General features: G+C 55.4%; 73 protein-coding genes and 1 pseudogene (2 of these 74 only partly in view). 49 read left to right on the top strand and 25 right to left on the bottom strand.

The window, feature by feature from the left end; all coding sequences use genetic code 11:
* The 3 genes from tyrS to HH216_RS11610 form a co-directional block, all read right to left on the bottom strand.
* Window positions 1-106 carry the start of a tyrosine--tRNA ligase gene (gene tyrS / locus HH216_RS11620; RefSeq protein ID WP_169550970.1) on the bottom strand. 1,181 nt of this gene lie to the left of the window's left edge, so only the first 106 of its 1,287 coding nucleotides appear in the window; the start codon lies at window positions 104-106; the stop codon falls past the left edge of the window.
* Window positions 107-212: 106 nt separating this feature from the next.
* A complete protein-coding gene (locus tag HH216_RS11615) occupies window positions 213-1,439 on the bottom strand; it encodes an S-adenosylmethionine:tRNA ribosyltransferase-isomerase (RefSeq protein ID WP_169550969.1) in 1,227 nt (408 codons plus the stop codon).
* Entirely contained in the window at window positions 1,432-1,941 is a 510-nt protein-coding gene (locus tag HH216_RS11610; RefSeq protein WP_169550968.1) for a hypothetical protein, read from the bottom strand. Before HH216_RS11610 ends, HH216_RS11615 begins: the two co-directional genes overlap by 8 nt.
* A 156-nt stretch (window positions 1,942-2,097) precedes the next feature.
* Between HH216_RS11610 and HH216_RS11605 the strand changes: the two genes are divergently transcribed.
* Both HH216_RS11605 and HH216_RS11600 read left to right on the top strand, forming a co-directional pair.
* Complete coding sequence (locus tag HH216_RS11605; protein ID WP_169550967.1) at window positions 2,098-2,649, top strand: cob(I)yrinic acid a,c-diamide adenosyltransferase; 552 nt, start codon at window positions 2,098-2,100, stop codon at window positions 2,647-2,649.
* A gap of 105 nt (window positions 2,650-2,754) precedes the next feature.
* The gene (locus HH216_RS11600; RefSeq protein WP_169550966.1) at window positions 2,755-3,825 is read left to right on the top strand and encodes a branched-chain amino acid aminotransferase; all 1,071 of its coding nucleotides are present in this window, start codon (window positions 2,755-2,757) and stop codon (window positions 3,823-3,825) included.
* A 262-nt stretch (window positions 3,826-4,087) separates the two neighbouring features.
* On the opposite strand, the gene HH216_RS11595 is transcribed toward HH216_RS11600, so the two are convergent.
* Window positions 4,088-4,990: a histone deacetylase family protein gene (locus tag HH216_RS11595; RefSeq protein WP_169550965.1), complete on the bottom strand. Its 903-nt coding sequence runs from the start codon at window positions 4,988-4,990 to the stop codon at window positions 4,088-4,090.
* 201 nt (window positions 4,991-5,191) lie between these two features.
* Between HH216_RS11595 and HH216_RS11590 the strand changes: the two genes are divergently transcribed.
* The 4 genes from HH216_RS11590 (at window position 5,192) to HH216_RS11575 (ending at window position 7,752) form a co-directional block, all read left to right on the top strand.
* Window positions 5,192-5,938, top strand: a complete 747-nt coding sequence (locus HH216_RS11590) for an SDR family oxidoreductase (protein ID WP_169550964.1) — start codon at window positions 5,192-5,194, stop codon at window positions 5,936-5,938.
* Window positions 5,939-6,060: 122 nt separating this feature from the next.
* Window positions 6,061-6,501 carry a hypothetical protein gene (locus HH216_RS11585; protein ID WP_169550963.1) on the top strand — a complete coding sequence of 147 codons (441 nt, stop codon included), beginning with the start codon at window positions 6,061-6,063 and terminating at the stop codon, window positions 6,499-6,501.
* A gap of 38 nt (window positions 6,502-6,539) precedes the next feature.
* On the top strand, window positions 6,540-6,863 hold the full coding sequence (locus HH216_RS11580; protein WP_169550962.1) for a hypothetical protein: 324 nt from the start codon (window positions 6,540-6,542) through the stop codon (window positions 6,861-6,863).
* A gap of 274 nt (window positions 6,864-7,137) precedes the next feature.
* Window positions 7,138-7,752, top strand: coding sequence for a PPC domain-containing DNA-binding protein (locus HH216_RS11575; protein WP_217371906.1), 615 nt, complete (start codon window positions 7,138-7,140; stop codon window positions 7,750-7,752).
* Between the two features lie 19 nt (window positions 7,753-7,771).
* Here the strand turns inward: HH216_RS11575 and HH216_RS11570 are convergent, their stop codons facing one another.
* On the bottom strand, window positions 7,772-8,686 hold the full coding sequence (locus tag HH216_RS11570; RefSeq protein ID WP_169550961.1) for a helix-turn-helix domain-containing protein: 915 nt from the start codon (window positions 8,684-8,686) through the stop codon (window positions 7,772-7,774).
* A gap of 47 nt (window positions 8,687-8,733) precedes the next feature.
* Window positions 8,734-9,741, bottom strand: a complete 1,008-nt coding sequence (locus HH216_RS11565; protein WP_169550960.1) for an aldo/keto reductase — start codon at window positions 9,739-9,741, stop codon at window positions 8,734-8,736.
* A gap of 159 nt (window positions 9,742-9,900) precedes the next feature.
* Here HH216_RS11565 and HH216_RS11560 point away from each other — a divergent pair, with 159 nt between their 5' ends.
* The 9 genes and pseudogenes from HH216_RS11560 to HH216_RS11520 all read left to right on the top strand — a co-directional run bounded on the left by HH216_RS11560 (window position 9,901) and on the right by HH216_RS11520 (window position 24,238).
* A complete protein-coding gene (locus HH216_RS11560) occupies window positions 9,901-10,470 on the top strand; it encodes a cupin domain-containing protein (protein WP_254448792.1) in 570 nt (189 codons plus the stop codon).
* A gap of 371 nt (window positions 10,471-10,841) precedes the next feature.
* Window positions 10,842-13,889: a SusC/RagA family TonB-linked outer membrane protein gene (locus tag HH216_RS11555; RefSeq protein ID WP_408641789.1), complete on the top strand. Its 3,048-nt coding sequence runs from the start codon at window positions 10,842-10,844 to the stop codon at window positions 13,887-13,889.
* A gap of 194 nt (window positions 13,890-14,083) precedes the next feature.
* The gene (locus HH216_RS11550) at window positions 14,084-15,595 is read left to right on the top strand and encodes a RagB/SusD family nutrient uptake outer membrane protein (protein ID WP_169550958.1); all 1,512 of its coding nucleotides are present in this window, start codon (window positions 14,084-14,086) and stop codon (window positions 15,593-15,595) included.
* A 283-nt stretch (window positions 15,596-15,878) separates the two neighbouring features.
* A pseudogene (locus HH216_RS11545) lies at window positions 15,879-18,553 on the top strand (c-type cytochrome).
* Between the two features lie 21 nt (window positions 18,554-18,574).
* Window positions 18,575-19,336 carry a 3-keto-disaccharide hydrolase gene (locus HH216_RS11540; protein WP_169550957.1) on the top strand — a complete coding sequence of 254 codons (762 nt, stop codon included), beginning with the start codon at window positions 18,575-18,577 and terminating at the stop codon, window positions 19,334-19,336.
* A 92-nt stretch (window positions 19,337-19,428) separates the two neighbouring features.
* Entirely contained in the window at window positions 19,429-20,484 is a 1,056-nt protein-coding gene (locus HH216_RS11535) for an aldose 1-epimerase family protein (protein ID WP_169550956.1), read from the top strand.
* A 71-nt stretch (window positions 20,485-20,555) separates the two neighbouring features.
* On the top strand, window positions 20,556-21,782 hold the full coding sequence (locus tag HH216_RS11530; protein WP_169550955.1) for a class I mannose-6-phosphate isomerase: 1,227 nt from the start codon (window positions 20,556-20,558) through the stop codon (window positions 21,780-21,782).
* Window positions 21,783-21,871: 89 nt separating this feature from the next.
* Complete coding sequence (locus HH216_RS11525) at window positions 21,872-22,897, top strand: sugar phosphate isomerase/epimerase family protein (protein WP_169550954.1); 1,026 nt, start codon at window positions 21,872-21,874, stop codon at window positions 22,895-22,897.
* Window positions 22,898-23,056: 159 nt separating this feature from the next.
* On the top strand, window positions 23,057-24,238 hold the full coding sequence (locus HH216_RS11520) for a Gfo/Idh/MocA family protein (RefSeq protein WP_169550953.1): 1,182 nt from the start codon (window positions 23,057-23,059) through the stop codon (window positions 24,236-24,238).
* 157 nt (window positions 24,239-24,395) lie between these two features.
* On the opposite strand, the gene radA is transcribed toward HH216_RS11520, so the two are convergent.
* The gene (gene radA, locus HH216_RS11515) at window positions 24,396-25,781 is read right to left on the bottom strand and encodes a DNA repair protein RadA (protein ID WP_169550952.1); all 1,386 of its coding nucleotides are present in this window, start codon (window positions 25,779-25,781) and stop codon (window positions 24,396-24,398) included.
* 217 nt (window positions 25,782-25,998) lie between these two features.
* Here radA and HH216_RS11510 point away from each other — a divergent pair, with 217 nt between their 5' ends.
* Window positions 25,999-26,673 (top strand): porin family protein, encoded by a 675-nt coding sequence (locus HH216_RS11510; RefSeq protein ID WP_169550951.1) that lies wholly within the window; start codon window positions 25,999-26,001, stop codon window positions 26,671-26,673.
* 72 nt (window positions 26,674-26,745) lie between these two features.
* On the opposite strand, the gene HH216_RS11505 is transcribed toward HH216_RS11510, so the two are convergent.
* Window positions 26,746-27,165 (bottom strand): LytR/AlgR family response regulator transcription factor, encoded by a 420-nt coding sequence (locus HH216_RS11505; RefSeq protein ID WP_169550950.1) that lies wholly within the window; start codon window positions 27,163-27,165, stop codon window positions 26,746-26,748.
* 243 nt (window positions 27,166-27,408) lie between these two features.
* Window positions 27,409-27,840 (bottom strand): LytR/AlgR family response regulator transcription factor, encoded by a 432-nt coding sequence (locus tag HH216_RS11500; protein WP_169550949.1) that lies wholly within the window; start codon window positions 27,838-27,840, stop codon window positions 27,409-27,411.
* Between the two features lie 388 nt (window positions 27,841-28,228).
* Between HH216_RS11500 and pheS the strand changes: the two genes are divergently transcribed.
* The 6 genes from pheS (at window position 28,229) to HH216_RS11470 (ending at window position 34,428) form a co-directional block, all read left to right on the top strand.
* The gene (pheS, locus tag HH216_RS11495; RefSeq protein WP_169550948.1) at window positions 28,229-29,269 is read left to right on the top strand and encodes a phenylalanine--tRNA ligase subunit alpha; all 1,041 of its coding nucleotides are present in this window, start codon (window positions 28,229-28,231) and stop codon (window positions 29,267-29,269) included.
* Between the two features lie 117 nt (window positions 29,270-29,386).
* Window positions 29,387-30,577, top strand: coding sequence for an exodeoxyribonuclease VII large subunit (locus HH216_RS11490; RefSeq protein WP_169550947.1), 1,191 nt, complete (start codon window positions 29,387-29,389; stop codon window positions 30,575-30,577).
* A gap of 15 nt (window positions 30,578-30,592) precedes the next feature.
* Window positions 30,593-30,781 (top strand): exodeoxyribonuclease VII small subunit, encoded by a 189-nt coding sequence (xseB, locus tag HH216_RS11485; protein WP_169550946.1) that lies wholly within the window; start codon window positions 30,593-30,595, stop codon window positions 30,779-30,781.
* A 135-nt stretch (window positions 30,782-30,916) separates the two neighbouring features.
* Window positions 30,917-32,215, top strand: coding sequence for a DUF937 domain-containing protein (locus tag HH216_RS11480; protein WP_169550945.1), 1,299 nt, complete (start codon window positions 30,917-30,919; stop codon window positions 32,213-32,215).
* Between the two features lie 63 nt (window positions 32,216-32,278).
* Window positions 32,279-33,430 (top strand): SDR family NAD(P)-dependent oxidoreductase, encoded by a 1,152-nt coding sequence (locus HH216_RS11475; RefSeq protein WP_169550944.1) that lies wholly within the window; start codon window positions 32,279-32,281, stop codon window positions 33,428-33,430.
* A 62-nt stretch (window positions 33,431-33,492) separates the two neighbouring features.
* Entirely contained in the window at window positions 33,493-34,428 is a 936-nt protein-coding gene (locus tag HH216_RS11470) for a tryptophan-rich sensory protein (protein ID WP_169550943.1), read from the top strand.
* A 39-nt stretch (window positions 34,429-34,467) separates the two neighbouring features.
* Here HH216_RS11470 and HH216_RS11465 read toward each other — a convergent pair whose 3' ends face one another.
* Complete coding sequence (locus tag HH216_RS11465; protein ID WP_169550942.1) at window positions 34,468-34,863, bottom strand: type II toxin-antitoxin system VapC family toxin; 396 nt, start codon at window positions 34,861-34,863, stop codon at window positions 34,468-34,470.
* Between the two features lie 481 nt (window positions 34,864-35,344).
* On the opposite strand from HH216_RS11465, the gene clpB reads away from it, so the two are divergent.
* From clpB to HH216_RS11450, 3 genes are all read left to right on the top strand, one after another.
* Complete coding sequence (clpB, locus tag HH216_RS11460) at window positions 35,345-37,966, top strand: ATP-dependent chaperone ClpB (RefSeq protein WP_169550941.1); 2,622 nt, start codon at window positions 35,345-35,347, stop codon at window positions 37,964-37,966.
* A 127-nt stretch (window positions 37,967-38,093) separates the two neighbouring features.
* Window positions 38,094-38,384, top strand: coding sequence for a nucleotidyltransferase family protein (locus HH216_RS11455; protein ID WP_169550940.1), 291 nt, complete (start codon window positions 38,094-38,096; stop codon window positions 38,382-38,384).
* 215 nt (window positions 38,385-38,599) lie between these two features.
* Window positions 38,600-39,001: a Dabb family protein gene (locus HH216_RS11450; protein WP_169550939.1), complete on the top strand. Its 402-nt coding sequence runs from the start codon at window positions 38,600-38,602 to the stop codon at window positions 38,999-39,001.
* A 174-nt stretch (window positions 39,002-39,175) separates the two neighbouring features.
* On the opposite strand, the gene ypfJ is transcribed toward HH216_RS11450, so the two are convergent.
* From ypfJ to HH216_RS11430, 4 genes are all read right to left on the bottom strand, one after another.
* Window positions 39,176-40,045, bottom strand: a complete 870-nt coding sequence (gene ypfJ / locus HH216_RS11445) for a KPN_02809 family neutral zinc metallopeptidase (RefSeq protein ID WP_169550938.1) — start codon at window positions 40,043-40,045, stop codon at window positions 39,176-39,178.
* A 127-nt stretch (window positions 40,046-40,172) separates the two neighbouring features.
* Complete coding sequence (locus HH216_RS11440; RefSeq protein WP_254448831.1) at window positions 40,173-41,276, bottom strand: 5-(carboxyamino)imidazole ribonucleotide synthase; 1,104 nt, start codon at window positions 41,274-41,276, stop codon at window positions 40,173-40,175.
* A gap of 253 nt (window positions 41,277-41,529) precedes the next feature.
* A complete protein-coding gene (locus HH216_RS11435; RefSeq protein WP_169550936.1) occupies window positions 41,530-42,231 on the bottom strand; it encodes a head GIN domain-containing protein in 702 nt (233 codons plus the stop codon).
* A gap of 91 nt (window positions 42,232-42,322) precedes the next feature.
* The gene (locus HH216_RS11430) at window positions 42,323-44,029 is read right to left on the bottom strand and encodes a GH39 family glycosyl hydrolase (RefSeq protein ID WP_169550935.1); all 1,707 of its coding nucleotides are present in this window, start codon (window positions 44,027-44,029) and stop codon (window positions 42,323-42,325) included.
* A gap of 261 nt (window positions 44,030-44,290) precedes the next feature.
* On the opposite strand from HH216_RS11430, the gene HH216_RS11425 reads away from it, so the two are divergent.
* Entirely contained in the window at window positions 44,291-44,953 is a 663-nt protein-coding gene (locus HH216_RS11425; RefSeq protein WP_169550934.1) for an ABC transporter ATP-binding protein, read from the top strand.
* 60 nt (window positions 44,954-45,013) lie between these two features.
* Here the strand turns inward: HH216_RS11425 and HH216_RS11420 are convergent, their stop codons facing one another.
* The gene (locus HH216_RS11420) at window positions 45,014-46,495 is read right to left on the bottom strand and encodes a right-handed parallel beta-helix repeat-containing protein (protein WP_169550933.1); all 1,482 of its coding nucleotides are present in this window, start codon (window positions 46,493-46,495) and stop codon (window positions 45,014-45,016) included.
* A 423-nt stretch (window positions 46,496-46,918) separates the two neighbouring features.
* Here HH216_RS11420 and HH216_RS11415 point away from each other — a divergent pair, with 423 nt between their 5' ends.
* From HH216_RS11415 to HH216_RS11400, 4 genes are read left to right on the top strand one after another with little or no spacing between them, the layout of a single operon-like run.
* Complete coding sequence (locus HH216_RS11415; protein ID WP_169550932.1) at window positions 46,919-47,617, top strand: DUF1361 domain-containing protein; 699 nt, start codon at window positions 46,919-46,921, stop codon at window positions 47,615-47,617.
* Window positions 47,618-47,623: 6 nt separating this feature from the next.
* A complete protein-coding gene (locus HH216_RS11410) occupies window positions 47,624-47,992 on the top strand; it encodes a diacylglycerol kinase family protein (protein WP_169550931.1) in 369 nt (122 codons plus the stop codon).
* A gap of 22 nt (window positions 47,993-48,014) precedes the next feature.
* Entirely contained in the window at window positions 48,015-48,656 is a 642-nt protein-coding gene (locus HH216_RS11405) for a hypothetical protein (protein WP_169550930.1), read from the top strand.
* The gene (locus tag HH216_RS11400) at window positions 48,653-48,949 is read left to right on the top strand and encodes a winged helix-turn-helix domain-containing protein (protein WP_169550929.1); all 297 of its coding nucleotides are present in this window, start codon (window positions 48,653-48,655) and stop codon (window positions 48,947-48,949) included. Before HH216_RS11405 ends, HH216_RS11400 begins: the two co-directional genes overlap by 4 nt.
* A gap of 66 nt (window positions 48,950-49,015) precedes the next feature.
* Here HH216_RS11400 and HH216_RS11395 read toward each other — a convergent pair whose 3' ends face one another.
* Window positions 49,016-50,767 (bottom strand): M14 family metallopeptidase, encoded by a 1,752-nt coding sequence (locus HH216_RS11395; protein WP_169550928.1) that lies wholly within the window; start codon window positions 50,765-50,767, stop codon window positions 49,016-49,018.
* 95 nt (window positions 50,768-50,862) lie between these two features.
* Window positions 50,863-52,563: a M14 family metallopeptidase gene (locus HH216_RS11390; RefSeq protein ID WP_169550927.1), complete on the bottom strand. Its 1,701-nt coding sequence runs from the start codon at window positions 52,561-52,563 to the stop codon at window positions 50,863-50,865.
* A gap of 177 nt (window positions 52,564-52,740) precedes the next feature.
* Between HH216_RS11390 and HH216_RS11385 the strand changes: the two genes are divergently transcribed.
* From HH216_RS11385 to HH216_RS11350, 9 genes are all read left to right on the top strand, one after another.
* Complete coding sequence (locus tag HH216_RS11385) at window positions 52,741-53,967, top strand: low temperature requirement protein A (protein WP_169550926.1); 1,227 nt, start codon at window positions 52,741-52,743, stop codon at window positions 53,965-53,967.
* Between the two features lie 230 nt (window positions 53,968-54,197).
* Window positions 54,198-54,752 (top strand): RNA polymerase sigma factor, encoded by a 555-nt coding sequence (locus HH216_RS11380; protein ID WP_169550925.1) that lies wholly within the window; start codon window positions 54,198-54,200, stop codon window positions 54,750-54,752.
* A gap of 93 nt (window positions 54,753-54,845) precedes the next feature.
* The gene (locus tag HH216_RS11375) at window positions 54,846-55,943 is read left to right on the top strand and encodes a FecR family protein (RefSeq protein ID WP_169550924.1); all 1,098 of its coding nucleotides are present in this window, start codon (window positions 54,846-54,848) and stop codon (window positions 55,941-55,943) included.
* 188 nt (window positions 55,944-56,131) lie between these two features.
* Entirely contained in the window at window positions 56,132-57,631 is a 1,500-nt protein-coding gene (locus tag HH216_RS25840; RefSeq protein ID WP_254448791.1) for a TonB-dependent receptor plug domain-containing protein, read from the top strand.
* The gene (locus HH216_RS25835; protein ID WP_332871509.1) at window positions 57,592-59,778 is read left to right on the top strand and encodes a SusC/RagA family TonB-linked outer membrane protein; all 2,187 of its coding nucleotides are present in this window, start codon (window positions 57,592-57,594) and stop codon (window positions 59,776-59,778) included. The genes HH216_RS25840 and HH216_RS25835 overlap by 40 nt, the downstream gene beginning before the upstream one ends.
* A gap of 92 nt (window positions 59,779-59,870) precedes the next feature.
* Entirely contained in the window at window positions 59,871-61,679 is a 1,809-nt protein-coding gene (locus tag HH216_RS11365; protein ID WP_169550923.1) for a RagB/SusD family nutrient uptake outer membrane protein, read from the top strand.
* 71 nt (window positions 61,680-61,750) lie between these two features.
* The gene (locus tag HH216_RS11360; protein ID WP_169550922.1) at window positions 61,751-63,268 is read left to right on the top strand and encodes an FG-GAP repeat domain-containing protein; all 1,518 of its coding nucleotides are present in this window, start codon (window positions 61,751-61,753) and stop codon (window positions 63,266-63,268) included.
* A 57-nt stretch (window positions 63,269-63,325) separates the two neighbouring features.
* A complete protein-coding gene (locus HH216_RS11355) occupies window positions 63,326-64,687 on the top strand; it encodes a cytochrome P450 (RefSeq protein WP_169550921.1) in 1,362 nt (453 codons plus the stop codon).
* 222 nt (window positions 64,688-64,909) lie between these two features.
* Complete coding sequence (locus HH216_RS11350) at window positions 64,910-65,284, top strand: HPF/RaiA family ribosome-associated protein (protein ID WP_169550920.1); 375 nt, start codon at window positions 64,910-64,912, stop codon at window positions 65,282-65,284.
* Window positions 65,285-65,344: 60 nt separating this feature from the next.
* On the opposite strand, the gene metK is transcribed toward HH216_RS11350, so the two are convergent.
* The 5 genes from metK to HH216_RS11325 all read right to left on the bottom strand — a co-directional run bounded on the left by metK (window position 65,345) and on the right by HH216_RS11325 (window position 70,548).
* A complete protein-coding gene (gene metK / locus HH216_RS11345; RefSeq protein ID WP_169550919.1) occupies window positions 65,345-66,622 on the bottom strand; it encodes a methionine adenosyltransferase in 1,278 nt (425 codons plus the stop codon).
* A 79-nt stretch (window positions 66,623-66,701) separates the two neighbouring features.
* Entirely contained in the window at window positions 66,702-67,256 is a 555-nt protein-coding gene (locus HH216_RS11340) for an RNA polymerase sigma factor (RefSeq protein ID WP_169550918.1), read from the bottom strand.
* A 251-nt stretch (window positions 67,257-67,507) separates the two neighbouring features.
* Complete coding sequence (locus tag HH216_RS11335) at window positions 67,508-68,662, bottom strand: lycopene cyclase family protein (RefSeq protein WP_169550917.1); 1,155 nt, start codon at window positions 68,660-68,662, stop codon at window positions 67,508-67,510.
* 78 nt (window positions 68,663-68,740) lie between these two features.
* Window positions 68,741-69,619, bottom strand: a complete 879-nt coding sequence (gene lipA, locus HH216_RS11330) for a lipoyl synthase (protein WP_169550916.1) — start codon at window positions 69,617-69,619, stop codon at window positions 68,741-68,743.
* Window positions 69,620-69,969: 350 nt separating this feature from the next.
* On the bottom strand, window positions 69,970-70,548 hold the full coding sequence (locus HH216_RS11325) for a hypothetical protein (RefSeq protein WP_254448790.1): 579 nt from the start codon (window positions 70,546-70,548) through the stop codon (window positions 69,970-69,972).
* A gap of 196 nt (window positions 70,549-70,744) precedes the next feature.
* Between HH216_RS11325 and HH216_RS11320 the strand changes: the two genes are divergently transcribed.
* Window positions 70,745-71,161, top strand: coding sequence for an OsmC family protein (locus HH216_RS11320; RefSeq protein WP_169550915.1), 417 nt, complete (start codon window positions 70,745-70,747; stop codon window positions 71,159-71,161).
* 106 nt (window positions 71,162-71,267) lie between these two features.
* On the opposite strand, the gene HH216_RS11315 is transcribed toward HH216_RS11320, so the two are convergent.
* On the bottom strand, window positions 71,268-72,071 hold the full coding sequence (locus tag HH216_RS11315; protein WP_254448789.1) for a hypothetical protein: 804 nt from the start codon (window positions 72,069-72,071) through the stop codon (window positions 71,268-71,270).
* A gap of 177 nt (window positions 72,072-72,248) precedes the next feature.
* On the opposite strand from HH216_RS11315, the gene HH216_RS11310 reads away from it, so the two are divergent.
* The 8 genes from HH216_RS11310 (at window position 72,249) to HH216_RS11275 (ending at window position 82,997) form a co-directional block, all read left to right on the top strand.
* Window positions 72,249-72,710: a hypothetical protein gene (locus HH216_RS11310; RefSeq protein WP_169550914.1), complete on the top strand. Its 462-nt coding sequence runs from the start codon at window positions 72,249-72,251 to the stop codon at window positions 72,708-72,710.
* 131 nt (window positions 72,711-72,841) lie between these two features.
* Complete coding sequence (locus HH216_RS11305; protein ID WP_169550913.1) at window positions 72,842-73,678, top strand: hypothetical protein; 837 nt, start codon at window positions 72,842-72,844, stop codon at window positions 73,676-73,678.
* A 210-nt stretch (window positions 73,679-73,888) separates the two neighbouring features.
* Window positions 73,889-74,692, top strand: coding sequence for a FecR family protein (locus tag HH216_RS11300; protein WP_169550912.1), 804 nt, complete (start codon window positions 73,889-73,891; stop codon window positions 74,690-74,692).
* A gap of 102 nt (window positions 74,693-74,794) precedes the next feature.
* Window positions 74,795-77,926 (top strand): SusC/RagA family TonB-linked outer membrane protein, encoded by a 3,132-nt coding sequence (locus HH216_RS11295; RefSeq protein ID WP_169553350.1) that lies wholly within the window; start codon window positions 74,795-74,797, stop codon window positions 77,924-77,926.
* A 31-nt stretch (window positions 77,927-77,957) separates the two neighbouring features.
* Window positions 77,958-79,667, top strand: a complete 1,710-nt coding sequence (locus tag HH216_RS11290) for a RagB/SusD family nutrient uptake outer membrane protein (protein ID WP_169550911.1) — start codon at window positions 77,958-77,960, stop codon at window positions 79,665-79,667.
* A gap of 155 nt (window positions 79,668-79,822) precedes the next feature.
* Window positions 79,823-80,758: a sugar phosphate isomerase/epimerase family protein gene (locus HH216_RS11285; protein ID WP_169550910.1), complete on the top strand. Its 936-nt coding sequence runs from the start codon at window positions 79,823-79,825 to the stop codon at window positions 80,756-80,758.
* Between the two features lie 91 nt (window positions 80,759-80,849).
* Window positions 80,850-81,590 (top strand): 3-keto-disaccharide hydrolase, encoded by a 741-nt coding sequence (locus HH216_RS11280; RefSeq protein WP_169550909.1) that lies wholly within the window; start codon window positions 80,850-80,852, stop codon window positions 81,588-81,590.
* 69 nt (window positions 81,591-81,659) lie between these two features.
* Window positions 81,660-82,997: a Gfo/Idh/MocA family protein gene (locus HH216_RS11275; protein WP_169550908.1), complete on the top strand. Its 1,338-nt coding sequence runs from the start codon at window positions 81,660-81,662 to the stop codon at window positions 82,995-82,997.
* A gap of 76 nt (window positions 82,998-83,073) precedes the next feature.
* On the opposite strand, the gene HH216_RS11270 is transcribed toward HH216_RS11275, so the two are convergent.
* On the bottom strand, window positions 83,074-84,366 hold the full coding sequence (locus HH216_RS11270; protein WP_169550907.1) for a DUF2851 family protein: 1,293 nt from the start codon (window positions 84,364-84,366) through the stop codon (window positions 83,074-83,076).
* Between the two features lie 261 nt (window positions 84,367-84,627).
* Between HH216_RS11270 and HH216_RS11265 the strand changes: the two genes are divergently transcribed.
* Window positions 84,628-85,425: an SDR family oxidoreductase gene (locus tag HH216_RS11265; protein ID WP_169550906.1), complete on the top strand. Its 798-nt coding sequence runs from the start codon at window positions 84,628-84,630 to the stop codon at window positions 85,423-85,425.
* 87 nt (window positions 85,426-85,512) lie between these two features.
* Here the strand turns inward: HH216_RS11265 and HH216_RS11260 are convergent, their stop codons facing one another.
* A protein-coding gene (locus tag HH216_RS11260) for an amidohydrolase (protein WP_169550905.1) crosses the window boundary here: on the bottom strand, window positions 85,513-86,397 show its 3' portion. It continues 435 nt past the right edge of the window; the window shows 885 of its 1,320 coding nt (coding positions 436-1,320); the start codon falls outside the window, past its right edge; it ends in the stop codon at window positions 85,513-85,515.

The following is an 86,397-nucleotide window of genomic DNA, read 5'->3' as shown; positions in this document are numbered from 1 at the left end:
CGAAACCGATGTAACCGGCAGTCATCTGCTTTTGAAGTTGTTCTTCGGTGCCGGGCGTCATGTCCTGCAACATACCGCGCCAGCGGAGTTCTTCGATGAAATTCATAAAAAGTATAAAGAGCGAAAGAACGGGAAAGCTACAGCGTGAAAGAGGTTTTAAACCGCTCTTTCACGCTGTAGCTCTCAAACTATGTACCCGCAAAAGTAAGGCTTTACGGTAAAAGCAACGATGAGTCGCCGTAACTCAGGAAGCGGTAGTCCTGCTGCAAGGCTGTCTGGTAAACGCGCTGCCAGTCGTCGCCGATAAGCGCGGCAATCAACAGGATCAGCGTTGAGCCGGGCTGATGGAAATTTGTTATGATTCCGCGGCAGAGCCGAAGCTGATAGCCGGGCGTGATGTAAATGCTGGTGTGCGCCGTTACAGTCTCCAGTTCGTGGATGGTCATGTAGTTGAGCACAGCCTGTAGGGCCTCGTTAGGTGACGGCTGCTGATCGGCGGGTAGTCGGTAGGCGTAGTGCTGATCCAGCGTGAACGGATTCGCGTCCTGACGCATCGCTTTCACGCCCATCCAGTATAGACTTTCCAGCGCCCGCATAGAGGTAGTACCGACGGGAATGATATGCCCGATTTGGCCGAGCAGGTTTTGCAGATTGTCCTTAGTGTAAACGATCTGTTCGGTATGCATAAAATGCTGCCGGACATCGTCGGTTTTGATTGGCTGAAACGTCCCGGCACCCACATGCAGCGTCAAGTAGTCATGGCCGATTCTGCGTTGTGCCAGCGCGTCGAACACAGCGGGGGTGAAATGCAGGCCGGCGGTTGGAGCTGCTACGGCCCCGTCTTTTTCCGAATAAACCGTCTGATACGTGTCGCGGTCGGTGTCAGTGGCTTCACGGTTGAGGTACGGAGGTAACGGAATCTGCCCGGCGTAGTCGATGAGCTGCGCAAACGCCCGGTCGGCAGGCTCCCAGCTGAATCGAATCAGTGATTGCTCAGGATCGAACCAGTCGGCGCGGAGGACTACCTCGCCCTGTGGCGTTGGCAGACGGGTCTCCAGCGTTTCGTTTGGTTTCCAGCGCTTGCGGTTACCGATCATCACTTGCCATATTACGCTGCCCGTTGCCTCCATTGCCTGACTAATCGGCGGAATCGCGTCTGTCTCAGGGTCGACGGGATTTAGCAGAAAAAGCTCAATAAGCGCCCCCGTTGCTCGTGTAAAATGCAGCCGCGCAGGAATGACCCGCGTGTTGTTGAACACCAGGTAACTGTCAGCGGGGAGCTGATTGGGTAAGTCCGTAAAAGTCGCGTGCTCAATCTGGCCGTTTTTATAAACCAGTAATTTCGACGCGTCGCGCTGGGGCAATGGGAAGCGGGCAATCCGGTCGTCGGGTAGATTGTACTGTATCTGATCCAGCCGGATTTCGGGCAGGTCATTCATCGGCCGACGGTTTCATGAATAAACGGATCGGTAAGGCCGCCAGTACGATGATGATAATGGCGGTGCAGACAGGCAGCAGACCACCGTAATCGATAAAGCGAACGGTACGAGCCGACTGATTAAGCAGGGACAGCACGAACAGCCCCAGAGCCAGTATTGTCGTGATAGCGGCTGTGAGCGCGTAAAACCAATTGATGAACACCGTGTTTAGCTGAGGGCGATGCGCAGCCCACTCCGCCTGATTCGGTATGGGCAGACTGTCGGAGGGTACGCGGGGAAACATCCGCCCCAATGCCCGCAAACTCATCAGGCTAATCAGAAAAATTGCGATTGAGACGTAAAACAGCGTTTCGCGATTGATGTACTGAATAGCCCGGTTGGTGTCATCGAACCGAACGGCTACTTCTTCCGGGTAAGATATATAGCTACTGAATAGCGACACCAGGAAACCAAGTATGGCTACTATGCGCCAGGCGCGAATGAATAAGGTACCAGAGGTCATGTAAATAATCGAAAGAGTGAACGTCTGAACATGCGGTTAGCTGTCATACCTGCACTCGTTACTGCATACGTTTTTAAATCAGGTGGCAAAGGTACGGCCTGAACGGGCGAATTCCGTTAGCTTAGCTTTTTGTTGCAACAGAGGGTTTAACGATTCATGAAGATTTACACAAAAACGGGGGATACTGGCCAAACAGCTCTGATTGGTGGTCGGCGGGTGAGTAAGGCGGAATTACGGATTGACGCCTATGGTACGGTCGATGAGTTGAACGCCTGGGTGGGATTGCTGCGCGACCAGCCCGTCAATACTACACGAATTGCCGAACTGGCAGAGATTCAGGACCGGCTGTTTACGATCGGTGCCGAACTGGCAACGGACCCCGACAAGTCAGTAAAGAAAGCGCTACCTGCCATTGTTGAGTCGGATGTGGTGCGACTGGAAGAAAGCATGGATGCTATGGATGCTGAGTTACCGGAACTACGCGCGTTCGTGCTACCAGGCGGACATCAGTCGGTATCGTTTTGTCATCTGGCTCGGACAGTCTGCCGCCGGACTGAGCGGATCGTTATCGCGCTGAACGCGCAGGAGACGGTTGACCCACTGGTGATTCAGTACCTCAACCGATTGTCAGATTATTTTTTCGTCCTGGGCCGGTCGATGGCGCAGGCGCTGGCAGCTGACGAGATTGAATGGAAGCCAAGAGTTTAACGTAAAAAAGAAAGTTGTCTTAACAACTAAACTTAGTCCCGCTATTTTTTTAGCTTTGCCGAGCCCCGCTTATACCAGCTCGGCGCATTAACCAACACCCTGATTATGACGACGGACGTCTTGCAAATTGAGTTGCGGAAAGCGGAACGCTCCCGCATTCAGGAGGTCGATTTCAACAATCTGCCTTTCGGAAAACACTTCTCCGACCATATGTTCGTGGCGGACTTTATTGACGGCGAATGGACAAGTCAAATGATTGTGCCGTTCGACAACTTTACGCTGAGTCCGGCCCTATCGTCGCTGCATTACGGTCAGTCGATTTTTGAAGGCATGAAAGCGTTTAAAAACGAAGCGGGTGAAGTGCGCCTGTTCCGTCCGTACGAAAACTTCAAACGGATGAACGAGTCGGCCAAGCGGATGTGCATGGCCACGCTGACGGAAGACGTATTCATGGGCGGTCTGGAAGCGCTGCTGCGCGTCGACGCCGACTGGGTACCGTCGTCGCCGGAAAGCTCGCTGTACGTTCGTCCGTACATGTTTGCGACCGATACGTATCTGGGCGTCGCGCCGTCGAAAACGTACCGGTTCTGCATTTTCACCTGCCCGGTCGGTGCGTATTACTCGAAACCACCAAAGCTGAAAATCGAGACGGAATACATCCGCTCGGCCCCCGGTGGCGTCGGCTTCGCGAAGTGCGCTGGTAACTACGCCGGATCGATGTATCCGACCCTTCTGGCACAACAGCAGGGCTACGACCAACTGATCTGGACCGACGCCCGCGAGCACAAATACATCGAGGAATCGGGCACGATGAACATCATGTTCGTGATCGACGGTAAGCTGGTGACGCCCGCTACGTCGGATTCGATTCTGAAAGGCGTTACCCGTGATTCGCTGCTTCAGATTGCCCGCAGTATGGGTATCGAAGTCGAGGAGCGGCTGGTATCGATCGACGAGGTGCTTACGGGCATTGAAAGCGGTCGTCTGACGGAAGCCTTCGGTGCCGGAACGGCGGTTGGTGCGTCGCCTTACGCGCTGATCGGCTACAACGGCAAAGACTATATGCTGCCCGAATATGGCCCTACCGATTCGGTAGCGGTTAAACTACGCGATCAGATGAACGCGATCCGTACCGGTCAGGTAGAGGATACGTTTGGCTGGGTGCATACGGTGTAGCGGTTTACGGTATTCTGTATTCAGTGTACGGTTTACGGCTGCGGCCCTCACGGCTGCGGCCGACCATCCCTGCCCCTCTCCCAAAACGGGAGAGGGGTTCTTTTTTATTCGGAAGTCGTCGGTGTGTGGGCTGCGGCATTTTTACTGCCTTTGCCCTCACCCCCGGCCCCTCTCCCAAACAGGAGAGGGGGGAAACATTGGAAGTTCTGCCCCCCTCTCCCGTTTTGGGAGAGGGGCCGGGGGTGAGGGAAACCACACATTCCTAAAAATACAGCCCACTCGCCAGCCGAAACGTGTTGCAGTGGGCTTCGACGATGTCAGTTAAGCGGGGTGAGTAGCCGCCCCCCATCGATACGGTGATCGGGAGGTTGCGCTGGATAGCTTGCTCGAACACGAAGCGGTCGCGTTGTAGGCACCCCTCCCGGCTGACAGCCATTTTACCCAGCCGGTCGGACGCCAGAATGTCGACACCCGATACGTAGAACAGGAAGTCGGGCTGGACTCGGTCGATTAGTCTGGGGAGCGTATCGTAAAGTGTGTTGAGATACAATTCGTCGGCGGTGCCGGTGGGGAGTTCGACGTCGAGGTCAGACTGTTCTTTGCGGAGCGGGTAGTTGTCTTTGCCGTGAACGCTGAACGTGAAAACGCGCGGTTCGTGCTGGAACATGACCGCCGTTCCGTTGCCCTGATGTACGTCCAGATCAATCACCAAGATTTGCCGGACCTGCCCCGTTTCGAGCAAGTAGTGTGCTGCTACGCCCACGTCGTTCAGCATACAGAACCCTTCACCCCGGTCGGGGAACGCATGGTGTGTTCCTCCGGCTACGTTCATCGCAACACCGTCCCGCTTGGCAATCTGGGTGCAGTCGATGGTCCCCTGCGTGATGATCCATTCACGGTCGATCAGCTCGGGTGTTAGCGGGAAGCCGATTCGGCGCACCATCTCGGCCGGTACGGTCAGCGTTTTAAGCTGTTGTACGTAGTTGGCGGTGTGTACGCCCAGCACCCAGTGGTCATCGACCGGCGAGGGCGCGAAAAAGTTATCGTCGGTGCAGGTGCCTTCGTAGAGAAGCTGCTCGTATATCAGTTCATATTTAAGCATTGGGAACCGGTGACCTTCGGGTAGTCGGAGCCGGTATACTAGCGAAAAGGCAATCTGAAGCATGCTGTAATCAATTACGTATGGGTACACCGTTCGCCCATGATACATACGACTTTCGGCGAAATGACGTTACCAGTTTTACGTCTCTTGCCTATAGGTAACCGACCGGGGTCGTTCCTAAAAGCTGATGGTTTCATAACCGACCGGTGCCGGTTAGTGTTACGAACGGACGTAGTTTGCCTTTTACGCTTACCCAACACATCTATGAAAACAGCTATCATTACCGGAGGAGGCCAGGGTATCGGCCGTGTGACGACACAGTATTTATTGACGCATGGTTACCGGGTGGCGGTCTGGGAGGCCGATACCGAAGCACTGGCTGAGATGCGCGACGCCTTCAAAGCCTCATCGGCCCAGCTCCTGTTTGTTTCCTGCGACGTATCGCACGAGGGTAATGTCAAGAAAGCCGTCGACCAGACAGTCAGTCACTTCGGGCATATCGACGTGCTGATTAACAATGCCGCCCAGATGACCCGCAAGTCGATCGATAAGCTGACGATGGACGAATGGAACCGGGTTATCGGCACCAATCTCACGGGTACGTTTCTTTGCGCCAAGCACTGCGCTCCCGCCCTTGCCGCCCAGAAAGGCTGCATTATCAATATGTGTTCGACGCGGGCTTTTCAGTCGGAGCCCGACACATTTGCTTACTCGGCCTCCAAAGGCGCAATACTGTCGCTGACGCACTCACTGGCAGTTAGCCTGGGCCCATCGATACGGGTCAACTGCATCAGCCCCGGCTGGATCGACGTGTCTGCGTTGAAAAAAGCAAAAGCAAAGCCCGATGACCTGACGCCTGAAGACCACGCGCAACACCCGGCCGGGCGGGTTGGCACAGCTGACGACATTGCCCGGATGATTCTGTTTCTGATTTCACCCGAAAACAGTTTTATCACGGGCCAGAACTTCACTGTTGATGGCGGTATGACGCGAAAGATGATCTACGTGTAAACACACGACTGGAACAGCTGGTTAGGAAAGGTACCAAACGCTCATTTGCGAGCCCGGTCAGACAGTTTTTCTTGTTAACAGACTGTTTGCTACCTAACTAGCTGTTCCATTTTCATCGACGCATGACTTTAGAAGTTACCACTGCTTCGGAGACCGCTCCACTTGAAGTTCTCGACGTACAGGTTTCCAGCCGCCGATCGGCCGGGCCGTTGCTGCTTTCCATCGGTTTGTTGTACCGCACTGGCCGGGCCAATCGCTCATTCAGTGTCCCTACCCTTTCCTGGTTCGATGCCAGTCGGTTGCAGGATTTCTCCCAGCAACTGGCCGTTGCACAGTATCCTGAATCCTGCTCAGTTGATTTACCCGATGCAGGTCTGCGGTTGACCGGATCAGTACGTCGGCTGGCGGGTCGCTGGACAACCGGTCGGACGGTAAAGATCGAGCCATTACCCGGCGCAGCAGTCTCGTTTGTGCCATTTCAGGTTCACGCGTCGCACACCGACATTGCCAACTATTCGCACAAGTTGTACAACCGGCTGTGGGAAGTGTTTACCCGCGGCTAGACTGCCTTTTATCAATTAACTTTTTTCTCGACGTTACGATGAACAGTGAAAATCAGGATGCGATGCTGAGTCAGCAGAATCAGACGTATCAACCGGAAACAGGTGGACCCGCTCAAACACCCGTCGATGGGCAGATGATGGACGAAACGTATAACCCTACCGATCTGTCGGGCGACGCGCAGACAATGCCGACGACCCCAACTGACGAGGAGGAAATGGCCGACGGGTCGGGAGCCGCATCGGGTAGCCCGAATATGGAGCCAGATATCGATAACTACGGCAACGGCGATTCGCTGGGAAACAACGACGGTACCGAGCCAGACCCAGCCGCTGACGACGATGACATGCGGGGCGGCTTGTAATACATTATTTGTGGTTTGTGGTTCGTAGTTGCTCTGAGCAGCACGACTGTCCCAGACAGCATCCTGCTGTCGGAGCCGCAACAGCGGCTAACTAGCCGATTACAAATTAGCCTACGGCTAGACAGCAGGATGCTGTCTGGGACGATAAGGCGACAACATTAAGAAACGGGATTGCTTCATCGAGGCAATCCCGTTTTGCTTCTGCGGCTGTTCTGAACCTCAAACAGTGAGCACGGAGACCAGGTTATTCAGGCAGTTCTATAACCTCCTGTCGATGACGATTTACCAACGTTTGAGCGGCCTTGCCTTTGCCGCTGTATCAGGCAGTATTCTTGCCCTGACTGCTCCAGCTACGCAGGCCCAAAATAGGATGCCCATAAAGCCAATCGAGTACCAATCGCCATCAAAACCGGTCGAAACGGGCAAGGCGCCGGGGCTTCAATCCCGCCTGCTTAGTGATGTCAACGGCACGAAGACCTACGTGCTCATTTTCGCCAAAGGCGACGAAGTACTGTCTGGCCTAACTGATTTTGCCAATCAGAATAAGGTGCAGTCGGCGCATTTTTCCGCGATTGGCGCGTTTCAACGGGCAACAACCGCCTGGTTTGATCCGGCGAAGAAACAGTACCGGCTCAATCCAATTGAGGGACCGGTCGAACTGGTATCGCTGCTGGGTGATATTGCCGTACACGATGGCAAACCAACCGTTCACGCCCACATGGCTGTCGGGCACCCCGACGGGCGGGTTGAAGGCGGGCACCTGATAAACGCATACGTATTCCCGACGGTAGAGCTGTTCATGACGGTTTACCTGACGCCCCTGTACAAGAAAGACGACGCCGAGACAGACCTGAACTTCATCGATCCGGCCCAAAAAAGTAAGCCGTAGCCGCTGCCCTGACCTACCGTCAGTTGAACGACTGGCGGTAGGTCAGGGGCGACATCGTTGTCTTTCGCTTGAATAGTTTAGTAAACGACTGCGGGTACGCAAAGCCTAGCCGGTACGCAATTTCACTGACTGGCATCGTCGTCGTAGACAGGGCCTGCTTGGCTTTGTCGATCAATTTGGCGTGAATGTGCTGCTGGGTCGATTGCCCCGTATGCGCCCGTAACATATCGCTGAGGTAATTGGGCGACAGATTCAGTTGGTTAGCCACAGACTCCACGCTCGGCAGCCCCGACTCGATCAGCTGGTCGCTGTTGAAGTAATCATCCAGAACAGCTTCCAACCGGCTAAGTACGTCGTGACTAGCCAACTGCCGGGTGATAAACTGACGGTGATAAAACCGGTTGCAATACGTCAGCAGCAGGTCGATAGTCGATACCAGCAAGTCATGCGTGAATGCGTCGAGCGTAGCCTGACTTTCCTGCCTGATGGTGTGCAGCAGCTGCGTGACTGTCGCTTCCTCCGATTCAGACAGGTGCAGAGCCTCGTGCACGGCGTAGTCAAAGAATCCGTACTCCTTGATACGGTGGGCGAGTGAATACGTCCGAAAAAAGTCAGGATGGACCATCAGCATCAAACCGTCCATCCTGACAGGGGTGTCTTTATCGACGCGGACAAGCTGGTGGGGAGCTACGAACGACATCAATCCCTCATCAAAATCGTAGTACTGTTGCCCGTATCTTACCTTGCCCTCAACGTTCTTTTTGATGGCAATCGTGTAGAACTCGTACACTAGAGATTGATCGACTCGGTCAGTATCACACTTGACAGTCGACAGGTCCACTACACTGATCATTGGGTGACTCGGCCCTTTCACACCCATATGCCGGTGCATGGCCGAAACAGACTCAATAGTATGGGGTGACGTTGCTTTCATACGTTGAGGTTGATTGTGACTAAGCAACCAGCGCGGCTTGCTGCTGCTTAATCGATTGTCTGCATCATTATTTCGTTATACCGATCACCCGTAATGGTACCCAGCGGGATGATACTTTCTAAACGAGCCAACTCAGCTTCGGATAAGTCAATGGCCGTCGACGCGATGTTTTCTTCGACGTACTTCACCTTTTTCGTACCGGGGATCGGGACGGCCCCCTTGGCTATCGTCCAGGCCAGTGCCAACTGCGTTGCCGTGATCTGCTTTTCCTGAGCCATCGCCTGAATCTCGTGCAGCAAATCCAGGTTTTTCTGGAACTGTTCGCCCTGATACTTGGGAAGAGCGCGCCGGAAATCATCCGCTGGAAAATCATCCGGCGACTTGAATTGCCCGGAGATAAAGCCGCGTCCGAGCGGGGAGTACGCCACCAGACTAATACCCAGTTCGGCCAGGGTTGCGCTGATACCCGCTTCTTCGACAGACCGCTCGAATAGCGAATACTCGGTTTGAACAGCAGTGATCGGATGCACAGCGTGCGCCCGGCGAATGGTTGCCGACGACACTTCCGATAGCCCAATGTAGCCAACCTTACCCGCTTTGACTAACCCGGCCATGGCGTCGACGGTTTCTTCGATTGGTACGTTCTTGTCGAGCCGGTGCAGGTAATACAGATCGATATAGTCTGTTCCCAGGTTTTTCAGCGAGCGTTCAACCGATTTAGCCACGTACGCCTTATCCGCCTTGATCTGGTACGTGATGGTGCCCGCGTCGTTGATTTCCCAGCCAAACTTGGTCGCGATACGGTATTGATCGCGATTGCCTTTAACAGCCTTTGCAATCAGCTGTTCGTTGAGGTAAGGCCCGTACAGATCGGCGGTGTCGAGGAAATTACCCCCTAGCTCCAGCGACCGGTGGATGGTCGCGATAGCTTCCGTTTCATCGGCTTTCCCATAAATATCGGCACCACCCATCGGTGTCATTCCCATGCAACCCAAACCAATGGTTGGTACGACCAACCCCTGACTACCCAATTCTACTTGTTTGATCGTTGACATACTAGCGTTGTGGTCTTGGTGAATCCGGTAGCAAATCTGGAGCAAAATTTACCCCCGGACTTATCTATACTCCGGATATACTAATCCATTTCGCAGGTTACAGGGTTAACTACAGTCAAGCGACGAATATGACAGCATACCCAACCGATTTATCCGCCTATGACCCGCGCCGAATTCCTGCTGAGCAGCCTGCCGCTTTTCGCCTTACCTGATATGGATACTGATAGCCCTACACCCGAATCGTACTTGTTTGCCGACGACGGGCAGATTCCGAACAGCCGCTACCCGCTGCTGCTCTATCGCAACGCCTTTCCGACGCGGGGTACGGCGGGAGCGTCGTGGCTGGAGCAGCGGTTCGCCGACAACAACTGGACGAACTCATGGCGTAACGGCATTTTTTCCTACCTGCACTACCACAGCATTTCGCACGAAGTGCTGGGCGTATATAGTGGATCGGCAACGGTGCAGTTGGGTGGTAAACAAGGCAAGACCATGACGATACAGGCAGGCGACGTTATCATAATTCCGGCGGGCGTGGGGCATCAGAACCTTGGTTCTTCAACTGACTTCGGAGTAGTGGGCGCTTACCCGGACGGGCGAACGTTCGACGTGTTACGCGGGCAACCCGGCGAACGACCCAAAGCCGATCAGACGATTGCCGCCCTGCCCCTACCCACTACGGATCCGCTAGTAGGCAAGTCGGGAGGGCTACGTCAGTTATGGAAATAATATAATTTATTGTAGACAGTCTGTGACAGTCCGCTTCCACTCTAGTAAGCGGCTTTTTCATATGCATACTTTTTGAACTATTTTAATATTCTATCTTTCCCATATTCTGAAAATTACCAAATTCAATAACCAAATAATTATAAAAGTAGGCAAGTGGGGGTAAGTTCTGCGGGTTAGGGCCGTAATCTTTGGGCACCTAACTCTTAAACCAGACCCTCATGAACAAGCTCTATCCGCTGGCAGCGTTTACGCTGCTGGCAGGCTCCGTTCCTCTTTTAACGCTGGCCAGACCCTATGATTGGCTCCCCGACCGGCAGAATTCAGCCGTCCGGGTTCCGTCACTCGCTATCCATTCAGGTCGCCCCAAACCAATGTCTGTTGCGAAGACTGCGCCCGTTGATGAAGAGGTGTCGGGGCGGGTTGTGGACGAAAACAACAATGGCCTACCGGGCGTGACGGTCGTCGTGAAAGGTTCGCAGAAAGGTACGACTACCGATGAGCAGGGTAGTTTTAAACTGGCCGTACCGGGGCCACAGTCGGTACTGGTGTTCAGCTTCGTGGGGTACGAAACCAAGGAAGTACCCGTCGGGACGAACAAGGTGCTGAACGTGTCGTTGGGGGCGGGCGACCAAACGCTGAATGAAGTCGTGGTCGTCGGGTATGGCAGTCAGTTGAAGAAGGAAATTACGGGGGCGGTGCAGAACGTTAGTGCGCAGGAAATCAAAGACCTGCCCGTTTCACAGATCGGCCAGAAATTACAGGGCCGGCTGGCGGGGGTGCAGATCAATCAGACGACAGGCAAGCCGGGACAGGGCATCAATATCCGCATCCGGGGGCAGGTGTCTGTATCGGCCGGCAGCGACCCGCTGTACGTGGTCGATGGCTTTCCGATTACCGGCACCATTGCTCAGCTCAACCCCGATGAGATCGACGATATTTCGATTTTGAAAGATGCCGCGTCGACTTCACTCTATGGGTCGCGGGCCGCCAACGGGGTGGTGCTGATTACGACCAAGAAAGGAAAGGTTGGCCAGACAACCATCAGCTTCAACGCGTTTGCGGGCGTGCAGCAGGTACCGCAGCGGGGCCGGGTGAAGATGCTCAACGCCGTGGAGTTTGCCCAGTTCAAGAAAGAGTACTATCAGGATCAGGGGCAGGCGGTACCGACCGAATTTCAGGACCCGTCGCAGTACGAAGGCAAAAACAACGACTGGTATGGTGCCCTGCTGCGGGTTGCACCGATTCAGAGTTACAACCTGACGGTGTCCTCGAACCGCGAACGGTCGAGCACGTCGCTGGTAGCGGGGATTTTCAATCAGGAGGGCGTGGTGATCAACAACAAGTACAAGCGCTACTCGCTGCGGATGAACTCGAACTACAACCTGACCGACCGGGTAGCCGTGGGGTTCAATGTGGCTCCCTCCTACGTGTTCGACAATACGCCCCGCACCGACGGCGACCGGGGCACGGGGATTCTGTTCAACGCCCTGCACACGTGGCCCGTCATGCCGATCCGTGATGCCAACGGCGACCTGACTAAGTTCAATCGCTTTCCGGGCAGTACGGGCAATATTTTTGATTACCCCAACTGGGTACGGGCGGCCAACGAACTGACCAATGAAACGCGCAACACCAACCTGCTCAGCAACGCCTACATCACCTACCGCCCCATCGCCGGGCTAACGCTCAAATCGACTATCAACATCGAATACCTGAACTCGAAGTTCTTCTTTTTCAACCCCTCAACGGCGACCAACGCCATCAACGTACCGATTCCAACGACGGCCGTTTCGATCCGGCAGAGCATCGAAAACGTGTCGTGGCTGAACGAAAACTTGGCGACGTATTCAAAGAGTTTTAACGACCATAACTTCGAACTGCTGGCCGGTTTTACGAATCAGCGGTTCCGGCAGGACATTACCCGGATTCAGGCCGACACTTACGCCAACGATCAGATCCCGACGATTCAGGGTGGTTTGAATATCAACCGCGCCGGAACAACGAGTGGGGTAAACGACTGGGCATTAACCTCCTATCTGTCGCGGCTGACGTACAATTACAAAGGCAAATACCTGTTCACGGCTGCGATTCGTACCGATGGATCGTCGCGGTTTGGCAGCAACAACCGCTGGGGTACGTTCCCATCGGCGTCGCTGGGCTGGGTGCTGTCGGACGAGAATTTCATGAAATCGATACCGACCATTTCATTCGCCAAAGTCCGCAGCAGCTACGGCATCATCGGCAACAACAACATCGGTAACTACACGCAGTACGCCCTGGTCGACAATACGACCAACGCGGTTTTCGGCAGCAACGTCGTGTCAGGGGCGGTACCGACGTCGCTGGCCAACCCGAATCTGGGCTGGGAAACGACCCGGCAATTCGACATCGGGCTGGACCTGGGCCTGCTCAACGACCGGATTCAGTTTGTGTATGACTTCTACACCAAGCGCACCACCAACCTGCTCTATGCCGTGCAGATTCCGCAGGAATCGGGCTTCACGAACTACAGCGACAACATCGGCGAAATCAAGTTCTGGGGCCACGAATTTTCCCTGACGACCAAAAACACAACGGGCCGACTCCAATGGACCACCAACGCCAACATCTCGTTTAACCGCAACCGGGTCGAAGCGCTGGCGCCGGGTATCGACCGGGTCTATGGCTCGTTCCACATCACGCAGGTCGGGCAACCCTTCGGGCAGTTTTATGGCATGGTGAAAGAAGGGTACTACCAGAACGCGCAGGACCTGGCCAATTCACCCGTCATTCCGGGCCGGTCGGCCGTAGGTACGATCAAGTTTAAAGACGTCAACGGCGACGGGGTTATCACCTACGGGGGCGACGCCGACGACCGGGCCATCATCGGCAGTCCGTTTCCGAAGTTCGTTTACGGTATCACCAACACCTTCCGCTACGGCAATTTCGACGCGTCAATTGTGGGGTCGGGTTCGCAGGGCAATCAGCTTTGGGTGCGGCACCTCTACAGCACGGCCAATCTCGATGGGGTGTTTAACCTGGTAGCGGGTGTGAAAGATCGCTTCCGCGTGGGCCCCGATGGTACGGTTATCACGCCGGGGGCTGGTCAGTTCGGCGCCACCAATGGCGGGGGCAACTTTACTGGCGTCGAGCGCGACTGGAACAGCAGTCAGTTTCTGGCCAACGCGTCGTATTTCACCATCAAGAACATCACCGTTGGCTACACCTTCGGACCGATGAACCGCTTTTTCAAGTCGGCGCGGGCGTACGCATCGGTGCAGCAGGTGTACGTCTTCACGAAATACACGGGCGGGCCAAACCCCGAAACCAGTGGCAACAACGCCGGCGACGGCGACGGCGGCAACCTGAGTCAAGGCGTCGACCTGTCGAATTACCCTGTTCCGCGCACGTTCACGCTGGGGGTCAATCTGAATTTCTAATTTTTTGTAGAGACGCGATCCAAAAGCATAGCTGCTAAGTGCTAGTCCGTTTGCCCCCCGGCCCCCTGAAGGGGGAGAAACTCATTCGCGGAATGCTCCCCCTTCAGGGGGCTGGGGGGTAAACGAACTAGCACTTGGAGTGAGGTATGATAACTGTTCGCAACGCTGTTTTTCAATTCAATTCCGACTTCAACATGAAAACACGATATATCGTAACCGGATTGCTGGCCGTGGCCATAGTCGGTTGCAAAAGCGATTTTCTGACCACTGTGCCGGAAACGGCCCTCAGCTCGGCAACCTTCTACAAGACCGAAGCCGACTTTCAGCAGGCCGTCAACGGGGCTTACGTACCGCTGCGGGCGCAGTATAACGAACGGGCCTGGGTGCTCGAAGAAATGCATTCCGACAATACGTACTACGCCCGGAACGTACTCTACGGCGCGGTAGACCCGACGGAGAACGTGGCTGACTTTGCCGTTCCGACAGCGGGTGGTGTTACGGCCAACGACAACGTACTCTGGGCGTTTCGGTACAACTACCAGATCATCGCCCGGACGAATCAACTGCTGTCGCAGATCGACGGGGTAACGTTCAGTAGTGCCGATACCAAAAACAACATCAAAGGGCAGGCGGAGTTTCTACGCGCCTTTGCCTACTTCGATCTGGTGCGGCTGTTCGGTAAAGTACCGCTCCACCTGACGCCCGCAACGGGTCGGGAAGATGCCGCGCTACCGCTGGCAACGACCGACGAGGTGTACGCGCAGATCGAAAAGGACGCGAAAGACGCCAGTTCGATGCTGCTGAACAAAGCAAAGCAGGAAGCAGGTCGGGCTACGTCGGGAGCCGCGAAAACGTTGCTGGCGAACCTGTACATCACGCAAAAAAAATGGGCGCAGGCCGAAACGCTGCTTCGGGAGGTCGTAACCAACGACGGGTACGCGCTGATGCCCGACTACAACGACGCCTTTTCGTATACTGGCTCGAACAAGAACAATCAGGAATCGGTGTTCGAGGTGCAGTACATGGAAGGGTCGGGCGGCTACAACGGCAACCAGATTTACCGCTTCATGCCGTCGCCGATTACGGCTGCCGAGCTGAAACCGATCACGGGTACGAGTAACACCCAGCCAACCTCACAGGAAAGCAACAACATCCCGACGCCCGACCTGATTGCGGCTTACGAATCAGGCGACAAGCGCAAGGACATTTCCATTGGCTCCGTCACGCTGAGCCAGAGTCTGCGCGACGACAAGACGTATCCGTACATCAAAAAATACGCCCGGACGCACGCGCTGCAAAACATCACGGGGCAAAACTGGCCAGTATACCGCTACGCCGAGGTGCTGCTGTTCATGGCCGAATCGCTGAACGAACAGGGCAAAACGGGCGAAGCAGCTACCTATCTCAATCAGGTGCGCAGCCGGGCGGGGCTGGCTGTAACAACCGCCAGTTCGCAGGCCACCATGCGCGAAGCGATTTTCAAAGAACGGCGCGTTGAACTGGCCTTCGAAAACAAGCGCTGGTTCGACCTGACGCGTACGGGTCGGGTAAAAGAGATCATCGGTGCGTACGGGGCAAATGTGAAGGCCAGGCCGCAGGATTATTACTTTCCGAAGGGTGCCGTTCCACCGCCAAACGCCTTTACGGTGCTGGATGATTACTACGGCCTGCCCGCCGTTGAAGCGGCTTTATCCCCGTATTTCTAAACTCGATATAATTATAAATCACGCCGATCTGTCTTATGCTGTTACCTACCGTAATGGCCTCCCCGGCCTGATTTTACCGCGCACGTTTCATCCCCAGATGGCACTGTAGAGACGCAATCCGTTGTGTCTTGGCGCCAGATGACATTTCACTGGATGGTGCGCTGAGACGCGAAAGATCGTCGCACCAGTCTCTACCTGAACCACCAACTGCACTGTTTCCAGGGGTCGTCGCAAAGACCGGCCATAAACCGAATACTCTAAACCGAAAACCGGACAACCGTCTATGCATTCCCGAATCAACGTACTAAAACTTGGCGTATTCGTGTCGGCCCTTGTGCTACTTGGCGCATCGTGGGTGAGCCTGCACTACCCAGAAACGGACCGGCAAGGGGCCGAAAATCCGAAGGTCGAGAAGATCAAACTGCAACCCGGTTTCAAGGCTGAACACATTTATAGCCCGTCGGAAAACAAGCAGGGGTCGTGGGTAGCTATGACCTTCGACGACAAAGGGCGACTCATCGTGTCCGATCAGTACGGTAGTTTGTACCGGCTTAAAATACCGGCTGTCGGTGCCGGATCGACCGCGCCCGAAATCGAGAAGCTGGCGGTGAGTAAGGATACGAGCGTGGGTATGGGTTACGCGCAGGGATTGCTTTATGCGTTCAACAGCCTCTACGTGATGGTGAATAACCGGCCCAGCAAGCAATTCCCGAAACCCAGCGGACTGTACCGCTTGCAGGATACCGACGGCGACGATCAGTTCGACAAGGTGACGATGATTCGCGAACTGAAGGGCGAGGGCGAACACGGCCCGCATAGCATCGTGATGGCCCCGACAAAAAATCGCTCTACGTCATCAGCGGTAACCACACCGACGTACCGCCGATGGACGCGTACCGGCTGCCGTCGAACTGGAAGGAAGACAACCTGTTTCCGCTGATTAAAGACCCGCGCGGCCACGCCGTCGATCGAATGGCACCGGGCGGCTGGGTGGCGCAGATCGACCCGGAAGGGAAGCGCTGGGAGTTGATGGGCGCGGGCTTCCGCAACGCCTTCGACGTAGCGTTCAACGAAGCAGGCGACATGTTCACCTACGACTCCGACATGGAGTGGGACTTTGGCCTGCCCTGGTACCGCCCAACGCGCATTTGCCACGTACCGAGCGGGGCCGAGTTTGGCTGGCGTACCGGCGACAGCAAGTGGCTACCCGGCAACCCCGATAACTTGCCCCCTGTGCTGAACATCGGGCAGGGGTCGCCGACCAACGTCGTCTACGGCGGCACGGCGAAGTTTCCGAAGAAATACCGCGAGTCGCTGTTCGCCTTCGACTGGAGCTTCGGTATCATCTACGCCATTCACCTCAAACCCAAAGGCTCGACCTATGAGGGCGAGCGTGAGGAGTTTATTTCAGGAACACCCCTTGCCGTAACAGACGGCGTCATTGGTCCCGATGGTGCGCTGTACTTCATGACCGGCGGTCGTCGGCTGGAGTCAGACCTGTACCGGGTCTACTACAACGGCAATGAATCGAACGCACCGCAGACGCCCACACTCACCGCCGAGCACAAGCTACGTACCGATCTGGAGGAGTATCACAAAGGGCCGAACCCGGCGGCTGTAGCAGCTGCATGGCCGAACCTCAACCACCCCGACCGCTTCGTCCGCTATGCTGCCCGTATCGCCGTAGAGCACCAGCCCGTTGCGCAATGGCAGGAGAAAGCCCTCGCTGAAACCGACCCGCAGCGGGCCACACAGGCCATTATCGCGCTGGCCCGGCAGGGTAGCCCCGACCTGAAAAGCAAGGCGTTGGCCACGCTGATGACGATCAACTACGACAAGCTATCCGAATCGCAGCAGTTCGATCTGACGCGAGCGTTTGAGCTGGTTTTCCTGCGGATGGGTGCGCCCGATGCCGCTGACAAAGCAAAAGTCACGGCCTACCTAAGTCCGAAATATCCTGCAAAAACCGCCCTACTCAACCGGGGCCTGAGCAAAGTGCTGATCTATCTGGAAGCGCCGGGTGTGGTGGAGAAAACGCTGGCGCTGATGGACAAGAAAGACGAGCCCGGCAGCAACAGCCTCGGCCTGACACCGTCCACCGAATCGTCGGACCTCATTCTGCGGAACCCACAGTACGGCATGGATATCGCCAAGATGCTCGCCAAAGTACCGCCCCTGCAACAAACCTATTACGCCGTGATGCTCAGCCGCGACGCGTCGAACTGGACACCGGCTTCACGGGATAAGTACTTTACGTGGTTCGGCAACGCGTTCAAATACGAGGGTGGCCGCAGCTACGTTGGCTTCATCGATCGGGCGCGGAAGCTGGCATTGGCGCACGTACCAAAAGAGCAGTTTGCGAAGTACGACAAGCTGTCCGGGGCCGATCTGCTGACGAGTTCGGGCAACGACATCGTTATGAGCGGCTACGCACCCAAAGGTCCCGGTCGTCGCTGGACACTCGACAATGCCGTTGCCATGCTCGACACCGGTTCGCACCACCCTGATTTTGCGACGGGTCAGAAAATTTATTCGGCCATTCTGTGCGGGCACTGCCACGCCATGCAGGGCAGCGGTGGCGACATCGGCCCCGACCTGACGCAGCTCGGCACGCGCTTCTCGAACAAAGACATTCTGGAAGCCATCATCGAACCCAGCAAAACGGTTTCGGACCAGTATGCGTCGACGGTGTTTGTGCTGAAAAACGGGCAGTCGGTCGTGGGGCGACTAGTCAACGAAGACAAGGCGAACTACATCATTTCGCAGAATCCGTTTGCCGCCGATCAGACGCGGAAGGTGCCGAAGAAAGACGTCACGGCGAAGCGTTACTCGCCCGAATCGATCATGCTCCCTGGCCTGATCAACAGCCTGAACAGCGACGAGCTGAAAGACCTGATGGCCTATCTAAAATCAGGCGGCAACCAGAAAAACGAAGTCTACAAAGCTGGCGGCAAGTAAAATACCCCACCTCAACTCACTATGCGAACAAAATATATCATTGCAGTAGCCCTGCTAATACTCGGTACAGCTACCGCCAGCCACGCACAGCGCAAAAAAAGCAACGACGGCTTCGTCGCCATTTTCGACGGCAAAACGCTGAACGGCTGGGATGGCGACAAAACTTACTGGCGCGTGGAAGACGGCTGCCTGACCGGCGAAATAACGCCCGAAAAGCTACTTAAAACGAACTCATTCATTATCTGGCAGGGCGGCAAACCCGGCGACTTTGAACTAACAGGCCAGTTTAAAATCACCGAAGCGGGCAACTCCGGTATCAACTACCGCAGCGATCAGCTCACCGACGTGCCCTACGCCCTACGCGGCTATCAGGCCGACATTGATGGCAAGAACCGCTACACCGGACAGAACTACGAGGAGCGCAAACGCACGACGCTGGCGTACCGGGGGCAGAAAACAGAAATCGCCCCCTATACCGGTCCCGCCAACCCCGACTCGATTCGAACGCGGGTGAAGAACAATGCCTGGACGGGAATGCAGGTCGTCGGGTCGCTGGGCAAGTCGGATTCGTTGCAAACTCTGATTAAAACCAACGACTGGAACACGTTTCACCTCGTCGTCAAAGGCAACCGGCTTCAGCACTACATCAACGACGTACTGATGAGCGACGTCACCGACGACGACACCGTCAACCGCAAAGCCAACGGCCTGCTCGGCGTTCAAGTTCACGTCGGCCCACCCATGAAAGTACAGTACAAAGACCTGATGCTGAAGCAAATGTAACTTCTGTTCAAGGTTTAATGGCCAAGGTTTAAGGTTATCACCAACTACCGGCAACCAACGTTAAACCTTAAACTTTAAACCTTAAACCTATCTTGACTCCCTGGACCAATAAAGTCTCGAATCCGGCGCAGATCGGAGGTATTGAAACGTCGGTGCTCGACAATGGCACGGGGCGGGGTGTGCGTATCGCGTGGATCAACACCGGCGCGGGGTTGCGCTACAAGGTCGTACTCGACCGGGCAATGGATATCTACGACGCCTTTTACAATCAGCACAGTCTGGCGTGGCTGAGCGACACTGGCATCACGTCGCCCGCCCCCTTCTCCGACAAAGGCGTCGACTGGCTCCGCACGTTCGGCGGTGGTTTGCTCATAACCTGCGGACTCTCGCACGTGGGCGGACCGGAGAAAGACGAGTTTGGCGAACGAGGTATTCATGGCCGCATCAGTAACCTCCCCGCCGAGTTGGAGTCGATTAGTCAGCCCGATCCAATGACCGGCAAACTGGACATGAGCCTGACCGGTCGGGTACGCGAAACAACCATTTTCGGCCCGCGATTGGAGATGAAGCGAACCATCAGTAGTACACTCGGCCGACCCGCAATTCGCTTCCGCGACGAGATTACGAACCGGGGTAACACCGCCGTGCCGCATATGCTGCTGTACCATTTCAACTTCGGCTGGCCGCTGGTCGATGAAGGCACGAAGATCATCTGGCAGGGCGATTGGCAGGCGCGGGAAGGCGGTATCAACGACCGAATTTTCCGCGACGGCAACGATTTCAAAACCTGCCCCGCCCCCCTCGACGATCACCTCGGCAACGGGGAGGCCGTCGCCAACATCGACATCACACCCGACGCTAACGGCCTGTGTACGGCGGGTCTGTACAACGAAAAACTTGGGTTGGCGATGGCCTTGCGGTTCAACAAAGCGCAGTTGCCGTGGCTAATCAACTGGCAACACTGGGGACAGAACGAGTACGTGACGGGTATCGAACCAGCCACTAATCGGCTCATTGGTCAGCAAAAAGCCCGTGAACGGAACGAGCTTATTTTCCTTCAACCCGGCGAAACCCGCACCTACGAACTCGAACTGGAAATCCTGACCGACGCAGCCGCGATTCAGCATCTTATAGAAGAAAGAGGATAGACGAAACTGTCCTCGACAGCAGGATGCTGCCGAGGACAACCTTAAACCTAAGACCTTAAACCTCAAACCTAATGGAAACCACTGCAACGATGAGCCTTGCCCAGAAAGCCCTCGAACAGGGGCAGGGCATCCTCCGCCTGACCCCTACCTGGGTCCCGCGTTCGTTCTGCGTCCCCGGTCGGCGCATCAAACTCCACCCCGACGATTACTACGTGCTGGGTGGCGAGCGGGGCGGCATCGACGAACGCTGGTTCTCGTCGACTACCCCCGCAAAGAACGGACCATTGACCGGCGAAAACGAAGGGCTGAGCCACATTGTCTGCACCGACGAAGACGGCAACGAAACGCAGTTTCTGCTGAAAGATGCCGTCGAGGAATTGAAAGGCGAACTCATCGGCGACCGGCTCTGGAACGAATACCAAAGCTGGCCGATGTACTCTAAATTCTTTGATAACATGGGTCCCCTCCCCCACCACCTGCACCACAACGACGAGCAGGCGGCACTAATCGGGCAGTTGGGCAAACCCGAAGCGTACTATTTCCCGCCACAGGTCAACAACCACGGTGGCGACTTCCCGTACACGTTTATCGGCATCGCGCCCGGCACCACCAAAGAGCAGATTAAGGATTGCCTGCAAAACTTCACGAAGGGCGACAACAAGATCACCAATTACTCGTCGGCATTCCGGCTCGAACCGGGCACGGGCTGGGACGTACCGCCCGGTTTGCTGCACGCGCCCGGCAGCATGTGCACGTATGAGCCGCAGAAAGCGTCGGACGTGTTTGCCATGTACCAGTCGCTGGTCAACGAAGCGATTATCCCGGAAGAACTGCTCTGGAACGGTACCCCGAAAGATCAAATCGGCAACTACGACCAACTGATGGAAGCTATCGACTGGGACCTCAACACCGACCCGCAGATGATGACGAACCGGTTTATGCGCCCCAAACCCGTCCGCGACGAAGCGCAGATGGAAGCCGACGGCTACCGCGAAGTGTGGGTGTGCTATAAGTCCGACGCGTTCAGTGCCAAAGAGCTGACCGTCCTGCCGGGTCAAACGGTGACGATCAGAGACAGCGCGGCCTACGGGCTGATTATGATGCAGGGCCACGGCAAAATGGGCGTGTGGGACATCGAAACGCCGACCATGATTCGCTATAGCCAACTGACCAATGACGAGTTCTTCGTCAGCGAAAAAGCTGCGATGGAGGGTGTACAAATTACCAATCACTCCACCACTGACCCCATCGTCATGCTCAAACACTTCGGCCCGAATAATCCAGACATGATTCTCTAGTTCAATGTCTAAAGTTTAACGTTTAAGGTTGTAACTCTCTGTTGTCAAGCACCCTAACCTTAGACATTAAACCATAAACCTTAAACCCAATGGAAAATAACTTCCCCAAACTACACAACGCCATGTGGCCGGGTGTGGTGGGCAAAGGGCCGGACTCGGAGCCGGTCGTACCGTTCGATACGATGCTCGAAATGACCGCAGCGGCCGATGTTGGTGGCGTAAAATTCGACGGTGTCGACATTGCGCTGTTCGAGCACATGGACGTCAATATGTCGGACGATGAGATCAAGCGGATGGCCGATAAAGTCGCGAGATACAATCTGAATATCGGGTCGATGGTCGCGCCGATCTGGGGTGGTTCGGCGATGGGCAGCAAAGACAAGCGCGACCATTTTATTGAGATGGTGCGCAAAGCCTGCCACATCGGTCAGAAGCTGAAAGAAATCGGTATCCGGCCCTACGGCGTCATCCGCATCGATTCGTCGGCCTCCCCCACCGACTGGGACTCCGACCCGACCGGCAATCAAAAGCAGATCGTGGAGACGTTTCAGCAAGCCTGTGACGTGGCCGCCGACTACGGCGAACAGCTCGCGGCCGAGGGCGAAATCTGTTGGGGCGGTATGCACAGCTGGAAAACCATGCTCGACACGCTCGAATCCGTTGACCGGCCGAACATGGGATTTCAGGCCGACATGGCGCATACACTACTCTACACGATGGGCTACAACCGTGAGCAGGACCGTATTCTACCCCCCAATTTTGACTGGAACGACCGGGCTACGCTTGAAGACGCGCTACGCACCCTGACCAACGCCCTGCGCCCCTGGACCACCGATTTTCACGTCGCCCAGAACGACGGCACGGTGTTCGGCTCCGGTTCGCACGACAAAACCGGGCGGCACTGTCAGGCCCTTGACCCCAATGGCAAACTCGACGTCGTACACGACGCGGGCTACTGGCTGCGCGACGAAAGTGGTCAACTGACCAAAGCGTTTAAGCACATTTGCTGGGACGGCTGCATGTTCCCCAACAACGTAATGACCAGCCAGCAAACCTGGAACGACATCCTGGCCACCATGATCGACGTGCGAAGAAAACACGGTTGGCAAATGTAGAGACGAGAACGGTCCGGCGTCCCGGCCTTCGCGTCTCAGCCCGCGTCAACCTAGATGCGGCAGCAATACCGTCCGGCGCGGCAACCATCCGGCGGTGAGACGCGAAGGCCGGGCCGCCGGTGCGGTCGCGTCTCTACAATTCCACAAACCCTAAAAACTATGCCCTCCAAAAAAGAAATACGTATCGGCCTGATTGGTACCGGGTTTATGGGCCGGACGCACTCCAACGGCTACAACCGCGTGCCTAACTTCTTCCCCGACCTGATGCATACGCCCGTGCTGAAGACAGTATGCTCACGCAACGCCGAAAAGGTGCAGGCGTTTGCCGATCAGTGGGGCTACGAATCCATCGAAACCGACTGGCGGGCCGTCATCGCCCGCGACGACATCGACGCCGTCGACATCTGTACGCCCAACGACTCCCACGCCGAAATCGCCATTGCTGCGGCCAAAGCGGGTAAGATGATTTTGTGCGAAAAACCGCTGGCCCGCACCGTTACGGAAGCGCAGCAGATGGCCGACGCGGTGGAGAAAGCGGGCGTCGCCAATACGGTCTGGTACAACTACCGGCGCATTCCGGCCGTAACGCTGGCGAAACAGCTTATCACATCGGGCAAGCTCGGCCGGATTTTTCACTACCGCGCCAACTTTTTGCAGGACTGGACCATCAGCGCCGACGTCCCGCAGGGCGGTACCGGCACCTGGCGCATGGACGTCGACGCGGCCGGTTCGGGCGTTACGGGCGATCTGCTGGCGCACTGCATCGATACGGCGATGTGGCTCAACGGGGCCATTACCGACGTATCAGCCGTCACGGAAACGTTTGTGAAAGAGCGGATGCACGCGCTGACCGGTAAAGTGCAGCCCGTCGGGATCGACGATGCCTGTATTTTTCACTGCCATTTCCAGAATGGGTCGCTGGGCCTGTTCGAGTCGACGCGATACGCACGGGGGCACAAGGCGCTGTATACCTTCGAGATCAACGGCGAACACGCGTCGATCCGCTGGGATTTGCACGACCTGAACCGGCTGGAATACTTCGATCACCGCGACGAGGGCATTGTGCGCGGCTGGCGGTCGATTCACGTCACCGACGGCGACCAACCTTACATGGACAAGTGGTGGGTGCCGGGACTGGGTATCGGCTACGAGCACAGCTTCATCCACCAGGCCGCTGACTTCTTCAAAAGCCTGGACACCGGCGAACCCTGCCGCCCCACCTTCCGCGACGCACTCGAAACGCAGAAAGTATGCGAAGCCGTACTGGAATCAGCCACTTCGCGCCGTTGGCAAGACACCGGCGTCGAAGAATTCGCCGGATTCAATCAAGAATTGGTGTAGCATCTGACAGTCTACTACCAAAAACGAAATTTGTCATTCCGAGCGTGCGAGGAATCTTCGCACTGAGCAGATAAACATCCTCATCCGAAGATTCCTCGCACGCTCGGAATGACAAATTCTTCTCATGGGAATGTTGATTGTACGTCTGGGCTATACACTACATCAACACCCCCTGAAACACCTCGTCGAGCCGCGATACGGGGCGCAGGTCAATTTTGAAGCCTTTCGCGTCCAGCCCTTTCAGGTTGTATCGCGAGATGAACATCTTTTTAAAGCCCAGCTTTTCCGCTTCGGCAATGCGCGACTCGATCCGGCTAACGGCCCTCACTTCGCCACCCAGCCCAATCTCAGCGGCAAAAGCAACCGACGGCGAGATGGCAATATCCTCGTAACTCGACACGACGGCCGCGCAAACGGCCAAATCAATCGCCGGATCTTCGACGCGCAGGCCACCGGCAATGTTGAGAAATACGTCCTGCTGCCCCAGCCGAAAACCACCGCGCTTTTCCAATACGGCAAGCAGCATGTTCAGCCGCTTGGCATCGAAGCCGGTGCTGCTACGCTGCGGTGTACCGTAGGTCGCGACGCTGACCAACGCCTGCGTTTCGATCATCAGTGGGCGGTTACCCTCCAGCATCGACCCAATCGTGACGCCACTCAGGGCTTCGTCGCGCTGCGAAATCAGAATCTCAGAAGGGTTCGTCACCTGCCGCAACCCCGTACCGAGCATTTCGTAGATACCCAGTTCGTCGGTGCTGCCGAAACGGTTTTTCGTCGTACGCAGAATCCGGTAGGTCGTGTGGCGGTCGCCTTCGAAGGTCAGCACCGTATCGACCATGTGTTCCAGCACTTTCGGTCCTGCCAGCGAGCCTTCCTTCGTGATGTGGCCGATCATAAACACCGGAACACCACTTTCTTTGGCGTATTTCATAAACTCCGACGTGCACTCGCGTACCTGCGACACGCTCCCCGCCCCCGACTCTACCAGCGACGACTGCATGGTCTGAATCGAGTCGATAATCAGCACTTCGGGTTCAAAATGCTCGACCACACGGAAGATGTTCTGCGTGGAGGTTTCGCTCATCACGTGGCAGTCGCTGGTAGGTGCGTCGAGTCTTTCGGCACGCATTTTTATCTGCTGCTCGCTTTCTTCGCCCGACACGTACAGCACCCGCATCCCGGCCAGGCTGAGCGCGATTTGCAACAACAGCGTCGACTTACCGATGCCCGGCTCTCCACCAATCAGCACCAGCGAACCAGCCACGATACCGCCCCCCAGCACCCGGTTCAGTTCGGCGTCGGTAGTGGCAATGCGCGGCTGCTCCTCGTAGTTGATGGCATGCAGCGGTTTAGGCTTGGCGGCTACTCGGACGTTACCCGGCCCGCTCGACGGACTGCGCCAGCCCCCCTTTTCGGGTTCGTCTTTCTGAACGACTTCTTCAACGATGGTATTCCACTCGCCACAGGCCGGGCAACGGCCCAGCCATTTAGGCGTCTGGTTCCCACAATTCTGACAGAAATAGGTAGTTTTTAGCTTGGCCATCAATGAGTTGACTACTATTATTTGTGCACAGTCATCGGGCCAATTAAACCCAAATTACTGTTTGCATTCTAACCGCTGGCAGTCTTAGAAAGGCACTGTTTTTGACGTACCAAACGGTACAAGTAGAACGCCGTTCCATCGAAATTAGTTGGCCCCACGTACCCTGCCGCTTCATTTCCCGTTACCTAAAAGCAAGTCACTACAAACACATTAACGTATGAAAAAGACAGTCCTTTTTGCCGCGCTTACCTTATTGCCGGCCCTTACCTTCGCCCAGTTTTCAGTTGGTATCAAGGGGGGCGTTAATCTATCAAAACTGTCGTTCGGTAATTTCGTAAACGTCGGCACCAACGCGAATGGATCACCAAACGTCGGCGTCGACGGGCAAACATTCCGTAATAGTTTGAGCGATAGTTATTCTACCCGCACCGGCACCTCGTTTGGCGTGTACGCCCGCATTGGTAAAAACCTGTTTATCCAACCTGAGCTACTTTATTCCACCCGGCAGGGATCACTCGACGTGGTCCGCAACGGCGTAACGGAGTCAGCAACGATCCGGACAACCAGTTTCGATGTGCCACTGCTGCTTGGCATCAAAGGTGGTCCCATCCGGATCATGGCAGGGCCGGTCGCGTCGTTTCGTATCGACAACAATCAGGGACTTGGTGATGCCCTTCGCCAGTATACCAACAACTCGCTCAACGACGCCTGGAAAAAAGCCTACTACGGCTATCAGGTGGGTGGCGGTCTCGACCTCGGTCCGATCGGTCTCGATGTGCGTTACGAAGGCAACCTGACTGACATTGCGCAGATCAACGCCAACGGCTCCAGCGCTCAGTTCGGGCAGCGATTCAAGTCGTGGCAGATTACACTGGCTTACAAATTACTGTAAGTCGTCCCGGTCAGTCAGCAAAAAGGGCCACCCGCGCGGGTGGCCCTTTTTGTTAGCTGGTATATCCTGAATCTAGTTAACCAGCTTTTGCTGATACTGTGCCAGTTGCAGGGCGATCTCCTTCATGCGTCGGCGTGAAATAGCTACCTCACGTCCATCGGCCAGCCGAATCCGCCGTTCGGTGCTGAATGGCCCCTGCTGAACGTATGCCATATTAACCATGTATGATTTGTGGATGCGTAGAAACATCGACTCATCCAGTGTTCTTTCGAACTCTTTTAGTGTCTTCGACACTAAATATTTCTTCCGATCCCGCGTACACAGGTACGTATAATTTCCTTCGCCCTGCAAACAAATTATGTCATCTACCGAAATAAAAACGGTACGATTCAGGTACGGGAGTGCAATGCGTTGCATGCCGCGCTGGTAAGCACTCGGATACTGCGGAGCGATGATACTGGCAGCAGTTGAAGGAAATTGAGTCGGTTTCATGGGCAGGTGTGTCTGATTGTTTCTCCGTTCTTGTTGAAACAAAATTATCGACCAACCTCCACCTCAGAAAAAGACGCTTAACTCAAATCTGCCTTCTTCAACAGAGAACTAATTTATTTTCAGGCACTTAGCTAACAAATAGAAAAACCTTTAGGGGGTATTCACTCGACTTAATACGTAGAAATACGTGGTCGATCCCATCAGCAGTTTACACCAGTTAATTGCGCATTTTCGCAGCCCGAATTAGTTGACCAGCACCGACTGATAACTACGAATCCGATCCATAAACATTTGCGCCCGACGCCGGGAGATTTTCACCTGCTGACCATCTGTTAGTTCAAGCTCACCTTCTTTTTTAATGAAAAACTTGCGCACAAAACTCAGATTAACAATGCACGATTTGTGAACCCGTACAAATGACTCGTCGGTGAGCAGCGTTTCGTACTCTTTCAATGTGCGTGAAACCAGCATTTTCGTCCCATCCTTCAGGAAGAAGTTCGTGTAGTTCCCGCACCCTTCGAGCCGTACAATTTCATCCGCAAAAACTGTTCGTTTCCGATCGTAAAAAGGAATCAGCAGCTTTTGAGTTGTGGTAGAATCGGCAATTTTTTCTACACTTTTGGGGAACGGAGTAGACATCGACTCGAAAAGGGGTTCGCTGACAAATGGCTTCATGATTATCTTGTGAAGTTGGTAAGTAAGACTGATTACGTGTTGACAGTCAGCCTCTTGCAAAAGATTAACACTATCTGTTTACAAGTATCAGCCAGGTATACTAATCGCTCATTACTGTGGCCTGTCAGTCAATGGTAGTACAACAATCAGACCCTAACGGACTTATCGACGTATATTCATTCGTCCAGTTCCCTTCACTGTAATTTTTTGAAAATCAGGCACAAGAGTCTGTCACATCGCACCTTTCCGGTAGCGACCGTTCCGCTACAACGTCAGTATCAGCCGCTTACGTTAACATATGTTACTGCCTGACAAGACACAGCCAGCCATGAACAGGCCGTGACTTTTCTGTACCTTTGTGGTTTGACAATAGCCAATAAGCAGACGTATGCTGGAGAACGTTGACGCGATCCAACAGGAGATAGAACAGTACGAGGTGCGCTCGAAAGATGAACTGGAACAGTTCCGGATGCGCTATATCAGCCGTAAAGGTGTTGTTACAGCTTTGTTCGATGCCCTCAAACAAGTACCGGCCGATCAGCGTCGGGCGGTGGGGCAGGCGTTGAACGGCCTGAAGAATGCCGCTCAGGCCCGATTCGATGCGTTCAGCGAGTCGCTTGAACAGCAGCAGGCTACCAACACTACCCCGCCATTCGACCTTACGCTACCGACCGTGCCCAACCTGACCGGTAATCAGCATCCGCTGAATCTGGTACGGCAGCGCATCATTCAGATTTTTGAGCGTATCGGCTTTAACGTTGCCGACGGCCCGGAAATCGAGTCGGACTGGTACAATTTCGGGGCACTCAACTTCCCCGACAACCACCCGGCCCGCGACATGCAGGACACGTTCTTTATCCGCAAAGCGACCGAGGGCGAGCCGGGGGGCGATGTGCTGCTGCGTACACACACGTCGAACGTGCAGATTCGGCTGATGGAACATACCAAGCCGCCCATTCGGTCGATTATGCCGGGGCGGGTGTACCGCAACGAAACGATTTCGGCCCGCGCCCATTGCATGTTCCACCAGGTCGAAGGCTTGTACATAGACCGGAACGTGGGTTTTAAAGATCTGAAAGACACGCTCTATCATTTCGTGAAAGAGATGTTCGAGCCGGGTACGCAGATTCGGTTTCGCCCGTCGTACTTCCCCTTCACCGAACCCAGCGCTGAGATCGACATCTCCTGTCAGATTTGCGGGGGTAAGGGCTGCAACATCTGTAAGCACAGCGGCTGGGTCGAGATTGCCGGTTCCGGTATGGTCGATCCGCAGGTGATTGCCAATTGCGGCATCGACCCGGAGGAATACACCGGCTTTGCTTTCGGTATGGGTATCGAACGGATCACCCAGCTGAAGTACGTCGTCAACGACCTGCGTCTGTACACCGAAAACGACATCCGCTTCCTCCGGCAGTTCGCTGGTCAATGATAGAATGAGTGAGTGATAGAATGAGTGAATGAAAAGTTGCAACACAGCGATTAATCAGTCATTCTATCACCGCACGGGTGGCCCCGTCAATCATTCTGTCACTCAATCATTCAATACATGTCTCCCATCCGTCTGTCTGATCTGGCTTTTACGCTGAACGCGGTCGTCGACGACGCGTTTGGAGGTCGGCCATTGTGGGTGGTGGCCGAAACGAGTGACATTAAGAATTATCCCGACCGGGGGTACTGCTTCATGACGCTCGTGGAACGGGAAGGCCGCGAAACGACGGCCAAGCTGGAAGCCTGCATCTGGCGCCGACATTACCACACGATTCGCGATTTCGAACAGGCAACGGGCGTGGCCTTTGCCCGTAATATTCAGTTGCTGTTGCAGGTTGTCGTCAGCTTTAACCCCGTCTACGGACTGCGGCTGGAGATCGTTAAGATCGACCCGGCTTACACACTAGGGAATCTGGAGCGCGAACGGCAGGCCGTACTTGACACGCTCGTCGCGCAGCACCCCGACCTGATCTGGGTTGAAGCCGGGCAATACATTACGTCGAATCAGCTCCTGCCCCGCCCTACGGTGATACAGCGGCTGGCACTGATTACTGCCCCCAACTCCGATGGATGGCGCGACTTCCGGCACGAACTGGCGCAGAATCCGCTGGGCTACGACTTTGTGGTTGACGAGTATCTGTCGCAGGTGCAGGGGCAGGGTGCCGAACGGGCTATTTGCGCGCAACTCGACAAGATTCTGGCTAGTCAAACTGCCTACGACGCGGTCGTGATCGTGCGGGGGGGTGGTTCGCAGCTTGACTTCGGTTCGTTTGATACCTACGAACTGGGCCGGGCCGTTGCGGGCTTTTCCATACCCATCTTGGCCGGTATCGGCCACGAACGTAACGTCAGCATTACCGACCTGCTGTGCCATCAGAGCGTAAAGACGCCGACGAAAGCCGCTGCGTTTCTGATTGAGCACAACCGGCAGTTTGAGGAGCGTTGCCTGTACCAGCGCGAACGACTGCTCAATGCTACCCGGACCAGCCTGCAACATGCCCGCGAGCAGCTCGACAGCGAGACCGAGCGGTTCCAGTTTATAATGCACAACTATTTCCGCGATCGCCACACCGACCTGACGGAAAAAGCCGTAACGCTACGCCACCTCGACCCGGCCAACGTGCTGAAACGGGGTTACGCCATGCTGCTGCGCAACGGACAGATACTGACGAAAGCCTCCGATGTCCGCCCGGGCGACGCGCTCCAGGTACAGTTGAGCGACGGCAGCGTACAGGTGATCAGTCAGTAACGACACATTCAGAACATGACCTACCAGGAAGCCTACGAACAGCTCACGATGCTGATTGACGACATAGAAAGTGATGCAATTCCACTCGATGAGCTGCCGGGAAAAATAAGGCAGGCGACCGAACTGATTACGTTCTGTCAGGCCCGGCTGCGCGACGTAGAAACCGATTATCAGGAAGTTATCGGGCGAATGGCCAAGCGGTAACGGCTACTTTATCCCGTTGGATAGGGTGTCGATTTGCTAATCGTTACTTAATTTTATGCCGGGCCGGTATCTGCGGACGTTTTCTTCCGTCTAACGCAGACTACTAAATCTATAGCCTGTTTGAGATTGTCCTCTATGACGTTATTTGCCACGTTTAATGATATTCTGAACTCGGATGTTCTGTCGCGCATTGCCAACTATGTCGACGAACCCGCCGAGAAAACACAAAAGGCCGTTGATGGCCTTGTTTACACAATCGTTGGTGGGTTAATGAAGCGCACCACCACCGAAATCGGTGTCAATCAACTCTTTAATCACATAAAACGGGGCCGCTATGAGGGGCAGTTACTCGACTCGCTCAACACCGTTCTGCGCGACCCGAACCAGACGAACGCCCTCATTACGCAGGGAAACGACGTAATCAGCCACTTGCTGCCTGCCATGAAAAGCTCGATCGGCAGCATGATTTCGGGTTATGCCGGTATTCGTAATTCGTCGTCAATTTCGCTGCTCGGGCTCATCAGCACCATCACGTTGCACGTGTTGGGCAAGACGGTCAAAGATCGCAAGCTCGACGCCGACGGCCTGGCAGCGTCGCTGTTTGCCGAGCGCGAAGCCTTCGTCAACGCTGTACCGGACGAGTTTATGCCCCGGCTGGTTGAGAAAGTTGGGTTACAGCAAATCGTTTCAGGCGTTGCGGCTCCCGCCCGACGGCAGCAGGCCGAAGCGAGTGGACAGGTTGTGGTAAATCGCGCTCCCGTCAGCTATGAGCCATCGGGCGACAGCGACACCAGTTCGCTGGGCCGCTGGGGTGTTGGTGCGTTAGTGCTGCTTGCCCTGCTCGGATTAAGCTACTACGTGTACCAGAATACACAAAATCACGATGCCTCGGCAGATGAGCTTAGCGCAACCGGCGACTCAACGCAACTCAGCGATACGGTAGCCCGGTCGCTGGATGTACCGGTTGATTCCGCCAATCGTCGGCCAGCTACAGCTGCGTTACCCGGAACAACGGCAGCACCTGCTACGACGGGCGCTCTCAGTCAGGAAATAACCCCTTACATCGGCAACGCGGCCCTACCGAAAGGGCGTGTATTCCCGATGCCGGGTCTGACATTCGAGCCAGGGTCTTTGTCGCTAACTGCCAGCGGTCAGGCCACTATTTCGGAGCTGACCACGCTGCTGAAAACGTATCCACGACTACAGGTTCAACTGGTTGGTTTTGCCAACGACGCAGCCGGTGGGCTTTCCAACAAGAGCCTGTCGTTCAAGCGGGTAAATATGGTAAAGCAGCAACTGGTTACGTCGGGAATAAACTACTTACGTGTCGATGCGATCGGGCGCGGATCGGGTGCGCCCCGCCGTCGGTTCGACAGCACGGCCGTGGCCCGGCCTACGATGCGCAAGATTGATCTGAAGGTTGTGGCTAAGTAAGCACGTGCAAACAACTTCGGTTGGGATGGGTTGAGTACACATCAACCAATCACGCATACACGTATGACCACCGAAGTTGGCAAAAGTGTACTGATCACCGGCGCATCGAGCGGTATCGGTAAGGAACTAGCCACTCTATTCGCACGAGACGGCTATCATTTGATCCTGGTTTCGCGCAGCGAAGACCGTCTGCAAACCGTTGCAGACGAGTTTAACCGGCAGTATGGCACGAGCAGCACGGTTATCGAAAAAGATCTGTCGAAGCCGGATTCCGCGCAGCAGGTATACGACGAAGTAAACCGACAGGGTCTGACCGTCAATGTGCTGGTCAACAATGCCGGTGTTGGCGCACATGGCCTGTTCGCTACCGAGACCAATCTGCAAAAGGAACTGGATATCATTCAGCTCAACGTCACGACACTGGTTCAGCTGACTAAATTATTTGTGCGTGACATGGTGGCACGCAACGAAGGTAAGGTGCTGAATCTGGCATCGATTGCCTCAACGATGCCGAACCCGCTGGTAGCTATATACGGTGCTACCAAGGCCTTCGTCTTATCGTTCTCGGAAGCGCTGTACAACGAGCTGAAAGACAGCAACGTTACCGTTACGGCTCTGCTCCCACCCGCTACCGACACCGACTGGTTTAATAAGGCTGGTGCTGAAAACACAGTCGTCGCTCAAGGCGATCTGGCTGATCCGGCCAAAGTAGCCAAAGACGGCTACGAAGCCCTGATGGCGGGAAAAGACAAAGTAATTTCCGGCGCATCGACCAAGTTGGCTGCGGCCATGGCCAGCGTATTGCCGAGCCAGCAAAGTGCCAACGCGTCGCGCAAGCAGATGTCGCCCCCATCGGAAAAATCAGATTCATCGTCGGCCAATCTGGTGATCGGCATCGGTGTCGCTGCACTGGTCGCAACAGGCGTCGTCGCGGCCATCATGTACCGCAATGCAAATCCGCTGGAAAAAGCAAAATACCGGTACAAGTGGAAGCGGGCGCTGGGCACGGTGCAGGACATTGCGCAGTCGGCAGTCAAACAGGCTAGCGATGCCAAATCAAAGGTGCAATCGCAGGTCAGTGACTTGGGAGACGAAGTAACGAGCAAGGCTCAGGCGCTGAAAGCAAAGGCAAAAGCAGAACAGCTCAAGTATAAGGTGAAGCGCAAGGTTGCCGATATTGACGACGCGTCGATAGGCTCAATGGTTATGGATTAATGTTTCCCGTCGACGGGGCCAACATTGGACGTTAAACCTTGAACTTAAAACAGGCAACGAGTATGAAAACCACATCAATCTGGCGTATCGCTACGGCCGTAGTCGCGGTTGGCAGTATCGTTTACACGTCGCTGTCGAGCCGTAACGCCCGGGAGAAGGGCAAGCAGATGCAGGAGGCCGAAAGCGAACCTGAATACGACGTACCAGCACAGTACCAGCAGGTATTCGACAAGAACCTGATCATCCCGGCGGGCTGGTCGTTCGGTGTTGTCTGGTCGACGGTATATTCCGGGCTGGGCGCGCTGATGGTGCATCAGGCCCTGAATTCGCAGGAATACAACCCGCGCTACAAGGAAGCTTTGCCGTGGTGGGCCGCCAGTTGGGCACTCAACGCCGTCTTCGGGCACTTTTTCTCAAAGAATGACGAAGAAAGTGTGCTGATCTCCGACGCGACCACGAAAGCGAATCTGATCGCTGCGCTGGGGCTGCATCACGCGCTGGAGATTGGAAAAACCGACGTTCCAACTCCCGAGAAGTACCTGCGTATCCCGGTTAGTTTGTACGCGGGTTGGCTGACGGCCGCTACTGTCGTCGGTACACCCGATACGCTGCTGACCACCGACGTCTGGAACCGCGATGACGAGCGTGACGTACCTCTGGCCGCTGGCATTCTTGGTGTAACGGCCGGTGCCGGTTACCTGATCGCCCGCAAGCTCAACGACCCCTGGTACATGGTACCGTTTGTCGCTGGCTTTGGCGGCATCGCCACCCGGCAGTGGAACCGCTACCCCGTCGTTGGCTGGACAGCCGCTGGTCTGGCCGCAGCCTACGCTGGTCTACTAGCGTACTGGCTACCTAAGGGCAAGTTTGAGCCGTATGAGAAGATCGTCGTCCACGATGCTGAACTGTTAGCCGGTCCCGTTGAAACCGACGATCCGTACCAGGCTAACATCGCCCGCGAGCGTATGACACCCATTGAAGCAGAAAGCCTTGATTAAACAAGAAAGCCCCGCTGTGAATGCAGCGGGGCTTTCTTGTTACCAGATAATATCAATCAATTCAGAATACAACTTGAATCGGTGATCTGAGGAGACAATGCTCATCTGCTCCGCATAGGCTATCGCTAGAATGAGTCGGTCAAACGGATCACGGTGGGGTTCGTGTAACGGAATCATCTGATAGGCTTCTATCTGCTGACGAGTAAGCGTTAGCCACTGAAAACCAGAAAGTAGTGTTTCCGTAATAATCTCGTTTATCGGCCGTAACGAGCCAATGTCTTTGCCGATTTTCAATTTAATCGCCAACTCATAAAAGCTAATGGGGGTGACGAAAACGCCCTCGGCTTCTCGAATGGCGTTTTTCGCTGTTGTTGTCAGTAAGTCAGCATTTTCCAGCGACCAAATAAGCGATTGAGTGTCCAGTAGAACGCGCATCACATATAATCGGTCAAATCATCCAGCGGTTCGTTAAAGGTGTCGGACATCCAGAATGTTCCTTTCATCCGACCGAATTGAATTGCTGGCTTCTGTACTTCGTTCATTTCGCTAACTACTGTCACAACGACTTTGGTCCCGGCTATCACTGGTAAATCCTCGTCCAACGTGATATGTCCGTTCTCGTAAGTACCTCTCACAGATGCTATCATGTCTGTATTAACTTTTACTGTTTTAACAGAAACGCTTTTTCGTTGAAGTTAAGTCAATTTTCAACACTATCATACCCTATAAATGGTACCCTGCTGATTCCAGTTGATACGGCATTGACTAAAATAAGCCGCCATTTTGACACAAAAATCACAATATACTGTCTAAATTCAGACAAAATGACCGCAAAAACCCTACGGTACGCGATTTGTTTATAGGTAGGTAACCAACCGAAATCCTGACCGCCACGGCGGTTAACCTATATACAGACATGGACTTTAAGAATTACACGATAAAAGCGCAGGAGGTCGTGCAGAAGGCGTCGGAAGTCGCCCTCGGCAGCGGTCAACAGGCCATCGAAACGGGCCACCTCCTGCTGGCGATTCTCCAGGAAGACGAGAACGTCATGGATTTTCTGGCGCAGAAAGCCGGTACCACCCGGCAGGGCATGATCCCGATTGTCCAGGCCATCGTCAATGGCTATCCGAAAGTATCGGGCGGCAACGGCGGGGTGTACCTGAGCAACGATACAGCCGCTGCGCTGGCCAAGGCAACGACGCTGTCGAAAGAATTTAACGATGATTTTGTTAGCGTCGAATTAATGCTGCTTGGCTTACTGGCCGGCAGAGACCAGATTGCAACGTTATTGAAAGAAGCCGGTTTCCGCGACAAAGAAATGCGGACGGCTATCAACGAATTGAGAAAAGGAAGTTCAGTGAAAGACCAGAACGCAGAAGCAAAATACCAGGCACTGGAACGCTACAGTGTCAACCTTAACGAACGCGCCCGGACCGGTAAAATCGACCCGGTAATTGGTCGTGACGAAGAAATACGGCGGGTTCTCCAGATTCTAAGCCGCCGGACGAAGAACAACCCGATTTTGCTCGGTGAGCCGGGCGTTGGTAAGACTGCCATCGTGGAAGGGCTGGCGCAGCGTATCGTGTCGGGCGACGTTCCCGAAAACCTGAAGACCAAGACGATCATTTCGCTCGACATGGGCCTGCTCATCGCCGGTGCCAAATACAAAGGCGAGTTCGAGGAGCGGCTGAAGTCGGTCATCAAAGAAGTGACGGACTCTAACGGCGAAATCATTCTGTTCATCGACGAAATACACACGCTGATCGGCGCGGGTGGCGGTGGCGACGGTGCTATGGACGCAGCTAACCTACTGAAACCGGCTTTGTCGCGCGGTGAATTGCACACCATTGGTGCCACGACGCTGAAAGAGTATCAGAAATACATCGAGAAAGATAAAGCCCTCGAACGCCGATTCCAGGCCGTTATGGTCGACGAACCGGATATGGCTGATGCTATCTCGATTCTGCGGGGTATCAAGGAAAAATACGAGCTGCACCACGGCGTACGGATCAAAGACGACGCGGTAATTGCCGCCGTTGAACTCTCGACTCGCTACATCACCGACCGCTTCCTGCCCGACAAAGCCATCGACCTTATGGACGAAGCGGCTGCCAAACTGCGGCTGGAAATGGACTCGGTACCCGAAGAACTGGACGAACTCAACCGGCGCATCATGCAGCTCGAAATTGAGCGCGAAGCCATCCGGCGCGAGAACAACGTCGATAAAGAAACATCGCTGAACCGCACGATTGCCGACCTGACCGAACAGCGCAACGATTTGCAGGCCAAGTGGGAAACCGAGAAAGCGTCGGTCAACGAAGGGCGAACGCTGAAGGAACAACTCGACCAACTACGGTTCGAAGCTGAGCAGGCCGAACGTGCTGGCGATTATGGCAAGGTAGCCGAGATTCGCTACGGCCGTATTCCCGAACTGGAAAGCAAGCTGACTGGCCTGGCTAACGGCGGTGCGGAGGAACCTACCGGCGACCGGATGATGCAGGAGGAAGTAACGGCCGAAGATATTGCCGAAGTTGTGGCAAAGTGGACGGGTATTCCGGTGCAGAAGATGCTACAGAGCGACCGTGAGAAGCTCCTCAATCTTGAAAAAGAGCTGGGCAAGCGGGTAGCGGGTCAGGCCGAAGCGATTGAAGCGGTGTCGGATGCCGTTCGGCGGAGCCGGGCCGGTATGCAGGATCCCAAACGCCCCATCGGTTCGTTTATCTTCCTCGGTACGACCGGTGTTGGTAAGACCGAAGTGGCCCGGACACTGGCCGAGTACCTGTTCAACGACGAGAACGCGCTGGTCCGGATTGATATGAGTGAGTATCAGGAACGCCACGCCGTTAGCCGGTTGATCGGTGCTCCTCCGGGCTACGTGGGTTACGACGAAGGTGGTCAGCTAACCGAAGCCGTGCGCCGGAAGCCGTACTCGGTGGTGTTGCTCGATGAGATTGAGAAAGCGCACCCCGACGTCTGGAACATCCTGCTGCAAGTACTCGATGAAGGTCGCCTGACGGACAACAAAGGCCGCACGGCGAACTTCAAGAACACAATCATCATCATGACGTCGAACATCGGTAGCCACCTGATTCAGGAGAAGTTTGCCGAAGACGAAGGCTGGAACCACACGCTGGTGCTGGAAGAAGCCAAGTCGGCGGTGATGGAGTTGCTGAAACAGACCATCCGGCCGGAGTTCCTGAACCGGATCGATGAGATCGTAATGTTCGAACCGCTGACGCAGAGCAACATTCGCAAGATTGTCGACATTCAGTTCAACGAAATTAAGAAGCGACTGGCCGAAGGTGGTATTCAGCTCGACGCTACCGACGAAGCCCTTGACAAGATCGGTCAGGAAGGATTCGACCCCGTCTTCGGCGCCCGCCCGCTGAAGCGCGTTTTGCAACGCCGGGTGTTGAACGAACTGTCGAAGGCCATCCTGTCGGGTGAAGTTCGCAAAGATTCGGTTGTGCTCATGGAGTTGAACGACGACGGCGAAATTGCCTTCACCAACCTCGACGCTGAGATTGAACTATAATAATAGCCGCAAACAGCAGAACGCTGGTTGAGATGACATAAGCCCGGTTGCTACAGAGTGACCGGGCTTTGTTTGTTTACAGGGTAGAAGCTCGCACTTTTACTTCTGATTAGTCGACTGTACGATTATGGTTCTGAATCAAGCTTTAGCAGAAACACTGCGGCATTTCTTCGCAGGGCAACCGGTTAGTCGAGCTTACTTGTTCGGCTCAGTTGCACGCGGTAATGCAACCGAACAAAGCGACCTGGATGTGTTGGTCGAACTAGATAAAGGAACCACTTTATTTGATCACGCCCGTATGTCCTGGCAGTTAGAAGATCTGTTACAACACCGGGTCGATATCGTAACAGAAGGCGGTTTATCTCCGCACATTCGGCCATTTATAGAACGTGATCGTATTCTTGTGTATGAACGATAACATCGGCGATAAGCAGCGAACACGTTTAGGCAGTATGACTAGTCGTCGCTGGCGGTCGGGTTTGGAAACGAAACAGTTTTCGCTGGCAGAGGAGCAGGCCAAATGGTGACTTGAACGCTAATGACAGCGGGCGGTCAGGGGGGGGATTTGGGTAACTGCGTATTAGCGTTCACTTTTGCAGTAAAATTAATTCCTAAATCAATCACTGCAATCTGATGAGCGATCAATCACGCCGGCGTTTTGTAAAAAGTGCCCTTGCTTCGGGCGTCGTGGCGACCAACCTGCCCGACGTAACGGCATCGAAAGAAGTGTTCGTGCACCACGTACTGTTCTACCTGAAAAATCCCGGCAACGTAGCCGACAAAGCCAAGCTGCTGGAAGGACTGAATAAGCTGGCGAAATGCCCAACGATCAAGATGGTCAACATCGGTGAACCGGCCAATACCAACCGCGAGGTGATCAAACGCGACTATACATACTCGTGGCTTTGCCTGTTCGACAGTCCCGCCGATGAGGAAGCGTACCAGAAACACCCCATCCACGACGACTTCCGTAACAACTACGCCCAGCTTTGGGAGAAGGTTGTCATTTACGATTCTATCGGACCAAAGCGATAGTTAGTTTTCAGTTTACGGTAATTTGTCATTCCGAGCCTGCGAGGAATCTTCAGTAGCATGTAATTTTTCATATCTCCGAAGATTCCTCGCAGGCTCGGAATGACAAAAAAAGCGCAGGGGCCCTGGACGTACGTCCAGGGCCCCTGCGCTTACTGGAAACCGTGTACCGAAACCCTATTGTAGGTTTGCGTCTTCGTTACTGTTGAAAGTATCACCCTGCCGAATATCGCCGGTTTTCAGGCCCTTCTTGAACCAATATACTCGTTGCGCCGATGTACCATGGGTGAACGCATCCGGTACGACACGACCCTGCGTTTCTTCCTGAATCTTATCATCACCGATGGCGTTGGCGGCTGTCAGGGCTGATTCAACGTCGTTTTCATCAATTGAGATGCTCTTTCCCTGCGCGTGGTTTGCCCACACACCCGCGAAAAAGTCGGCCTGTAACTCAAGCCGGACAGAAAGCTTGTTGTACTCACGCTCGCTCATCTGCTCCCGCGCCCGGTTGACCTTTTCCATGATACCCAGCTGATTCTGTACGTGGTGCCCAATCTCGTGGGCCACCACATAGGCCATCGCAAACTCGCCGGGAGCCTGGAACCGTTGCGACAGTTCGTCATAGAACGACAGGTCGATGTATACTTTCTGGTCGAGAGGGCAGTAGAACGGTCCCATCGCCTGCTGTGCCGTACCACAACCTGACGACGTAACACCTCGGAACATCACCAGTGTAGGGTCTTGGTACTGCGAACCCTGTTGCTGAAAAATGGTACCCCAAACATCTTCCGTACTGGCCAGCACTTTTCGCGTGAACGACGCAGCCGCATCGTCGGGCTGGGGTCCGTCGGGTGCCTGGCTCCCGGCCACCTGCTCCTGCTGCGCGTCGCCACCCCGGTTCAGAATCTGCGACGGGTCGCCACCGAGCAGCATCACGATAACGGCGATTACGACCGTTCCAATGCCACCGCCCACGATCAGTCCACCACCACCACCGCCCCGGCGGTCGTCTACGTTGTCGCTTTCACGCCCTCCTAACCATTGCATAGCTGTTCGTCGTTAAATGTGTGTGTAGTCTGCACAAAGTAATCAATCCGGGCGCGAAATGTTTTCGACCCACCAGCCAGGTACGTCCGCTTCCGATTATAAGATCACAACACGAACCTGTCGACCGTTAGCCTTCAGCGGACTCACCGGTTGCGCTTATTACCCTGATATTCGTTTTTACGCGGTCTACTTTCTCACGCAATGTGTTCATATCCGCGTCCATAACTGTCACGTGGCCCATTTTACGGAACGGTTTGGTAATGGCCTTCCCGTAGAAGAACGGAAACACGCCCGGCATCGCCAGCAGGTTTTCCAATCCTTCGTACTCGGCCGGCCCCGTGTGCCCTGCTTCACCGAGTAGGTTCAGCATGGCTGCGGGCTGGTAGAAAGTCGTGTCGCCGAGTGGGTAGTTTAGAATGGCGCGCCAGTGTTGCTCGAACTGCGACGTTACGTTAGCCTGAATCGTGTGGTGACCGCTGTTGTGCGGGCGTGGCGCTACTTCGTTGATCAGTACCTGCCCCTGCTTATCAAGAAACATCTCAACGGCCAGGATACCGACGATACCAAAGGCATCAGCTGTTTGCCGGGCAATGGTCTGCGCCTGTTGGTCAACATCAGACGTGATCTCAGCGGGCGCAAACAGGTATTCGACCAGGTTCAATTCAGGGTGAAATACCATCTCGACGGTCGGGAACGTCTGTACCTCGCCCCGCTCGTTACGGGCAACGATCACCGCCAGCTCTTTCTCAAAATCCACGGCTTTTTCAAGCAGACCGGGCGCAGCGAATGCCTTGTCGAAGTCGGCGGACGTCGCGATGCGTTGCACCCCACGCCCATCGTACCCGTCACGACCGAGTTTATGAAAAGCGGGCAGAAAGTCGCCGTGACGGGCCGTATCAGCGCGGTCGGCGGTCAGGATAAAGTCGGCGGTGGGCAGGTTGTGTTCGCGGTAGAACTGCTTTTGCAGGCGCTTGTCCTGAATGGTGCGGATCACCGATGGCTGCGGATAAACGCGTTTACCCTCTCGCTCCAGAGCTTCCAGCGCGTCGACGTTAACGCGCTCTATTTCAATCGTCAGCACATCGACCGACTGACCGAACTGATAGACCGTGTCGTAATCAGTGAGGGAGCCGGTCGTGAATTGGGTGCAAAGTGTGCGGCAGGGTGCGTCGGCGTCGGGGTCGAGTACATGGATGCGCAGATTCCAGTCGATGGCGGCCTGTAGCAGCATCAGCCCCAATTGTCCTCCGCCGAGAATGCCAATGGTAGGTGTCAAAAATGTATGCGGTTTGGTTGCCGCAAAGGTACGAGAGAAGCAAGAGGAACGGAGAAGCGGGCGGAAAGAGAGCATTCTTCTCGTTTCAATTACACCGTGTACCATACCCGATACCCCTAAATCCCCTGAAGGGGACTTTGCTCGCAATCAGACAAAGTCCCCTTCAGGGGATTTAGGGGTAAGTCAATCTATCTCTTTTCTCAAAAACTTAGTCCCGCCGGGTGATGTCCGAACCGCCCGACGATTGTTTCGAGACTACGCGGCCTGAGCCGTAGTAATAAATATCTGAGCCGCCCGACGCACGCAGGCTCATGTCGCCCGTTGCCCGCACATACACATCCGACCCGCCCGACGATGTCGCATTGCAGGTTTCGGCGGTCAATTTACGGGCATCTACGTCAGCTCCACCCGAGCCGCTTACGTTCACCCGCCGGGCCGTTCCTTCCAGCATTGTATCGGCCCCACCTGATGAATCAATATTCAGATCGTCGGCTTTCAGCGACAGTTTCACGTCGGCACCGCCCGATGCGCTAAGTTGCAGATCCCTGAACGATAGTACGCCCTGTCCGTAAATATCCGACCCACCCGACGCAGCAATGGTCGTCAACTGCCGGAATGTGAGGTACGCTTTCACCGAGTTGTTACGGTTTCTCAACCAGTTCATGCCCCCCGGCCGGTCGATGTACAGCTTCAGCGTTCCGTTCTTAATCTCTGATCTGACCTCATCTTCGTCCAGTCCTTTCACGTCGAGGGTCAGTTTTTCGCTGTTTCCCTGCGTGAGGTAGACGTCGATACCGCTACTGACGCTGAGGCCCGTGAAACCCGATACGGTACGATCTTTTTTCCAGTCGTCGGTAGCTGAATGGGCGGCAGACGTGAGCAGTAAGGTGGTTAGTAGTAATGTTTTCATGCGATGTGTCTTTGCGTTTTCCTGAAGATGACCAAATCAACGGAAACGTTGCATGACTGTAAAGAAGTTATACAGCAACGGTCGACGCGCATCAATCCCAGGTCAACGACAGCAGCGACACGCCTTGCCGGGGCAGGGTAAACGGTAACGAAAGACGCCCGTTCTTATCCACCGTTACGAGTTGCGATTTACCAACTGTTTGTAGCTGCCCCGCCTGTTCCAGCTCGGCAATCTGCGTAGGCGTCGGCGCTTTGGGCGATCCCATACGTTTCCACGCTTCGTACGCATTGCTCGACTGCTGATCGACGCGATAATGCGTTAGCCGCGCCTGCTTCCCCGGCACACCACTAATCTGCACCGTCACGGGCGCAGCCGGACCGGGCAGGTTGTCGTCGTGATAATGCCAGACCAGCACAGAGGCTGACTTATTAGTATGCGTCGCCAGCGCGTTTACGTCGGGTTCGGCCCGTACGCTGCTGTCACGAAGTCGGGCATAGTCGTAGCCCAGCGTGGATTCGCCGGTGGGGCGCGTGGCTGCAACCCGGTTTCCGCCCATCTTGCCAAACATCCGAAAGACGTTAAGCACGGGCTTGTCAACACCGTTGGTTGCGAGGTCGCGGAAGCCGCGAAACCAGGCCTGATCTTCAAACTCGAACGCCCACGTCACGGCTCCGGCCAGATTAACGCCATGAGCTTTGGCCAGATCGTATTTCCGGGCAAACGACGCAGCCGTGTAGCTCGAATACATGGTCCCGTTCCGATAGGCATTCTGCGGATGCAGGTCTTCCGAACAGGCCGCGCAGCCCTCCGGGTCCGACTCGCCGATGATGATGGGCAGCTTTTTCAGCGTCGGGTAAGAGGCTACGATAGCAAAGCCCCGGTCGATGTCGCGAAGTTGCGCACCCATGTCCATTCGGACGTGCCCGTCGACCACTTTGGGATTGCCCTTGGCGTGAAAGGTGATGAAATCGAGCGGTGTACCCGTCTGCCCCGTCACGTAATTTTTCCCGCTGACGACGTGGTCGAGAAACGTACGGAAGAATTTAGCCGACACGTCCCAGTTGGGGCCGGTCACTTCAGGACCGCCGATTTTGGCCGTCGGCAGGGCGCGTTTAACAGCGTCGGCAGTGTAGTCGTAGAGTTTGATGTATTCCTCCGTCGTGCCCTTCCAATAGCCGATATTGGGTTCGTTCCAGAGTTCCCAGTACCACTTTTCAACCTCCGCCTGCCCGTACCGACTGACGGAGTGTTTCACCCACTGATAAACCAGTTCACTCCATTTCTTGTAGTCGTTTGGTGGGTAGGCCCAGCCGGTATAAATGTCGTTGTAATCGTCGCCGGGTTTCCAATGGTGGCGGTACGGCTGCGGGTGGCTCGACAGGGCTTCCGGCATGAACCCGATCTGCGCAATGGGCCGCATCCCGCGTTGAATGAAGGTATCAAAAATCCGGTCGACAATTGTCCAGTCGTATACCGGATTACCGTTTTTATCTTCTGTATACGCGTTGGTCGACCCCCATTTCAGGGCGGCTTCCCCGTCGCCCGTCACAAGCAGGCTATGCACCCGTACGTTGACTGGCACAGGGCTTAGCTGCGACAGTTCGGTGAGCAGCTTTTTGCCGTCCTTCATGTACGTGTAATTCGGCTCGTCGTAGCCAAACCACGCCCATATCGGCGGCAGTGGCCCCTGATCCTGTTTCAGATCGACGGAGATAACGGTTGGTGGGATGGTTTGAGCGACGGCCGCACACTGAATCAGTAGACTGATACCAATTGCGGATAAAAGAGATTTGAGCATTTGTAACTGGTTGAAACGAGGTAGTATTGCTAAAACCTATTCCAGACCTTTTTTTACCGCTACAATTGTGTAGACTGGTGCAGCTGTGTAGCCTATCGATGTGTGTAGCCTGGACCGGTGCGCCGGTCCAGGCTACGCATCTGTCCGGTATTCTCCAAAACTTGTCCGACAATGGACGTTTCAAAAGAACACACCAAATCCAAATAACTAACTGTCAGGCAATTACAAAACCGGCATTTAGCTTGCGCATATTCGTTTACTATGATCGACTTACACCAGATTTCGAAATATTACCCGACTGGCTTCGGGAAAACCTACGTGCTTCGGCAAATCGACCTGTCGATCAAGCCGGGCGAATTCGTCTCGATTATGGGCCCAAGCGGATCGGGTAAATCAACGCTGCTGCACATTCTTGGGCTGCTGGAAGAGCCATCGGAAGGTGAGTATCTGTTCGATGGAGAGCCGGTGCAGAAACTGTCGGAGAAAAAGCGTACCGAACTGCACCGCACCCGCATCGGCTTCGTGTTTCAGGCCTATCACCTTATCGATGAGCTGACGGTATACGAAAACATCGAAACGCCGTTGTTGTACAAGGGCGTGGGTGGTTCGGAGCGGAAAAGCCGCGTGGCCGAATTGCTCGACCGGTTCAACATGGTTGCCAAGAAAGATTTATTTCCCGCGCAGCTATCGGGCGGACAGCAGCAGTTGGTGGGTATTGCCCGTGCACTGGCCCACCAGCCCGCCGTCATCTTCGCCGACGAACCAACCGGCAACCTGCACTCCGATCAGGCGCACGACATCATGGCCCTGTTCCGCGAACTCAATCAGCGCGACGGGGTCACGGTCGTGCAGGTGACGCACTCTGAAGTCAACGCCGAATACGGCTCCCGCATCATTCGGTTGAAAGACGGCTGGCTGGTCTGATACAAAATGGGGCCGAAACGATATCGCTTCGGCCCCATTTTGTAAACTGTGCTGGGCTGCTTACGGAATCGGATTCCCGTTTTCATCGACATTACCCGACGCGACAGTGCTGCCTCCGTCAAGAGACAGATAGTAGGATCCACTACCAGCGCCTTTACTAAGCGTATTATTTCTGAGCACGTTGTTGGTGGCGCGGTTGCCGTACGATATAAATGTAGCCCGGTTGTCGGACGAGTTCTTGTTTGATAGTCGGTTGTTCGTAAACGTGTTGTTGGATACGTTGTCGCAGATTACCGCCCTGTCGAATGTCGTCTGGATAACATTGTCGGCAAACGTTCCTCCGCTGGTCGAGTGGGCCAGTTCAAGCATACCCGTCATGTTGAAGTTGTTTTTGCTGAAGTTGACGGTTCCCCCGTTGAAAAGCTGAATACCGCCCGTCACGAGTCCGACGGTTGAGTTGCCGGTTATTTGGGCGCCGGTCAGCACGGACCCGCCCCCCTGCCCCTCGCCGGAACCATCGTTGGAACCGGCCAGAAACCGGCTGAATGTACCTTCAAATGTGTTGTTGGTAATCTTTACGTTGCGGGCAGCCCCGGCAACCTCAATGCCGTAGAAGCTACAGTTTACAATACGGTTCTTGTCGATGGTCAGGCCATCCATCGGTCCCGACAGCGAAATACCGAACCAGCTGTCGTGGAAGTAATTGTTCTGCACGGTGATGTTCTTACCCGCGTAGACACCGTAGTTGTCGTGGTTGAATATCTCGCAGGCTATGCGCTTGGCCCGCACGTCGTTGTTCTGTACCAGAACGTTGTTGGCTGTCTTTCCCGCCTGAATCTTAAGAGTCAGCCAGTTGGTGCTGTCTTTAGCGGTTTCGTCGCGGCTGCTGCAATTTTGAATGATCAGGTTGCTGACGGATGGGCCGTCGATGTAGATTGTGCTTACCTGCGTTTCTTCCTGCGAGGTTACGTTCCACGATAGCCCATCGATCGTAATGTTTTCGAGCGGTTGTAGGGCGTCCTGCGGGCGGGTCAGGTACACGAACGACGAATAACTGTTCGGTAAATTGATAACCACTTTCCCCGGATTACCCTGTACGGTCATCCCACTCCGTAGTACCACCGATTTCCGCTGCCGGTACGTGCCGTCGGGGATAATCAGAACCGTAGCCGCGTTGACAGCCGCCTGCAAGGCCGGGCCAATGTCATCAGACTCAGGCGTGATGCCGAACCAGTACGCGTTTGCCGGACCAGTGTACTCGCGCACGTAGCGGATGCCGTTGATTGTAACCAGCACCGTTCCCATATTGTCGGCCGAGCTATTATCGATCGGGACCGCCCGGAACAACCCTTCTTTACCGGCATCGGTAATGCGAATGCTACCCGGCAGATTATACCCAGACAAAGCACGCACATCAGCTATCGTCAGCGCGTCCTGCCGGTTCCAGACCAGATTAGGCTCAGGATCGGCCGGGTGGCATTGCGCAAGTAATCCAATCAACAGCGAGAGCCAGCCGAAGCGACTCAGAACGTTCAGTCTCATAAAAATTCGTTTCAGGTTGAGTATGTACACAACAGTGCCTGCTGAGCACCGTCATGATTCGTCGGCCCTTATGGCAAACGTTTAGCTAAAATACGTCAGTAACGACCTATTAAAATCCAGAAAATCAGCGAAGTGATGTAACGGTAATCGTGTCGCGTACGACTACCAGCCAACAGTGGCTTTATAGGACCCGCCTGGGGGTTAGGGAGAGCCGCTTAGTCAGCGGTTATACAAAGATTAAAATTTAGTTAAGCGATCCCTAGTTAAATCATCTGTTCTGTGGGAATGGGTATACAACCAGTCTGACCTGCCCTTTCTTCGCCCTTTGGCCTCGCCCGACATTTTTCTTTCCGTTCCGACCCACGCTGCTTGCACAGCAACTTCGTCTTCGTTTACTTTGCAACACAAAGTTCTTTCCATCTTATGCAAACATCATTATTTTCATTCCAGCCTGCCCGGTCGGGTCGGGGTTTGGTCGCGTTAGCGGGTCTGACGGTGGGCGGGTTAGTTCTGACCGTGGCACGGGGGTTTATCACGGGCAACTGGTGGTTTTTCATCATGCTTACCTGGAATCTGTTTCTGGCGTGGTTCCCGCTGGGGGTTGTGCTGGTGTTGCGCGATTTGCGGGCGTCGGCAGCGGAGCGGCCTTTGTTCGGCAGTACCGAAGTGCTGCTGGCGGCCCTGACGATCTGGCTGGCGTTTCTGCCCAACGCACCGTACATCATTACCGACCTGTTTCACATTCAGGACGTGCCGATGCCGCTGCTGTGGTTCGACACCATGACTATTTTTCTGTTTGCTATGACGGGCCTGCTCTGCGGACTGTACTCGACGTTGTTGGTCCATCGGATACTGCGACCATTGCTGGGTACCACCCAAACCTGGCTGGTGATGCTGGGCTGTCAGTTTTTGTCGGGATTCGGTATTTATCTGGGGCGGTTTGGCCGGTGGAACAGCTGGAATGTGTTATCATCGCCAGTTGATCTGGTTCGGGCTGTCGTCTTCGCCTACCGGGATCACCTGAGTATTAAACTGACGCTGGCTTATGGCTTTGTACTCGTCGTTTTGTACGTGGCCTTCTGGTGGCACAACGAGCAGGACGAACCTGCGCTGACTCGCTGATCGTTTATGATTGATACCCGCAAAGTGCTGCGCAGCTTCCGGTTTGCGGGGCAGGGCATCGTCGATCTGTTCCGGTTTGAGAACAACGCCAAAGTACACGGGCTGGCGGCTTTGGCTGTACTGGGACTGGGGTTGTGGCTCGGGCTGGGCCGGATCGAGTGGGCGTTGCTGGTTACGCAGATCGGGCTGGTCTGGGCAGCCGAAGCCGTGAATACCGCCCTCGAAAAACTCTGCGACCACGTTACCCCCGACCGTCACCCACAGATCAAAGCGATTAAAGACATGGCGTCCGGCGCGGTGCTGATTATGGCCCTCACTGCCGCCACCGTTGGCAGCATTATCCTGGGCAGTCACCTTATCGACCGTTTTTTCTGACCTTTTCTCTTCTGTTCAACTCATGCACGAATCACGTGAACACCTTCAGACGCTGACCGAAATTCGCAGCCTGATGGAGCGTTCGTCAAAGTTTATATCGCTCAGCGGCTTGTCGGGCGTTTCGGCCGGGCTGGTGGCACTGGCGGGCGCTTTCATTGTGTACACCCGGTTTCGCTGGCAGGCGCTGTTGCCCGCTCCCTACGGCGACCGAATCACCAGCCAGCTGTACGGCAGCGACCGGACTTTTCTGGTCGGCGTTGCGCTAGTCGTGCTGGCGCTGGCACTAGTGTTTGGGGTGTATTTCACCATCCGCAAGGCGCACCGGCAAGGGCTGTCGGTCTGGAACAACTCGTCGCGGCAACTGCTGCGATCGATGGCCGTACCGTTGCTGGCCGGGGGAATTTTCTGTCTGGCCCTGTTGTCTTACAATCTGATCTGGCTAACCTTGCCAGCCACGCTCATCTTCTACGGGCTGGCGCTGGTCAGTGGCAGCAAGCACACCCTGCGCGACGTGGAGTCGCTGGGTTACTGCGAAATCGGGCTGGGTTTGCTGACGCTATTCTGGCCGGGTTATAGCCTGCTGGCATGGGCTGTCGGGTTTGGCCTGCTCCATATTCTGTACGGACTGGCCATGTACTATAAATACGAACGGGGTACCGAATGAATCAACTACTGACAAACTTCAACAAAGCCTTTGAAAGCAAAGCGCGGCTGAGCCTCATGTCGGTACTAATGGTCAACGATTCGCTCAGTTTCAACGCGTTCAAAGAATTATTGGGCCTGACCGACGGGAATCTGGCGACGCACCTGCGCGCGCTGGAAGAAGCGGGTTTTGTATCGGTGCAGAAGCAGTTCGTCGGTCGCAAACCCAATACAACCTACACCGCTACCGAAGCGGGCAGGCAGGCGTTTACCGAGCACCTCAACGCGCTGGAAGAATTTATCAAGGGTATCTGACGAACGCATCGTGCCCCGGCTTGCTCAGCCGGGGCACGATGCGTTTGTCCGTAGTTCCGATGGCAATTACTCCACCGTTTTCGACGCCAGCCCACCCTTCTGACTGTCGACCTCGACGGTTGCCTTACCGGGTTTGCCGCTTACGATCCAGCGCACTTTGACGTAGCCCATGCCTGGAATATTCGGCACCTCAATCGTAGCCGGGTTGTTTTTTTGCTCGCGGGCGATGCCCAGATCGTCGTTGTCGACAATCATTCCCGCCAACGCCGTAGCGCCTTTCAGCGAAATGCGGTCAGGCCGTTCGATTCGGTATTTCAGGTCGTGGCTCGAGTGGGTCGGGATTACGCGCTGATTCTGCACCGTCGCCGTAATCTGGGTCAGGCCGTTGGCGAGGGGTTTTATTTCGATGTCCTGCACCGTCAGCATCGGCATGTTATCGGCGTGAAAGAGCGTAAACGCCATGTTGCGATGGGCGTCTTCTTCGAGCATAAAACCGGGGTGGTTGCGGATGTAGTTTTTCTTCGGCCCACCAATTTCAATGTCGCCAAACTGCGGGTGCTTGTACGCTTTCCACGGCACATAGGCATCTTTCAGCAGCAGGTACTTGTCGAACTGGTTGAACTCGTCGTTCTGAAACCGATTCTCATCTGATTTCTGGTTAAAGAACTTGTACGACGTCATCAGCTCCGTTGAGAACGTAAAGACACCCCGGCCCAGCGAGAACCAGTCGATTTCACCGCCGTACACGGTGTACAGGTCTTTGTAGATGGTCAGGTAGCGGTAGCCGGGAATCATCTTCTCCCCCACTTTCCCAATCACGTCGTACACGGCAATATCACCGGGTGTGTAGTAGGGCACATCTTCTTCCGAACCCGGTCCGCGCAGAAACATACCGCCGTAATTGTGGTAGCTCTGCGCTCCGGCGATGTTGGGGTGGCTCATCGCGAATTTCTTCACGGCCTGTGTTTCGGGCAGCGTACCGGGGTAGTACAAGGCCCCGCGCTGAATATAGTCAGGTTGCCAGCCCCAACCCCAGTCGCGGTTGGGGTCGTACTGCCCGATCACGTCTTCATTTACCAGCCCATCGCCGTCGTTGTCTTCACCCTCGTAACCCAGAATTTCGTACGTCCCCGGCTCGTCGGGTTTGGCGGGCACCATGCGGTTTGGATCGCTGGGGTCGACGTTCCACCGGCCCAGCGGACTCTTCCGGCGCATCTGCACGATGTTGCCGTCTTTGTCCAGATCGTCGTATTTATCCTCGTCAACCTGCCCGTCGCCGTCGTCATCCAGCGGCATCATACCGGAGCGGGGCGTGTTGGGGTTGTTGGGGTTCTTGACGAAATCTTCGCGGGCGTCGGGGTTGATCGTCGGGGCAATGTAGAACACCCGGTCTTTCAATAGCTGTTGAATGTATGACTCATCAGCAAACGATTCGGCCAGGTACCAGGCCGTGTACATCGCGACCTCCGACCCCTGAATTTCGTTGGAGTGAATATTACCGTCGATGTAAAAACCGGGCTTGCGGGCCGGGTTCCCCGTTTTTGTGTCGGTAATGGTCAGCACCCAGATGTCGCGGCCCTGATACGATTTGCCCATCGACTCCAGCTTCACCAGATCGGGGTAGGCTTTGGCCAGATCCTGACAGAATTTGGTAATCATGCCGTAGTCGTTATAGTGATTCCACCGCATCGGCACTTTTGGATTCACGGGCGACCCAATGGCTTTCAGCCCGCCGGGATCGTCGGTTTTGGCCGGTTGCTTCTGCCCAACGGCTGTCAGCGCAAACAGGCTAAGCGTTATGAGGAGTATATGTTTCATCGAAAGTATGTTCAAGGTTTAAGGTGTACTGTTTAACGTTGAAGAGTAGCTACGCGGAGCAACATTGACCGTTAGACAGTACACCTTGAACCGGTTTATTTCAGATTGATTTCCTGCTGCTGAACGCCGGTCATGGCGTTACCGGCTTCGAGCGTGACGCGCCCGGACCCGCTGACGAGAAACGTTACGTCCATCGTTTCCCCCGCTGCCATCGGGCCGCGCAGCATGATCCGACGACCCGACACGACGCTCTGTTTGTCAGCTAGTTTCAGCTCGACTTTCATCTTCGGCACCCAGCGCACGCGGTCGCCCAGTTCGCTACCCGTTGGCAACAGTCCCCGATTCACGACCTGCGCCGTAACACGATGCAGCCCGCTTCCCAGCGATTCGCTGCGCACATTGACGATCTCGATCCGCGGCATCCGCCCGGCCAGCGCCGTTACGAACTGCACGTGTTTCTGCACATTGTCGGCCAGGAACCGGACCGGCGGATTCTGTCTGGCAAACGGAACCAGCCCACCCACTTCGGCCCTGCGATTCGGGAAATCGGGGTGGTCGATGGGTGTCCAGTTGACGTACACGTTGGTCAGGCCGTTAGCGTCGGCCCATTTCAGGAAGCGGACGTCTTCGTTGTCGTCCCCACCTTTGGCCGCCGTAGCCGTCGCAGGCGGGGTGGGTTTGGCGGTGGCACTGCTATCGCGCCGGGCGGGAGTAGCGGCCGTAGTTTTGGGTGCCCACCAGCCGGGCGTCGAGAAACTGAACCGGCCGTGGTGGTAGTAGGCCGTCTGGGCAAAGTTGCCTTTGGTCGCGGGCATGGCCGGGGCGTCTTTCAGACTCGTCTGCGCGTTGTACAGTTTCGACACCTGTTCGCCCACTGTCGCGTCTTTTTCCAGCAACCCCGTAATGATGCGCTTCGTCGTTTTGGCCCGGTCGAACCTGGGCGCTTCGCTCAGATTGTTGTACGGTCCAAAAGTCAGGACGGCGTAGATGTTCGGCGATTTGGCAAGGAAGTCGAGCAGAGCGCGATTTTCGGGTTCCGAAACGGGCATTTCGCCGGAGCCGGGCGTGAAAAACGGGTAGTCGAAGGTGAAGTTTTTGTCGATTGCCACCCCGCCCTCACCGTCTTCGTTGTGCTGCCCGTCTTTGTCGGTGTCGGTTCCTTCCGATACCAGCACGTAACGGCCCGTTTCGCCTTTCGCCGGATCGGCTTTCACCAGCACGCGCGCGTCGTCTTTGCTCGGTACGTACTGCCCCGTCGGGTCTTCGACGCGCACCTGCGTAATCTGCCCGTCGCGGTTCAGGTCGTCAAACGGGTCTTCGTTCAGGTGCCCGTCGCGGTCGTCGTCGGTGTCGCGGGCGTTGCCGGTGCGCTCGAAGCGGAGCTTGGCGAACGCCTGCGCCTGTGCATCGGGGCTGACGAGGGGTATGACGTAGATAGTCTTGGTGTCGAGCACCCGGCGGATACTGTCACTGGTGCTGCTCAGCAGTTTTTCGGCCAGTTCAACCGCCATTTCGGTACCGGCGAGATGACTGCCATCAATACCGGCCACGATCGCCAAAGCCGGTTTGGCGGTTGCCTTCCCCCGGCCGAGGGTGAGCACCCAAATATCGTTACCACTGAGTGATTTACCGATGGATTCAACCGCAGCGGCATTGTCCGACCGGCTGGCCAGTGCTTTCAACCGGGCCGATAGCTGCGCGTGATTCTGATAGTCTGGTGGTGCCGGGGCGGGTTGTGCCCTGAGCAGTGGACTCCATAAGCTGATGAAGAAAACAGTACGAAAAAGGTGTTTCATGCGGGTTTTGCAATAGATACGTTGGCGCTAAAAATACAACCTGACTAACAGACTATCACAACCATAAACAACCGACGCAGTTTGTATATCGTATATACTGCGCTAAATATGATACCCGGCGGGTTGCCCGGCTGCTCACTGCATCATACCGATCACTGCAAACCTGTTTACTTACCTATGGCATCCGATACCAGTTCCGGCATTCCTATTCTGCGCAGTAGTCGCGAGCCGGGTCATCGGCAAACCACCTGGCCGGAACTGCTGAACGACCTCGTTTTCACGGCTATAATCGCCCAACTGGCGCAGCGACTGCTGACCGACGACAGCGATATGTCGTTCCTGGAATTCGTGCTGCTGTTCGTGCCGATCTGGTGGCTCTGGAACGGCGAAACCACCTATTCGACCCGCTTCGACAACGAGCGCGACGTTACGCACCGGGTGCTCACCAGTATTCAGCTGATCGCCCTGATTATTCTGGCAACCACCATTCCCCGGTCGGTCGAATCGGAAGCCCTGTCGACGGTCTTTGCCATTACGTATTCCATCACCCGCTTCGCACTGCTTGTGGAGTATGGCCGGGTGTGGTATTACCTGCCCGAAACTCGGGACTATATCCGACGCATCGTGCTGGGGTTTAGCGTTTCCATTATCCTGTGGGTCGCGTCTGTGTTCGTGCCGATTCCCTATCGGTACTGGCTGTGGGCGCTGGGCCTACTGATCGAGTTGACGACACCCCTCGTTGCGATAGGTGCCGAACACCACAAAAAATTTCCGCCCGACGTACGGCACCTGCCCGAACGCTACGGGCTGTTCACGCTGCTGGTACTGGGGCAGTCGATTACCAGCATCGTCAATGCGATGATCGACCACGGCCTGACGATGAGGTCTGTCAGTGCCACGATTCTTTGTTCCATCATCGTCATCGGTATCTGGTGGGCTTACTTCGACCGGGTTGACGATGAGGCTGTGCGTAAGGTGGAAAAAGACGGTTCGAATTTGCCGTACCGCTTCTGGCTTTACCTGCACTTGCCCCTGACGATGGCGCTGACGATGGTTGGCGTTGGGATGGAGATGACCGTACGAAACGTCGACACGCTCGATCTGTCGCGGTCGGCGCAATGGTTCATCACGGGGGCGCTGAGCGGCTATTTCCTGACGCAGGCCTGCATCAGCCTGACAACGCTGCTGTCGGGACCGTGCCACCCCAGCTTCAGACGGGGGATTATCGTCCGGTTTGGGCTGGCAGTGGCCTTTGCCCTGCTCGGCTTCCTGGAAAACATCGGGCCGCTACAGCTACTGAGCATACTGGTGGCAAGTGTGCTGGGCCTGATTCTGAGCGACACCCTGGGGCCCGAACCGCCGTCCAATTTTGAAGGCGGTAAGGAAAAAGAGAATCAACCGTGACGTGCGGCTGCCCCTGCCGGATTGCTCAGCAACACTGTGCGGTTGAAATCGACGGTGGCTGGCCGAAAAATAATCAACCAAATTGACCGTTTTGCTAGTAAATCGACAAAGCCGGGTGCTTTTGTAGATAACTTCCCCCGTAAAACAACTTACTTGCTGACTCGGACAGTCATCAGCTTCAACGCTGGTGTCCTGCCTTTTTTTGTTTACCGCTATCTCAACAGCGCGCAATGCCTGATTACGCCAATCATCTGTCCGACGAGCTTCTTTGGGAAGCGTTCAAACAGGGCGACCGGCTGGCCTTTCGGCAGATTCTTACGGTGCACTACACATCGCTGTTTCGGTTCGGCGCGCGCTACAGCAAGAACCCGGCGTTTGTCGAAGATTGTCTGCACGACCTGTTTGTGTATCTCTGGGACCGTCGGCAACACGTCAGCCCGACCAATAGCATTCGGAAATACCTGTTCACGTCGTTTCGGCACAAACTCCTGCTCGAACTGCAACGTACGCACCGGCGCGGCTGGGTCGACGAGGAAGAAGCGCAGGACGTAGCCCCCGACCAGACAATCGAAGACTTTTTCGTCTTCATCGAAACTGAACAGCTATCGGCGCAGAAGATCAAATACCTGATCGATCTGTTGCCGCAGCGGCAGCAGGAAGCGCTGCACCTGCGCTACTACGAAGACATGGACATTGATCAGATTGCCCATGTGATGACGATCAACCGGCAGTCGGTTTCCAACCACCTTTACAAAGCACTTAGCTTCCTCCGCGAGAACTGGTAAAAATTTTTCTCAAAAAAAATCACGAAAAGGCAGGGTATCAAACCCGAGCTGGCTAATTATACTAGCACGGACGCACCTAAATAGTCCTTTTCGGTGAAATCATTTGACCATTCCGATTTAGCTGATTTTCTCAACGATCCTTCCTTCCGGGCGTGGGTGCGTGGCCATGCAACGCCCGACGAAGCCGACTGGTGGGCGCAGTATGCAGCACAGCATTCCGCGAAAGCCGTGCTGCTCTGGCAGGCGCGTGAAACGCTGCTGGGCCTCGAACAGGCTACGTTTCCGGCCAACCCCGATCGGGTTAATATGGCCATCGACTCGATCATGGCGGCTACCGAACCGACCTTATCAAGACCCGGTCTGGCACCTGCCACCTGGCGATTCGGGTGGGCCGTAACGGCTACGGTATTGATTTGCCTGCTGGCGGGCTGGGGCTGGCATCTTAATCAGCAGCGGCCCGTAACGATTTACAAACAACTGGTTGCCCACGCCACAGTGCCGATGCAGGAAGTGGTCAACGACGGGTCGAAAACGCGGCTGGTGTTGCTGGCCGATGGGAGCTCGGTTGTGTTGCAGCCCAACAGCCGGATTAGCTATCCAGCCAATTTCACCGCGCACCGTAACCGCGAAGTGTACCTGACCGGCGAAGCGTTTTTTGAAGTAGCCAAGAACCCGCATCGGCCGTTTCTGGTCTACGCCGACAAGGTGATTACCAAAGTGCTGGGCACCAGCTTTACGGTGCGTGCTACGGCGAAAGAAGGCGTCGATGTGGTGGTGAAAACGGGCCGGGTATCGGTCTTCACGCGCGACGACGGCCAACGTACCGACAAGGTAGCCTCGCTTCAGCTGAAAGGATTGGTGCTAGCACCGAATCAGCAGGTGCGCTTCGACCGGGCCGACAACCACCTGACGCGCTCGCTGGTCGAATCGCCCGCGCGGCTCGACATGGTTATTCAGCGGCCCGTATTTGAGTTCAACAATACGCCGGTCAGTACGGTATTTGCGGCCCTGACCAACGCGTACGGTATCGAAATCATCTACGATGCCGATATGATGAAGAACTGTTATCTGACAGCCTCGCTGGACGATGAACCGCTCTTCGAGAAACTGACAATGATTTGCCGGACGCTGGATGCTCAGTACGAGCAGATGGACGGGAAGCTCATTATTTCCAGTAAAGGTTGCCCCTGAAATTACTCAACGTTATTACCCTGCCTATGACATGAACAATTCGTAAACCAGACAAAAAAAGAGTCAGCCGTGCGCCAACACAACTGACTCCGAAGTAACTCCCCCACAGCTTTCTGCGACAAAAGCACCCCCAATGCCGGGGTAAGGGATTTTTATTGCCGTTCTGAACCGACAATTATTTCAAAAGTATGACAAATCGAATACAAATGCAGCACCGGCTGCTCAGATTCATGCGGACAAGCTGCTATCTGTTTTTAGTCGTGACTGCCTTCGCCACCGTGGTCCGGGCGAACGACGGCTACAGTCAGGAATTACTCAACCGGCGCGTCAGCCTCGACCCGGCCGACCGCCCACTGGAGCAGGTTATCAGTCAGCTTAGCAAGCAGGCCAACGTAAAATTCATGTACAACCCGCGCATCTTCAGTACGCAGAAAGTGCGGACGGTGGCGGTAGCTAATGAGAAACTCTCGACCGTACTCGATCAGCTGCTGGCCCCCGCCCAGATCAGCTACGAAGTCGACGGGAAAACAATTATTCTGAAGCGTATTGCCATCACAACGCCCACTACCGGTGCGGCCACAACCACGTCGATACGCCCAAACGGCGAAAAATCCGTCCCGCCAATCACCGTCACGGGCCGGGTTCTCGATGAAAAAGGCACGGGCCTGCCCGGCGCAACGGTACTGGTGAAAGGCACGGCCAACGTGGGTACCGCTACCGATGCCGAGGGTCGCTACACGCTCAACGTGCCCGACGGTAACGGTACGCTGGTCATTTCGTCGATCAGCTATACGTCGCAAGAGATCCCGATCAACAACCGGACAACCATCCCCGATGTGCAGCTGGCGTCTGACGTGAAATCGTTGAATGAAGTCGTCGTGGTTGGCTATGGTACACAGCGTAAGAAAGACCTGACGGGCGCGGTTGCCGTGGTCAACGTCGCGGAATTGCAGCAGCAGCCAACGGCGCAGATCACCAATCAGTTGCAGGGCCGAGCATCGGGTGTAACGGTGCTGGGTTCGGGACAGCCGGGCGAAGCACCGCAGGTTCGTATTCGGGGTCTGAATACCTTCGGCAACAACCAGCCGCTGTACGTTGTCGATGGCGTGCCGACGCAGAACATCAACGACATCAACCCCAACGACGTAGCGTCGATGCAGGTATTGAAGGATGCGGGCTCAGCGTCGATCTACGGGTCGCGGGCGGCAAACGGGGTCATCATCATCACGACCCGGCGCGGTACCGGCAAGGTAAAAGTGCAGTACGATGCCTATTACGGTATGCAGTTTCCGAAAGGCGGCAACGTCTGGGATCTGCTGAATCCGCAGGAAACAGCGCAACTGAAGTTCAACGCGCTGCGCAACGCCAACCCCAACGCGGTCATCAACGACCCGCTCTACGGCAGTGGCGCGACGCCAACCCTACCCGACTACATCGCGCCACAGGGAGCCAAAGAAGGCGATCCGTCGGTCGACCCATCGCGGTATAACGTCAACCCGAACTATACCAGTCCTGAGCAGTACAACTCGTTTTACCGGATCACCCGCGCCAACAAGACGGGCACCGACTGGTTCCACGAGATTTTCAAACCAGCGCCGATCACGAGCCATAACCTGGCCGTTAGTGGGGCGGTCCGCAGGGCAACTACCTGTTCTCGTTCAACTACTTCAACCAGCAGGGTACGCTGATCAACACGTATCTGAAGCGCTACACGATCCGGTCGAACAGTCAGTACAACATCCGCGAGAATATTCGGGTGGGTGAAAATCTGGCCTTCTCGGTTACCGACAACCCGCGTGTCAACGCCTTGCAGGAAGGTAGTGCTATCGGTATGGCCTTCCGCCAGCAGCCGATCATTCCGGTCTACGACATTGCCGGCAACTACGCTGGCGGCTACGGACAGGGTCTGGGTAACGCCAACAACCCAGTCGCCATTCAGCAGCGTACCAGCAACAACCGGGGGCTGGGCAACCGTCTGTTCGGTAATATGTACGCCGAAGTTGATTTCCTGAAAAACTTCACGGCCCGCACCAGCTTCGGGGGTGAACTGTTTATGGGTAACTTCAACTCGTTTGCGTACCCGACCTACGAAAACCAGGAAAACACCACGACGAACTCGTACACGGAGAACACGTACAGCGGTAATAACTGGACCTGGACCAACACGGTGCAGTATCAGCAAAACTTCAACAACGTACACGATCTGAAAATCCTGGTGGGTACGGAAGCCTACCAGAACCGGGGCCGGAACGTGGGTGGTAACACGCAGAACTACTTCTCGTTCGACCCCAACTTCACCAACCTGTCGACGGGTGCGGGAACGCCGACCAACTACAGCAACCGCTACGCCGATGCGCTTTTCTCGCTGATCGGCCGGGTCGATTACAGCTTTAAAGACCGGTATCTGATCGGGGCAACCGTCCGGCGCGATGGGTCGAGCCGATTCCAGAACTACCAGTACGGTGTATTTCCAGCGGTGAGTGTGGGCTGGCGGGTGTCGCAGGAGTCGTTTATGAGCGGGCTGACCTGGCTGAACGATTTGAAAATTCGCGGGGGCTACGGCGTCATGGGTAACCAGCTGAACGTCGATCCGGCTAACGCCTACACAACCTACGGTGGCGACCGGACTTCGTCGTACTACGCCATCACGGGCTCGAATTCGGCCAACTCGCTCGGCTTCCAGCGTACCCGCATCGGTAACCCCGACGCGCGCTGGGAGAAAAACATCAACGCCAACATTGGTTTCGATGCCAGTCTGTGGAAAGGGAAACTCGACCTGACCGTCGACTATTACAACAAAGAAGTACGTGACCTGCTCTACACGCTCGAACTGGCGGGTACGGCCGGTCTGGGAACGCCCCCGGCGATCAACATCGCCCGGATGCGTAACCACGGTCTCGACATTGCCGCGTCGAGCACGGTCGACGTATCAAGCGATCTGCGCCTGACGGGTACACTGACCTTCACGACTTACAACAACAAGATCGTATCGCTGGCCGAAGGGGTCGATTACTTCGATCAGGAAGGTCGCCGGTTCAACGGTAGCTACATCGTGCGTAACGCTGTGGGCCATTCAATCGGACAGTTCTACGGCTACAAAACGGCGGGCTTCTGGAATTCGCAGGAAGAAATCAACGCAGCCAACACGCAGGCGCAGCAGGCCACCGGCAACCCGTCGGCCGTGTACCAGAACGACGTGGCTGTGGGTCGCTTCCGCTACGCCGATACCAACGGCGACGGACAAATCACCGACGCCGACCGGACGTACCTCGGCAACCCGAACCCGAAATTCAGCTATGGTCTGAACCTCGGCGCGACCTACAAGAAGTTCGATTTCAGCATCTTCTTCTACGGCTCGCAGGGCAACGACATCTGGAACAACGTACGCTGGTGGACCGATTTCAACGCCAACTTCCAGGGTGCCAAGAGCCATACGGCCCTGTACAATTCCTGGACGCCGGAAAATCACGACGCGAAAGCACCGATTCAGGAAACGGTCGGTTCGTTCAGCTCGGCCAACGTACCCAACTCGTACTTCGTGGAGAACGGTTCGTACCTGCGGGCGAAGAACGCCCAGCTTGGCTATACGCTGCCCGCCAACACGCTGAAGCGGCTGGGTATCGAGCGGATGCGGGTATACGTGCAGTCGGCCAACCTCTTTACGATTACCAAATACTCGGGTCTTGATCCCGAAATCGGCACGACGTCGAACACCAACAACAGCGCGGGCGGTAGTCTCAACCAGTCGTTCTCGAACACCACGTCGTTCGGTATCGATGAGGGCGTTTACCCCAACCAGCGCCAGTTCCTGTTCGGCCTGAATGTCACGTTTTAAAATGCGTTCAAGGTTTATGGTTTAATGGTCAATGTTCCTCCGGAAACCTTAGACAGTAAACCATAAACCTTGAACCTCAAACCAAAACCTAAATGAAACTATCTCACTATATGGTGGCGATGCTGGCCGTTACGGCGGCTGGCGTTACGCTCGATTCCTGCACAAAGAGTCTGGATATTCCGGCGCAGGGGGCACTGAGCGATGAAGTACTGGCAACCCAAAGCGGGGTCGACGCGCTGCTGACGGGTACGTATGCCGCCCTCGACGGGCAATACAACAACGGCTCGGCCCTGAACCTGGCGGGTACCGATGGCTGGCAGGCATCGCCCACCAACTGGACCTACGGCAGCATCGCCGGGGGCGACGCCCACAAAGGCAGCGACGGTAGCGACCAACCGGCCATCGACGCCATCGCTAAATTCACGGCCGACCCCAGCAACGGCTTTTTCAACGGCAAATGGCGGACGGTCTACGAGGGCGTCAACCGGGCCAATTCGACACTCCGGCTGCTGGCTGCTGCAACGACAATTTCCGATGCCGACCGCGTCAGCTTTAGCGCGCAAGCCCGCTTTCTGCGCGCGCACTATTACTTCGAGCTGAAGAAGATGTTCAACCGGGTGCCGTGGATCGACGAAACCATCGCGACGCCAGCTGCCAGTTCGCAGCCCAACACTGAAGACATCTGGCCGCGTATTGAAGCCGATTTCCAGTATGCCTATGATAACCTGCCTACTACGCAATCGGATCTGGGCCGGGTCAACAAGTGGGCAGCGGCTTCTTATCTGGCCAAGACGTACATGTACGAGAAGAAGTACAGCCAGGCCAAGACGCTTTTTGACCTGATTACAACGCAGGGTGTAACGACCAGTGGCCTGAAATACGTCCTGACAACCCGCTTCCACGACAACTTCGACGCGGCTACGGAGAACAATTCCGAAGCAGTATTCGCGATTCAGATGGTTGCCAACGACGGTACGAACACCATCGCCAGCGCGAATCAGGGCGATATGCTCAACTTTCCGTACGGCAACAGTCCGTTCCGTTGCTGCGGCTTTTTCCAGCCGTCGCAGGATCTGGCCAACTCATACCGCACCGATGCCACCGGCCTGCCGCTCGTCGACACGTACAATAGCAACCCGGTGAAAAACGACCAGGGCGTCGCGTCGACACAGCCGTTTACCCCCGACGCCGGAAACCTCGACCCACGCATCGACTGGACGATTGGCCGCCGGGGCCTTCCTTATCTTGACTGGGGGCTGCACCCCGGTGCCGACTGGATTCGGAGTCCGGGCCAAACCTACGCTGGGCCGTATTCGCCAAAGAAAAACATCTACATGCAGTCGACGCAGGCACAGTACGCCGATCAGCATTCGTGGGCACCGGGCACGGCCATCAACTACAACGTCATCCGCTACGCCGACGTACTGCTGATGGCGGCCGAAGCGGAAGCGCAGTTGGGTAATCTGCCACAGGCGCAGACCTACGTCAATCTGGTACGGGCGCGGATAGCGAATCCGGTCAATTTCGTCTATCAGTACACCAACAACGCCAACCCGCTGGCCGGCAATTCGACTACGCCAGCCGCCAACTACACGGTAGCGGCTTACCCAACCGGCCGGTTCGCGAGCCTGGGTAAAGACGGTGCGTTGAAGGCGATCTATTTCGAACGTAAGCTCGAACTGGCGATGGAAGGTCACCGCTTCTTCGACCTGGTGCGCTGGGGTACGGCCGAAACGACGCTGAATAACTATTTCACCTACGAAAGCACGATCACGACCGACATCCGGGGTGGCCGGTTTATCTCGGGTCGTAGCGAGTACTTCCCCATCCCGCAGCGGCAGATCGACCTGAGCCGTTCCGGCGGCACATCGTCGCTGACCCAGAATCCGGGTTACAATTAAGCAAGTGTGCGTTCAACAAAACGAGACAGCTATCCAGTTGTCTCGTTTTGTTGTTTCTAACCCCAACATAAATGTTTAAACCCACCATCCTATACACGTTGGCCATACTCGGGTTGCTCACAGGCTGTCAGTCGAGTAGTGAAACGACAAACGCGACAGTCGGCGACCCCGTGGCAACCGAGGGGGAAGCGCTGGCGAAGCAATATTGCGGCTCCTGTCATCTGCCCGTTTCACCCGCGATGCTGGATAAGACGACCTGGAAAAATCAGGTGCTTCCCGCAATGGCGCCAAAGCTGGGGCTGGAAGTCTGGCAGAAAACGCACTACTTCCGCCCGGCCAGTGCCAGCATTTCGCAAACCGATTGGGATAAACTGCGGACGTACTACGAAACACTGGCCCCGGACAGTTTGCACCCGGCCAGCGATCAAACCAAATCGGCTGACGACTGGGCGGGTTTCTCCCTGCTGAAACCCGGTGAATCGACGGGTAACACGGCTACCACCACCATGGTCGCGTTTGACCCGGCACAGCAGCAGGTGTATTCCAGCAACGAAACCGACGCGGGTCTGTACCGCTGGGGCAGGAATCTGAAACCCGAACGCCTACGCACGCTGCCCTCTCCAGCCGTGCAGGCTCGCTTTATCAACGACAACAGCAAGCCCGAGCGGATAGCACTAACCTGCATCGGTACCATGCTGGCCGTCGATCAGCCAGCTGGTCAACTCATTGAACTTGCACCCGATCAGGCCAATGACCCCACTGTACTGACGCAGCAACTCCCCCGCCCCATCGAATCGACGCCGGGCGACTTCAACCACGACGGTCTGACGGATTGGCTCGTCTGCGGATTCGGGCATAACATGGGGGGTTTGTATCTGCTGCGCCAACGTCCCGACCATCAGTTCGACAAACAGGTTATTCGTAACGTCGCTGGCGCGACACAGGTCATCACCGGCGATTTTAACCGCGATGGCTGGCTCGACTGTATGGCGTTGTTTGCTCACGCCGACGAGGGCATCTGGCTATTTACCAATGATCAGCACGGTGGCTTTACAGAACGCATGGTGTTGCGTTTCCCGCCCGTCTACGGCTCGACTAGTTTTCAACTTATCGACATGAACCGCGATGGTCGGCTCGACATCATCTACACAGCGGGTGATAACAGCGACTATTCACGTATTCTCAAACCCTATCACGGCATTTACATATTCCTGAACGACGGGCACGATCAGTACAAACAGCAAACGTTTCTGCCCCTCAATGGTTGCACAAAGGCCGTGGCCGCTGATTTCGACAAAGACGGTGATCTGGACATTGCCGCCATTGCGTTCTTCGCCGATTTAGGCCCGGCATCGCCCCAAACGTTCGTGTATTACGAAGGTCAACCGGCACAAACCTTCCGGCGGCATCATCTCCCGATCAGCCAATACGGACGGTGGATTTGCATGGACGTTAACGACTGGGACCACGACGGCAATCTGGACATTGCGTTGGGTAACTTCAGTCGCGGCTTTCTGAATTCCCCCGCTTACAAGCCTACCTACGACAGCTATCTGCCCTTGATTGTGTTGCAAAACAACGCGCATTGAGCACCGAAGAAACGCGTACCAACGTTATTTTTACGTGATTTCGTCAACGCATTTCTCATGGCCGATCAACCACCCATTCCGTTCCACCGGGGCCACTTTTTGTTTGGTAGTACATTCTCCCTGCTGCGCGACTCGCTGGGTTTGCTCCGTCAGCTACAGCAACAGTACGGCGATCAGCGCGTGGTCCGAATAAAGGTCGGGCGACGCATGATAACGGTGTTGCTGAAGCCGGAGGAAACCAAATATGTATTGCAGGAAAACAACCGAAACTACGGGCGGGGCCGCTCGTACAAGATCCTGCGCGAGTTTCTGGGCGATGGTTTGCTAACGACCGACGGCGACTACTGGCGTCGGCAACGTCGGCTGGCGCAACCCGCTTTTCACCGGCAAAAGCTGGCCCTGCTGGCCGACACGATGATCGACGAAGCCGTTAGCTGGACCAGTCAATTACAGCGGCTGGACAAAACGCAACCCGTCGATATGTCGGCCGCGCTGATGGAGGCCACGTTGCGAATCGTTACGAAAACGCTGTTTGGCTCGGGGCTGGGCGACCAGACGACGCGTTTGTCGCAGGCGCTGAATGACCTGAACCATATTATCAGCCAAACCGTACTGAACCCGCTACGCCTGCCGAACTGGGTACCAACTCCCGCCAACAAGTCATACATCAACGCGTCTGGGCTGGTAACCGATCTGATAACGGGTATCATTCGGGAACGGCGGCAATCGACCGGTAAGCACGACGATCTGCTCGATATGCTGCTGCGGGCCACCGACGAGGAGACGGGCGAAGGCATGACCGACGCGCAGCTGCTGAGCGAACTCGTCACGCTGTTTACGGCGGGCCACGAAACCACGGCGGCCTCAATGAGCTGGACACTCTACCTGATGGCCACTCACCCCGACGTACAGGCCCGCGCCCGCGCCGAAGCCCTCCGAACACTCGGCACCCGCACCCGCTTCTCCGCCGACGACCTGCGCGCGATGCCGTATCTGACCCAGATCGTCAACGAATCACTCCGCCTGTACCCACCCGCCTGGGCGATGAGCCGACTGTCGCTGGGGCCGGATCAGTTGGGAGCGTACCATCTGAATGCTGACGAAGGTGTGCTGATTAGTCCCTATCTGCTGCACCACGATCCGGCCAGTTGGCCCAACCCCGATCAGTTTGACCCCAACCGCTTTGCACCAGACCGTTCGGCAGATCGACACAGCTATGCGTTCCTGCCGTTTGGCGGTGGCCCCCGGCTTTGTATCGGCAATCAGTTTGCCCTGATGGAAATGGTTGCCCTGCTGGGCCAACTGCTGGTCACATTCGAGTTGCAGCCTATTACCTCCGAACCCATGCTACCCCGGCCGCTAATTACGCTTCGCTCGAAACAACCGATCCGGCTTTACCTGCGTGATTGGCCAGTGTAGCACCTCGCCAGTCTGGAAATTATACTTTACAAAGAACTTTGATTAGTTACCGTTCCACGAATTTCGTTAAATCAGTTCAAGTCAGCCAGTGACGACGACTAGACGGGGGGCACCGTGAAACGAGTTTGTATCTTTCAAAGACGCCCTTGACATTGTGGTGGGTATACCCAAACTTAGATAGTCCATTGATGTTCTGTTTCAATTCACTTAAAAGGCGACACAATGAGACTAAAAATGCACGCCGTACGCTTCACGGCCGATCAGAGCCTGTTCGATTTTATCCAGGCTAAGCTGAATAAGCTCGACACCTTTCACGACCACATTGTTAGTGGTGAGGTGTTTCTCAAACTCGAAGGAGCCGACTCCAACAAGGTCAAAGAGAAAATCATCGAAGTCCGGTTAATGCTGCCGGGTAAAGAGATTTTCGTCAAAGAAAACGACAAAAGCTTCGAGGCCGCCACGGATCGGGTACTCGAAGTACTGAAAGATAAACTGGTGCGCTGTAAACAGAAACGCAACGACTTTTCGAGTCAGGCAATTGTGGATGAAAAAGCCCGTATGCAGGCCGACGAGACGGTGGACGTCGATGATTTATAAAATTGGCATAAACGAAAAAAGCCTCATCGTGTGATGGGGCTTTTTTCGTTTATGCCTGGACTACAGGCCAAACGCTTCTTTTACTTTATCGACGAAATCAAGTTTCTCCCAGGTGAAGAGTTCAACTTCGACTTCTTTGGTTTTCCCGTTCGAGCCGAATGTTTTGGTTACCACTTCATTTTTACGGCCCATGTGTCCGTAAGCGGCTGTCTCCGAATAGATCGGATTCCGCAGTTTCAGCCGCTGCTCGATAGCGTACGGACGCATATCGAAAATCTGGGCGATCTTTTCAGCAATCGCGCCGTCGTGCATATCGACCTTCGACGTACCGTACGTGTTGACGTACAGACCGCAGGGCTTGGCAACCCCGATCGCGTATGATACCTGCACCAGCACCTGATCGCAAAGGCCCGCAGCAACCATATTCTTGGCAATGTGCCGGGTTGCGTAAGCCGCCGACCGGTCAACTTTCGAGGGGTCTTTACCCGAGAAAGCACCACCGCCATGCGCTCCTTTACCGCCGTAGGTATCAACGATAATCTTCCGGCCCGTCAGCCCCGTATCGCCGTGCGGTCCACCGATGACAAACTTACCCGTTGGGTTGATGTAGTACGTGATGTCGGCGTCGAACAGACCATGCAGTTCAGGCTTTAGTTTAGCCTTCACGCGGGGAATCACGATGTTGATAACGTCTTCCCGAATCTTGGCCAGCATCGTCTCATCGTCGGCGAAATCGTCGTGCTGCGTCGATACCACGATAGTATCGATACGAATTGGCTGATCGTCGTCTGAGTACTCGATCGTTACCTGCGACTTGGCGTCGGGGCGCAGATACGGCATCAGATCAGACTCGTTGTTACGAATGTGCGACATTTCCCGCAGGATGGCGTGCGCCAGATCGAGCGGCAAGGGCATATAGTTGTCGGTTTCGCTGGTCGCGTAGCCGAACATCATCCCTTGGTCGCCAGCACCCTGTGCGTTCGCCAGCGTTTCAAAGTCGTTGTTCTCCACCTTCCGGTCGACACCCTGATTGATGTCAGCCGACTGATCGTGCAGGGCAGAAAACACACCGCACGAGTTCGCTTCGAACATGTATTCGCTCTTCGTATACCCAATCTTGCGAATTACTTCGCGGGCAATCTTCTGCACGTCGAGGTACGTATCCGTCTTGATTTCACCGGCCAATACAACCTGTCCGGTCGTTACCAGCGTTTCGCAGGCAACCTTGCTGGACGGGTCAAAAGCAAGAAAGTTATCAATTAACGCGTCAGAAATTTGATCGGCCACCTTATCAGGATGCCCTTCTGATACTGACTCAGACGTGAATAAATATGGCATTAGGCTATACAGGCTTAATTTGACCCACAAAACTAAAGCTTATTTAAGAAGGGGCAAATAAAATACCCGACCCGTCGGGTTACAGTTCCCGCCGTTGGTGGATGCGGTGCGCAATGTCGCGCGCGCGCTTCAGCCGCATCTTTATAGCGCTGATACTGACCTGATGTTCATCGGCCAGCACGGCAATGTCTTTACCGAGCAGATATCGATCGCGAAGGATTCGCTCATCGCGCCCCGCGAGCTGATTCAGCGTCTGTTCGGCATGATGCCAGCGGTCGTCGAGCGATGCCCCATCCAGCCCCGGCAGGTGATGCGTTTCGAGCAGATCCGTATCGCTGAACAGCGTATGCCGACGCAAATCGCGCTGCTGACGAACGGTAAAACAATGATTCCGGGTGAGGGTGTAAAGCCAGGTTGAAAAGCTCGCTTCCTGGCGAAAGCCACCAAGCCGTTTGAGCACCTTAAAAAACACTTCCTGCATCTGGTCCTGCGCTTCGACGGAATCTTCCAGATAACGGATGCAGGATTGGTACACTTTGCGGCTGTAGCGGCAGTAGAGTTCGGCAAAATCGGCAGCCTCGTGCGATTGAATAAACCGATCTACCAACTCTTCGTCAGTAAAAGTCTTTTTCATGGGTCAATAACGTACCATCGGTTAGCAAAATGAATTTGCTAGCCGACTCGATTCATATGGGTTGAATACAAGACGTACGTTACCGCGTGAGGCATGTAAGGTGGAGCAACTACCGAACAAAGCAAAAAAAAAGAGGGTAATCACTCACCTATCGGGCAACAATCCTATGACTACGTTTTCGACATATGGTAACAGTGCCGTGCTGTAAATACTAACGCATCACCATTTATATGACTGATTGACAGCTGTTCCTAGCGGGAAATAATTTTCCGGCGCAGCACATCGACCAATCCTTTCAGGAATGGCCCTATAGGCATGGTAGCAAACAGCCGGATTTCCTCGAATAGCGTTGTGTCTTCGTCGAGGAATCGAAACACGCGGCCGGGGTTACGGGCGTATATACGTGTAAACAGGGCGTCGGCGGGGTAACGGTGGTTTTCCAGCACGTTCAGGAAGATACTGTCGTAAAGCGCGAATCGCCGTTTGAACCACGATACATCACGTGCTGGCTTTTCCCGACTGGCCAGATTATCGACCAGTTCGCGCAGATACCGCTGCGATCGGTTGAACGTGTAGCCTGTCGATGGCTTCGTGTAGCCGCCCGAGGTACCGATTCGGATAATGTGCTCCGATGGCAGTTCGGTTGTCGGCACGTCGGACATGGGAATTACGCCCGTTTCGACGTCGGTAATCTGGTAAGCCCCGGTATCGACGTGCTGACTCAGGTAATGGCGGAGGGCGTATTCGTATTCGGCTTCGGTCAGCAGCCGGTCGTTGAACAGGGTGAACTCCACCAGCGCACGATTGGTATCGAACGGCAGGACGTACACAAACCGACAGTCGCCGTGCTGTTCGGCCCGGAAGTCCATAATAGTTGGGATGGCCGGATCAAAACATGCCCGTTCCGTTTCGACAAACCAGCCTTTAAAATGTTGGAGCAGGTTGTGCCGCTCCGGCTGATCGAGGGACAACTGGAATGTACTGTCGAATACGTAATCGGCGAGATACGGTTCATCGTCGGCGATCACAAAACCGCCCTGTGGCGTGTCCTTTATGCGGTTGATCGTAGCCTGCCGCCGTTCGACGTTCGGAAACTTGGCCAGATGCTCTTCAACGAAGGCGTAGAAGTCGATACCGCGCAGCATCTTGTACCGATAGCCCCCCATGCCCAGGCGACCCGTATAGCCCGGTCCGTAGAACAGGGCGGTATCCCATTTCTGAAAAAGAATCGGCTCGAACGGCCCCGTTTCTTTTTCCCAGAAGCACCAGGTTCGGTCGTTGCGATTTTTCAGATCGCGTTCCAGAATAAGTATCGATCGGTCGCGTAGTGCGGAAGAGGTCAGGTAGTACGCCAGACTCAGACCCGCCATACCACCCCCTGCGATGATGAAGTCGTATTTTTTCATGCAAAAACAAAAGCCCGGGCGCACCGCCCGGGCTTTCTACGAAATAAGGTCGCTATTGTCAGGTTTACAAATCGTTACCTAGACATTTACGTGTTTTTCCGCGTGGTAACTCGACCGAACCAGTGGCCCCGACTCAACGTACTTCAGTCCGCGCCGGAGTCCTTCTTCCCGGTACATCGCAAAGGTGTCGGGGTGAATCCACTCGATGACTTCGTGGTGCATCTTGGTTGGTTGCAGGTATTGGCCCAGCGTCAGGATGTCCAGCCCATTAACCGCCAGATCGTCCATCGCTTTGAACACTTCGTCGTGGGTTTCGCCCAGCCCCAGCATAATGCCCGACTTGGTGCGCTGCCCGTAGTCTTTCGTGCGCCGGATTTGTTCCAGACTGCGCTCGTAACGAGCCTGTGGACGTACACGCCGGTACAGCCGCTCGACGGTTTCCATGTTGTGCGATACGACTTCCTGCCCTGCCGAGATCATCCGCTCCAGTGCCTCCCAATTGCCTTTCGTATCGGGAATCAGGGTTTCGATGGTTGTTGCGGGGGATGCTTCCTTGATAAGACGCACCGTTTGGTACCAGATTTCGGCACCCCGGTCTTTCAACTCATCGCGGTTTACCGACGTCAGTACAGCGTGTTTGACTTTCATCAGCACGATGGCTTCGGCCACGCGCCGGGGCTCGTCAGTATCGTATTCGTTGGGCCGACCGGTAGCAACGGCGCAAAACGTACAGCTACGGGTACAGACGTTACCCAATATCATAAATGTAGCCGTACCTGCGCCCCAGCACTCACCCATGTTGGGGCAGTTGCCGCTCTCGCAAATGGTATGCAGCTTGTGTTCGTCAACCAGTTTCCGAACCTTGGCGTACTCCGGCCCGATGGGCAGCTTCACACGCAGCCAGTCGGGACGTTTTTTGCGTTGTTGTTCGGAGGGTACTACGGGTAATTCGATCATATCTCCTCGTGCCTTTCTACGAAAATTCGTTTTAGCGCCGTAAAGTTCGTTCGTGGCGCATTGAGAAGAAAGAAGCGAGACGTAAGAAGAAAGATTGGTCTGTACCAGTTTCTTTCTCCTTACGTCTCGCTTCTTTCTTAGCCAAAAAATCTATTTGCGGCTACCGAAAAACAGCGTGATATAGCCCGACGTGAAAAATTGCCGGTTGCCGTCTGTCCGGTTGGCACCGGGCGACGTATCGGGGATAATGACGATTTTGTTGGGGAACACTTCGGCCAGAAAACCGATTTCGACGCCGGTGGTATTGTTGCGAAAGGTGCTCAGTTCGAAACTAAGGGCCGCCTTGGCGTTCAGTCCAACGGTGAACTGCGAATTACCGAAGCCCTGAAAGAAGCCCCCGGCCCCACGGGTGCCCCCGTAGCACCGGGCTGATACAGCGACGAAGCCGGAACGGACACCTGCCGATTGCCCTCCTGCACGTTGACATAGTAGGGTTTGATGATGCCCAGCGTCGGCCCAGCCGCAACGATACCGTTTACCGCGATCCCTTCGTCGCCCGACCGCTGAAACAGCTTGACCTCCCGGCCATACTGCCCCCGCACGGCAAACAGGTAGTTTTCTTTTCCTTCGATAAACCGACCCGATGCGTAGCCGCTACTGGTAGCCAGTTCCTTCGGATGCTTTACGTTAACGGCTTCAATACTAAGGTAGCGCGCCTGCGGCAAGCCAAACAGGTCGCCCGGCAACTGCTTCGATTGCCGAAACGATACCCCGCCCAGAATACCGGAGTTTGTGTTGGTCGTGACGCCGAAGGTAGTCGTACGCTGGTAGTTGTCGTCCTCCGGATCGCTGTTCTGCGCCACTGCCCGGCCACTCCCCAGCAGCCAGCCCAGTAACAGCGTGCCTATAACTGTATATCGTGTTCGCATCGCTCTCTAATTCAGCATTAAAGCTACTTTAATTCCTGCTAATCTGCCAGCAAAATTCGACCGGCACTAGCCTAACCCAATCTCCCTGCTTATGTTTAACGAAAAATGGGTATCGGATTGCCGAATATAACCACAGTTTCTTTGGTGGAGAAAGCATCCGGCTACCCGCATCTATTCATCAAGTAATTAGCCAGTTATGCCAACCATTCATATCGATTACCAGGGTGAACTTCGCACTGATTGCACCCACCTTCAATCGGGTACTCATATCCTGACCGATGCCCCTTCCGACAATCAGGGCCGGGGTGAAGCGTTCTCACCAACCGATCTGGTTGCCAACGCGTTAGGAGCGTGTATTCTGACAACGATGGCCATTTTCGCCCGACGCGACGGTATCGAGATGAACGGCAGCTCGGCTGACGTGACCAAAGTGATGAGCAGTGAGCCGCCCCGTCGCATTGCCCGTATCGATGTAGCGCTGACATTACGCACAACCGGTTCGCTGCCCGACGAGGCCACCCGCGCGAAGCTGGAGCGCATCGCCCACACCTGCCCCGTCGCCATCAGCCTCCACCCCGACATCGAGCAGGCGGTTACGATTGCATGGGAATAGTTTTGAAGTTGTAGAGTTGTAAAGTTGCGATTCCCCGCCGGGCCTGACGCACGCTGGCTACCGCCGGATGGCAACTTTACAACCCTATAACTTTACGACTCTACAACTATTTTTTCTCCCGTCGGGCTTTGCGGTGCTTCACCCACGATTTTACGTCGGCAGTGAAGTTTTCCAGGAAAAACGAGGGGCCAACCGATACGTACAGGCCGCTGTAATTGATCTGGCTTTCGGGTATGTCCTTTTTCAACACAAACCGATAGCCCGTCAGAAAGTACAAACCAAACCAGCGCAGGGGCTTGAACCACCGGACGTACGGAAACTGATAAGCCGCCGATATGCCCACCCCTACCGGAATGAAAATACCCCGCGCCACTTCCACGTCTTTGTCGGGTTCGGCGACTTCGTAGCGCGAATGCCCGTAGCCAATCTCCGTCGGCAGACTGACCTCAAACGGGCCCTTCCGATACAGATACCGTTCGTAGAAAACCGTGGCAATGCGTAGATGACGTGTTACGGCAGCCGACGTGTTGGGCAGAAGCCCCGGCTGATCGAGGTGTTGATTGACGAAGTAAAACCCGGCCCCCGCTTTGAAACTGGCTGCCCGACCGCTGGTCAGCGCATCGCGTTTGCGCTGCGACGGAAACAGAAAACCCGCCCGTACACCGTATACGTTGACGGGTGTCCGCTGATCGTTTTCGTTGCGGGTATCATTGAAGAAAAAGAACCGCTGATCCGTCGAGGCCGTGAACGTCAGCGAGTTTGGCGCGGTCGACGCCGTCCCGGATGAGTCGCGCCCGTCGGTAAGTTTCGTTTTTTTCTGAATCCCGGCCTGCCCCTGCGCCCACACAGCCGCACCCATGCCGACATACATAAATAGAAAGAAAAAAAATTGCCCCGCTATACGATTCATTGATCTGTGGTTGATGATGACATAACGACCGGGCTAGTCAATGGTTCTGAACACACCGCCCGCCCCCCGGCCGGTTCGGTGTACCGGCCCCGGTTTTGACTCAGCAAAATTTGTACGAGCATTAACATTTGATCGTACAGGGCGTTGAGTGGCTAGCATCGAAAACTGTGCAACGCTATGGCAACGAAAACAGATAAAACCGCCGACAAACCCAAATCGGATACCCCTAAAAAGAAAGCAGCTAAAAATTACGACAAGCCAGAGCTACGCGAAAAACTTAAGGAAGAAATCACGGCGGGGGATAAAGGTGGCAAGCCCGGTCAGTGGAGCGCCCGGAAAGCCCAGTTGCTGACCCACGAATACGAGAAAGCGGGCGGTGGTTACCTCGACGACAAGCGTACCGAGTCGCAGCAGCATTTGTCGACATGGACCAAAGAGGAGTGGCAAACATCTGACGGCAAACCCGCCGACCGCGAAGGGGGCACAACCCGGTATCTGCCCAAAGAAGCGTGGGACGAACTCTCACCCGCGGAGAAGAAAGCAACCAACGCCAAAAAGCAGGCAGGCTCAAAAGAAGGAAAGCAGTTTGTCGACAATACGGCGAAGGCGAAAAGCGCTCGTAAGAAAGCGGAGAAGTGAGCGACTTCAGTCTGTAAGTCAGCAGTTAAGAGCGGAGATGGCTACCGATAAGTCAATACACCACGGATGTATGACTACATGGCGATACGATGCGTTAGTATTGCGTCGTCACTATCCAAACGCACCCGTTCATGGTACTCAACATCCGCTCACTGGCCGTCTACCTGCTACTGGCAACCGGCTTATTTTCCTGCATCGACCACCGCCTGGGTGGCCCGGCATCGCCCGCTCGACTTCGTCTTCGTTCCGTACAAAGCGTGGAGCAAAACAGTAACACCAACTACACGTATACGTATAGCTATGACAGTCAGAACCGGCCCGTGTCGATTGACAGGGTCTTCAACGGCAAGAACAGCCTGGCTGTAATCGCTTACGGCGATCCGCAGCTGAATTATGTTAACAATGCTTCAGGGGCGAACTATACCTTCTACATTGAATACCCAGACCCAGCCGACAAGACGCAGGGACAAGCCACGCCCTATCCATTGCCACTGGACGGAGTTAGTTTTACCGTAAGACGATATTATCTACTGAGAGGGAAAGTGTTTTCTGACATCTATGACAGAACGTATCAATACACCTTCGACGCAGACAAACGGATAAGCGGCTACCTCGAAATTGGCAGCTCGTCGCCCATCGATCAAAACGGTTACAGGTACGCTTACACAGGCGAAAATATCACGAGTGAGCAATTCAGCACAGCAGCCGGGCACGGAGTACGAGGGACGGCCACCTATACATATGATGCACAGCCAAATCCTTTTTTCGGGTTGCTGGACCCGGCAATAGACCAAACGACACGATTCAGTCGAAACAACATTACGAGCGTTACCTATTCCACAACGAGTCTGCCGAACGTGACATACGCCTACGAATACAACGCACAGGGCCTTCCTACGAAGCGAACAGCAACCAGCCCCAGCGGAACCACGCTCGGAACTATTGTATATACTTACGAAAATTACTAAGTAAATCGTAACCAGTCTTTTCCAGGAGGTCGAACGGTAGCGTTCGACCTTTTTTCGTTTACAACCAGCAGCCTTCCAATTCACTATCAACTGATTGCAGAGATGATTCATCGACTTGATGGATCATACGATCATGGACGATACCGGGGAAAAATATAAGTAGAAAAAGTTTGCGTGGTTGCTTTGACGGGTACTACCTGCAATACGCCTGTGCCCCAAAAGCCATATTCTGCCTATACAGCCGAGGAATTTGCCCTCGACGACCTGTTCGTTCGCTGGGTGAAACACCCGCACGACGAAGAGGTGGCTATGCATTGGCAATTGTGGCTGAATCATAACCCCGCCCGACGGCATACCGTTGAAAGCGCCAGACAGCTGATTTTACATTCGGCATTGGCAGGCTCCGACGGATTGGCCAACGACGAAATCAGTTCGCTGTGGGGTCGTATACGGGAGTCGTTACAGGGTATGGAGGATGTCCGGCCGCTGCAACCCAAGGATCGGACGATGGTTGGCTGGTGGTACTTCGGGCGAACGGTAGCGGCCACGCTGGGTGTGGTTCTGCTCATTGGCTGGGCGCTCTGGATTCAATACGGCCCCCACCAGTCGCAGGTGGTTATCCGCACGGGCAACGAACCAGAGCGTGCCGTGCAGCTACCCGATGGATCGCAGGTGCAGCTACACGCCAACAGTCAGCTGCGCTACGATCGGCAGGGCTTTACCGATAGCTGGTCCGACGAAACGCCCCGCGCGGTATGGCTCGACGGAGAAGCCGATTTCACCGTAGCACATCGCCCGGCCCCAACCACCGATCAACGGTTTCGGGTACACACGTCTAACCTGACTGTCGAAGCAACGGGCACCGTATTTCACATTCGCCACTGCGCTAAAGGCACCAAAGTAGCCCTCACGTCGGGAGCGGTCAACCTGCTCGTCAACCGGCGAAAGCCCATTCAACTACGGCCCGGCCAAACCATTGAAGTTGCCGCCGGACTCGCCCGCCCTTTACCCTGATTACCCTTTACCTTAACCAGTATCCATTCCTAAATCCTGTTTCTGATGAGTCGAACAACTACCTGTACCCGGTCCAAACTAATTCCGCGACCGTGGCTATCCATGCTGGGGCTGTCGGCCCTTACCCTGCTGACGGTTCCGGCCTTCAGTGCCCCTTCTACGCCACGCCTGACCATCGACAATCCGAAGCAGGAACGCACCGTGACCGGCCGCGTACTGTCTGCCGACGATAACAATGCGCTGCCGGGCGTCACAGTCGCCGTAAAAGGTACCACGCGGGGCACCACCACCGACGCCAACGGTATCTACCGGATTGCCATTCCGAATGAGCAGGCTATTCTGGTGTTTTCGTCGGTTGGTTTCCGGGCCGAAGAGATCGCTGTCGGCAACAAATCGACCGTCGACATACGACTGAGTTCCGACGATAAATCACTGAACGAAGTCGTGGTCATCGGGTACGGTACGCAGAAAAAAAGCCAGACGACGGGGGCCATTTCGTCGGTATCGTCGAAGCAGATCACGGAGCTGCCCATCGCCAATATCGGGCAGGCTATTCAGGGGCGCGTTGCTGGCGTCGACGTGGCGCAGTCGGGTAGCCGGCCGGGGTCTACACCGACGATTCGGGTGCGGGGGCGCCGGTCGTTCAACGCCGGTAACAACCCGCTTTACGTTGTCGACGGGATTCCGCTGGCGGGCGACCGGAACGAACTGTTATCGGGTCGGCCCCTCATTCTGGGAACAACGATGGACTTTGTATCGTCGGGCTACGAAGACTTCAACCCCAACGACGTAGCCTCACTGGAGATTCTGAAGGATGCTACCGCTACGGCCATCTACGGTGCGCGGGGTGCCAACGGCGTCGTGCTGGTGACGACCAAACGCGGCAATACCAACAACAAAACCACGATCAGCTACGACAACTACGTGGGTGTAACCGACGCGCTGGACAAGATCAACCTGTTCAACGGGCCCGAGTTTACTGAATTTGTGCGGGAAGCTTACCGGACAACGGGGGCGTATACCAACGCGGCCGGGCAGGTCGTACCGACCGGTCAATCAGACCCGGTTGCCGACGCTAAAATCTCGGTGCTTGGTGGCGACCCTAACGTGGCCGCTGGCATTGCCGCCGGGCGCAGCTCTGATTACCAGTCGCTGATTCTGCGGCAGGGCTTCCAGCAAAATCATTCGCTGGGCGTGCAGGGCGGCAATGAAAAGACGCAGTTTTATATATCGGCGGGTTATTTCAAAGACAAAGGCATCATGCCTGGTCTGGATTATACCCGTTATTCGCTGCGGGCCAACGTCGACCATCAGATCAACCGCATTTTCCGGGTGGGTCTGTCGTCGTATCTGATGTACAGCCTGCAAAACGGCGCAACCCTCAATCCGTACACGTTTACGATTCAGCAGAATCCGCTGGGCCGCCCCTACGACGACAACGGCAACCTGATCTTCTCGCCCACCAACGATGCCCTGCTGACCAACCCGCTGGCCGAGGTTGTACCGGGTGCGCAGATTGATGAGCGGAAGAAGTACCGGATTTTCAACAGTGTCTACGCCGAAGCCACCATTCTCGAAGGCCTGAAATACCGGGTCAACTTCGGACCGGACTTCTCGCTCCGGCGCGACGGTCGCTTCATTGGTGCCCAGACAAACGCCCGCAAGGGGGGCGATCCGCAGGCGGCTTCTACCAGTCAGTTTGGGTTCAACTACACGCTCGAAAACATCCTGACCTACAACAAGACGTTCGGCAATCACAACCTGGGTATCACGGCCCTTCAATCGATTCAGCGCGACAATTTCGAGTACAACATCGTTCAGGTGCAGGGCGTACCGGCCGAATCCCAGTCGTTTTATAACGAAGGGGCTGCAAGCTCGGTACTTGGCGTAGGCAGCAACCTGATTCAGTGGACGATCAACTCGTATATGGGTCGGGTCAACTACGATTACAAAGACAAGTACCTGGTGACGGCCACGCTGCGCCGTGACGGATCGAGCCGGTTTGGCGAGAACACGAAGTACGGTAACTTCCCCGGTATCGCGCTGGGCTGGAACCTGAGCAGCGAAGAGTTTCTGAAATCGTCGACCTGGGTCGATCTGCTCAAACTGCGGGTTAGCCGGGGTTCGGTGGGTAACCAGGGAGTAGCCCCTTACCAGACGCAGGGCCTGCTGACCCGCTCGGTCTATGCCTGGGGTAACAACTCCGCCTACGGCTACCGCCCCAACACCATCGGCAACGCAGATCTGCGCTGGGAAACCTCGACATCAACAAACGTTGGCGTCGATTTCAGCTTCTGGCGCGGTCGGGTAGCCGGTTCGCTGGAGGTGTACCAGACCAACACCACCAACCTGCTGCTGTCGGATCAGCTGCCCACTTCCACCGGCTTCAACGCTGTAACACGGAACGTAGGCGAGACACGAAACCGGGGCGTCGAAATAACCGTCTCGACGGTGAACATTGACTCGAAAAGTGGCTTCAAATGGACCACCGACCTTCAGTTTACCAAGAATAACGAAGCTATTCTTTCGCTCTACAATGGAGCCGTCGACGACATCGGTAACCGGTGGTTTATTGGCAAGCCCCTGACCTCGTACTACGATTTCAAGAAGATAGGCATCTGGCAAACCAACGAAGCTGACGCGGCAAAAGCGTTCGGCAACTTCCTGCCGGGGCAGGTCAAGCTGGCCGACATCGACGGCAACGGTACATTCTCCGTCACCAACGATCGGACGTATATCGGCTCGGACATTCCTACCTTCAGTGCTGGTATTACCAACCGATTCAGCTACAAAGGCTTCGACCTGAATTTCTTCGTGTATGCCCGAATTGGCCAGACTATTCTGAGCGGTTTCCACCAGAACAACAACGCCCTGGCTGGCCGCTACGAGCAGATCAAGGTCGATTACTGGACACCCAACAACCCGACCAACGAGTTTCCGCGCCCCAACGCCAACCAGGAGTTTCCGCTCTACAACACGGCGCTTATTTACTTCGACGGTTCGTTCGTGAAGGTGCGGAACATCAACTTCGGCTACACGTTCCCATCCACCTTCGCCCAGAAGCTGCGGCTTCAGTCGTTGCGGCTGTTTACCAGTATTCAGCAGCCGTTTATCTTCTCGACCTATCGCTCGAAATACAACGGGGTTGACCCTGAATCGTCGAATGGTACGGTCGACAACGGTATCGTGCCGGCGACCCGCATCACCACCTTCGGCCTGAACGTGCGCTTCTGATTACAACCCATCACCGACAATCATTATGTCAATGAAATCGACTTTTTTCACCAACAGCCTTCGGGCACTGGGGCTGACGGCCCTGCTGCTGACAGGCCAGTCGTGCAAGGATATTCTGGACGAAAAAATTATCTCCAGCATCGGCAACGACTATATCAATACGCCCAAAGGCTTTGAGGATGCAGTCCGGGCGGCCTACGTTCCGCTCCGCAGTTTCTACGGTACTCAGCAGGGCCTGACGATGACCGAATTTGGCACCGACATTTACGGAACCGGGTCCGACGGGAGTTACAAGGGCTTTCACTTCTACGACAGTCAGTTGAACAGCTCCGTCGACATTCTGCAAGGGGTCTGGGATGAGCTGTACCGGGGTATCAACACCTGCAACGCAGTTATCGAGCGGGCACCAACCGCCAGTGTTTCCGATGCGGTGAAGAAATTGCGGGTGGCTGAAGCAAAGTTCCTGCGCGCGCACTACTACTTTATCCTTACTCAGCAGTGGGGCGGAGTAGACCTGCGGCTGACGGAAACGCTGGCACCCACGAAAAAAGTTACCCGGTCTACGGAAGCCGATATGTACAAAGCGATTGTATCTGATCTGGAATCGGCAGTGCCTGATCTGGACCCCAAAATCAGAGCGACGGAGTACGGGCGGGTTACGAAAGCTGCGGCCGAACACCTGCTGGCCCGTGTGTATCTGACCAAAGCCACGTCGTCGGCGAAAGCCTCCGACGACTACGCCAAAGCCGCCACCTACGCGCAGAGCGTAATTGCCAACTACGGGTTCAGGCTCCTGTCCGATTTTGCCAGCGTATTCGTTCAGGGCGCGGGCGAAATCAACGATGAGGTCATCTTCGCCGTTCAGTACACCTCCGATCCGCTGACCAATGCCTCGACGGCTCCGTTGGCCAACACGGGCGGTAATACGGGTGGCAACACGCTGCACCTGTTTTTCGGTATGCAATACGACGTGCAGGCCGGTATGGTCCGGGACATCAACTACGGTCGTCCGTTCCGGCGGCTGCGCCCAACGACGTATCTGCTGGAGACGGTTTTCAAGGACCGCACCAACGACTCACGCTACAGGAAAACCTACCAGAACACCTGGCTCTCCAACTCCCCCGGCACCTACAATACCAGTTTCGATAAGTCGAAAGACAAAGTCACCTACAAACTGGGTGATACCGCCATTTTCATCCCCGGCTACGAAATGCCGCTGGCCGAGCGGGCGAAAAAACCGTATCAGGTGCTGGTGCCGAGTGCCTACAGTCAGGTACTGTTTCCACCGCTGCAAAAATTCTTCGACCCGCTCCGGCCCGACAGAACCTACGAGTCGGGTAGCCGCGACTATCTGGCTTTCCGCCTGGCCGAAACATACCTGATTCTGGCCGAAGCGCAGTTGAAGCAGGGCAAAACGTCGGACGCCGTAACGGCCATCAACATGGTACGCCGTCGGGCTGCTTTTTCGGGAAAAGAGTCGGCAATGGAAATCACGGCCGCGCAGATGGACATGAACATGATCTACGAAGAGCGGGCCCGCGAACTGGCTGGCGAACAAACGCGCTGGTTCGATCTGAAGCGTTGGGGTAACCTGGTGGAGCGGGTGAAAGCCTACAATCCCGATGGTGCCACCAACGTGAAAGACATACACAACCTGCGTCCGGTTCCGCAGGCCCAGATCGATCGCGCGGAAAAGAACGCCGACGGCACGTCTGGCTTCACCCAGAATCCAGGATTCTAAAGAGCGAAAGAATGAAAGAGCGATTGCTCGCGTCAGCAACATTTCACTCTTTCATTCTTTTGCTCTTTCACTCTTTAAAACAAGTAGATCATCCAACTGGCTACCTTTTGCCTAATACCGTCAGCAGTTATACTGACTTTCCTACCCTTGACTTTATGCATGAGACTGTAAACAGACGACAGTTTCTACAATCGGCCGGTCTGTCGGCTCTGGCACTCACCGCCGGGGCCGATATACTGGCCGGTTCGTTTAGAAACAATGCCAGCCTGTCGGGGCTGAAGATCGCGTATTCGGCCATCACCTGGGGCGGCAACGATGCCAAAGCCATCGACGACCTGTCGGCGCTGGGCTTCCACGGGGTTCAGCTGCGCGCCAACACGTTCGGTCCGTACAAAGCGAAGCCATCGGAACTGAAGGCGCTACTCGATCAGCATAATTTGAAACTCGCCATGTTTTCGAGCGGCAACGTCGAAATCGACCCGGCGAAGGAACAGAGTACAATCGATATGCACGTGGCCCACGCCAGTTTCGTGAAAGCCCTCGGCGGATCGGCCATTCAACTGACCAATTCGGCCCGGCCCAAAGATCGACTCCCCACACCGGATGAGCTGAAACGGCTGGCTGCGGTGATGAACGAAATTGGCAAACAAACGGCTGCAATGGGCATTCAGGCGGCCTACCACAACCACATGCACCAACTCGGTGAAACGCCGGAAGAGGTCGATACGATTGTGCAGGCGATGAATCCGAAGTACGTAAAACTGCTGCTCGACATTGCGCACTACAAGCAGGGCGGTGGCGAACCGGAAAAGGCCGTTAAGCAGTACAAAGACATGCTGTATGCGCTACATTTGAAGGATACAATGTCGCCCAACCCCGACAAGCCCGACGATAAAGCGGCCTATAAATTCGTTGAATTGGGGCGGGGTAACGTCGACGTTCCGGCGGTGATGAAAGCCCTGAGCGACATCAATTTCAAGGGCTGGGGCATCGTTGAACTCGACGGTGTTCCCGAACCCAACAAGACACCCGAACAGGCCGCCGAAATCAACAAGGAATACCTCACAAAAACGCTGAAGCTAAAACTGTGACTTCGTCTGTTCAACGTTTAAAGTTCAAGGTTTAAAGTCGTTTTGCAGGATTAACCTTAAACCTTGAACTTCAGACCTTAAACCAATAAAAATGAAATCTCTCCTTTCCATTGCCCTGCTGGCGGGTGTGCTGGCATTTACTGCGCCGGTTGAACCCAATACGCTAACACCTACCGAGAAAAAAGACGGCTGGAAGCTGCTCTTCGACGGCAAAACCACCAACGGCTGGCGCGGTGCTTATGCCAAAACGTTCCCGCAAAAAGGTTGGGCGGTCGAAAACGGGATGCTGACCATTCAGAAATCCGACGGCTCCGAATCGCAGAGCTTTGGCGACATTGTGACCGACGCCGAATACAGCGACTTCGACCTGATGTTCGATTTCAAACTGACCGACGGGGCCAACAGTGGCGTTAAATATTTCGTAGTCGAGAATTATCCCAAACCTGCCGGGTCGGCGTTTGGGCTGGAGTTTCAGGTACTCGACGACGACAAGCATCCCGACGCAAAGAAGGGCCGCGATGGCAACCGGACTGTCGGCTCGCTCTATGATCTGATTCCGGCCCAGAGCAAACAGGCCAACCCCATTGGTGAGTGGAACACGGGCCGGGTGGTGTCGAAGGGCAAGCACGTCGATCATTACCTCAACGGCAAAAAGGTCGTTTCCTACGACCGGGGCAGCGATGAATTCCGTAAGCTGGTGTCGATGAGCAAGTACAGCGCGCCCGACTACAACGCCAACGGCCGGTTTGGCGAAGCACCCAAAGGCCACATCCTGCTACAGGACCATGGCGACCGGGTTTATTACCGAAATATAAAAATCAAAACCCTGTAGATCAGAACGGTAAATACGAGTGCCGTCGCTCTTTATCAGACATTGAGGCATTCGTTTACTTGATAAGATATGGAAGATCGTCGCAGTTTTATAAAGAAATCAGCCGCTGGCCTGAGTCTGGCGGGGCTGGGCATGAGTTTTTCGGCCAGCAGCTACGCCCGTATCCTGGGGTCGAACGACCGGGTTCGGGTGGGCATCATCGGCTTTTCCGACCGGTTCCGGCAGTCGCTGGCTCCGGCGTTCATGGCCAACGCCAAAGACACCAACTTCGCCTTCGTGGGCGTGTCGGACATTTGGAGCCGCCGTCGCGACGAAGCAGAGCAGTATCTGAAAGGCAAACAGTGGAACGACAGCGCGTTCTTCAAAGCCCGCAATAACGACGAACTCCTCGACCGTAAAGATGTCGACGCCGTCATTATCAGCACCGCCGATTTTCAGCACGCGCTGCACTGCGTTGATGCGGTCGAAGCCGGACGCGATGTGTACGTGGAAAAGCCGTTTGCCGAATCGCTCGAAGATGCCCGCAAGGCAGTGAAAGCGGTCGAGAAATCGAAGAAAATCGTGCAGGTCGGATCACAGCGTCGGTCGGCCCCCAACTACCACGAAGCCAACGATTTTATCCGGTCGGGGAAGTTCGGCGATATTTCGATGGTCGAGATGACGTGGAACGTCAACCAGCCCGGCCGGTGGCGTCGGCCCAAGCTGGTCAGCGAAATTCGGAAGGAAGATACCGACTGGGACCGCTACCAGCTCAACCGGCCCAAAGCCGCCTGGGACCCGCGCAAATACCTCGAATACCGGTTGTTCTACCCCTACTCGTCGGGTATTCCGGGGCAGTGGATGTCGCACCAGATCGACACGGTTCACTGGTTCAGCGGGCTGGAACACCCCCGGTCGGTGGTTGCCAATGGCGGGGTGTACGTCTGGAAAGACGGCCGCGTGAACGCCGATACGTTTACGGCGGTGTTCGATTACGGCCCGGATAATGACAAGTCGAAAGGCTTCCAGGTACTGTATTCGTCGCGGATGCACAACGAAGCGGGCGGCACGAAAGAATACTACTACTCGAACGGCGGCATGATTAACCTCGACACGAACAAAGTGTCGCCGGAGGGTGGTCTGACCGAGCGTTTCGCGAAAGAAATGGACATGAAGCCGAACCTGCTGCCGACGATGTCGCTGGGCGAAGCGGCCAAAGTCGAAACATCGGCCAACACCGGTGGCGACCCGATGACGACGCTGCACATGCGCAACTGGATGGACTGCGTACGGAGCCGCAAGGAGCCCAACGCCCCCGCCCGCGCCGGTTTCAATCACTCGGTTGCCAACATCATGGCCACGACGGCCCTGCACACCGGCAAGCGCGTCACCTGGGATTCGACCAAACAGGACATGATCGTTACGTAGGGTTTTTATTGACAGGATTACAGGATTTTTTTGATTGAATAACAAAGACAAATCCTGTAATCCTGTCAATAAAAAATCACCCGCGTACCAACCCTGCCCCGACCTGACAGTCGAGGCATTTTTTTTGGGTGCAGTACTCATTGTAGAGTTCGATGGCCGCCTGCGAATCGAAAGCCGTGCGGATGCCCAGCCCCAGCTCGTCCCACTGTTCAGTGAGGTGATTTTGCTCGGCGGGTAGCTGTTCGAGCAGCGCGATAGCCCGGTCGATGTAAGCCGGTTGCCCCCGGTGGTGCGCGTAAGCCGCCAGCAACGGCACCACCGTATTGATGACGATGTTCACCGCCGACGTTTCGCCCAGCGACGCGCTCACCCGCTCCGCCGACGGCCCAAACCGATACCGCGATTGCCAGTACTCCGACGGGCGTTGCTGTAACGTGCGAAGTAGTTGCTCAACATCGGTCGTGCCGACAAAAAGCGAGAATAAACTGGCCTGACTGGTCACGAGCCGGGCAAACTGCGCCAGTCGAAGCGTGGGAAAACTGGCCGGGCGCATCCGACCCCATTTCCACGCGTGGGCGGGCAGTTCACTGTCCGTTAGCTGGTATTTGGCCGACAGGAACCGGTATTCTCGTTGCAGCATCAGTACGTAGTCGTCGGTGGGCGCGTCGGTGAGCAGGCCCGCCGTACCAAACAGCATCGCTTCGGCCTGCGTGATCGAATCGCGGTGTTTGAGCAGTGCCCGCAGCGGTATCGAACGGCTTAGCTGCGCCATTGGGTCGGCGTTAGTTTTGAACCCCATGTTCATCGCCAGCAGGCGGTACGCGACTTCCTCCCAGTCGTTGTTTGTCTGTTCCGCGATTGCCTCAACGCCCCGCGCCTTGCGTTCGAGCCGTTGCAACATGACCTTGTCGAGCATGGCCGTCAGGCGAAGCGGCTGCACCGATCGGAACTGCCCCGCGCAGGCAATGGACGTTTTCTCGTCGGTCAGTAACGCGTAGCGGTCGACAAGGTCGGGGCTGGTGATGGGGGCAAGTTCCAGCGTCGGCATGGGCGTACCATCGGCCCGGTCGACACGGCGGCCGGAGGTAGGTCGGTCGTCCTGCCAGACCACGTGGAGAATTACGTTGTCGTAAGCGCGGTCGTGCTGATGGCGATGCGCCAGCCAGTCGCTGGTTTTCAGATGCATCTCCACCGTACCGGCCCACTCGACCTCATTAATCAATAGCCGGGCGTTGGTAAAGTCCGGCCCAGCGTTGTTGTTCCGAAAGCCGGGCGTCATCACCTGTATCGGTTCACCGTCGGTGGTAACAATCTGTGTTGTGGTGAAATAACGGAACTGCCACAAAAAATAAAGGAACGACTCGGTCACGACGATAAACAACGACGGTGGATAGCTTACAGGACGTGCTTTTCATACGTGAGTGGTCAAAACTATCAAAAAAAGAGACATCAGCAATCACCGGGGCGGCTATCTTGCTACTCGCTCATCTGTCCCAGACAGCATCTTGCTGTCTGAGCCGAAAGGCTAAGTGGTGAGGGACTCTGTTAGCCGCTAACGCGGCACAGATATTGGACCGACTCAGACAGCTGGAAGCTGTCTTGGACAATAGGCTCAACACAACTACACACTATGAATACGTTCGCGAATCAGGTTGTCTGGATTACCGGCGCGTCGTCGGGTATTGGCGAGGCCGTCGCCGTGGCGCTGGCACAGGCGGGTGCCAAACTCGTGCTGTCGGCCCGGCGCATCGACGAGCTTCAGCGTGTCGCGGCCCGCACTGGTTTGTCGGACAGCGATCTGCTCATACTGCCGATGGATGTCACGCAGACAGATGGGCTGTCCACGCTGGTTGATCAGGTAAAGGTCAGGTTCGGGCGAATCGATTGTCTGTTTCTCAACGCGGGCATCACCCAGCGCAGCACCGTCGCCGACGCCAGTTTGGCTGATTACCACCGGCTGATGGACGTTAATTTCTTCGGTGTTGTGGCTCTAACGAAAGCTGTTCTGCCCGTTATGCTGGCGCAGGGCAGCGGGCATTTCGTCGTAACGAGCAGTGTCGCGGGGAAGTTGGGTACTAAACAACGGTCGGGCTACTGCGCCAGTAAGCACGCCCTGCATGGCTTTTTCGACGCCCTCCGGGCCGAAACCGCCGAAGCCGGCCTGTTCGTCACGATCATATGCCCCGGCTACATCGACACACCCATTTCCCTTCACGCGCTGGGCGCAGGTGGTCAGCTACACGGCAAACTCGACGCCAATCAGCAGAAAGGCATGAACCCGGCCGAGTTTGCCCGGCAGTGGATGCGGGCCGTGCTGCGCCGAAAGGAAGAAGTGTATATCGGTGGCCTGGAAACGTACGGCATATACCTCAAGCGGTTCCTGCCGGGCGTTCTGTCGCGCATTATCCGCAACCGGCCGGGGGAGTGATTTCCAAAAACAACACAGAGGCACGGAGGTCATAAAGCCTTGTATTGCTCTATCTGTGATCTCCGTGCCTCTGTGTTAATACTTATTTTACTTCTTCGCTACTGTATTCTGCGTCATGTAATCGACGGTCAGGTGAGCGAGGGCTTTCATACCCAGCACGAAGCCCCCTTCGTCGATCTTGAAGTCGGGTGTGTGGTGCGGGGCCGCTTCCGACGCTTTGCCTCCTTTGGCCATACCGCCCAGAAAGAAAAAGAAGCCGGGTACTTTCTGCTGGTAGAAGGAGAAGTCTTCAGCACCCGTCTGCGCTGGTGTAATCTGTACGTTCTTTTTGCCAGCCACCGCTTCCAGCGTCGGAATCATCCGGTCGGTCAGGGCAGGATCGTTGTACGTAACGGGGTACATGATGTCGATTTTCACGTCGGCCTTTGCCCCCGCGCTCTCCGCAATGTTCGTGGCAATTTCGTTGATCCGGCGGTGTACCAGCTTCTGCGCATCGGGGCTGAACGTCCGAATCGTACCGATCATGTTGGCTTCTTCGGGAATGATATTCTGCCGAATACCGCTGTGTAGCGCACCCACCGTTACAACGGCTGCATTATCCGTTAGCGTTACGTTGCGGCTCACGATCGTTTGCAGGCCCATCACAATCTGCGATGCCGTCACAATCGGGTCGACGCCCGACCACGGAGCCGCGCCGTGCGTCTGTTTACCGTGTACTTTGATCGCGTACTGATCAACAGCCGCCATCGTCGCGCCAGGTCGGTATTTGATCGTACCGACTTCCGTCTGCGAGTTGATGTGCAAACCAAAAATTGCGTCGACGGCTGGGTTTTGCAGGACGCCTTCTTTCACCATTAGTTCGGCGCCCCCTTCTTCACCAGCGGGTGCGCCCTCTTCTGCGGGTTGGAAAATAAACTTCACCGTACCGGGCAGGTCGTTCTTCACCGACGCCAGCACTTCAGCTACGCCCAT

The sequence above is a fragment of the Spirosoma rhododendri genome, from assembly GCF_012849055.1.
Lineage (GTDB): Bacteria > Bacteroidota > Bacteroidia > Cytophagales > Spirosomataceae > Spirosoma > Spirosoma rhododendri.
The sequence above is the reverse complement of the archived record's forward strand: the minus strand, read 5'-3'. Positions and strand labels throughout refer to the sequence as shown.

Bases quoted from the DNA above. Each gene is read 5' to 3' on its own strand.
- HH216_RS11615 (WP_169550969.1), bottom strand. From the start codon at position 1,439: ATGAATGACCTGCCCGAAATCCGGCTGGATCAGATACAGTACAATCTA.
- HH216_RS11610 (WP_169550968.1), bottom strand. From the start codon at position 1,941: ATGACCTCTGGTACCTTATTCATTCGCGCCTGGCGCATAGTAGCCATA.
- HH216_RS11605 (WP_169550967.1), top strand. From the start codon at position 2,098: ATGAAGATTTACACAAAAACGGGGGATACTGGCCAAACAGCTCTGATT.
- HH216_RS11600 (WP_169550966.1), top strand. From the start codon at position 2,755: ATGACGACGGACGTCTTGCAAATTGAGTTGCGGAAAGCGGAACGCTCC.
- HH216_RS11595 (WP_169550965.1), bottom strand. From the start codon at position 4,990: ATGCTTCAGATTGCCTTTTCGCTAGTATACCGGCTCCGACTACCCGAA.
- HH216_RS11590 (WP_169550964.1), top strand. From the start codon at position 5,192: ATGAAAACAGCTATCATTACCGGAGGAGGCCAGGGTATCGGCCGTGTG.
- HH216_RS11585 (WP_169550963.1), top strand. From the start codon at position 6,061: ATGACTTTAGAAGTTACCACTGCTTCGGAGACCGCTCCACTTGAAGTT.
- HH216_RS11580 (WP_169550962.1), top strand. From the start codon at position 6,540: ATGAACAGTGAAAATCAGGATGCGATGCTGAGTCAGCAGAATCAGACG.
- HH216_RS11575 (WP_217371906.1), top strand. From the start codon at position 7,138: ATGACGATTTACCAACGTTTGAGCGGCCTTGCCTTTGCCGCTGTATCA.
- HH216_RS11570 (WP_169550961.1), bottom strand. From the start codon at position 8,686: ATGAAAGCAACGTCACCCCATACTATTGAGTCTGTTTCGGCCATGCAC.
- HH216_RS11565 (WP_169550960.1), bottom strand. From the start codon at position 9,741: ATGTCAACGATCAAACAAGTAGAATTGGGTAGTCAGGGGTTGGTCGTA.
- HH216_RS11560 (WP_254448792.1), top strand. From the start codon at position 9,901: ATGACCCGCGCCGAATTCCTGCTGAGCAGCCTGCCGCTTTTCGCCTTA.
- HH216_RS11555 (WP_408641789.1), top strand. From the start codon at position 10,842: ATGTCTGTTGCGAAGACTGCGCCCGTTGATGAAGAGGTGTCGGGGCGG.
- HH216_RS11550 (WP_169550958.1), top strand. From the start codon at position 14,084: ATGAAAACACGATATATCGTAACCGGATTGCTGGCCGTGGCCATAGTC.
- HH216_RS11540 (WP_169550957.1), top strand. From the start codon at position 18,575: ATGCGAACAAAATATATCATTGCAGTAGCCCTGCTAATACTCGGTACA.
- HH216_RS11530 (WP_169550955.1), top strand. From the start codon at position 20,556: ATGGAAACCACTGCAACGATGAGCCTTGCCCAGAAAGCCCTCGAACAG.
- HH216_RS11525 (WP_169550954.1), top strand. From the start codon at position 21,872: ATGGAAAATAACTTCCCCAAACTACACAACGCCATGTGGCCGGGTGTG.
- HH216_RS11520 (WP_169550953.1), top strand. From the start codon at position 23,057: ATGCCCTCCAAAAAAGAAATACGTATCGGCCTGATTGGTACCGGGTTT.
- radA (WP_169550952.1), bottom strand. From the start codon at position 25,781: ATGGCCAAGCTAAAAACTACCTATTTCTGTCAGAATTGTGGGAACCAG.
- HH216_RS11510 (WP_169550951.1), top strand. From the start codon at position 25,999: ATGAAAAAGACAGTCCTTTTTGCCGCGCTTACCTTATTGCCGGCCCTT.
- HH216_RS11505 (WP_169550950.1), bottom strand. From the start codon at position 27,165: ATGAAACCGACTCAATTTCCTTCAACTGCTGCCAGTATCATCGCTCCG.
- HH216_RS11500 (WP_169550949.1), bottom strand. From the start codon at position 27,840: ATGAAGCCATTTGTCAGCGAACCCCTTTTCGAGTCGATGTCTACTCCG.
- pheS (WP_169550948.1), top strand. From the start codon at position 28,229: ATGCTGGAGAACGTTGACGCGATCCAACAGGAGATAGAACAGTACGAG.
- HH216_RS11490 (WP_169550947.1), top strand. From the start codon at position 29,387: ATGTCTCCCATCCGTCTGTCTGATCTGGCTTTTACGCTGAACGCGGTC.
- xseB (WP_169550946.1), top strand. From the start codon at position 30,593: ATGACCTACCAGGAAGCCTACGAACAGCTCACGATGCTGATTGACGAC.
- HH216_RS11480 (WP_169550945.1), top strand. From the start codon at position 30,917: ATGACGTTATTTGCCACGTTTAATGATATTCTGAACTCGGATGTTCTG.
- HH216_RS11475 (WP_169550944.1), top strand. From the start codon at position 32,279: ATGACCACCGAAGTTGGCAAAAGTGTACTGATCACCGGCGCATCGAGC.
- HH216_RS11470 (WP_169550943.1), top strand. From the start codon at position 33,493: ATGAAAACCACATCAATCTGGCGTATCGCTACGGCCGTAGTCGCGGTT.
- HH216_RS11465 (WP_169550942.1), bottom strand. From the start codon at position 34,863: ATGCGCGTTCTACTGGACACTCAATCGCTTATTTGGTCGCTGGAAAAT.
- clpB (WP_169550941.1), top strand. From the start codon at position 35,345: ATGGACTTTAAGAATTACACGATAAAAGCGCAGGAGGTCGTGCAGAAG.
- HH216_RS11455 (WP_169550940.1), top strand. From the start codon at position 38,094: ATGGTTCTGAATCAAGCTTTAGCAGAAACACTGCGGCATTTCTTCGCA.
- HH216_RS11450 (WP_169550939.1), top strand. From the start codon at position 38,600: ATGAGCGATCAATCACGCCGGCGTTTTGTAAAAAGTGCCCTTGCTTCG.
- ypfJ (WP_169550938.1), bottom strand. From the start codon at position 40,045: ATGCAATGGTTAGGAGGGCGTGAAAGCGACAACGTAGACGACCGCCGG.
- HH216_RS11440 (WP_254448831.1), bottom strand. From the start codon at position 41,276: ATGCTGCTACAGGCCGCCATCGACTGGAATCTGCGCATCCATGTACTC.
- HH216_RS11435 (WP_169550936.1), bottom strand. From the start codon at position 42,231: ATGAAAACATTACTACTAACCACCTTACTGCTCACGTCTGCCGCCCAT.
- HH216_RS11430 (WP_169550935.1), bottom strand. From the start codon at position 44,029: ATGCTCAAATCTCTTTTATCCGCAATTGGTATCAGTCTACTGATTCAG.
- HH216_RS11425 (WP_169550934.1), top strand. From the start codon at position 44,291: ATGATCGACTTACACCAGATTTCGAAATATTACCCGACTGGCTTCGGG.
- HH216_RS11420 (WP_169550933.1), bottom strand. From the start codon at position 46,495: ATGAGACTGAACGTTCTGAGTCGCTTCGGCTGGCTCTCGCTGTTGATT.
- HH216_RS11415 (WP_169550932.1), top strand. From the start codon at position 46,919: ATGCAAACATCATTATTTTCATTCCAGCCTGCCCGGTCGGGTCGGGGT.
- HH216_RS11410 (WP_169550931.1), top strand. From the start codon at position 47,624: ATGATTGATACCCGCAAAGTGCTGCGCAGCTTCCGGTTTGCGGGGCAG.
- HH216_RS11405 (WP_169550930.1), top strand. From the start codon at position 48,015: ATGCACGAATCACGTGAACACCTTCAGACGCTGACCGAAATTCGCAGC.
- HH216_RS11400 (WP_169550929.1), top strand. From the start codon at position 48,653: ATGAATCAACTACTGACAAACTTCAACAAAGCCTTTGAAAGCAAAGCG.
- HH216_RS11395 (WP_169550928.1), bottom strand. From the start codon at position 50,767: ATGAAACATATACTCCTCATAACGCTTAGCCTGTTTGCGCTGACAGCC.
- HH216_RS11390 (WP_169550927.1), bottom strand. From the start codon at position 52,563: ATGAAACACCTTTTTCGTACTGTTTTCTTCATCAGCTTATGGAGTCCA.
- HH216_RS11385 (WP_169550926.1), top strand. From the start codon at position 52,741: ATGGCATCCGATACCAGTTCCGGCATTCCTATTCTGCGCAGTAGTCGC.
- HH216_RS11380 (WP_169550925.1), top strand. From the start codon at position 54,198: ATGCCTGATTACGCCAATCATCTGTCCGACGAGCTTCTTTGGGAAGCG.
- HH216_RS25840 (WP_254448791.1), top strand. From the start codon at position 56,132: ATGACAAATCGAATACAAATGCAGCACCGGCTGCTCAGATTCATGCGG.
- HH216_RS11365 (WP_169550923.1), top strand. From the start codon at position 59,871: ATGAAACTATCTCACTATATGGTGGCGATGCTGGCCGTTACGGCGGCT.
- HH216_RS11360 (WP_169550922.1), top strand. From the start codon at position 61,751: ATGTTTAAACCCACCATCCTATACACGTTGGCCATACTCGGGTTGCTC.
- HH216_RS11355 (WP_169550921.1), top strand. From the start codon at position 63,326: ATGGCCGATCAACCACCCATTCCGTTCCACCGGGGCCACTTTTTGTTT.
- HH216_RS11350 (WP_169550920.1), top strand. From the start codon at position 64,910: ATGAGACTAAAAATGCACGCCGTACGCTTCACGGCCGATCAGAGCCTG.
- metK (WP_169550919.1), bottom strand. From the start codon at position 66,622: ATGCCATATTTATTCACGTCTGAGTCAGTATCAGAAGGGCATCCTGAT.
- HH216_RS11340 (WP_169550918.1), bottom strand. From the start codon at position 67,256: ATGAAAAAGACTTTTACTGACGAAGAGTTGGTAGATCGGTTTATTCAA.
- HH216_RS11335 (WP_169550917.1), bottom strand. From the start codon at position 68,662: ATGAAAAAATACGACTTCATCATCGCAGGGGGTGGTATGGCGGGTCTG.
- lipA (WP_169550916.1), bottom strand. From the start codon at position 69,619: ATGATCGAATTACCCGTAGTACCCTCCGAACAACAACGCAAAAAACGT.
- HH216_RS11325 (WP_254448790.1), bottom strand. From the start codon at position 70,548: ATGCGAACACGATATACAGTTATAGGCACGCTGTTACTGGGCTGGCTG.
- HH216_RS11320 (WP_169550915.1), top strand. From the start codon at position 70,745: ATGCCAACCATTCATATCGATTACCAGGGTGAACTTCGCACTGATTGC.
- HH216_RS11315 (WP_254448789.1), bottom strand. From the start codon at position 72,071: ATGAATCGTATAGCGGGGCAATTTTTTTTCTTTCTATTTATGTATGTC.
- HH216_RS11310 (WP_169550914.1), top strand. From the start codon at position 72,249: ATGGCAACGAAAACAGATAAAACCGCCGACAAACCCAAATCGGATACC.
- HH216_RS11305 (WP_169550913.1), top strand. From the start codon at position 72,842: ATGGTACTCAACATCCGCTCACTGGCCGTCTACCTGCTACTGGCAACC.
- HH216_RS11295 (WP_169553350.1), top strand. From the start codon at position 74,795: ATGCTGGGGCTGTCGGCCCTTACCCTGCTGACGGTTCCGGCCTTCAGT.
- HH216_RS11290 (WP_169550911.1), top strand. From the start codon at position 77,958: ATGAAATCGACTTTTTTCACCAACAGCCTTCGGGCACTGGGGCTGACG.
- HH216_RS11285 (WP_169550910.1), top strand. From the start codon at position 79,823: ATGCATGAGACTGTAAACAGACGACAGTTTCTACAATCGGCCGGTCTG.
- HH216_RS11280 (WP_169550909.1), top strand. From the start codon at position 80,850: ATGAAATCTCTCCTTTCCATTGCCCTGCTGGCGGGTGTGCTGGCATTT.
- HH216_RS11275 (WP_169550908.1), top strand. From the start codon at position 81,660: ATGGAAGATCGTCGCAGTTTTATAAAGAAATCAGCCGCTGGCCTGAGT.
- HH216_RS11265 (WP_169550906.1), top strand. From the start codon at position 84,628: ATGAATACGTTCGCGAATCAGGTTGTCTGGATTACCGGCGCGTCGTCG.